This is a genomic window from Streptomyces sp. NPDC086835, from assembly GCF_044745705.1.
Lineage (GTDB): Bacteria > Actinomycetota > Actinomycetes > Streptomycetales > Streptomycetaceae > Streptomyces.
The window spans coordinates 172,350-257,071 of the sequence record NZ_JBIVAU010000005.1 but is presented as its reverse complement, the minus strand read 5'-3'; the positions used below and the strand labels follow the sequence as shown (position 1 = coordinate 257,071).

Annotated in this window: 77 protein-coding genes and 3 pseudogenes (1 of these 80 only partly in view); 51 read left to right on the top strand and 29 right to left on the bottom strand. The window is 70.7% G+C overall.

Annotated elements, in window-relative coordinates; all coding sequences use genetic code 11:
* The 4 genes and pseudogenes from ACIPJI_RS19020 to ACIPJI_RS19005 form a co-directional block, all read left to right on the top strand.
* On the top strand, positions 1-398 hold a 398-nt coding region (locus ACIPJI_RS19020; protein ID WP_402247457.1), incomplete at its 5' end, for a hypothetical protein.
* A gap of 242 nt (positions 399-640) precedes the next feature.
* A pseudogene (locus tag ACIPJI_RS19015) lies at positions 641-847 on the top strand (Uma2 family endonuclease); the annotation flags it as partial.
* Positions 848-1,086: 239 nt separating this feature from the next.
* A complete protein-coding gene (locus ACIPJI_RS19010) occupies positions 1,087-1,647 on the top strand; it encodes an SUKH-4 family immunity protein (RefSeq protein ID WP_356621464.1) in 561 nt (186 codons plus the stop codon).
* Between the two features lie 78 nt (positions 1,648-1,725).
* Positions 1,726-2,496 carry a transposase gene (locus ACIPJI_RS19005; protein WP_402247455.1) on the top strand — a complete coding sequence of 257 codons (771 nt, stop codon included), beginning with the start codon at positions 1,726-1,728 and terminating at the stop codon, positions 2,494-2,496.
* Between the two features lie 57 nt (positions 2,497-2,553).
* Here the strand turns inward: ACIPJI_RS19005 and ACIPJI_RS19000 are convergent, their stop codons facing one another.
* From ACIPJI_RS19000 to ACIPJI_RS18970, 7 genes are all read right to left on the bottom strand, one after another.
* Positions 2,554-3,654 carry a hypothetical protein gene (locus ACIPJI_RS19000; RefSeq protein WP_356621463.1) on the bottom strand — a complete coding sequence of 367 codons (1,101 nt, stop codon included), beginning with the start codon at positions 3,652-3,654 and terminating at the stop codon, positions 2,554-2,556.
* 749 nt (positions 3,655-4,403) lie between these two features.
* On the bottom strand, positions 4,404-5,864 hold the full coding sequence (locus ACIPJI_RS18995) for a hypothetical protein (RefSeq protein ID WP_402247453.1): 1,461 nt from the start codon (positions 5,862-5,864) through the stop codon (positions 4,404-4,406).
* Positions 5,865-5,942: 78 nt separating this feature from the next.
* Positions 5,943-6,629: a peptidoglycan DD-metalloendopeptidase family protein gene (locus ACIPJI_RS18990; RefSeq protein WP_402247451.1), complete on the bottom strand. Its 687-nt coding sequence runs from the start codon at positions 6,627-6,629 to the stop codon at positions 5,943-5,945.
* Positions 6,630-6,639: 10 nt separating this feature from the next.
* Positions 6,640-7,359, bottom strand: a complete 720-nt coding sequence (locus tag ACIPJI_RS18985) for a peptidoglycan-binding protein (protein ID WP_402247450.1) — start codon at positions 7,357-7,359, stop codon at positions 6,640-6,642.
* 100 nt (positions 7,360-7,459) lie between these two features.
* Entirely contained in the window at positions 7,460-8,149 is a 690-nt protein-coding gene (locus ACIPJI_RS18980; protein WP_356621459.1) for a hypothetical protein, read from the bottom strand.
* A gap of 146 nt (positions 8,150-8,295) precedes the next feature.
* Positions 8,296-9,042: a BTAD domain-containing putative transcriptional regulator gene (locus ACIPJI_RS18975; protein ID WP_356621458.1), complete on the bottom strand. Its 747-nt coding sequence runs from the start codon at positions 9,040-9,042 to the stop codon at positions 8,296-8,298.
* 9 nt (positions 9,043-9,051) lie between these two features.
* Positions 9,052-9,999 (bottom strand): hypothetical protein, encoded by a 948-nt coding sequence (locus ACIPJI_RS18970; RefSeq protein WP_402247448.1) that lies wholly within the window; start codon positions 9,997-9,999, stop codon positions 9,052-9,054.
* Positions 10,000-10,359: 360 nt separating this feature from the next.
* Here ACIPJI_RS18970 and ACIPJI_RS18965 point away from each other — a divergent pair, with 360 nt between their 5' ends.
* Entirely contained in the window at positions 10,360-11,235 is an 876-nt protein-coding gene (locus tag ACIPJI_RS18965) for a peptidoglycan-binding protein (RefSeq protein ID WP_402247447.1), read from the top strand.
* A 94-nt stretch (positions 11,236-11,329) separates the two neighbouring features.
* Here the strand turns inward: ACIPJI_RS18965 and ACIPJI_RS18960 are convergent.
* Positions 11,330-11,932: pseudogene (locus ACIPJI_RS18960) on the bottom strand (N-acetylmuramoyl-L-alanine amidase); the annotation flags it as partial.
* Positions 11,933-12,551: 619 nt separating this feature from the next.
* Here ACIPJI_RS18960 and ACIPJI_RS18955 point away from each other — a divergent pair.
* Both ACIPJI_RS18955 and ACIPJI_RS18950 read left to right on the top strand, forming a co-directional pair.
* Positions 12,552-13,055 (top strand): LGFP repeat-containing protein, encoded by a 504-nt coding sequence (locus tag ACIPJI_RS18955; protein ID WP_402247446.1) that lies wholly within the window; start codon positions 12,552-12,554, stop codon positions 13,053-13,055.
* A gap of 67 nt (positions 13,056-13,122) precedes the next feature.
* The gene (locus ACIPJI_RS18950; RefSeq protein WP_402247445.1) at positions 13,123-14,619 is read left to right on the top strand and encodes an alpha/beta fold hydrolase; all 1,497 of its coding nucleotides are present in this window, start codon (positions 13,123-13,125) and stop codon (positions 14,617-14,619) included.
* A 98-nt stretch (positions 14,620-14,717) separates the two neighbouring features.
* Here ACIPJI_RS18950 and ACIPJI_RS18945 read toward each other — a convergent pair whose 3' ends face one another.
* Complete coding sequence (locus ACIPJI_RS18945) at positions 14,718-15,413, bottom strand: hypothetical protein (protein WP_402247444.1); 696 nt, start codon at positions 15,411-15,413, stop codon at positions 14,718-14,720.
* 474 nt (positions 15,414-15,887) lie between these two features.
* Between ACIPJI_RS18945 and ACIPJI_RS18940 the strand changes: the two genes are divergently transcribed.
* The gene (locus ACIPJI_RS18940; RefSeq protein ID WP_402247443.1) at positions 15,888-16,685 is read left to right on the top strand and encodes a VOC family protein; all 798 of its coding nucleotides are present in this window, start codon (positions 15,888-15,890) and stop codon (positions 16,683-16,685) included.
* 100 nt (positions 16,686-16,785) lie between these two features.
* Here ACIPJI_RS18940 and ACIPJI_RS18935 read toward each other — a convergent pair whose 3' ends face one another.
* The 5 genes from ACIPJI_RS18935 to ACIPJI_RS18915 all read right to left on the bottom strand — a co-directional run bounded on the left by ACIPJI_RS18935 (position 16,786) and on the right by ACIPJI_RS18915 (position 22,217).
* Positions 16,786-18,312, bottom strand: a complete 1,527-nt coding sequence (locus tag ACIPJI_RS18935; protein ID WP_402247442.1) for an MFS transporter — start codon at positions 18,310-18,312, stop codon at positions 16,786-16,788.
* 163 nt (positions 18,313-18,475) lie between these two features.
* Complete coding sequence (locus tag ACIPJI_RS18930) at positions 18,476-19,828, bottom strand: carotenoid oxygenase family protein (RefSeq protein WP_402247440.1); 1,353 nt, start codon at positions 19,826-19,828, stop codon at positions 18,476-18,478.
* A gap of 132 nt (positions 19,829-19,960) precedes the next feature.
* Positions 19,961-20,482, bottom strand: a complete 522-nt coding sequence (locus ACIPJI_RS18925) for an SRPBCC family protein (protein WP_356621450.1) — start codon at positions 20,480-20,482, stop codon at positions 19,961-19,963.
* Positions 20,483-20,623: 141 nt separating this feature from the next.
* A complete protein-coding gene (locus ACIPJI_RS18920) occupies positions 20,624-21,190 on the bottom strand; it encodes a TetR/AcrR family transcriptional regulator (RefSeq protein ID WP_402247438.1) in 567 nt (188 codons plus the stop codon).
* A 154-nt stretch (positions 21,191-21,344) separates the two neighbouring features.
* On the bottom strand, positions 21,345-22,217 hold the full coding sequence (locus tag ACIPJI_RS18915; RefSeq protein ID WP_402247436.1) for a leishmanolysin-related zinc metalloendopeptidase: 873 nt from the start codon (positions 22,215-22,217) through the stop codon (positions 21,345-21,347).
* A 279-nt stretch (positions 22,218-22,496) separates the two neighbouring features.
* Here ACIPJI_RS18915 and ACIPJI_RS18910 point away from each other — a divergent pair, with 279 nt between their 5' ends.
* Positions 22,497-24,374 carry a DNA/RNA non-specific endonuclease gene (locus ACIPJI_RS18910; RefSeq protein WP_402247434.1) on the top strand — a complete coding sequence of 626 codons (1,878 nt, stop codon included), beginning with the start codon at positions 22,497-22,499 and terminating at the stop codon, positions 24,372-24,374.
* 685 nt (positions 24,375-25,059) lie between these two features.
* On the opposite strand, the gene ACIPJI_RS18905 is transcribed toward ACIPJI_RS18910, so the two are convergent.
* A complete protein-coding gene (locus ACIPJI_RS18905) occupies positions 25,060-25,668 on the bottom strand; it encodes an FMN reductase (protein WP_402247432.1) in 609 nt (202 codons plus the stop codon).
* Complete coding sequence (locus ACIPJI_RS18900; protein ID WP_402247430.1) at positions 25,665-26,762, bottom strand: LLM class flavin-dependent oxidoreductase; 1,098 nt, start codon at positions 26,760-26,762, stop codon at positions 25,665-25,667. Before ACIPJI_RS18900 ends, ACIPJI_RS18905 begins: the two co-directional genes overlap by 4 nt.
* A 493-nt stretch (positions 26,763-27,255) precedes the next feature.
* Between ACIPJI_RS18900 and ACIPJI_RS18895 the strand changes: the two genes are divergently transcribed.
* Positions 27,256-29,511 carry an NB-ARC domain-containing protein gene (locus ACIPJI_RS18895; protein ID WP_402247428.1) on the top strand — a complete coding sequence of 752 codons (2,256 nt, stop codon included), beginning with the start codon at positions 27,256-27,258 and terminating at the stop codon, positions 29,509-29,511.
* Positions 29,512-29,978: 467 nt separating this feature from the next.
* Here the strand turns inward: ACIPJI_RS18895 and ACIPJI_RS18890 are convergent, their stop codons facing one another.
* Together ACIPJI_RS18890 and ACIPJI_RS18885 are read right to left on the bottom strand one after the other, a co-directional pair.
* On the bottom strand, positions 29,979-30,974 hold the full coding sequence (locus ACIPJI_RS18890) for an alpha/beta hydrolase (protein ID WP_402247426.1): 996 nt from the start codon (positions 30,972-30,974) through the stop codon (positions 29,979-29,981).
* A 158-nt stretch (positions 30,975-31,132) separates the two neighbouring features.
* Complete coding sequence (locus tag ACIPJI_RS18885; RefSeq protein WP_402247425.1) at positions 31,133-32,203, bottom strand: helix-turn-helix domain-containing protein; 1,071 nt, start codon at positions 32,201-32,203, stop codon at positions 31,133-31,135.
* 486 nt (positions 32,204-32,689) lie between these two features.
* On the opposite strand from ACIPJI_RS18885, the pseudogene ACIPJI_RS18880 reads away from it, so the two are divergent.
* Positions 32,690-32,845, top strand: a pseudogene (locus ACIPJI_RS18880) (hydrolase); the annotation flags it as partial.
* Positions 32,846-33,008: 163 nt separating this feature from the next.
* Complete coding sequence (locus ACIPJI_RS18875) at positions 33,009-33,191, top strand: hypothetical protein (RefSeq protein ID WP_402247721.1); 183 nt, start codon at positions 33,009-33,011, stop codon at positions 33,189-33,191.
* A 16-nt stretch (positions 33,192-33,207) separates the two neighbouring features.
* On the opposite strand, the gene ACIPJI_RS18870 is transcribed toward ACIPJI_RS18875, so the two are convergent.
* Positions 33,208-33,963: a helix-turn-helix domain-containing protein gene (locus ACIPJI_RS18870; RefSeq protein ID WP_356621446.1), complete on the bottom strand. Its 756-nt coding sequence runs from the start codon at positions 33,961-33,963 to the stop codon at positions 33,208-33,210.
* Between the two features lie 221 nt (positions 33,964-34,184).
* On the opposite strand from ACIPJI_RS18870, the gene ACIPJI_RS18865 reads away from it, so the two are divergent.
* From ACIPJI_RS18865 to ACIPJI_RS18855, 3 genes are read left to right on the top strand one after another with little or no spacing between them, the layout of a single operon-like run.
* Positions 34,185-34,850: a DUF4097 family beta strand repeat-containing protein gene (locus tag ACIPJI_RS18865; protein WP_402247423.1), complete on the top strand. Its 666-nt coding sequence runs from the start codon at positions 34,185-34,187 to the stop codon at positions 34,848-34,850.
* A 30-nt stretch (positions 34,851-34,880) separates the two neighbouring features.
* Complete coding sequence (locus tag ACIPJI_RS18860; protein ID WP_402247422.1) at positions 34,881-35,849, top strand: ATP-binding cassette domain-containing protein; 969 nt, start codon at positions 34,881-34,883, stop codon at positions 35,847-35,849.
* Complete coding sequence (locus tag ACIPJI_RS18855) at positions 35,846-36,634, top strand: ABC transporter permease (protein ID WP_402247420.1); 789 nt, start codon at positions 35,846-35,848, stop codon at positions 36,632-36,634. The genes ACIPJI_RS18860 and ACIPJI_RS18855 overlap by 4 nt, the downstream gene beginning before the upstream one ends.
* Positions 36,635-37,111: 477 nt before the next feature.
* Here ACIPJI_RS18855 and ACIPJI_RS18850 read toward each other — a convergent pair whose 3' ends face one another.
* Complete coding sequence (locus ACIPJI_RS18850) at positions 37,112-38,005, bottom strand: AraC family transcriptional regulator (RefSeq protein WP_402247418.1); 894 nt, start codon at positions 38,003-38,005, stop codon at positions 37,112-37,114.
* Positions 38,006-38,054: 49 nt separating this feature from the next.
* On the opposite strand from ACIPJI_RS18850, the gene ACIPJI_RS18845 reads away from it, so the two are divergent.
* The 6 genes from ACIPJI_RS18845 (at position 38,055) to ACIPJI_RS18820 (ending at position 42,951) form a co-directional block, all read left to right on the top strand.
* On the top strand, positions 38,055-38,486 hold the full coding sequence (locus ACIPJI_RS18845; protein WP_307709212.1) for a DUF2000 domain-containing protein: 432 nt from the start codon (positions 38,055-38,057) through the stop codon (positions 38,484-38,486).
* A 317-nt stretch (positions 38,487-38,803) separates the two neighbouring features.
* The gene (gene pcaC / locus ACIPJI_RS18840; RefSeq protein ID WP_402247416.1) at positions 38,804-40,108 is read left to right on the top strand and encodes a 4-carboxymuconolactone decarboxylase; all 1,305 of its coding nucleotides are present in this window, start codon (positions 38,804-38,806) and stop codon (positions 40,106-40,108) included.
* Between the two features lie 12 nt (positions 40,109-40,120).
* A complete protein-coding gene (locus tag ACIPJI_RS18835) occupies positions 40,121-40,753 on the top strand; it encodes an MBL fold metallo-hydrolase (protein WP_402247414.1) in 633 nt (210 codons plus the stop codon).
* Between the two features lie 54 nt (positions 40,754-40,807).
* Positions 40,808-41,587, top strand: coding sequence for an exodeoxyribonuclease III (locus ACIPJI_RS18830; protein WP_356621440.1), 780 nt, complete (start codon positions 40,808-40,810; stop codon positions 41,585-41,587).
* Positions 41,588-41,645: 58 nt separating this feature from the next.
* Positions 41,646-42,092, top strand: coding sequence for a DUF6278 family protein (locus tag ACIPJI_RS18825; protein WP_356621439.1), 447 nt, complete (start codon positions 41,646-41,648; stop codon positions 42,090-42,092).
* 115 nt (positions 42,093-42,207) lie between these two features.
* Positions 42,208-42,951: an amino acid ABC transporter ATP-binding protein gene (locus tag ACIPJI_RS18820; protein ID WP_402247411.1), complete on the top strand. Its 744-nt coding sequence runs from the start codon at positions 42,208-42,210 to the stop codon at positions 42,949-42,951.
* Between the two features lie 224 nt (positions 42,952-43,175).
* Here the strand turns inward: ACIPJI_RS18820 and ACIPJI_RS18815 are convergent, their stop codons facing one another.
* Positions 43,176-44,786: a CocE/NonD family hydrolase gene (locus ACIPJI_RS18815; RefSeq protein ID WP_402247410.1), complete on the bottom strand. Its 1,611-nt coding sequence runs from the start codon at positions 44,784-44,786 to the stop codon at positions 43,176-43,178.
* A gap of 187 nt (positions 44,787-44,973) precedes the next feature.
* Between ACIPJI_RS18815 and ACIPJI_RS18810 the strand changes: the two genes are divergently transcribed.
* The 11 genes from ACIPJI_RS18810 to ACIPJI_RS18760 all read left to right on the top strand — a co-directional run bounded on the left by ACIPJI_RS18810 (position 44,974) and on the right by ACIPJI_RS18760 (position 56,925).
* Positions 44,974-45,717 (top strand): hypothetical protein, encoded by a 744-nt coding sequence (locus ACIPJI_RS18810; RefSeq protein ID WP_402247408.1) that lies wholly within the window; start codon positions 44,974-44,976, stop codon positions 45,715-45,717.
* Positions 45,718-45,800: 83 nt separating this feature from the next.
* Positions 45,801-47,612 carry a gamma-glutamyltransferase gene (ggt, locus tag ACIPJI_RS18805; protein ID WP_402247406.1) on the top strand — a complete coding sequence of 604 codons (1,812 nt, stop codon included), beginning with the start codon at positions 45,801-45,803 and terminating at the stop codon, positions 47,610-47,612.
* 99 nt (positions 47,613-47,711) lie between these two features.
* The gene (locus tag ACIPJI_RS18800) at positions 47,712-48,431 is read left to right on the top strand and encodes a glycoside hydrolase family 75 protein (protein WP_402247404.1); all 720 of its coding nucleotides are present in this window, start codon (positions 47,712-47,714) and stop codon (positions 48,429-48,431) included.
* A gap of 87 nt (positions 48,432-48,518) precedes the next feature.
* A complete protein-coding gene (locus tag ACIPJI_RS18795; protein ID WP_356621434.1) occupies positions 48,519-48,803 on the top strand; it encodes a helix-turn-helix transcriptional regulator in 285 nt (94 codons plus the stop codon).
* A 30-nt stretch (positions 48,804-48,833) separates the two neighbouring features.
* Positions 48,834-49,214: a PPOX class F420-dependent oxidoreductase gene (locus ACIPJI_RS18790; protein WP_307709221.1), complete on the top strand. Its 381-nt coding sequence runs from the start codon at positions 48,834-48,836 to the stop codon at positions 49,212-49,214.
* Between the two features lie 96 nt (positions 49,215-49,310).
* Positions 49,311-50,624 carry a hypothetical protein gene (locus tag ACIPJI_RS18785; RefSeq protein WP_356621433.1) on the top strand — a complete coding sequence of 438 codons (1,314 nt, stop codon included), beginning with the start codon at positions 49,311-49,313 and terminating at the stop codon, positions 50,622-50,624.
* A 158-nt stretch (positions 50,625-50,782) separates the two neighbouring features.
* Positions 50,783-51,625 (top strand): nitrilase-related carbon-nitrogen hydrolase, encoded by an 843-nt coding sequence (locus tag ACIPJI_RS18780; RefSeq protein ID WP_307709223.1) that lies wholly within the window; start codon positions 50,783-50,785, stop codon positions 51,623-51,625.
* Positions 51,622-52,902: an aspartate aminotransferase family protein gene (locus ACIPJI_RS18775; protein ID WP_402247400.1), complete on the top strand. Its 1,281-nt coding sequence runs from the start codon at positions 51,622-51,624 to the stop codon at positions 52,900-52,902. Before ACIPJI_RS18780 ends, ACIPJI_RS18775 begins: the two co-directional genes overlap by 4 nt.
* 39 nt (positions 52,903-52,941) lie before the next feature.
* On the top strand, positions 52,942-54,345 hold the full coding sequence (hydA, locus tag ACIPJI_RS18770) for a dihydropyrimidinase (RefSeq protein WP_356621431.1): 1,404 nt from the start codon (positions 52,942-52,944) through the stop codon (positions 54,343-54,345).
* A gap of 11 nt (positions 54,346-54,356) precedes the next feature.
* Positions 54,357-55,358: a TIGR03842 family LLM class F420-dependent oxidoreductase gene (locus ACIPJI_RS18765; protein ID WP_307709226.1), complete on the top strand. Its 1,002-nt coding sequence runs from the start codon at positions 54,357-54,359 to the stop codon at positions 55,356-55,358.
* Positions 55,359-55,383: 25 nt separating this feature from the next.
* Positions 55,384-56,925, top strand: coding sequence for an NCS1 family nucleobase:cation symporter-1 (locus ACIPJI_RS18760; RefSeq protein ID WP_307709227.1), 1,542 nt, complete (start codon positions 55,384-55,386; stop codon positions 56,923-56,925).
* Here ACIPJI_RS18760 and ACIPJI_RS18755 read toward each other — a convergent pair.
* Together ACIPJI_RS18755 and ACIPJI_RS18750 are read right to left on the bottom strand one after the other, a co-directional pair.
* Positions 56,879-57,850 (bottom strand): nucleotidyl transferase AbiEii/AbiGii toxin family protein, encoded by a 972-nt coding sequence (locus ACIPJI_RS18755; RefSeq protein WP_356621429.1) that lies wholly within the window; start codon positions 57,848-57,850, stop codon positions 56,879-56,881. The two genes, ACIPJI_RS18760 and ACIPJI_RS18755, sit on opposite strands and share 47 nt — an antisense overlap.
* Positions 57,851-57,888: 38 nt before the next feature.
* Positions 57,889-58,680, bottom strand: a complete 792-nt coding sequence (locus ACIPJI_RS18750; protein ID WP_402247396.1) for an SDR family NAD(P)-dependent oxidoreductase — start codon at positions 58,678-58,680, stop codon at positions 57,889-57,891.
* Positions 58,681-58,739: 59 nt separating this feature from the next.
* On the opposite strand from ACIPJI_RS18750, the gene ACIPJI_RS18745 reads away from it, so the two are divergent.
* Together ACIPJI_RS18745 and ACIPJI_RS18740 are read left to right on the top strand one after the other, a co-directional pair.
* Positions 58,740-60,170 carry an amidase gene (locus tag ACIPJI_RS18745; protein ID WP_356621427.1) on the top strand — a complete coding sequence of 477 codons (1,431 nt, stop codon included), beginning with the start codon at positions 58,740-58,742 and terminating at the stop codon, positions 60,168-60,170.
* Between the two features lie 4 nt (positions 60,171-60,174).
* Positions 60,175-60,777 carry a TetR/AcrR family transcriptional regulator gene (locus ACIPJI_RS18740; protein WP_307709231.1) on the top strand — a complete coding sequence of 201 codons (603 nt, stop codon included), beginning with the start codon at positions 60,175-60,177 and terminating at the stop codon, positions 60,775-60,777.
* Here ACIPJI_RS18740 and ACIPJI_RS18735 read toward each other — a convergent pair.
* Both ACIPJI_RS18735 and ACIPJI_RS18730 read right to left on the bottom strand, forming a co-directional pair.
* Positions 60,755-61,615 carry a class I SAM-dependent methyltransferase gene (locus tag ACIPJI_RS18735; RefSeq protein ID WP_402247394.1) on the bottom strand — a complete coding sequence of 287 codons (861 nt, stop codon included), beginning with the start codon at positions 61,613-61,615 and terminating at the stop codon, positions 60,755-60,757. The two genes, ACIPJI_RS18740 and ACIPJI_RS18735, sit on opposite strands and share 23 nt — an antisense overlap.
* Positions 61,612-62,571: a carboxymuconolactone decarboxylase family protein gene (locus ACIPJI_RS18730; protein WP_402247392.1), complete on the bottom strand. Its 960-nt coding sequence runs from the start codon at positions 62,569-62,571 to the stop codon at positions 61,612-61,614. The genes ACIPJI_RS18735 and ACIPJI_RS18730 overlap by 4 nt, the downstream gene beginning before the upstream one ends.
* A 167-nt stretch (positions 62,572-62,738) precedes the next feature.
* On the opposite strand from ACIPJI_RS18730, the gene ACIPJI_RS18725 reads away from it, so the two are divergent.
* The 6 genes from ACIPJI_RS18725 to ACIPJI_RS18700 all read left to right on the top strand — a co-directional run bounded on the left by ACIPJI_RS18725 (position 62,739) and on the right by ACIPJI_RS18700 (position 68,403).
* Positions 62,739-63,938: a sensor histidine kinase gene (locus tag ACIPJI_RS18725; RefSeq protein ID WP_402247391.1), complete on the top strand. Its 1,200-nt coding sequence runs from the start codon at positions 62,739-62,741 to the stop codon at positions 63,936-63,938.
* On the top strand, positions 63,935-64,603 hold the full coding sequence (locus ACIPJI_RS18720; RefSeq protein ID WP_307709234.1) for a response regulator transcription factor: 669 nt from the start codon (positions 63,935-63,937) through the stop codon (positions 64,601-64,603). Before ACIPJI_RS18725 ends, ACIPJI_RS18720 begins: the two co-directional genes overlap by 4 nt.
* Positions 64,604-64,671: 68 nt before the next feature.
* Positions 64,672-66,546, top strand: coding sequence for an FUSC family protein (locus tag ACIPJI_RS18715; protein WP_402247388.1), 1,875 nt, complete (start codon positions 64,672-64,674; stop codon positions 66,544-66,546).
* Positions 66,543-67,049: a MarR family winged helix-turn-helix transcriptional regulator gene (locus ACIPJI_RS18710; RefSeq protein WP_159684627.1), complete on the top strand. Its 507-nt coding sequence runs from the start codon at positions 66,543-66,545 to the stop codon at positions 67,047-67,049. Before ACIPJI_RS18715 ends, ACIPJI_RS18710 begins: the two co-directional genes overlap by 4 nt.
* A gap of 55 nt (positions 67,050-67,104) precedes the next feature.
* Positions 67,105-67,761 carry a M15 family metallopeptidase gene (locus ACIPJI_RS18705; protein ID WP_402247386.1) on the top strand — a complete coding sequence of 219 codons (657 nt, stop codon included), beginning with the start codon at positions 67,105-67,107 and terminating at the stop codon, positions 67,759-67,761.
* A 180-nt stretch (positions 67,762-67,941) separates the two neighbouring features.
* On the top strand, positions 67,942-68,403 hold the full coding sequence (locus tag ACIPJI_RS18700; RefSeq protein ID WP_402247384.1) for a hypothetical protein: 462 nt from the start codon (positions 67,942-67,944) through the stop codon (positions 68,401-68,403).
* A 105-nt stretch (positions 68,404-68,508) separates the two neighbouring features.
* On the opposite strand, the gene ACIPJI_RS18695 is transcribed toward ACIPJI_RS18700, so the two are convergent.
* Positions 68,509-70,677 carry a DUF1996 domain-containing protein gene (locus tag ACIPJI_RS18695; RefSeq protein WP_402247383.1) on the bottom strand — a complete coding sequence of 723 codons (2,169 nt, stop codon included), beginning with the start codon at positions 70,675-70,677 and terminating at the stop codon, positions 68,509-68,511.
* A gap of 168 nt (positions 70,678-70,845) precedes the next feature.
* Here ACIPJI_RS18695 and ACIPJI_RS18690 point away from each other — a divergent pair, with 168 nt between their 5' ends.
* A complete protein-coding gene (locus ACIPJI_RS18690; RefSeq protein WP_402247381.1) occupies positions 70,846-72,633 on the top strand; it encodes a gamma-glutamyltransferase family protein in 1,788 nt (595 codons plus the stop codon).
* Between the two features lie 41 nt (positions 72,634-72,674).
* On the top strand, positions 72,675-73,496 hold the full coding sequence (locus ACIPJI_RS18685) for an inositol monophosphatase family protein (protein WP_402247379.1): 822 nt from the start codon (positions 72,675-72,677) through the stop codon (positions 73,494-73,496).
* 443 nt (positions 73,497-73,939) lie between these two features.
* On the opposite strand, the gene ACIPJI_RS18680 is transcribed toward ACIPJI_RS18685, so the two are convergent.
* On the bottom strand, positions 73,940-74,749 hold the full coding sequence (locus tag ACIPJI_RS18680) for a nucleotidyltransferase domain-containing protein (RefSeq protein WP_402247377.1): 810 nt from the start codon (positions 74,747-74,749) through the stop codon (positions 73,940-73,942).
* Positions 74,750-74,836: 87 nt separating this feature from the next.
* Between ACIPJI_RS18680 and ACIPJI_RS18675 the strand changes: the two genes are divergently transcribed.
* The 4 genes from ACIPJI_RS18675 to ACIPJI_RS18660 all read left to right on the top strand — a co-directional run bounded on the left by ACIPJI_RS18675 (position 74,837) and on the right by ACIPJI_RS18660 (position 79,105).
* A complete protein-coding gene (locus ACIPJI_RS18675; protein ID WP_307709242.1) occupies positions 74,837-76,252 on the top strand; it encodes an NAD(P)/FAD-dependent oxidoreductase in 1,416 nt (471 codons plus the stop codon).
* Positions 76,253-76,407: 155 nt separating this feature from the next.
* A complete protein-coding gene (locus tag ACIPJI_RS18670) occupies positions 76,408-76,941 on the top strand; it encodes an O-acetyl-ADP-ribose deacetylase (protein WP_402247375.1) in 534 nt (177 codons plus the stop codon).
* Positions 76,942-77,023: 82 nt separating this feature from the next.
* Positions 77,024-78,514, top strand: coding sequence for an AlkA N-terminal domain-containing protein (locus ACIPJI_RS18665; protein WP_402247373.1), 1,491 nt, complete (start codon positions 77,024-77,026; stop codon positions 78,512-78,514).
* Between the two features lie 15 nt (positions 78,515-78,529).
* Positions 78,530-79,105, top strand: a complete 576-nt coding sequence (locus ACIPJI_RS18660; RefSeq protein WP_307709245.1) for a methylated-DNA--[protein]-cysteine S-methyltransferase — start codon at positions 78,530-78,532, stop codon at positions 79,103-79,105.
* On the opposite strand, the gene ACIPJI_RS18655 is transcribed toward ACIPJI_RS18660, so the two are convergent.
* Positions 79,024-79,770, bottom strand: coding sequence for a Sir2 family NAD-dependent protein deacetylase (locus tag ACIPJI_RS18655; RefSeq protein ID WP_307709246.1), 747 nt, complete (start codon positions 79,768-79,770; stop codon positions 79,024-79,026). The two genes, ACIPJI_RS18660 and ACIPJI_RS18655, sit on opposite strands and share 82 nt — an antisense overlap.
* A 147-nt stretch (positions 79,771-79,917) precedes the next feature.
* Between ACIPJI_RS18655 and ACIPJI_RS18650 the strand changes: the two genes are divergently transcribed.
* The gene (locus tag ACIPJI_RS18650; protein WP_307709247.1) at positions 79,918-80,118 is read left to right on the top strand and encodes a type II toxin-antitoxin system VapB family antitoxin; all 201 of its coding nucleotides are present in this window, start codon (positions 79,918-79,920) and stop codon (positions 80,116-80,118) included.
* Between the two features lies 1 nt (position 80,119).
* Here the strand turns inward: ACIPJI_RS18650 and ACIPJI_RS18645 are convergent, their stop codons facing one another.
* Entirely contained in the window at positions 80,120-80,629 is a 510-nt protein-coding gene (locus tag ACIPJI_RS18645) for an NUDIX hydrolase (protein WP_307709248.1), read from the bottom strand.
* Positions 80,630-80,748: 119 nt separating this feature from the next.
* Between ACIPJI_RS18645 and ACIPJI_RS18640 the strand changes: the two genes are divergently transcribed.
* From ACIPJI_RS18640 to ACIPJI_RS18625, 4 genes are all read left to right on the top strand, one after another.
* Complete coding sequence (locus ACIPJI_RS18640) at positions 80,749-81,882, top strand: glycerate kinase (RefSeq protein WP_307709249.1); 1,134 nt, start codon at positions 80,749-80,751, stop codon at positions 81,880-81,882.
* Between the two features lie 955 nt (positions 81,883-82,837).
* Complete coding sequence (locus ACIPJI_RS18635) at positions 82,838-83,638, top strand: ABC transporter ATP-binding protein (RefSeq protein WP_402247370.1); 801 nt, start codon at positions 82,838-82,840, stop codon at positions 83,636-83,638.
* On the top strand, positions 83,635-84,429 hold the full coding sequence (locus tag ACIPJI_RS18630; protein WP_307709251.1) for an ABC transporter ATP-binding protein: 795 nt from the start codon (positions 83,635-83,637) through the stop codon (positions 84,427-84,429). The genes ACIPJI_RS18635 and ACIPJI_RS18630 overlap by 4 nt, the downstream gene beginning before the upstream one ends.
* On the top strand, positions 84,426-84,722 hold the 5' portion of the coding sequence (locus ACIPJI_RS18625; protein WP_005309543.1) for a branched-chain amino acid ABC transporter permease. Its footprint extends 594 nt past the window's final position; the window shows 297 of its 891 coding nt (coding positions 1-297); its start codon is at positions 84,426-84,428; its stop codon lies beyond the right edge, outside the window. Before ACIPJI_RS18630 ends, ACIPJI_RS18625 begins: the two co-directional genes overlap by 4 nt.

The window sequence follows — 84,722 nt, the reverse complement described above, 5'->3', positions numbered from 1 at the left end:
CCGACATGTGGCAGCACATCGGTGGCGCCGGAGCCTCCTTCGCCGTCGCCCCCGACACCGTCTACGCACTGACCCCGAAGCGGGACGCCGTGTACCGCTACGACGGCACGGGAACCTCCTGGACCATGATCGGCGGCGCCGCGGGCCAGATCTACGCCGGGGAGTGGGGACGAGGGCTCGTCGCCACGAAGCTGGACTCCGGCTCCCTGAGGAGCTACCTCGGCACTCCCGGCAGCTGGAAAATCACCGGAACGGCGGGCGCATCCTTCGCCGTCGCCACCGACTCCGTCTACCGGCTGTACCCGAACAGCTACGCCGTCTACCGCTACACCGGCACGGGAATCACCTGGACCAAGATCGGCGACGCCGCACACTCCATCGTCGCCGGCGACATATAGCCACGCCTTGGCCTGCGACGCCTCGGCACACGGCCGCCCCACTGCGACCGGATCACAAAACGGCGCGACCGCAGTTCAGAGGTGTGGCCGCTGTGCCCACCAGGCCCGATCGTGGCCTTGCTGCTCGGATGCCGCCCGACGGGGAGGGGACCTTGAGCGAGATCAGCCTGCCGGACGGAGGGCAGACAGTACGCCGAGCCCTGTGGGATCGGGTCCGCAGCACAGCGTCCGGGAGGTGCTTCATGACGGCCGAGATGGTGGCCCCGGCGTGGATGCATGAGCAGATCTCGGCGGAGGAGTACGAGTCCTGGTCCGAGGCGCAGTGCGCGGGCATCGAGATCGTGGACGGGATGGTCGTCGTGAGTCCGAGTGCGTCCAAGCGGCACAACCGGCTGGCCCGGATTCTGGCGAACGCCCTGGATGCCGCCGCAGGCCCGAAGTGGAACGCCTTGATGTAACTCTCGTGCCCGAGGCGTGCCCGATCAGCCGGTGACGGGCAGGGAACCACGGGGAAGTGCAGGGTCACCGACACACATGCCCAGGTCGGCCCATCCGCAGCTCAGCGGCCAGCCGCATACGGCGTCTTCCGAACAGGTGCTCTAAGGGCTGTCCCGCAAGTGCGGCCGTGCCGTGACCTGAGACCGGCTCGATAGGGTCAGGGCCACAGCCGACGGAAGAGGATCCTTCGATGGCGACGTACGACCAGCTGACCGAGTGGGCCGGTCTGGGGCATGTCACGCGAGCCGGACGGGACGCTGTGGCCGGCTGGCGGATCCCGGGCTTCATGAAGGCACAGCTCGTCGAGGTGGGCATCCCGGTAGCTCCGCGCCTCATCGAACGAGTCGTGATGCAGAGCAACGCGCAGCCAGCCCTGCTCACGTCCCGGGGCCCGCTCTACCGTCTCACCGAGCAGGCGGACCCCGATGATCAGGCCGAGCGATCATCGTTCGGCGTCGAGCCGGAGACCGGGGCGGTCTACTTCGTCATGCCGGATGGGGAGGCATGGTTCGCCAACTCGGGTGTCGGCGTGTGGCTCAACGTCCTTCATTGTTACGGCAGTCGAGTCAAAGCCTCAGAGCTTCTCAGTGAGCCGGACGGTCCCGAGGAGTACCTCTCTGAAGAGGAGGAAGAGCGGGCCTTCGCGGAGCTGAACCGGCTGGCCGAGGAGCTGAAGGAGATCGACCCGGCGGCCTTCAACGGCTACGAGGGGTTTCTCTGGCCAGGGCTCCTGGACCGCTGGCTCTACTGACCTCGGCCCGGCAGAGTCACGGGCCGTATGCCTCCGGGCGGGCAGGGATGTCAGGCCAGTCACTGAGATGATCTTCTTGTGAGGGCTGTGATCACGGCGTCGGAGCCGTCATGGATAACGCCGTACTCCGGGCTGAGTCCGAAGCAGTTCGGGAAACTGATCACCATGCTGCGGCGCGGAGGCCCGCCCGTGGTTTGCAGGGGCCGTCCGTGGAGTCTTCCGCTGGAGGACCGGGTGTTGCTGGTCGCCGCGTACTGGCGGACGAACCTGACCTTGCGGCAGCCGGCTCCCCTGTTCGGGATCTCGAAGTCGGCCGCAGGACGGATCGTGAGCCAGCTCGGGCCCTTGCTCGCGCTGCGGCCGCGGAGCCGCTTCCCCAGAGACACGGTGCTGATCGTGGACGGCACCCTGGTGCCGACACGGGACCACAGCGTGGCGGAGCAGTCCAAGAACTACCGCTACTCGACCAATCACCAGGTCGTCATCGATGCCGACTCACGCCTTGTCGTCTCGGTCGGCCGGCCCGTGCCCGGCAACCGTAACGACTGCAAGGCATGGGCACTATCCGGAGCCAAGAGCTCGGTCGGCAACACCACCGTGATCGCCGACGGTGGCTACCGCGGCACCGGTCTGATCATCCCGCACCGCCGAGAACCCGGCCAGACCGAGCTGCCGGGCTGGAAGGAAGCCCACAACACCTCCCACCGCAAAGTCCGCGCCCGTGTCGAGCACACCTTCGCCCGCATGAAGACCTGGAAGATCCTCCGCGACTGCCGCCTGAAAGGCGACGGCGTCCACCATGCCATGCTCGGCATCGCCCGCCTCCACAACCTCGGCTTGACCGGATAGTGGATCTATGCCGACGGCTGATGAGAAGCACGCCCGAGATCACTCGCGGGACAGCCCTTAGCCGTCCTTCTTCTCCTTGTGGGCCTTCTCGACCCAGGTTCCCGCCGCGATCCCTGCCTGTTCGAGATGCCAAGCGGCCTGCAGGCAATGGAGCCCGGGAGCGCCGATCTCCCCGAACAGGTCGCGTGCCGGTACGAGTTCGGCAAGTCGAGTGGTGAGCTTCCCCACTTCGAACGGTGCATCGGCGTGATCTCCGTTCCGCAGTTTCGCGAGGACAACGAGGGAGTCGTCGCCCTTTTCCTGTGCTTTCCAGAAGTCCTGAACCCCTTGGATTTCCCATTTCGAGGGAAGGAGAGTCTTCAGACTCAACCCGAGAGCACGATCGGAGACGTTGGCGAATATGGCATTGGTGCACACGGCGGCAGCCTCGCCGAGCGGTACGTTCGGCACACCGCGAGCGGAAGCGGCCTCCTCCTTCCGCTTCTTCACCTCGGCGGACTGCTTACGGAAGACCTCCTCGGCCTTCGCCCCGCCCTCCTGTGATCCCTCCGGATCACCCAGCTTCGGCAGCGACGAAGCGGCTTGACCTGTGGCCTTCGCGAGCTTGAGCCGTTGCGCCGGAGGGGTCTTCGGATCGCTGGCCATTTCGGCCGCTCCGGCCACCACCGCTGCCGGCCCCTTCAGCCGGTTCAGTTCCGGGACGGAACCCGCTGATCGGCCGGACACACCGGCGCCTGCCTGAGACAGTGCGGCGGTCAGCGGGTTCATGATCAGGATCAGCTCCCGCCGGAGTTCGGGGAGCGTTTCAGGGTCACAGATCATGTCCAGAGTCGAGGTCGCTTGCTGCACCGTCGAGATGGTGTCGGCACGTAGCTCGGGCGGCACCCGCGGATCGAGGCCGCCCTCCACCGCGGAGGCCACCTGCCGCACCATCACAGTCAGCTGCTCCCGCAGCTCAGCGGGTGTCTCAGGGTTGCTGATCACTGCCAGCGCGGAGGTCACCTGCTGTGCGATGTCGGTGACCTCTTCGCGCTCCTGCGGTGACGTCTTCGGGTCCTGAACCGCCTTGAGCGTGGCGGTCAGCTGCTCCACGGCCGACGCGAGTTCGGCAGGGGCGTCCTCTCCAGCCTCCGCCAGGTTCGCCGTTGCCGTTTCCATCTCCTCGTTCTGCTGAGCCAGCTGTCCGGAGACCGACCGGTCCGACTTTCCGCCTTCTGGTGACTCGTCAGGATCCGGTGTCTCTCCCGGTGTGGTCGTCTCGCCCGGTGGTGCGGGAGGCTCGTCCGGTGGTGCGGGAGGCTCGTCCGGTGGTGCGGGAGGGTCGTCCGGTGGTGCGGGAGGGTCGTCCGGTGGTGCGGGAGGCTCGTCCGGTGGTGCGGGAGGGTCGTCCGGTGGTGCGGGAGGGTCGTCCGGTGGTGCGGGAGGCTCGTCCGGCATCGGGGGAGGAGGCGTTGTCTGAACGGGTGCCGCCGCCGTGCTTCCGCCGCCGATGTGAGGCGCTGCCGCAGCACTCGCCATTCCGGCCGGAAGTGCGAGCGATGCGGCCAAGGCGGATGCTCCGGCCATGCGACAGAGGTTGCGCCGGGCGACTCTGGCCATGATTCTTTCCAGATGCGCTTCTCGGTTGTGTCGGCTTGTCCGTTGCGGACCGGTCCTTGAGAGCGAGAGCAGCTCCCGCAGGACATCTACGGCTCAACAGTGCATAAGCGATCTGATTTCCACTCTTTACCCGTTTGGCGCATCCTGCAACGCGGCCCGTGGCGAACCGGATCAATCCCGGGACGCCGCACAGCCGCGGGAGTTGCCGGTATGCCGTGACTGCTTGAACGGGAAATGTGTGAGTAGTGAAAAGTGTCGTGATCAATCGGTCGGGCGACGCCCGGCGCGGTCCCGCTTACGGCGGCAGACTAGTTGCCGTTCACTCTCAGTAGCTGTGCGAAGGGGATCGCCGCCATGGCTTTGGTGAGAGCAACGCCGTACCTTTTCCTTTCGCGCTCATCCTCTTCCTTCGCCTCCTTCCTGAAATGAAGGGCTTCTCGGGGTTTGTATGACAGAATATATGATTGGATTTCGGCGCTGGATCCGGTCCAGCCGTAGTAGGAGACCACGTATCGAGGCTGGCGAGTCACATTGATCATGTTGTTGTTGTGGAGGACCCTGCCGCGGTTGATGATGTGGTCGTAGCATTCAATGGGAGGGCAGTAGAACTGCTTGTCTTTCGGACGCCAGGAGTAATGCGGGACTGCGAATTCATCATCGATCCTCCCGCGATCCTTCCGCATGATGGTCATGGTCAAGTCGGCCTCGATCACGTCGTAGGTGGCGGACCTAGGCAGTTGAACCACTCGTTCTTTCACGTATTGCTCGCCGGGCTCGAGCCAGTTGCCTGGTCCGTAGAATCGTGCGGCGCTGATCGTCTCCCGGGTGGGAGACTTTTCGTAGCGCCCTACTCTTGATCCGTCCGTTTTGGCATCCAGCAACTTTCTCCACTCAAGGAGACCGCTCCCGTCACTCGCGTGTTTCGCGGAGGATCCGTAGATCCCGTAACCATCGCTCGTAATGTAAGCCGGCACCTTACCGGAATTCCTGGCCCGGAAGGTCACGGGGAGGTGGATGACCGGCCGATTCGCATCCGCTTGTGGTGTCCCGAATTTTACTTCAAGGTCGAACAGGATCGGAGCTGACGTCGGTTGATAGAGCGCAGAATATGCCAGGTTGATGGCGGCCAGAAGTGTCGTTGCTGTCACTCCTGCCGCAAATTGTTTGGGGTAGGGAATTCCTTTCCATGCCCTTTCCCTGAGAAGTAGCTGGAGTGCCCAGAGGGACCAGCCCGTGAGCGGAAGGTACGTCAGCACATAGGGCGTGTATTCTCTCTCCTCGAGCCACATGAACAGCAGCAGGCCGTTGGTGACCAGTGCGATGAACGCGCCGAGCAGGATCACTGCTCCGGAAAATTTCAGCCGGCGCTTTCCCCAGTAATCGAGCACCGCCAGTGCCGCCACGCCCTGCACCGCCCCCGCGAAGGCGAAGAGCAACCCGGTGACGCGCCCCGCGAAGGTCAGGGCCCCGATGGCGTCAGGCATCCCCACGACGATGAGCAGGACCATGGAGCCCAGCAGACCCGCCATCATGAGCGCGATGGTCGCGCGCCTCCGCCCGGTGCTGGCAGGCCATGTCCCGCTGTCTCCGCCGAGCCAGATTATGAGGGACCGGTCTTCGACATCCACGTCCTCCTGATGACCGAGGCGACGGAGAAGTTTTCGTAACCCCTGCAGTGACCAGGCGCTGCCTACCGTCTTGCCGCCCATGGTGACCTCGCGCAGGCCGCGGCCGTCCGGTGGCTGCACCACCACCTTGGGTTTGTTCATGGGGCCACGATCAGATCCGACCCCGGTGGGTGCAAACCAGGTTGGACCGTCCAGCGCAGCACGAGGCCGCCGGGCGCGTCAGTAGCTGGGCTTGGCGACTTGGCCGTAGGCCCATTCACGGCCCTTCGACATTTCGAAGTGCAGATGCGGTCCCGTGGAGTTTCCTGTATTTCCCACCTTTCCGATCTGCTGGCCGGCGGCGACCTTCTGGCCGGGCTTCACCTGCCGCTGTGAGAGGTGGCAGTAGGTGTAGACATGACCGTTGTCCCCACGCAGTCCGATCCACTGGCCGTACGCGCCCCCCTCGCCGTTGGACCAGGCGATGGTGCCGGTGCGTACGGCGACCACCGGGGTGCCCGACTTGGCGGCGAAGTCCTGGCCGGTGTGCCGGCCGACGCCGTCCGGCTTCCAGGCGTACGGGCCGCGTGAGAAGAATTCGAACGTGACCTTGTGACCCGGCACAGGTGACTTCACGCGTCCCTTGCCCGACCCGCCGCCGCCGGCGGGTCGGGCACCTTTGCAGTCGACGGTGAAGCGGGCGTGACGGCCCAGTGTGGTGAGGGACTTGCAGCCGGGCACACCGTCGGCGTCCGCTCCTTTGAAGCCCTGGGCGATCTGTTCGGCACGGTAGGCGGCCTTGGTCTGTTCGCCGAAGAGCCCGGTGGCTCCGTCCGGGATCTTGCGGCCCCGGGCGATCAGGGCCTTCTGCACCGTGCGGACATCCGCGTTCTTCTTGCCGAACTGGACGTTGGAGAGTGCGACCATGGCGGTCTCCTTAGTATCCGCGGGCAGGCCGGTTCGGGTCCGCCTGCTGTACACGGGCTGCGAAGTTCGAGCCCGACTGGTTCACGTGATAGCGGTCGCGCACGTAGTTGATCGTCGCGCACATGGCCGCGACCACGTCGTAGGGTGTGGTGGCCGTGCCCTCCTGGTGGTACGCGGCGAATGTCGGTGGGATGCACTGCGTCGCGCCGCGGGAGCAGTGCTGGGGGTGGCCGTCCGACGCGAGTCGGCCCCGCGCGTTGACGTCCGTCACGTTGACCCGGAACTTCGGGTGGTTGTGGACGGACTCGCGCCGAGTGATCGTGGTCAACGCCGGGACGCCGTACCGCGGATCCATGCCCGTCAGTTCGCACGCCTTCTTGGCGTAGCGCCGCATGGCAGCCTCCCCGTCGTCGTCGTCAGGGTCGTGGTAGGTCACTTGGCTGAGGCTGATCCCGCCGTTGCCGGCGGTGGGTCGCGCACCTTGACAGTCGACGGTGAAGCCGGCGTGACGGCCGAGTGCGGTGAGGGACGTGCAGCCGGGTATACCGTCGGCGTCCGTCCCCTTGAAGCCCTGGGCGATCTGTTCGGCACGGTAGGCGGCCTTGGTCTGTTCGCCGAAGAGCCCGGTGGCTCCGTCAGGGATCTTGTGGCCTCGGGCAATCAGGGCCTTCTGTACGATCCGCACGTCCTCGTTCTTCAGGCCGAAGCGAACGCTGGACAGGGCGACCATGGCTGCTCCCCTCCTCTCGTCGGTCCCAGGGGGCCGCACGGTGAGCGGGTGCGTGTGTGTCGTGGAGGGACGGGCCGTCGGGACACGATCCGCCGCCGACTCAGCATTCACCGATGTCCGGAAGCCAGGCGTCCGGGTGGTCGATGAAGATGTTGGAGAGGTAACCGCCGAGCGCGGGGACGAAGGACCAGGCGTTGTTGGTGTGGCCCGAGGCGTTGACCGTGTCGCCCTGCGTCTGGCACTGCACCAGCACGCGCGTAGGCCCGGACAGCACAGTGACGACGGGTGCCCCGAGACGGGGCTCCGCCCGTACGTTGACGCCGGTCCCCCAGGTGACGAAGTTGCCGACCACGCCGTCGCCGCCCCCGTCGACCGGTGCCTCCCCCAGGATGGGCAGGCTCCAGTTCTGGGCGTCGTCGCAGAGCGGATCTGCCACCACCGAGAGATGGAAGTGCTTGTCGTGCGGGTTGGCACCGTCGTACGGCCCCCACTGCCAGCTCCGGTTGGTGGCGATCCGGCTGTTGGCGATCACGTACTTGATCCTCGGGTCGCGGGTTTCGAGCAGTTGGTCGGCCACCTGCTGGATGTCGAGACCGTGAGCGGGATCATGGGTGAAGTCGCGGGCGGTGACGATACCGGGCCCGTACCAGGGGTTGTGGTCACTGGCGCTGCCACGCACCCAGTGGGCCTCGTCTCCTATGCCCCCGTCGGAGGCGATGCTGCGTCCGGGGAAGCGGGCGTCGAGCTGCCGCCGAAGGGTTTCCAGGCTGTTCGCGACGCGCCACGACATGGCGGCCTCCTCGTCGATGTCGGCCCGGCGCCCGGTCGTCCACCAGGTGCGGCAGGACGATCGATGCCGGCGCCCCTTCGCATCCCACGCTACGGACGTGCCGTCAGCCCGGCGTCAACGGCGTCGTCCGCCCGGGAGACCACGGCTCACGGCCGGTCACGAAGGGCCCGGCCCTGCCGGTGCACAGGAAGCATCCGGGTGAACTGGGGGGACGGCTCCACCCCCAGTTCCTCGTTCAACAACTGGCGGAACGACTGGTAGTGGTGGACCGCTTCGCTGAGGTTGCCCTCCGCGAGGTGCACCGCGACGAGGACCCGATGGCCGCTCTCCCGCAGTGGTTCCGTCCGCACACTCGCCCACGCCGCTTCCAGCGCCAGCGCAGGCCTTCCTTGCCTGACGAGTGTCTCGGCCAGCGTGTCGAGCGCGTGCAACCGCAATTGACGCAGGCGTTCGCGTTCCAACAGCACCCAGTCCTCGTCCCAGCCGGGCAGGAGATCCTCTCCTCCGAGCAGCCCCAACGGCAGGTGCCCAGGGAGCGGTGAGCCGTAGCCCTGTACGACGCCGAGTGCCGTCTCGGTGAATGTGTGAACGTCCACCTGCATTGTTTCCGCGGCCACCAGCCAGTCCCCGCAGCACTGGATCAGGGGTCGATCACCGCGCGGCAGCTTCCACAGAGTCGTACGCAGACTGCCTCGGGCATGCTCTTCGGTGACCTCGGGCCACAACATGCCGGCCAGTACCGTGCGCGACACGCGTCCCCGCAGTCCTACGAATGCCAGCAGGCGCTGGGCGTTCCGGCACAGTTCCACGGGCTCGGCACCGATTTCCAGTCGGAATTGGCCGAGCAGCCACAATCGAGGGGGCGGAGATGCCAGTTTGATCGCCTCGCTCAACGGTTGCCCCTATCTACTGGCCGGCCCTTGGGCTCGCGCGCGTTTCTCCTCTTTATCCTTTTCGGCATCTCCGACATTACTGCCCGGCGCCTTGACGTTGTCGATCAGATGCTGGCCCTGCCGGTCGACGGCGCGAGTGACGGACTCTTGCAGGACTCCGAAGGCGAAGGCCCACGCACACACCTGCGTCGACGTATCGAGATTGGTCAGGCCGGGAAGGAACTCGCCACTCATCAGGAGTATCCCCGCCACTGCCGTCAGCGCCCCGACGGGGAGCCGGAGGATTATCAGTCCTGTTGCCACGTGGTAGGGCCCAGAAGTACCCCTGACTCCCTTCAGCGACACAGCCCCCGCTACGGCCGCCGCAAACAGTCCGATGAATTCAAGAAAGAAGATGCTCGCCGCCTTCGGTGCCTCTCCCAAAGGGCAGACCCGCCTCGTGCTCTCTCCATCCTGCGTCCTCTCCGTGTTGGTGAAGCACACTCGCTCGGCAACATCCGGGGCGAAGGCCCCCCATATGCCCAGCGAGACGGCTATCAGCCAGAGAGCTCCTGCGGCCATGACGACGATCTGGGTAAAGCTCCGGACTCGTGCTCTTTCTGCTTCTTCCGCCTGGTAGGCGGCGTGCAGCGTGAGGGCCGTCAACTCCCTGTCCTTCGAGCCCAGTGGTTTTTGTTGCCGGCTGAAGCCGAGTACTCTTTGCTGAGGGCTGTGCAGTGCGGCGCTGAGCTGCTGCAAGAGTACGTCGTCATGCATGAGGTGCAGCTTGGCGTGCGAGAGGGCATACAGGCCTTTCTCGTGAAGCTCGCCTTCCGGGGCTATCCTCAGCAGAGCCACTTCCGCTTCGTGCACATTCGCCAGGGCCCTGTCCGCCGATGCTCCCAATAGGCGTTGCCACCAGGAACAGTCCCGCAATGTGTTCCGAGCGGCATCAAGGTGGGCATTCGCTGTGGCCACGGTCCTGGCGTCCTCGGGAGATACCTGACCCCCGGATTTCCGTCGCTCTTCGAACTTGTTCAGCTGCCCTTGGAGATGCGCCACGTGAGCATTTGCGCGCTGATACCAGGAGGATCCCTTGACCGTAACGTCAGGGTCTGTGTCACCTCTGCCACCCATCATGGGTCCGTCCTCCTTGGCAGATACCTCAACTTCAGTGAACTCCTACGTGGTTTGGTGAGCAACCCAGGTCGCGGACCGTGCGGTGCGGCACCGTTCGACCGGGCATGAGGTGCGATCAGGGGCCGAGTTGCAAGCAGACCGGGACGGACAGACGCTGAGAACCGATTTCCCGGCTCCGCGTACAGAGAGGCAGGCGCCATGCATCAGATCGTTCGCGACCATTGGATCGCATTCAACAATCCCCTCGAGGGCCGAGTCGACTTCATGTACCTCGACCAAAAGGGATGGGTGAGCACCGGTATCGGCAACAAGATCGATCAGACCGCCGCAGCCAACTCTCCCCCGAATCAGGCAGAGCGGTCCGCCTCCCTGGCCCTGGCCAACGAGCTGCGATGGCTGGACAGCAGCGGTGCCCCGGCGTCGGCGGACCTCGTCGCCGCGGACTGGGACAAGGTGAAGGCGCATCTCGATCTCGCCCCGCAGGGACACAGAGCCTTCAAGCCCCCGTTCACCTCGTTGCATTTGGAGGACGACGAGATCGACCGCCATGTGTTCGCCAAGCTGGAGCAGATGGAGTCCTTCCTCACGCAGCGCCCCGAGTTCGCCGACTTCGCCTCCTGGCCGGCCAATGCGCAGCTCGCGACCATGAGCATGTGCTGGGCGTTGGGACCGGCGTTCAGGTTCCCCAAGCTCCAGGGCCACGTAGCGGCGCGGAACTGGAACGGTGCGGCCGACGAATGCCACTTCACCCCGGACGAGGGAACCATCAAGATCCGGAACAAACTCGACCGGGCTCACTTCCTGCTGGCCCGGACCGTCGAGGACCAGGGCCTTCCTGCCGATCGTCTGGCACTCGACCTGTCGGACGTGTTCGGCGTACAGGGGGCTTTGCTCGTCCTCGGATACGACCCAGGGCCCCAGGACGGCGCGGACGGGCCCCGCACTCAGGGTGCGGTCCACAAGTTCCAGGGTGACACCGGACTCGTCCAGAACGGATCCTCCAGCGACCCGGCCACCCTCGCTGCGCTGAGCACCCGGCTCTCCGAGTCGGGCTTCACTGTGCTGGGTGTCTGACCGGCGAAGTCCGTGAGCGCGGGGGTCGGCCCGAAGTCCGGGTGCGACCCCCCAGTTCACCGGAAGTCCTGGTACGCCACCGAGTTCACCGGGTGCCGGCTGCTGCGACGCCCAGGCGGTCGGCGATCCGCCGACGCACTGCCGCCATCTCGATCCCTCGCGGATCGACCTTGCCCGGCTGCCATTCCAGATGGCCTATCACGCTGCGCTCGCTCCAGCCGTACGCCCGGCAAATGGCGGCGGCCGCCTTCTCGATCGCCTCCACCTGCGCCTGCGGCCACGGGTCCCGGCCGTCCCCGAGGTTCACGCACTCGAAGCCGTAGAAGTGAGCGTTCCCGTCGGCCTGGGCCTGGTTGTCCGGAGGCAGCGCGACTTCGTCGATCACCGCCCGCAGGACGTCAGGATCACCCTTCCCGGCGTGGTTGGCACGGCCGTTGCCGACCATGTGGACGGTGCCGTCCTTCGCGATGACTCCGTGGCACAGCGGGCCGGGCAGCGAGGAGTGCCCGTTGTAGCACAGCTCCACGCTGCTCTCGGTGCCGGAGGTGACCGTGTGGTGGATCATTACCCCGTGCAGAGGGCCCCAGGCGCCCTTGTGGTTGCGGTTGTGTGTTCGCCATGACCGGTGTTCGACGACGGTGAGACCTTCGGCCCGCAGCGCGGCAAGCAACCGGTCCGGTGAGAGTGGAGTGGCCATGATTCTCCTCGCGAGAACTCGAACCGGCTCCTGCTTCGAGTCCGAGGAGCCGTGAAGTCCCGACGTGTATGACGGCCGAGTGATGGCCGGGGGCCGCGGGATTCCGAACGGCGCGACCGGTCACCTTCGGTAGGGTGACGAACTCCGTGGTGTCGTCAGACATCTGAAGTCGTGCAGACCAGCTCAATTCCCACTGTAGACCGGCCGTAGACCTCTCTCCAGAGGATCGACCACATCCAGTCGCTCTCCATCCGGTCCGCTCCGTTGAATGCGAAGCCATTCATGCGCGGTTCGTTGAATGCGACCCCATAATCGCGGCGCTCAACACACAACTCCGGTAGTCGGCCTCGTTGATCGCGCCTAAACTGAAGGCCATATCGCCGTCCCCGGGCAAGCCCTAGGAGGGACAAGAACGGCAGGTGCTGAGCCTCGCCGTGCGTATCCAGGGATCGGCGTCGACGGTTCACGGATCAACCGTGTCGTCCAAGATCCGTACTGCGGCATCCCACGAGATCCCGCAGGTGCGCGTGGAACCGGACAACAGGACCGGATCCTGCTTCGCCTGACCCCTCGCGCCGCGGATCCGTAGTTCGCACGGCGGAACGAGCTGGAGGCGGAAGTGACTGCCATCGACGAGAAGTGGGCCCAGATCCAGTGGATCGGCGCCCCGTTCGACGCAGGCGCGGGAAGCAACGAGGGACCGAACCCCGACGGGCGGGGCACTTCACGCGACTTCGTCCACGGGTCCATCTACTGGTCGTCGGAGACCGGCGCGCACGAAGTGCACGGGGACATCCGGCTCAAGTACGCCCAGCTCCGCGGCTCCGGCGGATTCCTCGGGTATCCGTTGACGGACGAGTTGGGGTGCCCCGACGGAAAGGGCCGGTTCAACCACTTCCAGGGCGGCTCGATCTACTGGACACCGTCGACGGGCGCGCACGAGGTGCACGGAGCCATTCGCGACCTCTGGGCGAGCATGGGCTGGGAGAACAGCTTCCTCGGCTACCCGGCGACCGACGAGATCGGCACAGGGGACAGCCGCTCCAGCCGCTTCCAGCACGGCCACATCAGCTGGTCTGCCGCGAAGGGGGCGGAGGCGCACCGCAGCACCCTCATCGACTGATCGGCGGCGAGGAGCGAGACGGGCCGTATCCGGGAAGCAGATGCCGCCCGGGGACAGCGAGGTTCCCATGCCCGAAAAGAACAAGCTCCCGATCGTGTACGTCCGGGGATTCGCCGGCGACACCGAGGGGATAGACAAAACCGTCAAGGACCCGTTCTACGGCTTCAACGAGGGTTCCACCCATGTCCGGGTCGGAGCGGGAAACGTGCCGAGCTTCCACCAGTTCGAAAGCCCGCTGCTACGACTCATCCTCGACGAGGATTACAAGATTCTGGTCGAGGGCGGGCAGGATGCCTATCTGGACAGCCATGACAGCATCCCCTCCAATTCGATCTGGATTCTGCGCTTCTACGACGTCTCCGCCACCACATGGGGCGCCGAGCCGAAGAAATTCCGGATCGAGGATGCCGCCGCGGACCTTCTGACGTTGATCGACAAGCTTCGCGAGAAGTCGGGGGCGACGCATGTCCACCTGGTCGCCCACTCCATGGGTGGGCTCATCTGCCGCTGCCTCCTGCAAAAAGTGCTCCCCGACGCCGGCCGTGACCCGGCCGACTGCGTGGACAAGGTCTTCACGTACGGATCGCCGCACGGAGGCATCACCTTCGACGCCGGGTTCGGCCTCTTCGAGAAGGTGCGTGATGCGACAGGCCTCAACGGTGCCGAGGTGTTCGGGCCGGAGCGCATGTACGAGTACCTGACCCCGACCTCGGACCACGATCCGCAGGGACGTCCACCGGACTGGCGTGCCCGGGACATGCCGGAGCGCGACAGTACGCACCCGAAGGTGTTTCCTCGCTCTCGGATCTTCTGCCTGGTCGGCACCAACCCGAAGGACTACGACGTCGCGTTCGGCCTCTCCGCCGCCGTCGTCGGCGCGCACAGCGACGGGTTGGTGCAGATCGAGAACGCCTATGTGCCCGGCGCACACAGGGCGTTCGTGCACCGCAGCCACAGCGGCCGCTACGGCCTCGTGAACTCGGAGGAGGGCTACCAGAACCTACGGCGGTTCCTCTTCGGTGACCGCAAGGTCGAGGCCACGCTCGCCGACTGCCGACTTCCCTCGATCGAGGGGACCACCTGGCAGGCCGAGGTCCGGCTGTCCGTACGAGGACTGCCGATCGTCATGCACGAACAGACGGCCGAGCACTGGTGCCCGGTTCAACTGCCTTCGTCGGGTGCCTTGGCGGACGTCCCGCTGACCACCGCGTTCCTGTGCAGCGGCCTGCGGCCGCACGGCAGCGACACAACCATGCGCTACGCGCTGCAGCTGCGCATCCTGTCGCTGCGTGAACAGCGCGGGTTCCTGAGCTTCGGCGACCACCTCGAGCAGACCGCCGACTTCGACGACACGCTCGTGGTCGACATCGGTGAGGGCACATGGGCCGCATGGAACTCGCTCATCCCCGGCACCATCAGGAGTCATGAGCCCAGCGGAACTTCACTGCAGGACGAGGACACGCGCGCGGGGACGTGGGTGGCGAACATTCCGCTGCCCGCCTCGGCGCAACCGATCCTCGGCGAGCAGGCCCGGATCCGGCTGACGGTCACCCGCTGGACCTGACGGCACGGCGGCTACCGCGACGTGTCCCGGTGCGGCGTCGGGGCCCCCGGACGGCGGACAGAAGCACCCGGCCCGAAGGACTCCTTCGTCGCGAAGGCTCAGCGGAGCAGCGCTCCGCGCAGGGTGATGCCGTGCCGCGTACGCAGCCGCCGCAGCTCCCACATCGCCACGAGGGTGACCGACAGCGGGGCTCCCAGGGTGAAGGCCATCCGCACCCAGAACGGCACGCTGTCGTAGGCGCCGCGGAACAGGTCGAAGAGGGCGACTTCCCACACGAGCAGCGTCGCGAGCAGCGGCGGAACCGTCTCGTGGAGGTCCGCTGTCCGGAAGACGTGCACGAGCGACTGCGCGATGCCGTAGAGACCGAACGGGGCGAGCCACAACAGGAAGGCACCCAGGGCGAACAGGAGCACCACCCGCCCCGCGGAAGCCGTCCAGTTCGTGTCCTCGGTCACGTAGCCGAGTCCCGTGATCAGTCTCGGCACGGCGAGCGTGACGACCAGCGCGAGCAGAGCCCCGGCAGGCTTGCCCACACGGCGCAGGAACAGACGCCGGTTGGGCGGGCGGGCCGCCGCGATGAAAGCGGCGACGGCGACCGGGAAGGTCACCCCCAGCACGATGAGGGTGGTACGGATCTGGGCGAAGCGGTCGTCCACCACGGCGTCGGCGTCCGAGGCCGGCCCGTAGGACAGCAGCATCCACGTGATGGCGACCAGGCCGACGATCGTCCGGACGACCTGGACCCTCTTCACCATCGGGTCGTGCACACGGTCGGGCCGGGACGGCGTGAACACCGCGCGCCCCACGGCGATCGGGTTGAAGAGACGCCCGAAGGTCAGCCGGCGCCCCGGGGCAGGCGGCCACGGACCCGGCGGCGGTAGGGGTGGCCCACCCGGTCCCGGCGGTTGTCCCCCGCCGTACGGGTTCCACGGTGCCCCGGCGCCCCCGTTTGCGCTCATCCCCGTGTCCTTTGCGTCGCCGTGCCATGAGGTCACAAGGAGACTAGGCAATCGCAGCGCGTGAAAACCATCTTGGTCCCGCTGCAGTTGCGCTGCAGTCGAGTGCCGGCAGCGTCTGGGGCGCCACTGTCGGACGATGGACCGCACCACGGCCAGGCGCGCCGGCTGCCGCCGTCCCAGGATGTCGCGAGGACCCAGGCGGACGACGTTCACCGATCTGATGGAGGGATGTGACGGCCGGGCCGACGGGCGGGTGTCGGTGCCGGGTGTCAGTCTGAGCTGAGACCTGATCTGCGAAAGGGAATCGTCGTGATCACCACTGATTTCGCCCCCGGCTCCCCCTGTTGGCTGGACCTCGGTGCCCCCGACGTCCCGGCCGCCGCGGCCTTCTACGGCGCGGTGCTGGGGTGGGACTACGAGTCCATGGGGGAGGGGGAGGACATGGAAGGCGGGATGTTCCGGAAGGACGGCAAGATCGTCGCCGGGCTGGGCAAGCTCACAGAGAAGGGCGCGCGTCCGGCCTGGATGATCTACTACTGCGTCGCCGACGCGGATGCCACGACCCAGGCCGTGGAGAGCGCGGGCGGCACGGTGCGGGTGGCGCCGAGGGACCTCGACGAATGGGGCCGGATGGCGCAGTACAGCGACCCGCTGGGGGGCCAGTTCGCCGTCTGGCAGCCTGGGCAGAACAAGGGCGTCGACCTTGTGGACCAGCCGGGCTCGCTGTCCTGGACCGAGCTGTACACGAGCGACGTCGCGGCTGCGAAGGAGTTCTACGGCCGGGTCTTCGGCTGGCAGTTCAGTGACATGGAGCTGCCCGGCGGCGGGGGCACGTACTCCCTCATCACTCCTGCCGGGCTTCCAGAGGAGCGTATGCACGGCGGCCTCATGGAGCTCCGCAAGGAGGACCTCGCTCTGGCGAACGGGCAGCCGTACTGGCACCCGGTCTTCGCCGTCGCCGACTGTGATGCCGCGGTCGCACAGGTCAACGACAAGGGCGGCAGCGTGCAGATGGGGCCGGAGGACGCGGAGGGCGTCGGCCGCTTGGCGGTCTGCCTCGACCCGTCGAACGCGGACTTCGTCGTGCTCACCCCGACCGAGAGCTGAACGCCGGAAGGCCGGGCCGACGGCGGCACTCCGCGCCGACCGGCCCGGATTGCTTCCATGGGGCCGCATTGTTCCGGCGGTCGCGGAGACGGCTGTCGAGTCATCCGGTTGGAGACGCGTCAGCGCACGGTGGCGGCGTCGGTGGGCTGTGCGGCGTGGCGGCATGGGGCGCGGTCGGCCTCTGGTCCGGGGCGGCCGGTCGGGCCGCGCGGCGTGCGAGCAGGGGAGTGAGTGCGGCTCCGGCGGCGATGAGCGCAGCGGAGACGAGGAACGCGGCCTGATAGCCCTCGGTGAGGGCCTCGGCGGTGGACGCGTGAGGCGCTGCGCCGGCTGTCGTCGAGGCGGCAAGGGTGCCGAGGACGGCAAGGCCGATGGCGCCGCCGATCTGGCGGGTGGTGTTGACCAGGCCCCCGGCCAGGCCCGCGTCAGCGGGGTTCACGCCGGCCACGGCGGCGCTGGTGAGCTGGACGAAGCCGATGCCGAGTCCGAGGCCGATGACGACGGTGGGACCGAGCAGGTCGGTGGGGAAGGTGCCCTGCGCCGAGATGCGGGACAGCCACAGCAGCCCGGCCGCCTGCGTCAGCAGGGCGGCGGCGAGGGTGACATGGGCTCCCAGTCGGCCGGCGAGGCGTGGGGCGAGGGAGGAGCCCAGCATGTTCGCTGCTGCCAGGGGCAGTTGGGACAGCCCCGCCTCCAGCGGCCCGGCGCCGAGCACTTGCTGCTGGTAGAGGGGAAGGAAGAAGAACAGTCCGACCCACACGGCGCCGAGCAGTGTCATGACGAGATTGGCCGGGGCGACCGTACCTGTCGTGAGCAGGCGCGGCGGGATCAGGGGGGCCGGATGCCGCCGTTCGACCAGGACGAACAGCAGGAGCAGAACGGCGGCGGCGATCAGGGAGGTCAGCACCAACGGGTCGGTCCATCCGGACCGCCGGGCGGCGGTGAGCCCGTGGACGAGGGCGACCAGCCCGAGCGTGACGGCGAGTGTTCCGGCGAGATCGATCCGGCGGGCGCCCGCGGCGGGAAGGGCGGTTGCCGGCAGCAGCGCGGCAGCGGCGGCGCACACGAGGGCCGCGCCGATTCCCGAGACGTGGAAGATCCAGGGCCAGCCGAGGCTCTGGGTGAGCAGTCCGCCCGCCAGTACCCCGGCCGCTCCGCCGGCGCCGGAGACCGCACCCCACACCCCCAGCGCCTTGCCGCGGCCGGGACCGGGCGGGAAGAGTTGCATGACCAGGGCGAGTGCCGCGGGCGCCACGGCCGCGGCGCCGATCCCCTGGGCCGTACGCGCGCCGATCAGCAGCCACGCCATGGAGGCCAGTCCTGCGGTCGTCGAGGCCACCGCGAAGAGGGCGAGGCCTGCGAGGAGGACCCGCCGTCGGCCGAGGAGATCGGCGGCTCTCCCGCCCGACAGAAGCAGGGCCCCGAAGGCGAGTCCGTAGGCGTTGACGACCCAGGACATGCCGCTGTCGGACAGGCCGACCCCGTCGCGAACGGCGGGCAGAGCGACGTTGACGACGGATGTGCTCAGCGTGACCACGAATTGCGCGCCGGCCAGAACGGTAAGAGCCGCTCCGCTGCGCGTGGCCGACAGGGAGCGTGAGCTCCGGGTCGGGTTGATCGACTTCACGACAACTCCCCTGTGCGGTGGACATCTGCTGTGCCGTTCCGAGAGGCGCGGGCGACGAGCCGTCGCGCTCCCGCAGATCAAGTGACGGCCCGTCGCGCGCCGGTGGGCGGGGCGGGCACCGGAGGCGCGACGGCTTCCACTGCCCGCCCGGGTGATCGCGCGGTCAGATCGTGGCGTCGGGGATCCAGGAGCCGTGGATCATCGCGGGGACGCGGCGGGGCAGGTGGATGGTGGCGATCGGGGGGACGCTGAGGTCGGAGGCGTCGAGGACGAGCATCCTGGAGGCGTCGGCGTTGAGGTCGCTGACGACCGTGAGGAGGTAGCCGGCGTCTTCGCCGGTGGCGGCTTCGGCCTGGACGAAGACCGCCTCGCTGGGCAGCTGGCCGGTGCCGAAGGCCAGCAGCTGCCGGGCACCGGTCGTGCGGTCGTACTTCACCAGGGTGTGGTTGCCGATGCCGAGGTCGTCGGGGAACGACAGCGCGTACTGGTAGCGGTGCTCGCGGCCGAGGAAAGCGTCGTTGATGGTGGGGAACTCCACGGTCAGGTCGTCGGTCTGCTCCTCCGTGACGCGGCCGGCCGCGAGATCGACGGTCCAGCGGCGGCTTCGTGAGCCGGAGTTGGGCTCGGCGCCGCGGTCGGGTGCTCCGACCCACCAGTTCCAGGAGCGCTGCCAGCCCTCGCGGCCGACCGTGGGTCCCTCGACGACGATCCGGCCGAGGGCGTCCTCGTAGGCGTTGGCGAAGTGCATGCCGTACCCCTGGGCGATCTCGAACCAGCGCACCTTGGCGGCGCCGCCGATGCCGCGCGGCATGACCCCGATCCGGGTCGGCCGGGCGTCGCTCCAGGCGTAGGGGATGCCGGAGTGTTCGGACGGGTCGAAGGTGACCGACCCCTCCAGGAAGACGACGTGGTGCTCGGTGATGGCGAAGTCGTGCTTGAGCGCGGCGGTGGCGCCGGGGACCTCCTGGCTTTCCAGGACCTGACCGTCGGGCGAGGCGACGTGGTGGATCAGGAACGGAGGGAAGGGCGAGGAGGCGAAGAAGTGCAGCTCGCCGGTGACCGGGTCCTCCTTGGGATGGGCGGTCATGGCGGAGGTGAGCTTGCCGCCGAAATCGAAGGCCCCCACGGTCTCCAGGTCGGCGGTGAGCTCGAAGGGCAGATTCGACTCGCACAGGGCCAGCAGGCGTCCCCCGTGCTCGATGACGTGGGTGCCGGCGGTGCTCGCGGTGAGGTCGGGGCCGTGCGCGGTCATGTAGGGGGCGCCGTCCAGGGCGGGGGTGTGCACCCAGCGGTTGCGGTACCACTCGGCACGGCCGTCCTGGAGGCGGATGCCGTGGACCATGCCGCTGCCCTTGAACCAGTGGGTCGGGGTGATACCGGGCTTCGGGTTGTGGCTGTTGCGGATCAGCCTGCCGGTGAGCTCGGGCGGGATGCTGCCCTCGACTGTCAGGCCGGTGGCGGTGATCTCGTCGGCGACGGGGGTGTAGTGACCGGTGAGGTAGGGCTTGCTGGTCATGACGGCGTCCGTTTCTCTTGAGCTTCTTTGCGTGCGGGTGGTGTCGGCGAGTGCCGGATCACAGGCCAGAGGAATGCGTGGTCAATCACTCACTGTTTGGGCGAAAAGCGGCACCGAGAGCGGCCTGGTATTTCAGGGGCGCTGCTCGGCCCGCTGCTTGAGGTTGTGGAGCCAGCGCTCGAGCGAGGCGTCGAGCGCCTGCTGGAGTACGGCGGTGTCGGCGGTGACCGGATCGCCGGACCAGGACTCCTCGGTGTGCACCTTCACCCCGTCCTCCGTCGGGGTGAAGGTCCACACGTGGACGGCGGTGATGCCTTGGGCGGGGCCGCCCCACACGATGCGCCGCTTGGGCTCGACCTGAGTGACCGTGGAGGTGATCCCCTCGAGGCCGTCGGTGGACCACACCCAGGACGAGCCCGGCCTGAGCGGCCCCGGGGTCTGCTTGACCGACGAGCTGACGCCGGGCTGCCAGGCCGGCCACTGTTCCACGTCGGTCTGGATCCGCCACACGCGGTTCAGGGGTGCGTGGATGACGATGTCGTCGCGGGTGATCACCGGAGCGTTCTGGTCGATCCCCAGGGGTTCGCGGTCGGAGTCACCCGGCCCGAAGGTCAGGGGAAGCGCGGTCAATACGGCGGCGGCAAGGGCGAGCATGTCGTTCCTCCACGGGTGTCGAGGGCTGTTGGCGAGCCCTGCAGATTCTATGTGTGTTTGATCACTCACTGGCTGGACGTGATGCAGCTGCATCAGGTCGAAGGGGGTAAATGTCGAGGGGTGTCGTGCTGTGCTTCAGGGTCAGTAGTGCCGGATGCCCGCGGCGAGGGTGCGCGTCCACGGGGCGTCCACGGTGTCGACGTCCATCGACACCAGAAGGTGACAGAGCATCCCGACGGCGAAGAACTCCTGCACCTGTCGGTCGTCACCGCCCGAGGCTCCGCGCACGTACTCCACCAGGCGTGCGTACCCGGCGCGTACGGCATCTCGGACGGCGGGCTCGGAGACCGCGGCGGCCTGGGCATGCGTTTGCACCAGCATGAGGTCGTTGTCGCTGATCAGGCGGGCGTACGCGTCCCCCATCGCCGAGAGCACCGCCTCGGGCGAGCTGCCCTTCGCGGCGGCCGCACCAGCCTCCAGGCTCTCGCGAACCCGGACGAAGCAGTGCTCGACGACGGCGACGAACAGTGCTTCCTTGTTGGGGAAGAGCCGGTAGACGTAGGCCTGGGAGATGCCGGCGGCCTTGGCGACCTCGGTGGTGGTGGTACCGAAGTACCCCCGCGCCGCGAAGGCGCCGATCGCCGTGCGCAGCACGGTTTCACGGCGTTCGTCGGCGGTGGACAGTTGGCGTCGGCGTTCCGCGTTCATGTGAGTACTTAATCACTCACTCTTTTGAGGTGTCAACATGCTTAAGGAGGGCGGGTGTCCGGTCCGCCCGTAGGCGGACGCATCCCCGCCCTCCCGGCTCGCTGTCAGCGAGCGGTCCGCAGCGCGCGGACGCCGCCCCGACCAGGTCCGTCAGTCAGGGCCTCTCGGCCGGGATACGGGTCGGGACGGTCGGAAGCACCACATGCTCCGGCATCGAGGTCGGTACGCGGCCGGATCGTGCGATCTCGAGAAGATTCGGCAGCTCGTAGTCCTGTGCCGCGTCGAGGTCGACCGTGTATCCGAGGTCGCCCAGGCTCGCCACCGTCAGACGGCTCAGGGGGTTGTTGTTGCCGTCGATGTTCGGCGACATCAGTTCGTTGTCGAAGACGCTCTCACGCCAGTGGCCGCCCGCGCTTCCCGCGCCGCCGACATTGGCGACCGGCACCGGGGCGGGCCCATCTCCGGTGAGTCTTCCGAACTCCTTCATGGCGCCCGAGCCGACGAAGGTCGGGTCGAGGCCGGGGAAGTCCTTCAGGAAGCCGAAGTCCTCCCAGACGGTTCCGATCCCCAGTACGTGTCCCATCTCGTGCGTAATGACGTCGAGGAGTGAGCCCTCCTCTTCCATCTGGGTCAGGTCGGCGCTGTCGAACATCATGCGCCCCTTCGCGGGAAGTCCCGCTCCGCTGGCCGCGTCGTCCCTCCGGAACCGCGTCGGGCCGGCCTGTCCGAGGATGTTGGGGACGTTGTTGACACCGTCGATCGGCACGCCTTCGGCGTCGATCAAGAGATCGTTGATCACGACCCTACCGGTGAGGTCGTTGATGATCGCGGTCTCCAGGTCTCCCACGATGACGCGCGCCCAACGGTCCGCGGCCTCGGCGAAGACGCTCTTCTGGCTGTTCGTCAGCCCTCCGAGGAACCGCACCTCGATCTGGAACGGAGACGTGGTCGAGGCGAGTTCTGCGGCGCGGCCGCTGTCAGCGACTGCCCTGTACGTTTCAAAGGGGTCGTTGATGTGCCTGCCCATGGCTACTACTCCCATCGCCTGTAGCCGGCTTTGTCCCCCCTCAATGACGTTGAACCCATTCAGAGTTGTAGGCGATGTAACAAAATATCGTTGAATGTTCGCCTGTTTCCGCGCAGTGCAAGTGCATGGCATTACATGTTCTGGCCCCGGACGTATCCTGGAAGGTGCACGACAGAGCGGGAAGCCCAGGCCGTTCGCTTCGGGTTCAACCACAGCTGGATCCCCATGATTTAGGCAGGGCTTCTCACGCCCGAACTCCATGCGTGAAGGGAGCCTTCCATGGCTGCCAAGAAGCGTGCGTCCGCCGATCCCAGGCCCTCCACAAGCGGTCAGGACAAGCTGATCGGCGATCTCAAGCAGTTCATCCGTACCCGCGGATCGGGCTTTCTCAGCGACCCGAATGTGTCCTCGATCGGTATTGGGTACAAGGAGAAGAACGGGAAACGGGGCAAGGAGCTGGCCCTTCAGTTCACGGTCGACAAAAAGGTCCGTCCGGAGGGACTGGACGAACTGAAGACCGCCGAGATCCCCGAGACCATCGACATAGGTGACGGCGTCACGGTGCCGACCGATGTCGTCCAGCGCTCCTACAAGCCGCACTTCCTCGTGGTGGCCGAGGGCGAGACGCCGCAGCGGCAGAAGCGCGTCGATCCGGTCCGCCCCGGCGTGAGCGTCGGCAACGTCAAGGTGAGCGCCGGCACCTTCGGGTGCATCTCCTTCGACAGGAACGACGGTTCGCCCTGCCTGCTGAGCAACTGGCACGTGCTGAACGGCCGTAAGGGCGAGCTCGGCGACGTGGTCGTGCAACCCGGCAAGGCCGACGACAGCCGCATCGCGATGAACCGTCTCGGCACGCTCAAGCGCGCCCACCTCGGCAGGGTCGGCGACTGCGCAGTGTCGACGGTCACCGATCGTGATTTCGCCAGGGACATCCTCGACCTCGATGTCACGCCGACGAAGCTGGGCGAACCGCAGATCGACGACAAGGTCGTCAAGAGCGGCCGCACCACCGGGGTCACGCACGGCCTGGTGACCAGGCCCTTCGCCGTCGTCAGCATCAACTACGGCGCGTCGGTCGGAGTTCGCGAGATCGAATGCTTCGAGATAGGCCCCGACCCCAAACATCCGGCGGACGGCGACGAGATCAGCCTGCCCGGTGACTCCGGATCGGTCTGGATGTTCACGACCCGCTCCGGCAGGCCCACGGACGTAATGGCCGGTCTGCACTTCGGTGGTGAGGGGGACGAGGACCCCGAGGACCGCGCTCTGGCCTGCCTCCCCCAGGCGGTCTTCGACGAACTGAAGCTCACCCTGGCACCGCCGGACCCCGAATCGCTGGAGGCCCTGACCGGGTACGACCCGGGCTTCCTCGCGGTACCGATCGGAACCCCGCAGCTCAACCCGTCGATCAAGGAGGACGCCGTCCGGATCAACGGGTCCGAGGTGATCCCTTACACGCACTTCTCGCTGGCCCTCAGCACGTCGCGGCGCTTCGCCGTCTGGGTGGCCTGGAACATCGACGGCGGCACACTCAAGAAGCTCGACCGGAAGGGCATCGACTTCGTCAAGGACCCGCGGCTTCCGGCCGCCGCCCAGGTCAGTAACGAGCTGTACAAGGGCCGCAACAACCGGCTCGACCGCGGCCACATCGCGCGTCGCGCCGACGTGGTGTGGGGCTCGTTGCCCGAGGCGAAGAAGGCCAACAAGGACTCGTTCTTCTACACCAACATCACTCCGCAGATGGACGACTTCAACCAGAGCGGGCGGAACGGCATCTGGGGCCACCTCGAGGACGCGGTCTTCGAAGACGTCCGTGTCGACGAGCTCAAGGTCAGCGTGTTCGGCGGCCCGGTCTTCCACGAGGACGACCGAGTCTTCCGGGGGGTCAAGCTCCCGCGCGAGTTCTGGAAGGTGCTCGTCTTCTCCGAAGACGGCAAGCTCAAGTGCAAGGCGTTCCTGCTGACGCAGAACCTGGATGTGCCCGAAGCCCTCGAACTCGACGAGTTCCGGGTCTTCCAGGTCAAGCTGTCCGAGATCCGGACGCGGACCCACCTGCGCTTCCCCACCGCGATGACCGCGGCGGACACGCTTGTGGTCCCGGAATCCGTGGAGGACCGGACACCACTGGAACGTCAGTCCGACATCGACTGGAGCTAGTGCCGGATTCAGTGGCAGGCCGGTCCTCGGCAGAGCCGAATTGCTTGCGGCGACTCCCTTCATGGTCCGGGGGGAGTGGTCACAGGCCGTGAGATCTGTATGGCGATGCTGAGCAGCTCCGCCGAGCGTGCACTCGTCAAGCTCCTCGCGCCTGCGGGCACGGGGCCGCCTGGCCCCGGGCCCGCAGCGCCGCCCGGTACCGGCGACGGGTCACTTCGGCACAGCCTGGTGGAGGCCCGGTCGTCTGCGCGAGATGGGGCCGATGTCACCTCGGCCCCCCCTCACGCAACCTGTACTCATGCGCCTGCTCATGCCGTTCGTGCACGTCCGCGCGGCCCGGCGCGCAGGTGCCCCGCTCGGTCAGGGGGCGAGCCGCTCGGCGGCAGCCTCGACCAGTTCAGGTCTGCTTCGGTAGGGGCGATGGCCGCGTCGATGAGCAGGGAGACCAGGGGGCGTTGACGCGGGAGCGCCGCAGCCGGGTCAGGCCGGCGAGTTCGGGTGGACTGGCGCCGGGACGTGACGAAGAGTTCAGAGCAACCGAACCGAGTGCCCCCAGGTACCGAACAGCTTCAGAAACAGCTCGTCGCGGGAGCCCGCGCGTGCGCAGCACCCGTTGTGGTCCGCGTCCTCCTGGTGCCATGCACGTCCCTGACCGTAGCGAAAGCATGGTCCTTTTGACCCGGGCTCAGTCGAAGCGCAGATCGGAGAGCTGCTTGTCGGTAATGTCGTCTTCGGGAAATGGGCCGGTTGCCCTGGCGGCCAGGAGCGAGGCCATCTCCGCGCCTGCCCGCCGTATGCGTGCGGGCAGGCCCTCCGTGTACGTGTCGCTCCCGGATCCCCAGTCCTCGGACGCGGCATAGACGGCGGTGGGGACGACGGCGGCGCGCAGGTAGGCGAAGAGCGGGCGCAGGGCGTGTTCCAGGACCAGTGAGTGGCGGGCCGTGCCCCCTGTTGCTGCGATCAGGACCGGCTTGCCGGTGAGGGCGTCCGGATCGATCAGGTCGAAGAAGGACTTGAACAGTCCGCTGTACGACGCGGAGAACACCGGTGTCACGGCGATCAGGCCGTCGGCGCCCGTGACCGTGTCGATCGTGGTGGCCAGATGCGGCGGCGGAAAACCGGTCACGAGGTTGTTGGCGATGGCGACGGCCAGGGTACGCAACTCGACGACGTCGACTTCCACCTTGTGGTCCTGGTCCGCCAGCCTTTCGCGGACCTCGTCAGCGAGCCGGTCGGCCAGCAGCCGTGTGGAGGACGGGACGCTCAGCCCCGCCGATACAGCGATGAGCTTCATGCGGCGGACACCTTTTCGGATTCCGTGGCGGCGGCGAGCAGGGAGTGGTGGGTCGGCGCGTCCGGCACCCCGGCCGGCCGCGCCTTGGCGAACTCCTCGCGCAGCACCGGCACGACCTCCTCGCCGAGGATGTCGAGCTGCTCGAGGACGGTCTTCAGCGGCAGCCCCGCGTGGTCCATCAGGAACAGCTGGCGCTGGTAGTCGCCGGCGTACTCGCGGAAGGTCAGCGTCCGCTCGATGACCTGCTGCGGGGAGCCGACGGTCAGCGGTGTCTGCTCGGTGAAGTCCTCCAGGGAGGGGCCGTGGCCGTAGACGGGCGCGTTGTCGAAGTACGGACGGAACTCGCGCACCGCGTCCTGGGAGTTCTTGCGCATGAAGACCTGGCCGCCGAGGCCGACGATGGCCTGCTCAGGGGTGCCGTGACCGTAGTGTGCGTACCGCTCTCGGTACAGAGCGACCATCTTCTTGGTGTGGGACATGGGCCAGAAGATGTTGTTGTGGAAGAAGCCGTCGCCGTAGTACGCGGCCTGCTCGGCGATCTCCGGTGAGCGTATGGAGCCGTGCCAGACGAACGGTGGCACGCCGTCCAGTGGGCGGGGCGTGGACGTGAACCCCTGCAGCGGCGTGCGGAACTTGCCCTCCCAGTTGACGACGTGCTCGCGCCACAGCCGGTGCAGTAGGCCGTAGTTCTCGATGGCGAGGTTGACGCCCTCCCGGATGTCCTGCCCGAACCACGGGTAGACGGGCCCGGTGTTGCCGCGCCCCATGATGAGGTCCACGCGCCCGTCGGCCAGGTGCTGGAGCATCGCGTAGTCCTCGGCGATCTTCACCGGGTCGTTGGTGGTGATGAGGGTGGTGGCGGTGGAGAGGATCAGCCTCTCGGTCCGCGCGGCGATGTAGCCCAGCATGGTGGTCGGCGACGAGGGCACGAACGGTGGGTTGTGGTGCTCGCCGGTCGCGAAGACGTCCAGACCGACCTCCTCGGCCTTCAGCGCGACAGCGACCATGGCCTTGATGCGCTCGCGCTCGGTCGGTGTACGGCCCGTGGTCGGATCAGGTGTGACGTCGCCAACGGTGAAGATCCCGAATTGCAAGGCCCCTCCATTCATCAGGTGATCGAGTGGTCCTCGAACGGTAGGAGTGCACCGCGTGGCCGGCATGACTGTGGGTGCACGGGAACGGGCCCCACAGCGTCCTCCTCCCGTGCCTGGCCATAGGGCGGTCGCCTTGTTCGGTGCAGCCACGGCCGGCTGCTGCTCACGGGCCTGGAACTGTTGGTCATGGTCCGCCTCCTGCGGTGCCGTGCGGTGCGTACCCGAATGGCGCCAGGTGCCCGCGCGGAGGGCGCAATGCCGTGGTTGCCGTGATCCAGGCGTCCGCGGGGCTGCGCGCCGCGGTGGCCGAGGACACGGCGCGGCGGGCGTGCCGCACTTCGTGGTCGTCTTCCTCAGCGTGTGGTGGGGCGGTCGGCGGTTCACCGGGCGACGGGGTCGGCCGGGCGTTCAAGGGCAGTCGTTGCCGCCGTCCTGAGGCTGTGGCCTGGAGAAATACGTCGTATTCTTCCGTCTGGGGAGAATAGGGAGGGTCATGTCAGGGGAGCAGTCGATCGGGGTTGTTCTGCGTGGTCTGCGGCAGCGGGGCCGTTTGACGATGGAGGAGTTGGCTGAGGCGTCGGGCGTGAGTGTCCGGGCGATCGGCGATATGGAGCGGGGGCGTAGTCGGGTTCCGCAGCGGCGTACGGTGGTGGCGCTGGCGGAGGGGCTGGGGCTCGCGGATGCGGAGCGGGAGGCGCTGCTGGCGGCTGCGCGGGCGGCGCGTCCGACGCGTGCGGTGACGGTGGCGGGGACGGCTGTGCCGCCGCGATCGGTGGGGGACTTCACGGGGCGCGAACCGGAGCTGGCGCTACTGCGGGAGGCAGCGGAACGGGGCCGTGCCGGCGGGGAGGTGTCGGTGTGGGTCGTCTCCGGTCCTCCGGGCTGCGGGAAGACGACGCTGGCGCTGAAGGCGGCAGCGGATCTGGCGGAGGAGTTCCCCGACGGGTGTTTCGTCGTGGACCTGCATGGGGTGGACGGCCCCGTGGACACGGGCGAGGCGCTGCTGAAACTGCTGAAGGCCCTTGGCATGTCGGACCGCCGGCTGGCGCGCGAGGATCCACAGGGCCGCGCGGGGCTGCTGCGGGCGCTGTTGGGTGACCGCCGGTGCCTGGTGGTGTTGGACAACGCCCGCGACGAGGAGCAGGTTCGTGCGCTGCTGCCCGCGGGCGGGCGGAGTCTGGTGCTGGTCACCAGTCGGCGGCCCCTGACCGGGTTGGAGGACGTCGACCGCCTGGCGCTGTCGGAGATGGCGCAGGACGAGGCTGTCGATCTGCTGCGCCGGATCCTGGGCGAGGAGCGGGCGGACGCGGAAGCCGAGGCTGTGGCGCGGGTGGCGGAGCTGTGCGGGCGACTGCCGTTGGCCTTGCGGGTGGCGGGAAACTGGCTGACGGTCCGTTCCGGATGGAGCGTTGACCACCTGGTCCGCCGCCTGGCCGACGAAGAGCGCCGGCTGGGCGCGCTCGCCGCCGGCGACGTGCGGGTGGAGGCGGCGTTCGAACTGTCCTACCGTCAGCTGACCGGCCAGGCCGCGCGGATGCTGCGGCTGCTGAGCCTGGTTCCGGGGCCGGACATGACCGCTGCCTACGGCGCCGCTCTGACCGCGACCGGCGTCTTCGAGGCCGAGGACGTGATGGAGGAGCTGGTCGAGGCCGGGCTGCTGCAGGCCACCTTCACCGGCCGCTACCAACTGCACGACCTGCTGCGGCTGTTCGCCCACGCCCGGCTGTCCCGCGAGGAGGAACCCGGAGAGCGGGAAGCAGCCGACGACCGGCTGCGCACCTGGCTGCTGGAGACGGCTGTGGTCGCCGGCCGCTGGTACCAGCCCAAGTACGGGGCGCCGCCGCCCTCCTGGCAGGGCCTGGTCCCGCTGGAGAGCGCCGAGCAGGCCCGTGCCTGGCTCCAGAGCGAAGCCGCCGCCTGGCTCGCCGCGCTGCGCAGCGCCGCCCAGAGGAGTGAGCACACCCAGGTCGTGGAGACCGTCTATGCCATGGAATGGTTCTGCGACCTGTGGGTCCACTGGGGACACTGGCCGGAAGTCTTCCGCTTGGCCGGCGAGGCCGCTACCGCACTTGACGACCCGTACATGCAGGCTTTCCACCTCAACATGTACTCCTGGGCCCTCTCCTGCGAATCCCGGTACGGGGAGGCCATCGAACGGGCCCACGAAGCGCTGGACTGCGCCCGCCGCGCCCAGGACGCTTCCCAGCAGGCCTCGGCACTGGCGCAGGCGGCATGGGCCCAAGCGGAGCTCGGCGAGGTCCAGGAGGCCGCCGACAAGTCACTCGCCTCCATAGAGCTCTACGAAGAGACCGACGACCGCGAGGGCTGGCTGGGCGCCATGTTCACCTACGGATCCTCCCTGCGCCTGCTCGGCCGTGCCGAGGAATCCCTGATCCAGCACCAGCGCATCATCACCTTCCTGGATGCGCCCGACTGCCCGGTGAGCGGTCACCTCGCCGACATCTACCGTGCCAACACGACCCGCGCGCTCGGTCGCGGCTACGCCGTCCTGCGGCGATGGCGCGAGGCCGCCGACCACTATCGCAATGCTGTGGTCCAGTCCAACCGCATCGGCATTCCCCACATCGAGGGCAGCACGCTACTGCATCTGGGAGAGGCCCTGATCGAACTGGGAGAAGCCGAGGAAGCCCGCTCCTGCCTCCGTCAGGCCGTCGCCTTCGGTGACGCGGCCGACAGCAAAGACCTCAAGACCGCACAGAAGCTCCTGGACTCGCTCCCCTCCGAGTGAGGAACGTCCGCCGCCACGATGTGCCCTGGGTTCGGCATCCCGTGAGGCTGTCGCCGCCCCGTTGATCACCGCGAAGGCCGACGTGATGTGGGACGAGAGTGTCGATCAGCTGCGCTGCGTCGCGGCCTGTTTCCCGACCGGGTCCATGATTTCGCGTCACTCACGGCTTTGCGCGATCGTCCGCCGACGCGGGCGGCCGTCCGGCAAGCGGTGCTTTCCTGCGCGGAGCGGACCGGCCGCTGCGCTGAAGCGGTGCCGGGGCGGTCAGATATGCGCCGGTGTCGGCCGGGTGCGCTCGGGCTACGGCCTGGGGTGCCGCCGTTTCTGCCGGAACGTCAGCACGATGGCCGTCACCGACGGGAGGATCCGTACCCTCACGTATCCGTCGGCGGTTCTGTGCAGGCCGAACCGGGCGGAGATCACTCCGGTCGTGATCGCCGGCAGGCTGTGTCCACAGTGGAGAGGAATCAACCGCGGTGCCGGTGCAGGGCGACGTGCACGGTGTCGAGGGCCTGGATGAGGGCGGCGCGGGCGGCCTCCGTGTCGCGCAGCGGATCGAGCACCACGAAGTCGTGGATCGTCCCGTGGTACCGCATGGAGACCACCGCCACGCCGGCCGCACGGAGCTTCGCCGCGTAGGCCTCACCCTCGTCGCGTACCACGTCGGCCTCGCTGGTGACCACCAGTGCCGGGGGGAGTCCGGTGAGCTGTTCCAGGGAGGCCTGCAGCGGTGATGCGGTGGCCTGGCTCCGCTGCCGTACGTCGGGCAGGTACTGGTCCCAGAACCAGCGCATGGTCTCGCGGCCGAGGAAGTAGCCCTTGGCGAACTCCCTGTACGAAGGGGTGTCGAAGTCGGCGTCGGTGACCGGGCAGAGCAGCACCTGCTGAAGCAGCCGGACCCCGCCGCGCTCCTTGGCGAGCAGGGTCAGCGCCGCCACCAGGTTTCCGCCCGCCGAGTCGCCCACGGCGGCCATCCGGCTCCCGTCCAGACCGATCTCGCCGCCTCGCTCGTAGATCCACTTCGCGACCGCGTAGCACTGCTCGACGGCGACCGGGTACTGCGCCTCGGGGGCGCGCTCGTACTCGACGAAGACCACGGCCGCGTCCGTACCGAGGGCGAACGCGCGCACCAGGCGCTCATGGGTGCCGGCGTCGCCCAGGACCCAGCCCAGCCCGTGCAGGAACAGCACGACGGGGATCTCGCCGACGCTGTCGGCGGGCCTGACCACCTGCACCCGTACGTGACCGGTCGGCCCACCCGGCAGTGCGAGCCACTCCGTGGAGGTGGCCTCCTCGTCGAAGGGGTCGGGGTCGTCCTTCCCCTGAAGACGGACGAGGTCGATCCGGGCCTGTTCCAGGTCGGGGTCGTGCGCCGACGTTGGGCAGGTGTGCCGGGTCACGAATGCCCGGGTGGGGCGGTCCAGGACCGGGTGCCGAACGGAAAATGGGACGAAGTCGGTCACACGGTCTCCTGCCGAGAGGGCCGAGGGGGCCTGAAGCGAAAGGGTTGTTTCGGTGCACCGGGTGCCTGGTCGAGCGGCGGAACGCGATGCTGCGGCTGCCGGGCCGGGGCACTTCCACCGCAGGCACTGGGCGGCCCGCACGGCTCTGAGCGGGGACCTTACCCGCTGGACGGCGCGAGTCCAGCCATTGGCCGGTCAGCACCGTGGACATCGGCGGCGGCCTTCGGGACGGTCCCGGGCGCCGAGGTGACCGCCGGGGACAGCCCGCCGTCGTCCTGGGCGGTGCGCAGGTTGCGCCATTCACGGGGGGAGACGCCGTAGGCGGCGCGGAAGGACCGGCTGAAGTGAGCGGGGTTGACGAAGCCCCACCGCTGGGCCACGGCGGACACGGTGGGAGCTGTCCTGCCGCGGCGGGCCAGTTCACGGCCGCACTCCTCCAGGCGCCGCTGCTGGATGAGCCGGCCGACGGTGGTCCCCTCACCCTCGAAGAGCCGGTGCAGGTACCGGACGGAGATCCGGTGCGTCCGGGCGATGCTCTCCGGCGACAGGTCGGGGTCGCCCAGGCTCCGGTTGATGTGGTCGCGGACGCGCAGCAGCAGGTGGCTGCGGGCGGTGTCCGCGTCCGTTCCGCCCGGGTGGGCCCGCTCGGCGATCAGGGTGGCGAACAGGTCGACGACATTGCCGGCCAGCCGGTTCGCGACGGCAGGCGGGTAGCCGTCGGCCGAGGAGGCCAGGGTGGCAAGGAACGGGAGCAGCATCGCGCCGAATCCGTCCCCGGTGCCGATGGCGTTGCCCGTGACCTGCCGGATGTCGCTGTCCGGCACGCCCAGCGTGCGGCGGGGCAGTTGGAAGACGTGCGTGGCGAACCGCTGCGGATAGTCGAAGGAGTACGGCCGGGTCGTGTCGTACACCACCAGGTCTCCCTCGCCCACCTCGGCCCGCCGGCCGTCCTGGATGAAGGTGGCCGTGCCGGATATCTGGACACCGACCGCCACCAGCGCCTCGGACGATCGGGCGATCAGTGCCGGGGTGCGGCTGACCCGCTCCGCGTCGGCCTCCATGGTGGAGACCTGGAGATACCCGAGGCGGTCGGTGGCGATCCGGCCGTCGAACGGGCCGTCGCCCCGCGGGGCGACCGTCATCGGCACCAGGGTCCTGCTCACCGCATCGTTCCAGTACGCGACCTTGTCCCGGTCCGGCACGGAGGCGGTCGTCAACACCAAGCTCAAGTTGCTCTCCGCTCAGGGGAAGTGACTCCGGGGCTGTAACGCACGGGAACAGGACGGACGGCTGCACCTCCCCGGAAGGCGGCGGCCGGCGCCCGGCAGGGCCGGACGGCTCGTCGTACGGGCAGCGACCTCGCTGGAGAGCAACCGGACCGCTTCGGCGAGGCCCGGGTTCCCGCCCGCACTGAGCAGCCAAGCAGCGGACCGCTTCGGTCTCCAGGCAGAAGCACGGGCAGAAATCGCGGGAGCGGACGGGCATGTCCGGTGCTGTGCAGTGCCGGAGCAGCACAGGGCCGTGAGGAAAGAAGCGACCGGCCCGCCGGACTGGCGTCGTTGATGTGACGTCAGGCCGCCGTATCCCGCCCCGACCGGTGCGCGGGAGAGTGGCCTGTCCGCCCCCCGGCCGGCGGCGGCCCGAGGCGTCGCCCCTCCACCCGCCCCGCGCTTTCCTGCGGGCGCCGTCACGCCCCTGCCAGAGAGGAACCCCTCATGGTCGACTCCGCCCAGGTGAAAGCTGCCCCCAGCCCCGACCTGCTCGCCCCGGACAACGCGGTCATGCTCTTCGTCGATCGCCAGCCGCAGACGTTCCTCGGCACCGGCAGCGGTGACCGCACCGCCGCCATCAACAGCACCGTCGGCCTGGCCGCGGGCCTCTGTCAGGCGATCCGCGCCTCCCGACACCTTGCCCGCGTTGACGTGCGCACAGACCGCGCCGGACGTTGTGGCCGGGCCGTCAAATCGGTCGTCCGGCCAGGACACCACCCGGACGTCCTCGGTGGCCGGGCCGTTCGCGACGTCCACCCCGTGCATGTCTGCGGCGGACCACGGACCGGTGCTGAACGGCCCTCCCGTCCCACTCGACGCGCTCATGCCCTTCGCCGACGGCCCTTGCGAGGAGACCGCCATGGACCACGATCCGGCCGAGCAGAGCCACAGCAACATCAGTGCTGTGGCGGTGAACCGAGCCTCCAGGGACGTCTCATCGCTGTGACGATCGAGACGGCCGTCTATGTGTGATCTGAACTCGGCGCGGTGGCGCCGCCCGGGGGTGTTGTGGTTTTCGCGTGGAGGATGTCGCGGGCCTGGTCCGCGGCGCGGGCGGTGCTCTCGGAGACGAAGTCGAGGAAGCGGGCGATGTTCTCGAGGCGGGCGCCGGCCGGGGTGTGGGGGCCGAGGATGCCGGCGCCCTGCCGTGTGGTCCGGACTATCTGGGCCATGGAGCGGGCGCTGGCCATCATCGACTGGTACATGATGTCGTCGTCGATCACATAGCGTTCGCGGCGGCGTTCGTCGCGCTCGCGACGGACCATGCCCTGGCTCTCGAGGAACGCGATCGCTTTGGAGACGGACGCCGGGCTGACGTCGAGGCGCTGGACGAGTTCGGACGCGGTGAGGCTGCCGGTGTCGGTGACACTGAGGGCGGCCATGACCCGGGACATCATCTTGGGCATGCCCGACTGCATCATGGCGGTGGTGAACGTCTCCTCGTACTCGCGCACTGCCTCGGCGTCGCGTCCGTGGGCCTGCGGGGGGGCCTCCGCTCCGCGGGGCGCTGCCTGTCTGCGGCGGTGGGTGCGGCGTTCGGTGGCGCGGTGGGCGAGGTCGGCGCGGTAGGTGGTGGGGCCGCCGTTGCGCATCACCTCACGTGTGATCGTCGACGTCGGACGGTCGAGGCGTCTGGCGATCTCCGCGTAGGCGAGGCCGTCGGCCAGCCCCAGCGCGATCTGCTGGCGTTCCTGCTGGGTGAGCCTGCCTCCCGGCATGTGCGATCTCCTTCGTGCTCCTAGGTGTCCCCAGCATAGCGTTCACCGCCAAATCATTGCAACGAATCGACGGCTGACGTTGCGTTACCTTCAGGGTCGTTGCAACGATTGTATGGCGCTCACCTGCATTAATGACATCGGATCGCAATGAGGCTGTTGCCGATATGGTGAATGCAACGTAGCTTTCTGGCATCGGAAACAACGAGCCCAAGGAGAGCACGATGCAGAAGTTCGACACCCCCGCCCCGGTCTCCGCCGTCCTCGACATCCCCGCCGGACGGATCCGGTTCATCGCCGCCGACCGCGCCGACACCACCGTCGAGGTCCTGCCGGCCGACCCCTCCAAGAGCCGCGACGTCCGGACCGCCGAGCAGACCACCGTCGCCTATGCCGACGGCGTCCTGCGGATCCACACGCCCGAGCCCAAGAACCAGCTCTTCGGCCCCTCCGGAGCCCTGGAGGTCACCGTCCAACTGCCCGCCGGCTCACGCGTCGAGGCCAAGACCGCCAGCTCCGAGCTCCGCGGCGTCGGCCGCCTCGGCGACGTCACCTTCGAAGGCGCGTACCGCCAGATCAAGATCGACGAGGCCGCGAGCATCCACCTCACCGCGATTGACGGCGACGTCGAGGTCGGTCGGCTGGGCGGCCCTGCGGAGATCAGCACCGCAAGGGGTGACATCCGGATCGCCGAGGCCGTGCGCGGCACGGTCGTGCTGCGTACCCAGTCCGGCGACATTTCGGTCACCGCCGCCCCCGGAGTCTCCGCCTCCCTGGATGCCGGCACCACCTACGGCCGCATCAGCAACACCCTCAAGAACGACGGCACCGCGGATCTCGACATCCGCGCCACCACCTCCCACGGCGACATCACCGCCCGCAGCCTCTGACCGCCCGCAGTCTCTGAAGGAGAACCTCTCATGACCAACTTGGCCATCGCGGCGAACGGGCTGCGCAAGTCCTACGGTGACAAGGCCGTGCTCGACGGCGTCGATCTGGCTGTCCCCGAAGGAACGGTCTTCTCCCTGCTCGGCCCGAACGGCGCCGGCAAGACCACCGCCGTCAAGATCCTGTCCACCCTCATCTCCCCCGACCCCGCCTCCGGCGAGATCCGCGTCGGCGGCCACGACCTCGCCACCGACCCCCAGGCCATCCGTGCCAAGATCGGCGTCACCGGTCAGTTCTCCGCCGTCGACGGCCTGATCACCGGTGAGGAGAACATGCTCCTCATGGCGGACCTGCACCACCTGCCCAAGCGGGAGGGCCGGCGGGTCGCGGCCGAACTGCTGGAACGCTTCGACCTGGTCGACGCCGCGAAGAGGCCCGCCTCCACCTACTCCGGCGGCATGAAGCGCCGCCTCGACATTGCCATGACCCTCGTCGGCGACCCGCGGATCATCTTCCTCGACGAGCCCACCACCGGCCTCGACCCCCGCAGCCGCCACAACATGTGGCAGATCATCCGCGAACTCGTCACGGGCGGCGTCACCGTCTTCCTCACCACCCAGTACCTCGAGGAGGCCGACCAACTCGCCGACCGCATCGCGGTACTGAACGACGGGAAGATCGCCGCCCACGGCACCGCCGAGGAGCTCAAGCGGCTCATCCCCGGCGGCCACGTCCGCATCCGATTCTCCGACCCCTCCGCCTACCGGAGTGCCGCCTCCGCTCTGCGCGAGGTCGCCCGGGACGACGAGTCGCTGGCGCTGCAGATCCCCAGCGACGGCACCCAGCGCGAACTGCGCTCCATCCTCGACCGGCTGCACTCCGCCGGCATCGAGGCCGACGAACTGACCGTGCACACCCCTGACCTCGACGACGTGTTCTTCGCCCTGACGGGCTCCAAGGTGCCCACCCAGCCGAACCAGCCGAAGGAGGCTGTCCGATGAGCTCCCTCTCCCTCGCCGTACGCGACACCCACACCATGCTGCGCCGCAACCTCCTGCACGCGCGCCGCTATCCGTCCCTCACCCTGAACCTCCTGCTCACACCGGTCATGCTGCTGCTGCTCTTCGTCTACATCTTCGGCGACACCATGAGTGCGGGCATCGGCGGCGGCGCCGACCGCTCCGCATACATCGCCTACCTCGTGCCGGGCATCCTGATGATGACCATCGGCGGCACCACCATCGGCACCGCGGTCTCCGTCTCCACCGACATGAACGAGGGCATCATCGCCCGCTTCCGCACGATGGCGATCCACCGCGGATCGGTCCTCATCGGACACGTCATCGGCAGCGTGACGCAGTGCGTGATGAGCGTGGTCCTCGTCGGCGCCGTCGCCGCGGCCATCGGCTTCCGCTCCACCGACGCCACCGCCCTGGAATGGCTCGCCGCGTTCGCCCTGCTCACCCTGTTCGCCCTGGCACTCACGTGGATCGCGGTCGGCATGGGCCTGATCAGCCCGAACGCCGAGGCCGCCGGTAACAACGCCATGCCGCTGATCTTCCTGCCACTCATCTCCAGCACGTTCGTCCCCATCGACGCGATGCCGGGCTGGTTCCAGCCGATCGCCGAGTACCAGCCCTTCACCCCCGCCATCGAAACCCTCCGCGGACTGCTCCTCGGCACCGAGATCGGCCACAACGGATGGCTCGCCCTCGCCTGGTGCCTGGCCCTGACCGTGCTCGGCTACCTCTGGTCGGCCTCCAAGTTCAACAGCGACCCGAAGTAACCGCCATGACAGTGCGGGCCACCTCCCGCAACTCGCCCCGCCCCAGGGCGGCGTACACCGACACCACGTCGGAGTACGCCGCCCCGTTCATGTGCAGGGTGGTCTCGGCGGCCAGGGGGTGGACATGGTCCTCGCCGCGGCCAAGGACTGAGCCACCGCACGGGCCGTCCGTGACGTGCTCACAGCCATCAGTTCGCCGACGAGGTCGGGCTGGTCTGCTTCGGGGTGGGCGAGCACCACATGCGCGCCATGCCGCCCTCGCCTCCGGCCGTATCCCTCGTGTGACGACACACAACCGGCGCGGCGACAGCAGCTTCGGCATCTGACCGACCGGATCGACGCGACCGTCCGTGCCCGCTGGGAGCCACAGGTCCGCAAGCGGCGCCGCCGACAGGCAGCTTCACCGAGGCGGCGACTTCGAGCGAGGCGTCGGCCCGCTCCGCCCCGTCGGCCTGCGCTGCGGTGGGGGCGTCGGTGTCAGCCGGCGGAGAACCGCTCATGAGCCGCCGACGCTCCCGGGAGTGGAGAACGGGGACCGGAGGCCGGGTCACGTGTCACGGCGGTCGGGCGGCCGGTCACGTGGGCGAAGCGCCCGGGTGTCGTGCCTACCAGGCGTTTGAAGTGGCGGTTCAGGTGCGACTGGTCGTAGAAACCGGCCGCGAGGGCCACCTCGGTCGGGGGCCGGCCGTCCAGCAGCAGCCGCCTCGCCCGGTCGACCCGGCGGGCCATCAGGTATTGGTGCGGGGCGATGCCGAACGCGCCGCTGAACGCCCGTATCAGGTGCGCGGGATGGGCGTGCAGCAGCCTCGCCGCCTCGTCCAGGGTCACCCCGTCCAGCAGCCGTTCGTCGAGGAGCTCCCGCAGACCGTGGGCCACGCCGCGCGCGGACGGCTGCGTCCCTGGGCCGGACTCGAGCCGCGGCCGCAGGTGCGTGCGCAGCCTTTCACGAATGAGGGCGAGCCGGCTCTGGGCCTCCAGCTCGTCGCCCCGCTCCGCCAGCGCGCTGTGCAACTGCCCCACACGGCGTCGCAGGAGCGCGTCGACCAGATCGGGCCCGTCCACCGCCGGCCCGATGAAGCTCTCGTCCAGCTGACTCAGGTCCAGATACAGGACTCGTTTGCGGAAGCCGTCCGCGGTCGCCGGTGAGCCGTTGTGCGGCACCTGCGGCGGGAGCAGGGACACCGTGTCGTTCGGGGTGCCGCGCTCATGCCGGGCCAGGTCGTAGCGGACCACGCCGTCGTCGACGATCAGCAGCGTCCACACGTCGTGGACGTGCATCGGGTACGTGTGCTCGGTGAAGTGTGCGTGGAAGACCTCCACCACACCCGGGATCTGCGGTCGCCACGCGGAGACCTGCTGCCTGGCCACCATGCAAGGAATGTACAAGACGGCGCGGAGGTGCCATCGGCAGTCTCGGAGCATGACGAACGACCACGCTCCCGTACGCTTCGACACCAAGATCGCCGTACTGCTCCGCCAGGACCTCGCGACCTGGCAGCGGCTCAACGTGACCGCGTTCCTGGTCAGCGGCCTCGGCTCGGAGCACCCCGAGGTGATCGGCGAACCGTACGCCGACGCCGACGACACCCCGTACCTGCCGATGCTCCGGCAGCCCGTCCTCGTCTTCGAGGGGACGAAGGAGACGCTCACCGCGGCGCACAGCCGTGCCGTCTCCCGCGCGCTGTCCTGCTCGGTGTTCACCTCCGAACTCTTCGCCACCGGCCACGACCGCGACAACCGCGCCGCCGTCCGGGCAGTGCCCAAAGACCAGTTGGACGTCGTGGGCATCTCCGTCTACGGACCGCGCAACGCGGTCGACAAGGTGCTCAAGGGCGCCCGGATGCACCCCTGACGCCCGGTGGACGACCGAGAGGCCCGCCGCCTGCTCGACGGCCGGCACCTGTGCGTCCGGGCAACGGGCTCTTGGACGAGTACGGCCTTCGCAGGGTCCGCTTGTACGATGCCCGGGCGTCGTGCTCGGCCTGGCTCGCGGACAGCGGTGTCCCGGAGCTCGTCCTTCCCGGTGGGTGGGGCATGTCCTGCCCGGTGGGTGGGTCACGCCGACGTCACGACGACAGATGAGTGGTACGTGAAGCCGGACGTGGAAGACCTTCGCCCGGCGGCGGAAGCCTGGGGAGGTGCGCGAGCGTCCTCCCCCCGCCGGGGACAATGGTGAGGTGTGGGAGCGTGAGCAGGGTGAGTAAGACGACGACTGAAACCCTGCAATACCGCGTCGACGGGCCGGAAGACGCACCGATCCTGGTCCTGGGACCGTCTCTCGGTACCACCTGGCACATGTGGGACCGGCAGATCGCCGAGCTCTCCGAGCGGTGGCGGGTGATCCGGTACGACCTGCCCGGCCACGGTGGCGCGCCCGCGTATCCCGCCGCGTCCGTCGGCGACCTCGCGGAGCGGCTGCTCGCCACCCTGGACCAGCTCGGCGTGCAGAGGTTCGGCTACGCCGGCTGCTCGGTCGGCGGCGCGGTGGGCATCGAGCTGGCGCTGCGCCACCCGCAGCGCGTGGCGACGCTGGCGCTCGTCGCGGCGTCCCCCCGGTTCGGCACCGCGGACGAGTTCCGTCAGCGCGGTGTCGTCGTCCGCACCAACGGGCTCGACCCGATCGCCCGCAGCGCGCCGGAGCGTTGGTTCACCCCCGCGTTCGCCGCCGCCCAGCCGGCGATCGTCGAGTGGGCCGTCCAGATGGTCCGCACCACCGACCCCGGCTGCTACATCGCCGCCTGCGAGGCTCTGGCCGCGTTCGACGTGCGCGCAGGCCTCGGCCGTGTCCAGGTCCCCACCCTCGTCGTGGTCGGCTCCGAGGACCAGGTCACCGGGCCCGCGGAGGCCCGCACCCTGGTCGCCGGGATACCGGACGCCCGGCTCGCGCTCGTCCCCGGCGCCTCCCACCTGGCGCCGGTCGAGCAGCCCGCCGCCGTCACGGATCTGCTCGCCCACCACTTCGCCACCGCCTGGCACGACACTCTCGCAGCCTTCCCGGCCCCGTCGGCTCCCGTGACCTCGCCGCCCGTCGCGCCGGTCGCCGAGATCGCGCCCGCCGCCACGGAGCAGCCGCAGGCCACCGGGCCGGGCAGGGCCGACCCGTACCAGGCGGGGATGAAGGTGCGCCGTGAGGTGCTCGGCGACGCGCACGTCGACGGCGTGCTGGCCGACGGCGACGACTTCACCGGCGACTTCCAGGAGCTGATCACCCGCTTCGCCTGGGGCGAGGTGTGGACCCGCGAGGGTCTGGACAGACGCATGCGCAGCTGTGTGACGCTGACCGCGCTGGTCGCCGGGGGGCATCTGGACGAGCTGGCCTCGCACACCAGGGCCGCGCTGCGCAACGGACTGACCCCCTCGGAGATCAGGGAGATCCTGATCCACACGGCCGTCTACTGCGGCGTCCCCGCGGCGAACTCCGCTTTCCGCGTGGCGCAGGCGGTGATACAGGAGGAGACGACGCCGCGGGCATAGCAGGATGGTGGCATGAGGCTCACCAAGCGCATCCACGCCTGCGTCCAGTTGGAGAAGGACGGGCGGCGTCTGGTCATCGACCCCGGCGGCTTCAGCGAGCAGGACGCCGCTGTGGGGGCCGATGTCCTGCTGGTCACCCACGAGCACCCCGACCACTTCGACGAGGGCAGACTGCGGGCGGCGCTCGAGGCGGACCCGTCCACCCGGTTGTGGACCCTGCGCAGCGTCGCCGAGCGGCTGTCCGCCGCCTTTCCCGGGCGTGTGAGCACGGTGGGGCACGGAGACACCTTCACCGCGGCGGGCTTCGACGTCCAGGTGCACGGCGAGCTGCACGCGGTGATCCATCCGGACATCCCGCGGATCACCAATGTCGGCTATCTGGTGGACGGCTCCGTCTTCCACCCCGGCGACGCGCTCACCGTCCCCGGCCGGCCGGTGGACACGCTGATGCTGCCGGTGCACGCCCCGTGGAACAAGATCTCGGAGGTCATCGACTACGTCCGTGAGGTGGCACCGCGCCGGGCCGTCGATGTCCACGACGCCCTGCTCACGGACCTCGCCCGGCCCATCTACGACCGGCAGATCGGCGGGCTCGGCGGCGCCGGGCACGAGCGCCTGGCCGTCGGGCAGACGCTGGAGCTGTGAGGGTCCCGCGGCGGGGCCGGACGACTGTCACACCCCGCCGTTAGGCTTTGGGGCATGCGCATCGCCACGTGGAACGTCAACTCGATCACCGCCCGGCTGCCCCGGCTGCTGTCCTGGCTGGAGAGCAGCGGCACGGACGTGCTGTGCCTCCAGGAGACCAAGTGCACCGAGGAGCAGTTCCCCGCCGCGGAGCTGCGTGAGCTCGGCTACGAGTCCGCGGTCAACGCCTCCGGCAGGTGGAACGGCGTGGCGGTGATCTCCCGGGTGGGCCTCGACGACGTCGTGCGCGGGCTGCCCGGCGCCCCGGACTACGAGGGCGTGCAGGAGCCGAGGGCGATCTCCGCGACCTGCGGCCCCGCCCGCGTCTGGTCGGTCTATGTGCCCAACGGCCGCGAGGTCGCCCATGACCACTACGGCTACAAGCTGCGCTGGCTGGAGGCGTTGTCCGTCGCGGTGACCGAGGACGCCGCCGCCGGTCGTGCGTTCGCCGTCCTCGGCGACTTCAACATCGCCCCGACCGACGACGACGTGTGGGACCCGTCCTTCTTCGAAGGCATGACGCATGTGACGCCGCCCGAGCGCGCTGCCCTCGAGGCACTGCGCAAGCGCGGACTGGCCGATGTGGTGCCGCGCCCGCTGAAGTACGAGCACCCCTTCACGTACTGGGACTACCGCCAGCTCTGCTTCCCCAAGAACCGCGGCATGCGCATCGACCTGGTCTACGGCAACGAGCCCTTCACCACGGCGGTCAAGGACAGCTTCGTCGACCGCGAGGAGCGCAAGGGCAAGGGTGCCTCCGACCACGCACCGGTCGTTGTCGATCTCGACATCTGACGTTGGTTGACGCGCGCCCTGTGGTGCGTTCGGGTGCAGGGATGCGAGGCTTTGCGGTATGAACATCCCCTTCTTGGATCACTGGCTGGGACGCCACGGCGAACGTGACAAGGGCGATGCGGCCGCCGCCGGGCACGACCCGGAGCGCGCGGCGGCCATTACCGAGCTGCTGTCGGAGTGCGAACTGCTGCGTTCCAGAGCGGCCCAGGCCGGGCTCGAACTGGATGACTCCCCGGGCTCCTTGACCGCGCTGGACCAGCTCCCGCCGCGCTGGCGCGACGATCCGGAGGAGCTCCCCTGGCTGGGGAACGACGCGGGGCTCTATCTCGGCACGGTGATCGTGCGCACCGTGCCCGGGGCGGCCTGGCACATCTGGCCGGGCGGCCATCCGGTGGTGCAGCTCGCCTCCGGACGGGAGATCGGTGTGGTCGAGGCCGGTGTGGAGTGGGCGTTCAACGGGGCTCCCGAGCTTTCGCAGGTGTACGCGGAGGCGTCGGAGGCCTAGATTCCGTATTAGTACGGCTTTTGATCCGCCTGTGCGTGTCGGTTGCGAACCCCCTTGGCGGGCCGGTTAGTTTGCGCTGGCCACGACACACAGCTGAGAGTGGGTAGAGCAGCGTATGGCCGTCGATCCGTTGATCGAGCTGCGCGAGGTCAACAAGCACTTCGGGCAGTTGCACGTACTCCAGGACATCCACCTCACCGTCGGCCGTGGGGAGGTGGTGGTGGTCATCGGTCCGTCGGGCTCGGGGAAGTCGACGCTGTGCCGGGTCATCAACCGGCTGGAGACCGTCGAATCGGGCGACATCCTGATCGACGGACAACCCCTCCCGGCGGAGGGACGCGAGCTCGCGAAGCTCCGGGCGGACGTCGGCATGGTCTTCCAGTCGTTCAACCTCTTCGCGCACAAGACCGTGCTGGCCAATGTCTCGCTCGGTCCGGTCAAGGCCCGCGGCCGCAAGAGGGACGAGGCGGACCGCCGCTCCCGTGAACTGCTCGATCGGGTCGGGCTCGCCGACCAGGCGGACAAGTACCCGGCCCAGCTCTCCGGCGGCCAGCAGCAGCGCGTGGCCATCGCTCGCGCGCTCGCCATGGACCCCAAGGTCATGCTCTTCGACGAACCGACCTCGGCCCTCGACCCGGAGATGATCAACGAGGTGCTGGAGGTGATGCAGCAGCTCGCCGCCGAGGGGATGACCATGGTGGTCGTCACCCACGAGATGGGCTTCGCCCGCTCCGCCGCGAACCGCGTCGTCTTCATGGCCGATGGCCGCATCCTCGAGGACCGCTCCCCGGACGACTTCTTCACGCGTCCGGAGACCGACCGCGCCAAGGACTTCCTCTCCAAGATCCTCAAGCACTGATGGGGCCGCCGGCGCCGATGGGGCCGTTCACGGACCACAGGGAACACCGGGTCCGGGCCCGCCCGCACGGCGGAAGATGCCGCGTGCGGGCGGGCTCGACCGGGAACGCCGCTGCCGAAGGCTCCCCGAGCCCCCTTGCGGGCGCGAGCGGGCCGGCGCAGTGGCGCATGGAGCACCACTCGGCCCCTGCTTGAGTGAGGGGCCCAGCCGGCAGCGGCCGGTGATCACTTCTGGCGCAGCGGGACCGAGAGGTACGACGGGTCGGCCGCGGGCGAGGAGAAGGTCAGCTGCGCGCCGGTCGGGTTGTGCTCGATGTAGAGCGGGTCGACGGTGTCGACGACCACGGCGAGACGGTGGCCGGCCGGTACGTCGTAGGCGGTGGAGTACAACTCCAGGTCGACGGCGAACGGCTGACCCGGCGTCCTGCCGTGGAACGTGTACGGCGCGCTTGCGACCAGCTTGCCGAGGCCGAGCGGGCCCACGTCGTAGAGGTACGCGACGAGGGTGCCGCTCTCCTTGGTGCTCGTGACCGTGGTGTGCAGCTTCGCGGTGCCGCGCACCCGCTGCTCCGTCCAGTACCGCTCGGACTGCCACACCGCTGCGAAGGAGCGCGGCAGCAGCGGGATCGACGCCATCGGCGGCAGCTGGGCGAACTGGTCGAGCATGCTGGAGAGGAAGATGAGCCCGCCGTTCGCCCCGGAGTCGACGCCCGTGCGGATGCTCTGCGCCTCGCCGAGTGCGATCTTCTTCCGGTCCGCGCCCACCGACTTCCAGTCGGGGTACGTCTCCACCGCGCCGCCCGTGCGGGTCCGTATCAGTACGGGTTGCTCGCGGTCCACACCGTTGTCGACGCCCTTGAGGTGGTGGTCCAGCCATCGGTGGGCGCTCGTCCAGGTGTCGTTGGGCAGCCCGAGCAGGCCGGTGCCCTCGGCGGTGGCGTGGTCGCCGGGGCGGAACTCCAGGCGCTTGGGGCCGCTGAGCCGCTCGTAGAAGTCGGCGTACTGGTTGGGCGGGAAGAGCGAGTCGCCCCACGCGTTGCCGAGCATGATCGCGGCGCCGTTGGCGTTGATCTCGTCGAGGTATGTGGCGGGGGAGCGCTTGCGCCCCCACTCGATCATCTCCTGTTCCTTGGTCAGGTCGGAGGTCAGGAAGGCGGTCATGATCTCCTGGAGCTCGGCGCTGGGGCGGCCCGTCAGATGGCCGGCGCCGCTGAGGAGGGCCGCGGCCTGCAGATGCTGCGTGCGGCCGCTGTAGATGGAGTCGATGAGGTCCGCCCAGCCGCTGAGCGCGGCAACCGCCTTGATGCGCTTGTCCTTCGCGGAGGCGAGCAGACTGATGCCGGCGCCGTAGGAGACGCCCGCCATGCCCACCCGCTCCGGGTCGGCCGGTGTGTTGGCCAGCGCCCAGTCGATCACCTTGGACGCGTCGGCGATGTCGGGCGGTCCGGCCGTCTCGATCTCGCCGCCGGACTGCCAGAAGCCGCGGGAGTTGTAACTCACCACCACATAGCCGGAGTCGGCGAGCTTCTTCGCCTGGGCGAGGTACTCGATCTGCGGCATCGCCCAGCTGGTGGGCAGCACGACGACGGGATACGTCTGCCGGCCGTCGGCGCCGGCGGGTGTGACGACATTGGCCTTCAGCACGATCCCGCCGTCGCCCTCGATGTCGACGAAGCGGACGTCGGGGGAGGCGGTGGCGGCGCTGTTGTGCGGGGTCGCGGCCGGGGCGGCGGCCGGGAGGGCGGCGGGAGCCGCGGCGGTGGCGGAACCGGCGAGCAGCGCGGCCGAGACCGTACCGATGGCGGTGGTGCGCAGAGCCTTGCGAGGAAGTCCCACAGGTCACTCCTGACTCATCTGTCCCAACGAAGTGACCCGACGGTAAGGTCGCGGAGCTACCTGAGGTAACTCCCCGGTAAGTTACGCCACCGTAACAATTATTGGACGTCGTGTCAGCGAGATACGCGGCAGTCGCCGAAGGCACCGGCTCGAACAGGCGTCTGCGGCACCGCTAACATGCGCGCCCATGACTGACGACGTACGCAACATCGTGCTCGGTGTGGTGGCCGCGGGAATCAGTGCCGCGATCGGCTGGCTCGCCCGCACCTACCTCTGGCGCCGCCGGCTGCGGCGCAAGCAGGGCTTCTTCGGCCTGCCCGGGAACTCGGAGTCCCTGCTCGTCGTCAACCGCGAGGCGGGCCGGGACGGCTCGGTGCACCGCTTCGACGTCTTCGCGCTGCTGGAACTTTCCGCGCTCATCAAGGACTGCGGGGCGAACGCGCAGATCGTCTGGCACGACACGGCGCAGCAGGGTTTCGGCGAGCGCACGGAGTTCTGTGTGGGTGGGCCGGTCTCGAACCGTCGTACGGCAGCCCATCTGCACTCCATGCTGCCCGGGGTGAAGGTGAACACCGATCCCGAACCGGGGCCGGACCAGGGCGCGTTCCAGATCGGCTCCGAGCGTTACCGCATGGAGCCCGGCGCGACCGAGTACGTGCTGCTGGCGCGGCTGACCGCAGGTGAGGACGCCCGGCCCGTGTTCCTGTTCTGCGGGCAGCGAGCCGTCACCAACCAGGCGGCCACCCGCTATCTGGCCCGGCACCACGAGAAGCTCGCCCGTAAGCACGGCAACGGTTCCTTCTGCCTGCTGCTCAAGGTGGTCAACTCGCAGGCGTACGGCCCCGATGTGGTCGAGCTGGTCGCCGATGTGACGAGGGCGGCCCGGACCGCGGTGCCGCAGGCGCGCAGTTCGCACCGGGCGGCCGGCTGAGCCGGCGACGCGCCCGCGGGCACCCGGGACTCCCGCGCCGGGAACCGTTACGCTGCGCCGACACCGGCTGACTGGAGGTACGAATGCGTCGCTCCACCGCACGGAAAGTGTCGGTCGTGGCCCTTGCCGCGGCCGTCGTCTCGATCGGCGCCGCATCCCCGCCCACGCCCCGCACCGCCCCTCCCACGGCACCACCCGCCAAGACCCCCGTGGCCGTCGGCCACGGCGGGGCGGTGGCGAGCGTCGACGCCGACGCGTCGGCGGCGGGTATCGAGGTGCTCCGCAACGGCGGCAACGCCGTTGACGCGGCGGTGGCGACCGCCGCGGCGCTCGGCGTGACGGAGCCGTACTCCGCCGGCATCGGCGGCGGTGGCTACTTCGTCCACTACGACGCCAGGACCCGTACGGTGCACACCGTCGACGGCCGGGAGACCGCCCCGCGTTCGGCCGACGCCTCGCTCTTCCTCGAGAACGGCACGCCCGTACCGTTCGCGGAGGCCGTGACCAGCGGCCTCGGTGTCGGCACGCCCGGCACCCCCGCCACCTGGGACACCGCCCTCGAAGCGTGGGGCAGCCGGCCGCTGGGCGAGCTGCTGAAGCCCGCGGAGCGCCTGGCGGAGCACGGGTTCACCGTCGACGACACCTTCCGTGCGCAGACCGCGGCCAACGAGGAGCGCTTCCGGGACTTCCCCGCCTCCGCCGAGCTGTTCCTGCCCGACGGGCGTCTTCCGGTCGTCGGATCGGTCATCAGGAACCCCGATCTGGCCCGCACCTACGAGGAACTCGGCAGAAAGGGGGCCGGCGCGCTCTACAAGGGCGCCCTCGCCAGGGACATCGTCGACACCGTGCGCAACCCGCCCGTCGACGAGGACGCCACCCGGGTGGTCCGGCCCGGAGACCTGACGAAGCACGACCTGCGCGCGTACGAGACGGTGCGCCGCGAACCGGCGAAGGTGTCGTACCGGGGCCTCAACGTCTACGGCATGCCCCCGTCCTCCTCGGGCGGCACCAGCGTCGGCGAGGCGCTCAACATCCTGGAGCGCACCGACCTGTCGGACGTCTCCGAGGAGCGGTATCTGCACCGGTTCATCGAGGCGAGCCGCATCGTGTTCGCGGACCGGGGGCGGTGGGTCGGCGACCCGGCGTTCGAGGACGTGCCGACCGCCGGTCTGCTGTCCCAGCGCTTCGCCGACTCGAGGGAATGTCTGATCAAGGACGACGCGGTGCTCACCAGTCCGCTGGCGCCGGGCGACCCGCGCCGGCCGGAGCGCTGCGGGACGGCGGGAGCGGCGGCCCCGACGACGTACGAGGGCGAGAACACCACCCATCTGACGACCGCCGACAAATGGGGCAACGTCGTCGCCTACACGCTCACCATCGAGCAGACCGGCGGCAGCGGCATCACCGTCCCCGGGCGCGGGTTCCTGCTCAACAACGAGCTGACCGACTTCTCCTTCCGGCCGGCCGACCCCGCGGTCCACGACCCGAACCTGCCCGGCCCCGGCAAGCGGCCGCGTTCGTCCATGTCGCCCACGATCGTGCTCGACCACCACGGCCGTCCCGTGCTGGCCCTCGGCTCACCGGGCGGCGCGACCATCATCACGACGGTCCTTCAGACCCTGACGGGCCATCTGGACCGCGGACTGCCGCTGGTGGAAGCGATCGCCGCGCCCCGGGCCAGCCAGCGCAACCAGCCGACGACCGAGCTGGAACCGGCCCTGTGGAACAGCCCCTTGAGGCAGCGTCTCGAGGCGATCGGGCACAGGTTCCGGCTGAACCAGGAGATCGGGGCCGCCACGGGCGTCCAACGGCTGCCGGACGGCCGGTGGCTCGCGGCGGCGGAGAAGCAACGGCGCGGCGGCGGTTCCGCGATGGTGGTCCGCCCGTCCCGCTGACGAAACCACGGGACACCCCATCGGTAACCCGTCCGGCGGTGCGGCTGTGGCTGTTCGCGCATCTACGGGTAGGGAGCCTTTCGACCAGAAAGGCTCCCTGTGCGCATTCGAAACACCGCTCTCACGGTGGCAGTCGGTTCGGTCCTGCTCGGAACGGCGGCGCTCCCGGCGGTCGCTCAGCCCGGCCCCGTGCCGCCGCCGCCCTCGCCCGGCCACTACCGCTCGGCATCAGCGGCGGGTGTCGACGCGGCAGCGCTGCTGGCCGAGGTGGAGCACTGCACCCGGGTCTCCAAGGGCGGCTACAGTGCCGACCGGGGCGGGGCGGCGAACATTCCCGTCTGCGAGCACGACGGGGCTGTCTTCTGGCAGGCGGACATGGACATCGACTGCGACGGTCGGCGCAGCACGCGGTGCAACAGCCGTACCGATCCCTCGTTCCACCCGAGCACGGCCTTCACCGGCTCGGACGGGAAGTATCTCGACGCGGCGGAGTTGCCGTTCGTCGTCGTGCCTGCCCCCAGCCCGGTCTGGAACTACTGGGCGTCGGGTGTCCGAGGCGGTTCCGCCGCCGCGATCGTCCACGACGGCAAGGTCGTGTACGGGGTGGTCGGCGACACCGGGCCGAGCGGGATCATCGGCGAGGCGTCCTATGCGGCGGCGGAGGCGCTCGGGATCGACCCGGACCCGGCGACGGGCGGCGTTGCCTCCGGAGTCACCTACATCGTCTTCAAGGACTCGAAGGTCTCGCCGATCGAGAGCCGTGCCGCGGCGGAGGAACTGGGCGAGGAGCTGGCCCGGCGGTTCGTCGGTGAAGGCTGACGGTTCCGCCGGGCCGACAAGACCGGCGCCCGGTCCGGAGCGGTATTTCTATACCGGGATATGAATACCGGCAGTAGAATGCGGGGCATGGTGCGCACCCCTCTCACCGCCGAAGAGCGCGAACGCGGCGAACGGCTCGGCCGGCTTCTCCGCCAGGCGCGCGGCGACCGCAGCATGGTCGAGGTGGCCGCCGTCGCGGGCATCTCCCCGGAGACACTGCGCAAGATCGAGACAGGGCGGGCCCCCACCCCGGCGTTCTTCACCGTCGCCGCGCTGGCCGTGGCGCTCGGCCTGTCCATGGACGAACTCGCCGTCCATTGTGCCCCGCCGCCCGTGCCGGTGCAGGCGCCCGTGCCGGTACCGGCGGCCTGAGCCTGCGGCAGGGGGCGTAGTCTCGCGGGCGTGAGTGCCGAGATGTTCGCCAGCGCCAGGTACGTCAGTGTCACCACGTTCCGTAAGAACGGGACCGGAGTGGCCACACCCGTGTGGTTCGCGGTGGACGGCGGTGAGTTGTTCCTCTGGACCCGCACGGACTCGTGGAAGGTCAAGCGCCTGCGTAACGACAGCCGGGTCGTCGTCACCGTCTGCGACGTGCGGGGCAAGATCGAGGAGGGCGCGCCCACCGCGGAGGGCACCGCCCGGCTCCTGGACGGGGCCGAACTGGGCGTGGTCCGCCGGCTCCTGTCACGGAAATACACCTGGCAGTTCTGGGCCGTCGACTGGCCGGCGATGATCGTGCGACTGGGCAAGCGCCCGCACACCGGTATCGCGGTCACGTTCTGAAAAGGTGCCGTAGCAGCCCTGTAACACCCCTGCGGTCGAATGCCTGCGGTGTCCTCGGAGCGGAGGGCTCCATTCGGCAGTGGGGCAGGGGCGGCGATGACGGTGCATCAACTCCCGGCGGAAATCGGGATGTTCGCGCGGTACTTCGGGGAGCTGGTGGATCGGCTCGACCCGGCCGGAGGCTGGTACGCGATATTCCTGCGGCGTGACCCGGAGGGCATGCGGGCCTGTCTGGACGGCAGCGAGATCCCGCCCTGGGACGTGGTCGAGTCCCTGCTGCACGACCTGCCGGAGCGGTACGCCGCGGAGTCCGCGCGGGCGGCCGGACTGCACGCGGCGGCCGCAGCCGCGCACGACCGGCTGCCGGGCGGTCGCGAAAGGCTGGAGGAACGGGTCGAGTTCATGCGCCGAGAGCGTCTGCGCGCACAGGGACGGGCCGAGGAACTGCTCCGGCTGCTGCCCGGGTGCGCGCAGGGCTCGGCGGAGGCGGAACGCCTCACCCATGAACTGGCGTGGACCAGGGACGACCACACCAGGGCCGTGCGCCGCCTCGCGGAACTGGACTCCCGCCTGGCCCACTTCGTCCCGCGCGGTCCCGGGCCCGCATACGATCCGGCGCACCGGCCCGCGGAGTCCGACGGCGCGGGAACGCGGACCGAGGAGCGGCAGCCGCCCGAGGCCCCGCAGGGCGACGGGAAGAGGCGGGGCGCGGGCAAGAAGCGCCGTCCTCGCGGCGGGGCCCGGTTCGCCGGCATGGAGGACGCGGGGGACGACGCCGTCGCCGTGCCCCTGCTGCCGGTCGCGGGTGACGTGCCGCGCGGCGCCCGCTACGGCGGCGTCGCGGCCGAAGCCGTCCCCGAGGCGCCGCCTGTGCCGGAGGGTGCGTACCGCGCCGCCAGGGACACCGTCGCCGCGCTCGGCCGGCTCCGCGCCGAGGGCCGCGGCGGCGAGGCGCACGCCCTGATCTGCGAGGCCGCCGCACGGCCCGCGGCCTGGCTGCCGGCGCTCGCCGACGAGCTGAACCGCTCCGGGCCGGCGGCGGACTGGGCCACCCTGCTCTGGGAGGTGGCGTCCCAGCCGGCCCTGCGGCTCGCCGCCGCCGCGGAGGCGCTCGTCGCGGCGGGCCGGGTCGACGACGGCGAGCAGTTGCTGCGCCAGGGGGTCTTCCGCTCCGCCGACGAGATCGCGGACGCCGTCCTCACGCTCGAGGAGGCGGGCACGCCGCACCGCGCCCGTACCCTGCTGGCCGCGTTCGTGCAGGTCCGCACCGCCGCGGACTCCGCGGCCTGCGTGGCACGGGACCCTGGCCGGCTGGTGCCGATGCTTCTCGACGCCGCCCGGGACGTCTCACCGGCCAGGGAGCGGGACGTCGTCCACGCGCTGCGCGTGGCCGGACACATCCGCGGCTGAAAGTGATCGATGTCGACCGCTCGGGTACGAAACAAGATCGACTCAGCGGGTTCACGACGATGGTCTTGCCCCCGAGTGTGACGCGGCTTACGTTCTCCTCCTACGCACTGTGTCTACGTGCGTAGAAGCTCTCGGACGTCCTGTCGAAGGAGCAGCTCATGGCCACTGTCGTACGCGCCGCACTCGTCCAGGCCACCTGGACCGGCGACACCGAATCCATGATCGCCAAACATGAGGAACACGCCCGGGAGGCGGCCCGGCAGGGCGCCAAGGTCATCGGCTTCCAAGAGGTCTTCAACGCCCCCTACTTCTGCCAGGTCCAGGACCCCGAGCACTACCGCTGGGCGGAGCCGGTCCCGGACGGTCCGACGGTCCGGCGGATGCAGGAACTCGCCCGCGAGACCGGCATGGTGATCGTCGTCCCGGTCTTCGAGGTCGAGGGCGCGGGCTTCTACTACAACACCGCCGCCGTGATCGACGCCGACGGCAGCTACCTGGGCAAGTACCGCAAGCACCACATCCCCCAGGTCAAGGGCTTCTGGGAGAAGTACTACTTCAGGCCCGGCAACGCCGGCTGGCCCGTGTTCGACACCGCGGTCGGCAAGGTCGGCGTCTACATCTGCTACGACCGCCACTTCCCGGAGGGCTGGCGGCAACTGGGGCTTGCCGGCGCCCAGTTGGTGTACAACCCGTCCGCCACGCACCGTGGACTGTCCTCCCACCTGTGGCAGCTGGAGCAGCCCGCCGCCGCCGTCGCCAACGAGTACTTCGTCGCCGCCATCAACCGCGTCGGCATCGAGGAGTACGGCGACAACGACTTCTACGGCACCAGCTACTTCGTCGACCCGCGCGGCCAGTTCGTCGGCGACGTCGCCAGCGACAAGGAGGAGGAGCTCGTCGTACGGGACCTCGACTTCGACCTGATCGAGGCGGTGCGGCAGCAGTGGGCGTTCTACCGCGACCGCCGGCCCGACGCGTACGAGGGGCTGGTGCAGCCGTGACGGACCTCTACGAGCGGCACCGTGCCGTCATCCCCGACTGGGTGGCGCTCTACTACAAGCAGCCGATCGAGATCACCCACGGCGAGGGACGCCACGTGTGGGACGCGGACGGCAACCGCTACCTGGACTTCTTCGGCGGCATCCTCACCACCATGACCGCGCACGCACTGCCAGAGGTCACCAAGGCGGTGAGCGAGCAGGCCGGCCGGCTCATCCACTCCTCCACCCTCTACCTCAACCGCCCCATGGTGGAGCTCGCCGAACGGATCGCCGCGCTCTCCGGCATCCCGGACGCCCGCGTCTTCTTCACCACCTCCGGCACGGAGGCCAACGACACCGCTCTGCTGCTGGCGACCGGCCACCGCCGCTCCAACCAGATCCTGGCGATGCGCAACAGCTACCACGGCCGGTCGTTCTCCGCGGTCTCCATCACCGGCAACCACGCCTGGTCGCCGACCAGCCTCTCGCCGCTCCAGACGCTGTACGTGCACGGGGGCGTCCGCAGCCGCGGCCCCTTCGCCCACCTCTCCGACGCGCAGTTCATCGAGGCGTGCGTCGCCGACCTCGAGGACCTCCTCGGACACACCCACGACGTGGCCGCGCTGATCGCGGAGCCGGTGCAGGGCGTCGGCGGCTTCACCTCACCGCCCGACGGTCTGTACGCCGCCTTCCGCGAGGTCCTGGACCGGCACGGCATCCTGTGGATCTCCGACGAGGTGCAGACCGGCTGGGGCCGCACCGGCGAGCACTTCTGGGGTTGGCAGGCCCACGGCCGGAGCGGTCCGCCCGACATCCTCACCTTCGCCAAGGGCATCGGCAACGGCATGTCCGTGGGCGGCGTCGTCGCCCGCGCCGAGATCATGAACTGCCTCGACGCGAACTCCATCTCCACCTTCGGAGGCAGCCCCGTCACCATGGCCGCCGGCGTCGCCAACCTCTCGTACCTCCTGGAGCACGACCTCCAGGGCAACGCCCGCCGGGTCGGCGGCATGCTGATCGAACGGCTGCGCGGCATCGCGGCGAGCGTGCCCGCGGTGCGGGAGGTACGGGGCCGGGGACTCATGATCGGCATCGAGCTGGTCAGGCCGGGCACCGACGAGGCGGACCCGCAGGCGGCGGCGACCGTCCTCGAGGCCGCCCGCGAGGGCGGCCTGCTGATCGGCAAGGGCGGCGGCCACAACACCAGCGTCCTGCGCATCGCCCCGCCGCTCTCCCTGACCGTCGCGGAAGCGGAAGAGGGTGCCCTCGTCCTTGAACGGGCCCTGCGCCGCCTGTAGTTGCCACGCGACCGCCGCCACTTCCCACGCGAGGAGACCATGAGCAACCGCACTCTGATCCGCGGCGGACTCGTCGTGACCGCCGCCGACGAGATGCACGCCGACGTGCTCGTCGAGGACGGCCGCATCGCCGCGCTCGCCGCGCACAACTCGCCCGTCTCGAAGACGTGGACGGCCGCCCGCACCATCGACGCGACCAGCAAGTACGTCCTGCCGGGCGGCGTCGACGCCCACACCCATATGGAGCTGCCGTTCGGCGGGACCTTCGCCTCCGACACGTTCGAGACGGGCACCCGCGCCGCCGCCTGGGGCGGCACGACCACCATCATCGACTTCGCGGTGCAGTCGGTGGGGCGGGCGCTGCGGGAGGGCCTCGACGCCTGGTACGCCAAGGCCGACGGCAACTGCGCCGTCGACTACGGCTTCCACATGATCCTCTCCGACGTCAACGAGCAGTCGCTCAAGGAGATGGACCTGCTGGTGGAGGAGGGCATCACCTCCTTCAAACTCTTCATGGCCTACCCCGGCGTCTTCTACAGCGACGACGGCCAGATCCTGCGCGCGATGCAGCGCTCCGCCGTCAACGGCGGCCTGATCATGATGCACGCGGAGAACGGCATCGCCATCGACGTGCTGGTCGAGCAGGCGCTCGCCGAGGGCCGCACCGATCCGCGGTACCACGGCGAGGTCCGCAAGGTCCTGCTGGAGGCCGAGGCCACCCACCGGGCCATCCAGCTCGCCCGCGTCGCCGGCGCCCCGCTGTACGTGGTGCACGTCTCCGCGGAGGAGGCCGTGGCGGAGCTCGCCGCGGCCCGCGACAAGGGACTGCCCGTCTTCGGCGAGACCTGCCCGCAGTACCTGTTCCTGTCCACCGACAACCTCGCCGAGCCGGACTTCGAGGGCGCCAAGTACGTCTGCTCCACACCGCTCAGGCCGCGCGAGCACCAGGCGGCACTGTGGCGGGGCCTGCGGACCAACGACCTCCAGGTGGTCTCCACCGACCACTGCCCCTTCTGCTTCACCGGGCAGAAGGAACTCGGCCGCGGTGACTTCTCCAAGATCCCCAACGGTCTCCCGGGCGTGGAGAACCGCATGGACCTCCTCCACCAGGCCGTCGTCGACGGGCACATCAGCCGCCGCCGCTGGATCGAGATCGCCTGCGCCACCCCGGCCAGGATGTTCGGCCTCTACCCGAAGAAGGGCACCATCGCCCCTGGTGCCGACGCCGACATCGTCATCTACGACCCGCACGCCGAACAGACCCTGTCCGTCCGGACGCACCACATGAACGTCGACTACTCGGCGTACGAGGGAAAGCGGATCACCGGCCAGGTGGAGACCGTGCTGTCCCGGGGCGAAGTGGTCATCGACGGGCGGACGTTCACCGGCCGCGCCGGCCACGGCGTGTACACCCCCCGCTCCACCTGCCAGTACCTGAACTAGGAGGCCATGCCGTGGACTTCGGACTTGTCCTGCAGACCGACCCGCCCGCGTCCGCGGTCGTCGGGCTGATGCGGCGCGCGGAACGCAACGGCTTCCGCTACGGCTGGACCTTCGACTCCGCGGTGCTGTGGCAGGAGCCGTTCGTCATCTACAGCCGCATCCTGGAACACACGACGAAACTCACCGTCGGCCCCATGGTGACCAACCCCGGCACCCGCACCTGGGAGGTGACCGCCTCCACCTTCGCCACCCTCAACGAGATGTACGGCAACCGCACCGTGTGCGGCATCGGGCGCGGTGACTCCGCCATGCGGGTGGCCGGACGCAGCCCCAACACGCTCGCCAGGCTCGGCGAGGCGATCGACGTGATCCGCGATCTCGCGGAAGGGCGCGAGACCGTCGTCGACGGTCAGCCGCTGCGGATCCCGTGGATCAGGGACGGGAAGCTGCCGGTATGGATGGCGGCGTACGGGCCCAAGGCCCTGGCTCTCGCCGGGCAGAAGGCCGACGGTTTCATCCTCCAGCTGGCCGACCCGTATCTGACGGAGTGGATGGTGAAGGCCGTGCGCACCGCGGCCGCCGACGCCGGACGCGACCCGGCCTCCGTCACCGTCTGCGTCGCGGCGCCCGCGTACGTGAGCGACGACCTGACGCACGCCCGGGAGCAGTGCCGGTGGTTCGGCGGGATGGTGGGCAACCACGTCGCGGACCTCGTCTCCCGCTACGGCGAGCACTCCGACATGGTCCCGGAGGCGCTCACCGCCTACATCAAGGGGCGGCACGGCTACGACTACAGCCACCACGGCCGCGCCGGCAATCCGTCCACCGACTTCGTCCCCGACGAGATCGTCGACCGGTTCTGCCTGCTCGGGCCGGCCGAGGCGCACATCGAGAAGCTCCAGGCGCTGCGCGACCTGGGCGTCGACCAGTTCGCGCTCTACAACATGCACGACGCGAAGGAAACGACGATCGACGCGTACGGCGCGGAGATCATCCCGGCACTGAACCGCTGACCTCCTCCGAAGGGCCCTCGCCGACATGACCGCGACCGTCCCGCCCGTGCCGTCAGAAGAACCGATACCGGACCCGGCGGGACGCGTCGAACTCCCGCCGGGCGCCACCCTCGCGGACAACCGTTTCGTCAACGACGACCTGCTGCCCGTTCCGGTCGCCCGCCGCCGGTGGACCACCTACAACTTCGCCGCCCTGTGGGTCGGCATGGCCCACAACATCCCCTCCTGGCTGCTCGCCTCCGGGCTCGTCGCGCTCGGCATGGACTGGAAGCAGGCGGTGTTCACCATCGCCCTGGCCAACGTCATCGTGCTGCTGCCGATGCTGCTGACCGGCCACGCCGGTCCCAAGTACGGCATCCCCTTCCCGGTGCTCGCCCGCGCCTCGTTCGGGCTGCGCGGCGCGAACCTGCCCGCGATGATCCGGGCCGCGGTGGCCTGTGCCTGGTTCGGCATCCAGACCTGGATCGGCGGCCAGGGCATCTTCGTCCTGCTCGGCAAGATCTTCGGCGGCTGGTCGGAGGCGGCCGAGGTCGGCGGACAGCCGTGGACGCTGTGGGTCTGCTTCGTCCTGTTCTGGGCGCTGGAACTCGCCATCATCTACCGGGGGATGGAGGCGCTGCGCCGGTTCGAGAACTGGGCCGCGCCGTTCGTCATCGTCGGCGCGCTGGTGCTGCTGGTGTGGGTCACGGCCAAGGCGGGCGGTGTCGGCCCGCTGCTCGACCAGCCGTCGAAGCTGGGCTGGGGCGCGGACTTCTGGCCGGTCTTCTTCCCGTCCCTGATGGGCATGATCGCCTTCTGGGCGACCCTTTCGCTGAACATCCCCGACTTCACCCGGTTCGGGGCGGGCCAGCGCGCCCAGATCTGGGGCCAGACGCTGGGCCTGCCCACCACGATGACCCTGTTCGCGCTGCTGTCGGTGTTCGTCACGTCCGGCTCGCAGGCGGTGTACGGGGCCGCCGTGTGGGACCCGGTCGCGCTCGCGGCCAAGACCGACAACGTCTTCGGTCTGCTCTTCGCCCTGGTCACCGTGCTCGTGGCGACGATCTCGGTGAACATCGCGGCCAACGTGGTGTCACCGGCGTACGACCTGGCGAACCTGGCGCCCAAGTTCATCAACTTCCGAACCGGCGCGCTGATCACCGGCGTCGTCGGCGTGCTGATCATGCCCTGGAAGCTGACCGAGACGCCCGAGCTGTACATCTTCACCTGGCTGGGACTCGTCGGCGGGCTGCTCGGCACCGTCGCCGGCATCCTCATCGCCGACTACTGGCTCGTGCGCCGGACCGTCCTCGACCTCACCGCGCTCTACACGCCCGGCGGCCCCTACTGGTACACCTCGGGCTGGAACCTGCGTGCCGTGGCCGCCTTCGTGGTCGGCGGGGTGCTCGCGGTCGGCGGCTCCCACTCGGCCCCGGGCAAGGGCCCGTTCCCGGAGGACGGCCTGATCCCGTTCCTGCGCCCCCTCGCGGACTACGGCTGGGCGGTCGGCCTCGCGGCGTCGCTGGTGCTGTACGTGGTGCTCATGCGGGTCGGCGGACAGCCGCGAACAGCGGCGCGAGGGCGCTGACCAGCCGCCCGCGCCAGTGATCCGCGCCGCCCCGGAGCGAAGGGTGGACGGATCGGAGGCCGTCCAGGTCGACGGGCAGGGACTCCAGCACCTCCGGACGGAAACGGCCGGTGTGCTCACCGAGCACGGTCCGCAGCAGCCTTGCCCCGAGCCGGGTGCGGGGCGCCTCGGCCAGCAGCACGGCGTCGTACAGGTCCTTGCCCCGTGCGACGCCGTCGCTGCACAGCCACAGCAGCTTCCAGGCGAGCGAGAGCTCCGGGCTCGCCGTCACCGTCACGGTCGGCGGCCCGCCGTCGCCGCGCGGTACGGCCGTCCACACCGGGGCCTGTGGCAGGGTCTCGTCGCTCGCGAAGTCCAGCTGGATCTCGCCACCTCCGCCGTCCGGCGTGCGGAACGGGACCGTGAGACGCACGCCCGGCGTCTCGTAGACCCGGTAGGTCCAGGTGCCGTCCTCGCGGATGCCGTCGACGTCCAGGACGATCCCGCCGCCCGCGTGCGGTGCCGCCGCCACCGCCTCGTACAGCCCCGCGGCCGGCGACTCGCGGTCGAAGTCGTCGGCGTCCATCCAGCGCAGCCCGTCCGGAGGCAGCCGCGGCCGGGTGCCGTGCGTGCCGAAATCGCCCTCCGGGTCCCACAGTTCGGAGCCTGCCGCGCCGTGCGCCGCCTCCGGCCACTGCTGGACGTCGGTCACCTGATCGATGTAGGGGAAGGGCGCGAGCCGGTCCACCGTCGAACGTTCGCCCGGCTCCAGCACGACGAAGTCCAGGTCACCGGGCTCGCGGGCCGCCGCCCCCACCCACGCCTGGAGCGTCATGGAGCCGCGCAGCACCAGGCCGCCGCTCCAGGGGGCCTCGGCGATCAGGCTCAGCACATGGTCGAGGGCCGCCCGGCGGGCGCTCTGCACGGTGACCTCCCCTGCCGACATGGGGGCAGACCGTAGCAACGCCCGCTGACAACGCCGTCTCAGCGGCGGTCGCGCTGGGCCGCCACCACCTCGCGCAGGGTCCGCTCGCCCGGTCCGCCGCGCTGGAGGCGCTCGGCGAAGCCGGGGAACTGGCCCCCGATCGCGCTCAGCAGCCGCATCTCGATCGGCGCCACGTTGACCTCCGCGACGTCACGTTCCACGGCCCGCACGACGCCCTCGACGACCTGACGCGGCGACACCGTCCGTATGCCCGCCGGCGGCTTCGCGCCGGTCACGGCGAACATGCCCACGTCCCGCACGAAACCGGGCTGGACGATCGACACGCCGACGCCCGTGCCGTGCAGGTCCTGGCGCAGCCCCAGCGCGAAGCCGCGCAGGCCGAACTTGCTGCCGCTGTAGAGGGACATCGACCGCGTGGTCACCTTCCCCGCAAGGGAGCCGACGAAGGCGAGGTGGCCGGCGCCGGCGTCGACCATGGACGGAACGAGCAGCCGGGCGAGCATTGCGGGAGCGAGCAGGTTGACGGCGAAGGCGCGGTCCATCTGTTCGGGCGTGCAGTCCAGCAGATCGCCGCTGCCGGGCAGGGCGGCGTTCGATATGAGGATGTCCGTGCCGGCGGCTTCGGCGGCGAGCCGTTCCACATCGGCCGCATCGGCCAGATCGGCGACCACCGTCCGGGCGCCGTAGCGCTCCGCGAGCGGTGCGAGGGCGTCGGCGAGCCGACCGCTCACGGTCAACTTGGCCCCGCGGGCGGTAAGTTCGGCGGTCAATGCACCACCCAGACCGCCGGTCGCCCCGGTGAGCAGAATGCTTGCTCCGTTGATCCGCATCTGGTTACCCTCCAGTCCTGTTCGTTCGAACGAACGAACCATAGGGAGGCGGATGCGGCGTGTCCAGAGACGAGACGGGCGAACTGACCGAATACCGCAGGGCGTTGGCGGCGGGAGAGACGACTTCCAAGGCGCTCGTCGCGGAGGCACTCGCCCGCATCGAGGCGACCCGGAGCAGCATCAACGCCTTCAGGACCGTCCGCGGTGAACAGGCCCTCGAGGAGGCGCGGGACGCGGACCGCAGGCTCGCGGCAGGGGAGAGGCTGCCGCTGCTCGGTGTGCCGATCGCCGTCAAGGACGACACCGATGTCGCGGGCGTCCCCACCTACTTCGGCTGCCCCGGCGACATTCCGCCGGCCACGGCCGACGGCGAGGCCGTACGCAGGCTCCGGGCCGCCGGGGCGGTCATCGTCGGCAAGACCAACTCCTGCGAACTCGGCCAGTGGCCCTTCACGGAGGGCCCCGCCTTCGGCGTCACCCGCAACCCCTGGTCCACCGCCCACACCCCGGGTGGTTCCTCCGGCGGCTCGGCGGCCGCCGTCGCCGCCGGGCTCGTGCCCGCCGCCCTTGGTTCCGACGGCGCCGGTTCCATCCGCATCCCCTCCGCCTGGACCCATCTCGTCGGCATCAAGCCCCAGCGCGGCCGGGTCTCCGTCCACCCCTACACCGACTGCTTCCAGGGCCTCACCGTCAACGGCCCCCTCGCGCGGACCGTCGCCGACGCGGCCCTGCTGCTGGACGCGGCCTCCGGCGCGCACCCGGGCGAGCGGTACCACCCGGACGCCATCGACGCCTCGGCCGCCGCCCGCCGTGAACCGGGCAGGCTGCGCATCGCGCTCGCCCTGCGCCCGCCGCTCACCCTCACCGGCACCCGCCCCCACCCCGAGGTGCGCCGGGCGGTGGTCGCGCTCGCCGAGACGCTCGCGAAACTCGGGCACGACGTCGAAGAGGCCCGCCCCCGCTACGGCCTCATCGGCCTGAGCTTCCTGCCCCGCGCCGCTACCGGCATCGCCGAGTACGCCGACCGGCACCCCGACCCGTCGCTCCTCGACCCGCGCACCCGCGCCTCCACCCGCTCCGGCCACCGGCTCGGCGGTCGCGTCGTGCGCGCCGCCCGCGCCCGTGAGGCCGCCCAGCAGAGCAGGATCGGCGCCTTCTTCGACCACTACGACGTCCTGCTCACCCCCAGCACGGCCACGCCGCCCCCGCCCGTCGGCGCCTTCGACGGAAAGTCCGCCGGGGCCACGGACATCGGCATCGCCGCCGCCTGCCCGTACGCCTGGCCGTGGAACGTCCTCGGCTGGCCCGGCGTCGCCGTCCCGGCCGGCCTCACCCGCGACGGACTGCCGGTGGGGGCACAACTGCTCGGCCCCGAAGGCTCCGAGGAACGCCTGATCTCCCTCGCCGCCCAGCTCGAGGCGGAGCTGCGCTGGTACGAGAAGCGCCCGCCCACCCATGTGACCAGCAAAAGTGCCCCGATGGAACAATGAGGCCATGTCCACCGCCGCCCGTTCCGCGCCCACCAGGCAGCGCATCATAGAAGCCGTCCTGCACATCATCGGCAGGGACGGGGTGGCCGCGGTGACCAATCGCCGGATCGCCAAGGAGGCGGGCGTGTCGCTCGGCTCCGTCACGTACCACTTCGCGACGCAGCATGAACTGCTGCGCGAAAGCCTGCTGCACTTCGTACGGGACGAGACCCGGCGCTTCACCGAGATGGCCGACGAGTGCCGGAGCGACGGGATCGACATCGCCGGCGCCGCGGCCCTCGCCGGTCAGGTGGCGGGCGGCACCGGCTTCGACAGCGGGCACATCGCGACGTTCGAGCTGTACGTCGAGGCAGGCCGGGACGAGCGGCTGCGGGCGGCGGCGTCGGAGGCCTTCGCCGCGTACGACCGGCTCGCCACGCAGATCCTGACCGGCCTCGGCGTCCCGGACGCGGAAGGACTCGCGGCGACGACGGTGGCGCTGGTGATGGGCCTTCAGCTGCGCCGGCTCGCCACCGGAAGTCCGGCGGAGGACCTGGTGGACGCGCTGCTGCTGCTCGCGCGGGGCGCGGTCGGCCCCGGGACGGTCAGCCGTCCCGGCGGGCAGTGACCACCCAGACCCCCGCCTTCAACAGGACGCCCCTTTCCGTCTCGTAGGGCCGCAGGGCGGCACGCATGGCGTCCAATGTCTCCTCGGGGACCTCGGCGCCCGGTCCGCGCGAGACGTAGAAGTCCACGGCGTCGCCGGCGTCCCGCCCCCAGCAGGTGGGCGCGTCGACCCCCGTGATCCCGACCGACCCGAACGCGGCCCCCTCCAGCAGCTTCCGGGTCCGGCCGGGGTCCGCCAGGGAAGCCATGGCCGCGGCGAGGTCGGCCCCCGGGGGCGGCTGCGGGGCGGAGGTCCGCGAGGCCGCGGGCTGCGGTGCGGATGCCGCCAGCAGCGAGGCCAGCAGGCCCAGGACGCGTCCCTCCTCCCCGTCCGGGGCGGCCGGCCGGGGGCAGACGAACGCCAGCCGCCCGCCCGGCCGCAGGGACCGGCCGATGTTCGCGAACGCGGCGGTGTGGTCGGCGAAGAACATCACCCCGCCCCGGCTGATCACCACGTCGTGGCCGCCGGCCGGGAACGGGTGCACCTGCGCGTCGCCCCACTCGTAGGAGACGTTCTCGATGCCCGTGGACACCGACCGGGCCCGCGCCAGCATCGGCTCCGAGATGTCGACGCCGACCGCGTGCCCGCGTGCCGCGAGCCGTGCGGCACGCCGCGTCGTCGACCCGCTGCCGCATCCGACGTCCAGGACACGGTCCCGCTCCCCGATCCTTGCCGCCGCGAACAGCGCCTCGTCGAAGGACGCGAGCATTCCGTCGTAACGCTCGTGGTGATCCGCCCAGTGCTGCCCGACCGGGCCGTTCCACGCATCGGCCTGACCGGTGTTCACGATGGTGCTCACAGCTGCTCCTCGATCCGTTCGACGGCGGTGATCGCCCCGTACGCGGTCAGATGGACCAGGCAGTGGTCCGAATGCTGCGGGGTGCGCCAGGCCCGCACGTCCTCCTCCGTGATCCGGTACGGGGCGAGGGCCGCGAGCAGCGCCAACCGGGCCCCGGGTCGGTCCTCGCGGCCCGGCAGCCAGCCGGCCGACAGCGGCGGATGGGCGACGCCGTCGTGGGCGGCCACGGTCTTGCGCACCAGCGCCCGGTCGTCCTCCGACAGCAGCCCGGCACCCATGAGCGCCGCCTCACGCAGCGCCCCGTACGCCGTACCGACGGGCGTGCCCGCCGCCCACGCGGGCTCGGCGCCGGAGGTCTGCAGCAGCTCCAGGCTGTCGCCGGGCCGCAGTTGCCGGCGTACCGTGCGGGCGAGCGAACGGCCCGCCGCGCTGCGCACCAGCCGGTACTTCTGCGCACCGTAAGGCAGCATGTTCTCGTTCAGCAGTGCCGAGACGATCCGGTTGATGAAGTGGAACGCGAGCGCGGTCCCCAGGTGTTCGGGGGTCTGCCACGCCGGGAACGGCCGGGGTCCGCGGATGTCCTTGCCCCAGGCCAGCAGCCGCCGGTGCGCCGGGTCGGCCGGCTCCTCTCCGCGTGCGATCGTCTCGGCGAGCGCGTGGTCGCCGGTGGCGTGCAGCAGGACGGTGTGCGCGTCGACGCAGAACGGGCAGCGGTTGGCCAGTGACACGCCCGCGGCGACGACCTCCTTGTCCGTCCGGGAGACCCGGCCGGCCAGCAGGGATTCCCGCAGGAGTGCCCACGCGCCGGTCAGCAGCGGGGGAGAGTCGGACAGCACCACGAACGTCGTGGCACGCTCGATGCCGAAGTCGCGGGCGAGTTGGGCGTACACGTCGGCGGTCACGCCGGTGGCCGCGGAGGGCGGCGGGGGAGCGGTGAAGCGGAAGGCTCTGGTCATGCCCCGATGCTGGCCCGGGACCGGTGTCCCGGTCGTCGTACGTCCGAAGGCATCGGCGGCCGGTCCCGGCGGGTGGGAACGGGCGGCGACTACTGCGCGGGGAGTAGCGCGAAAGGGGTCTCGCGGGACGAGGCGCCGGCCCGGCGCACCGTCATAGGCTGCCGTCCATGCAGGCGGATCCGGGGCTGAGGCACGCCCTGCTCGACACGGCGCTCGCGGCACTGATCGCGGGGGCGGTGACCCTCGCGGCGTACGCCGGCGGCCCGTCCCCCGGTGTGCCGGACGTGCTGCTGATCGCGGCGGGTTCGCTGGCGCTCGCCGGCCACCGGCGCGCACCCCGTACGGTCCTCGTCGTCACCACGCTCTGCATGGTCGGCTACGTCGTCCATGACCGGCCCGGTTCCTGGGCGGCCTTTCCGGTGCTCCTCGCCGTGCACGCGGCGGCGCGAGGAGGGCGGCGCCGGGCGGGTGTGGTGGCGGGCGCGTTGTTCCTGGCGGTCTTCTTCGCCGCCGACACCGCCAGTTCCGCCGAGGGCAGCGTCGAACGCTCGCTGCTGCTGCTCGGCTGGTTCCTGTGCGCCGGGGTGACCGGTCTGATCGACAAGAACTGGCAGGCGTATCTGCGCCAGACGGAACAGCGGGCCCTGGAGGCCGAACGCGGCAGGGAGGAGGCCGCGTTGCGCAGGGCGGGAGAGGAACGGCTGCGGATCGCCCGGGAGTTGCACGACACGCTCACCCACTCCATCTCGATCGTCAAACTCCAGGCGGGGGTCGCCGTGCACCTGGCCCGCAAACGGGGCGAGGACGTGCCGCCCGCGCTGCTCGCCATCCAGGAGGCGAGCGGGGAGGCCATGCGGGAGCTGCGCTCGACACTCGAGGTCCTGCGGACGGAGGAACGAGAGCCGGCCGCCGGCCTCGCGCGCGTCGGCGAACTCGCCGGCCGCGCCCGGGCGGCGGGCATCCCCGTCTCCGTGACCGTCAGCGGCGAGCAGCGTGAGCTGCGGCCCGACGTCGACCGTACGGCCTACCGGATCGTGCAGGAGGCGCTGACCAACGTGGCCCGGCACGCCGACCGGGCACCGACCGGGATTCGCCTCGACTACGGGGCCGACGAGGTGGCCGTCACCGTCGAGGACGACGGCCCTGCCGCACCCGGCGGGACCGTCGTTCCGGGCACCGGCCTGATCGGCATGCGGGAACGCGTCACCGCCCTCGGCGGCACGCTGGACACGGCGCCACGGCCCTGCGGCGGCTTCTCGGTGCACGCCCGTATCCCGCTTCAGGGGCGCCGGGCGTGTCCCGACGACCGGGGCGACGTCGCGGGCCGCGCCGGCCCGGCGGACCCGGCCGCCGTGGAGGCGCTGTGATCCGGGTCCTGATCGTGGACGACCAGGCGCTCATGCGGGCCGGCTTCCGTGCCCTGCTCGACGCGGAGGACGGCATCGAGGTCGTGGCCGAGGCCGCGGACGGCCGGCAGGGCCTCGAGCAGGCCCGCCGCCATGTCCCCGACGTCGCCCTGGTCGATGTGCAGATGCCGGTGATGACGGGGATCGAGACCACCCGGCACATCGCCGCCGACCCGCTCCTCGCGGACGTGCACGTCGTGATCCTCACCAACTACGGCCTGGACGAGTACGTCTTCGACGCGCTGCGCGCGGGGGCCGCGGGCTTTCTGCTCAAGGACACGGAGCCCGCCGAACTGCTGCACGCCGTACGCGTCGCCGCCCGCGGTGACGCGCTGCTGTCGCCCGCCGTCACCCGGCGTCTGATCGGGGAGTTCGTGGCGCGGCCGCCGGACCGGTCCACCGCCCCCGGCATGGAGAGCCTCACCCGGCGGGAACGGGAGGTGACGGCGCTGGCGGCCCGTGGACTGACGAACGAGGAGATCGCCGCCCACATGGTGATCAGCCCTTTCACCGCCAAGACCCACATCAGCCGGGCGATGACCAAGCTCGGCGCCAGGGACCGCGCCCAGCTGGTCGTGTTCGCGTACGAATCGGGGCTGGTGGAACCGCGCGACCCGCTCCGCTGAGAGCGGCGGCTCCCGGGTCGTCCATCGCCCGGTTCGTTTACGAGTGTAATACTTGCTAAATTAAATGGGTGAGCGATGCAACCATCCGATTCCGAAGGCCGCTGACACCTCGGCTCCCGGTCGCCGCCGCGCTGCGCCTCGCCCGGCCCTCCGACCAGTGGTTCAAACCGGCCCTGAGCGTGGTCTGCGCGGCGCTGGCGCCGAACCTGACCCTCCTCGCTCTCGGACGGCTCGACCTGGTCATGTACACCATGGCCGGATCGCTCTGCGCCCTCTACGGCCACAACCTCCCGTACGCCCGCCGGGCCGGGGCCGTCGCCCGCGTGGTGCTCGGCATGGTCACGGGCCTGGCCGTCTCCCTGGTCACGGCCTCGCTCACCGACTCGGTGGCCGTGCTCGTCGCCGTCGGCGCCCTGATCGCGGCCGCGCAGAAGGCACTCTGCGACGCCGGCCGGATCGGGCCGCCCGGCAACGTGATCTTCACCTTCGTCGCCACGGCCGCCCTTTTCGTGCCGCAGCGGCTCACCCAGGTCCCCGGCCATCTCGCACTGGCCCTCGGCGCCGGAACCATCGCCTGGCTGGTCACCGCGAGCCCCGCCCTCCTGCGGAGGGAAGGCCCCGAACGGCGCGCCACCGCCCGCGCGCTGGACGCCGCGGCCGCCTGCGCGGCCGACCCCGGCCACCGCAGCCGGCACACCGCGGCGGCAGCCGTGCACGCCGCCCGGCAGACCCTCCTCGACGCCGGCCGCCCCACCCCCGTACGCCGACAGCTCGAACGCCTCCTCCTGCACGCGGAGGCGACCCTCACCGGCGGGGCGGTGGCCGAGGGCCGGGCGGACGCCGACCGTGCCGCCCGGATGCACGCCTGGGCCGCCCTCACCCGCGCCCGGGGGCCCGTACCCACCCTGCCGCCGACCCCCGGCGGGACGGCCGAGGCACCCGGCGCCGACGCCTGGCGGGCCGCGGGGCGGGGCCCGCGCCGCCCCGCCCCCCCCCCCCGGCGGGGCCCCCCCGGCCCCCCCCCCCCCCCCCACCCCCCCCCCCCCCCCCCCCACCGCGGCGGGGCGCGGGGCCGGGGGGGGGGGGGGCGGGGGGGGGGGGGGGGGGGGCCCCCCGGCCCCCCCGGGGGGGGGGGGGGGGGGGGGGCGGGCCCCGGCGCCCCCCGCCGCACCCTGCTGCGCAGCCTCGGCCCACGCTCACCGCACATGCCCATCGCTCTGCGCACCCTCGTCGGCTGCGCGCTCGCCGGCTACGCCGCCGTCGCACTGGGCGTCGACCGGCCGTACTGGGCCGTCGTCACCGCCGCGTCCGTCTTCCAGGTCAACGTCGCCCTCAGCTGGAACCGGGCCCTTCAGCGCACCCTCGGCAACATGCTCGGCGTCCTCGCCTTCGCCGCCGTCGTCCCGCTGATCAGGACCGGACCGGCGGCCCTCCTCGGGTGCCTGCTGTTCTTCAGCTTCGGTGCGGAAGCGCTGATCACCCGCAACTACTGGCTCGGCTCCGTCGCCGTCACCCCGATGGCGCTGCTCCTCGTCGAGGCGGGCGGCACACACCCGGCGGGCACACTGATCGGCGACCGGGTGCTGGACACCCTGATCGGCGTCGCCCTCGGGCTCATCGCCGCCGTCGCCGTCACCAACCGCCGGGCGGCCGGCCGGGTGGAGAGGGCGCTCGCCGCCGCCGCGGACGCCCGCGCCGCCGCGGAGCGGACCCTCGAAGGACCGGCCCCCTGCGCGGCCGCCCTCGACGCCGACAGCCGCCGGCTGGCCGCCGCCCTCGTGGACCTGCGCGACGCACAGGACACCGCGGCGGGCGAATGGTGGCAGCGGACCCTCCCGGAGGAGGAGGTCCTCGAGGCCGAGCGGGCAGGACACCGTACGCTCGCGGCGACAGCACAACGGCGTGGGCTGCACGGCCCCGCCCCCACGATCGGAGCGGTGTGACCGACGACATCGTCGCCTCGGTGGTACGGCAGTGGCAGGCCGTGCACCCCGGCCTGGACACCGGGCCCATGGAACTGATCGGCCGCATCAACCGCTGCGCCGCGCTTCTGCAACAGGCGGAGGACGCGCCGCTGCGCTCCGCAGGGTTGACCCGCGCCGAGTTCGACCTGCTCGGCGCGGTCCGCCGCAACGCCCGCGAGCTCACCCCCGGCGAGCTTGCCCGCGAGACGTTCTCCTCCGGGGCGGCCGTCACCAAACGGCTGCGCGCACTCCAGGAACGCGGCCTGATCGACCGCCGCGGCGACGACCGGGACCGGCGCGTCGCTCACGTCCGGCTCACCGACGACGGGCGCACACTGGTCGACCGGCTGCTGCCCGAGCAGCTCGCGTACGAGAGCGCCGTCCTCTCCGGCCTCGACGAACCGGCACGCGCCGGCCTCGCCGCACACCTCAGTGACCTGCTGGTCCAGTTGGAAGGCCGCCTCGGCACGCCCCGGCGCTGACCTGGGGCCCGCGCGCGGAGCGGCCGAGGGGCCGCGATGTCCTTAACCTGAAAGGGTGAACGTCGCGCGCCGGGCCGCCGCGCCCGTCCTGGCCCTCGGGCTCACACTCGGTGCCGTGCCCGCACAAGGTGCCACGGCCGCCGCCCCGCAACTGGCGGCCACCGTCAGCGACGTACCTCCGTCCAAACTCGGTGCGAGCTATGAACCGGGCTGCCCGGTGCCCCCGTCCCGGCTGCGGCTGCTCACCATGAACCACTGGGGTTTCGACGGCCGTGTCCACCGCGGAGAGATGATCGTCCATCAAGGCGAGGTCCGGCCCCTGCTGCACGTCTTCGAGAAGGCCTTCGAGGAACGCTTCCCCATCCGCCGTATGCGGGTCATGGCCGAGTACGGCGGCGACGACACCAAGGCGATGGCGGCCGACAACACCTCCGCCTTCAACTGCCGCCGGGTGACGGGCGACGCCCGCCACCTGTCGCGCCACTCCTTCGGGGACGCGGTCGACATCAACCCCGCGGAGAACCCGTACGTCGACCGCTCGGGACGGGTACACCCGCCAGGCGTGGAGGAGAGCCTCGACCGTGACCGGCCCGCCAAAGGCGTGATCACTCCGGGCGACGCCGTCACCACGGCGATGGAAGACGCCGGCTGGGAGTGGGGCGGTCGCTGGTCGCCCCCGGACTACCACCACTTCTCCGCCGACGGCACCTGACCTCGTTCCGGGCGACGGCATCTGGCCCGGCCGCCGGGGCCGACGTGCGGGCGGTCTCTCACTCGAACAGTCCGCGCCGCGCGGTCGGCGCAGGCGGTCGTGAGCGCATGGCTATTACGTTTCCGGTATGGCCTTTCAGAGGCCGAAGGACCTTCCGTTCCCCGGGAAAGGTTCCCCCACATGCCGCCTGCTCCGACGGACACCCCTGCCCGTATACGCCGCTCACCCGTGCCCGCGGCCCGCGCCCCCCGCCCCTCGAGGAGACCCCTCTCCCTCGTCGCCTCCGCCACCCTGATCATGGTGTTCCTCGCCCCCGACGCCGCCGCCGGCGGGCCGACCGGCCCCGATGCCGGCGCACGCACCGAGGCGCACCTCCAACTCGTCCTGGACGGAGGGTCGCTGACCGCCCAGGACATGTTCGACGTCCTGGACGCCAAGTCGGTCGCGGTGAAACTCTCCGACGAGAGCCGCGCACGGATGCGGCGGATCCGCGACGGCGCGCTCGACGAGCTTGCCAAGGGCGCTCGCGTGTACGGATGGAACCAGGCCCTGGGGCCGCTCAAGGACAAGCACCTGGTCGAGATGACCGACCTCGTCCGGGGCGGCGAGCTGATGGATCGGGTGGCGCCGTCGGGTCGTTGACCATCACGCAAGAAGCAGTTCGAGTGCGCCGTCCCAAGGTGTACGGCGAGGGCTGCCCGGCACGCCGCTCTTCTCGGAGCGGGGGAGCGCCGGGCAGCCGTTGCGTCAACGGTGACGCGGGACCTCGCGGCGGGTGCGTACCCGCAGCAGCACGACGCCCACGATCAGCAGCACGGCTCCGGCGGCCGACGGCCACAACTGGGCGCCGGTCTCGGCCAGCCCGCCCTCCACGGCCTGCGGCACGACGTCACCGTTCGACACCGGGACGTTCGACCGGCCGTCCGTGGCGGGTGCCGGGGCAGCTGTCCCGGTCGGGGCCTGCGGGCCCTGCCGGTCGGCAGCGGTGGCCGGTTCGCTCTGCGCGGGCGAGGGCGCGGTGGCCTGGCCGGCGGGCACGCCGGGGGCGGCCGGTCGTGCGGGGGCCTCTGCCGCTTCGGGCCGCACTCGCTCCGCATCGGGTGTTCCGGGTGCCTGCTCCGCCTCGGCCGTGGGCCTCTCGGCGGCGGGCTGCTCGGCCGTGGGCCTTTCGGCGGCGGTCTCGGATGCGGGCTTCTCAGGTGCGGGCTGCTCGGTCACGGGCGACGCCGGTGCCGGGTGCGTCGCGGGCTCATCGCCGGCCGGGGGCGCCGGCGCCGGATCGGCGGTGGGCGCGGCCGGACGTGTGGGGGCTTCCGTCTTCGGCTCCGCGGGGGCGGGAGCCGGCGAGGCCGGAGCGGCGGTGGCCGTCGCCGGGGCGTCCTTCGGCTCCGGGCCGTCGCCGCCCGGTGCCTGCGCCGGATCGCCGGGGCCGCAGCGGCGCCCCTCGTTGAGACAGCTCACCAACTCCCGCATGAGCTTCTCGTCGAAGACGTTGATGAAGTCACCGTGGTCGGTGACCGGCTTGTGCAACTGCTCCGGGAACGAGTCGAGCGCGAAGACGGCGGCGTCCGCGCCCTCGAAGACCGGCGGCGGCACGTCGTAGACGATCCGCTGGACGAGCTGCGGGATGGGGAGGAAACCGCCCGGGCAACCCCCGCTCGCGTCCGTGAAGGCCACATGGGTGCGGTGGTTGGCGCTGTCGGTGTTCCGGCCGTCCCAGCAGCTCTGGAACTTGAAGCTGCGCACCACTTTGCTGCCCTGGGGACAGATCGGGTACTTGTCCCTCAGCTGCCGGTCCTCGAAGCCGGTGCAGCTCCAGGAGGCGTTGGCGTTCGCATTGCCGTTGACGAAGGCCTTCGCGTCCCCGGTGATGATCCGCAGGAAGCGCGGCATGGCGGTGACCTTGCCGCGCGGGTTGCCGACGAAGTCGAGCGTCACCTGTGACGGGGTCAGGATCTCGCCGACGTTCTGGTCCTTGCCGCCGCCGTCCGCCTGGGCGTCGTTCTCCGCCTGGCCGTTCTGGAGCCGCAGCACGGGCCAGTAGTACGTCGACCGGTCTCCCTGGTCGCGGCACGTCGTCGCGCCCGCCGCGAGATCCTCGTCCGAGGCGAACGCGTCGTTGGCCTGGTTGCCCACGTAGTCGTGCATGTGGTGGGCGCCGTTGCTCACTCCCGGAGCGACGATGACGTTGTCGGGGTTGAACTTGCCGTTCGCGTTGACACCGCAGTCCGTGGTGAACGTGCCGCGGGAGGCGCCGCGCAGTCGCGGGGGATCCTGCACGTTCGGGGACACGGTGCGGATGTCGGCGAAGTCGGACGCCTCGGGGCCGTTGCCCGCCTGGCCGCCGTTGCCTCCCTGCCCGCCGCCTTCCTGCCCGCCGTCGCCTCCGGCGTCACCGCCCGGGCCGGCCCCGCCCTCGCCGTCCGCGCCGTCGGTCTGGAGGGTGCAGGGAGCCAGAGCCCGCAGATCCTGCGGCCGCTGCCCGGTGATCCGGCCGATGGCTTCCGCGATGCGGTCGAGGCCCGCTTCCCGCTTGCTTCGGAGAGGCCCGAGGATCGCGTTCTGCGCGAACTGCGGATCCCGTTCGATCTGTTCCTTCTCGTCGGCGAACCGCTGGTAGGCCTCGGTGATCCCACTGTCCATCGTCGCCAGTTCGCGGTCGACCTCCGCCCTGGCGGCTTCCGGCACCTGTGGCAGCCCGTTCGCCACCTCCGGGCACTTGACGGTCGCCGGGACGCCGGCGCCGAGGGTCCCCGGTTGTGCCTGACCGGTCCCGCCCGGCCAGGGGCCCTGTCCCTCACCGGCGGCGGCATAGGAGTTGACCGCGATGAGACCGCCGCCGGCGAGGATCAGGGCGATCGAGGCAGCGGCCGTGCGCCTGCCTGCTCTCGGACGTCTTCGCGTTGTTCGTCCCATGGAGAACTCCATCTGCTGCATGGCCAAGTGGGCATGACGGTGTCCGGAAAGGGGCACGTCCAGTTCCATACGCGCGGGACGGGCGACGCGTTCAACGCCGCCGGGATCCGCGTGTCCGACCAGGGCCGTGCTGATCGACCCGGACGAACACGAGGTGATGAGGGCCATATGTTCACGACCCGGCCGACGCTCCAGGGCACCTTCGGGATGGTGTCCTCCACGCACTGGCTCGCCTCGCAGTCCGCGATGGCCGTGCTCGAGGGGGGCGGCAACGCCTACGACGCCGCCGTCGCCGCCGGGTTCGTGCTCCACGTCGTCGAGCCGCATCTGTGCGGGCCCGCCGGCGAGGTGCCGGTCATCGTCGCCCCGGCCGGCGGCGAGGTGCGCGTGCTGTGCGGCCAGGGCGTCGCGCCCGCCGGGGCCACCATCGCGCACTACCGCTCGCTCGGCCTCGAACTCGTCCCCGGGACAGGGCCGCTGGCCGCGGCGGTGCCGGGCGCGTTCGACGCGTGGATGGTCCTGCTGCGCGACCATGGCACCAAGTCCCTCGCCGAGGTGCTGGGTCACGCCATCGGCTACGCCGAGCACGGACACCCTCCCGTCGAACGGCTCCGCGAGACGGTGGAGACCGTACGCGGACTCTTCGAGACCGAATGGACCTCGTCCGCCGAGGTGTACCTGCCCGGCGGGCAGGCCCCCGTTCCCGGCACGCTGTTCTGCAACCCCGCGCTCGCCGCCACCTGGCGGCGGCTGATCGCGGAGGCGGAAGCGGCCGCATCCGACCGGACCGGCCAGATCGAGGCCGCGCGGGAGGTGTGGCGCACCGGCTTCGTCGCCGAGGCGCTCGTCCGCCAGGCCGGGCGGCCCACGATGGACACCAGCGGCACCCGCCACACCGGCACCCTCACGGCGGCGGACCTGGCCGGCTGGTCGGCCACGTACGAGGCACCGGTCACCTACGACTGGAACGGCTGGACCCTGTGCAAGGCGGGCGGGTGGAGCCAGGGGCCGGCGTTCCTCCAGCAACTGGCCCTGCTGCCGCCCGAACTGCCCGCCCACGGCTCCGCCGAATACGTCCACCTGCTCGTCGAGGGCTGCAAACTGGCGATGGCGGACCGTGAGGCCTGGTACGGCGACGCGGCCGAGGTCCCCCTCCGCGATCTGCTGTCCGAGCCCTACAACAGGGCCCGCCGCGCGCTCGTCGGCGACAAGGCCTCCTACGACCTGCGGCCCGGCAGCCCCGGCGGCCGCACCCCCGTCATGAGCCCCCGCGCCGCCCACGTGCTGGGCGACGGCCCCGGCGCCGGCGCGTGGGGCGCGGGGGAGCCGACCGTGGCACGGGACGGCGCGGTCCAGGGCGACACCTGCCACCTCGACATCGTCGACCGCTGGGGCAACATGGTCGCGGCCACCCCCAGCGGAGGCTGGCTGCAGTCCAACCCCGTGGTGCCGGAGCTGGGCTTCCCCCTCGGCACGCGCCTCCAGATGGCCTGGCTCGAGCCGGACCTGCCGAACTCCCTCACCCCCGGCCGCCGGCCGCGCACCACCCTGACGCCCTCACTGGCGCTGCGCGACGGCGTGCCCGTGATGGCGTTCGGCACCCCCGGCGGCGACCAGCAGGACCAGTGGCAGCTCCACTTCTTCCTCGCCGTCGCGCTGCGGCCACCCGTCCGCGGCGGATACGACCTCCAGGGGGCCGTCGACGCTCCCAACTGGCACAACGACGCCTTTCCCGGCTCGTTCTACCCGCGCGGCATGCGGCCCGGCAGCGTCACCGTCGAGTCCCGCACGCCCCCGGACGTGATCGCCGGGCTGCGCGAGCGCGGACACGACGTCACCGTGGGCGGGCCCTGGTCGGAGGGCAGGCTCTGCGTGGTCGCACGCGACCCTCGCACCGGAGTGCTCTCCGCCGCGGCGAACCCCAGAGGAATGCAGGGTTACGCGGTGGGACGCTGAACGCCTCCCTCGATGTCGGCCGGGCATGATTGTCTGGAGACATGATCGATGACTTTCTGACCGGGGATCTGTCCGATGTCGAGGAGGCGGTCCGCAAGGCGGCGGCCGCCGAGATCGTGCCGCGCTACCGCCGGCTCGCCGCGCACGAGGTCGACGAGAAGACCGGCCCGCACGACCTCGTCACGATCGCCGACCGCAGTGCGGAGGAGCACCTCACCGCCTCGCTCACCGCGCTCGTGCCGGGCTCCGTCGTCGTCGGCGAGGAGGCCGTGCACGCGGACCCGGCCGTCGCCGACGCACTGCACGGCGACGCGCCCGTGTGGATCGTCGACCCGGTCGACGGCACCCGACAGTTCGTGCGCGGCGAGCCGGGGTTCTGCACGCTCGTCGCGCTCGCCGTGCGCGGTGAGGTGCTCGCGTCCTGGACGTACGCGCCGGTGCTCGACGAGTTCGCCGTGGCCGTGCGCGGCGGCGGCGCCCGGCTCAACGGCGAGCCGTTGGTATCCGGTTCGCCCGCTCCCGGCTCGGTGCTGCGGGTCGCGATGTCCCACCCCGACTACACCACCCCGGAGCAGAAGCGCGCGCTGCTCGGGCTCGCCGAGCCCGGCGTCGAGGCCAGGCCCTGCGGCTCGGCGGGCCTCGAGTACCTGGACGTCGCACGCGGCGACCTGGACGCGGTGGCGTTCTCCTGGGAGCTGGCGTGGGACCACGCGGCCGGTCTGCTCCTTGTGACGGAGGCGGGCGGTACGCATCTCACCGTCGCCGGTGAGCCCTTCCGCATCACGGGTCCCAACGTCCTCCCGTTCACGGCGGCCCGCGACGAGGCCACGGCCCGCCGGATCCGCGAAATCCTGACGACCTGACGCGGCGGATCGCGATCCCCGACTGCCAGGCCGGCCCCGCCCCCGGGACGCCGCAGTGGGTGGCCACGTCCCCTCGGCCGCGCGTGGGGCGGCCGGTCCGGACCCGCCCGCTGACGCGGGGTCTGCCGGGGGCGGCCCCGCCCGAAGCCCACCCCCTGCGTCGGGTCCGCAGGTCCGGCCGCGTCCGAGAGCGCGCCCGCCTGCGGCCGGTCGCAAGGGCGACGCCGCTTGTGTCCGGTCCGTCGGGGCACGGCGTTGCCCGCAGCCCGTTCGTCCGCGTCGGGGCGCAGGGCCGGTCCTGTCCGAAGCCCGCGTCTGCGGCCGGCCCGCAAGGCCGGCCACGCCTACGTCTGTCCCGCTGGGGAACGGCCCCGCGTGCCTGCGGCCGTCCGCGAGGCCGGCCCGACGGCAGGGCACGACGTGCCCCCGTCGGCCGGCCCGTCTCAGGCCGGGTCGTCTGCGGTCAGCAGGGTCCTGGTCTCCCGGACCAGCGTGCCCGCGGACGCCACCGCGGCCGTGTCCAGGCCGGTCAGCGCCGCGGACACGCGGGCGGCGAAGTCCGCGGGCATGCCCGGGAGCGCCGCGGCCGCCGCCAGCGCGCCCTTCTCGTTGAGGCACCACACCCGGTGGTGGGCGTGCACGGCCTGCACCAGCACACCGAACGCCCGTGACAGGCACAGCGCCACATGCAGCGTGTCCGCCGCCCCCGCGGACTTCGCCGCGGCGGCGACCGAGAAGTCCGCCTCCCACGCCGCGTCGACCAGCGCGCGGCGCAACGGCTCCGGATACTCCTGGGTCCGCTCCCGCAACGACGTCAACTCGCCATCCGGGTCCGCCAGTACGCGGCACAGCGCCACCTCGCCCACGTACGCGGGCGACCAGAAGCCCAGTGGGTGCCCGGGCTGGATCCCCGTCTCGAACCGCCCGGCCCAGCAGTCGGACCGGATCCGTTCGACCCGGTCCAGGTCCCGCAGGATCCAGTCCACCGGCACGCCGTTCAACGAGAGCCACGCGCCGCCGTTCACCCACGGTCCCCAACCGCCCGGCCCGGCGACCTCCACCGGCTCTCCTGTCACGTCCGACGCCAGCGCCGCCAGGGCCTCGACGTCGACCTCGCCCCGGTAGTAGACGCCGAGATCCCAGTCGGAATCGGGCCGGTGGGTACCCCGCGCGCGGCTTCCGCCGAGTGCCACCGCACGCACCCCGGGCACCTCGGCGAGCCGCACCGCCATGTCTTCGATCGTTTTGTTCATCGGGCACGGACGCTACTCCGCACGCGATGACGGTGCCCGGGAATATCCTTGGGTCTCTTGGCCGTCGGCTGACGAAGGAGTCCGAAGGTGCCGTCGATGCTCGATGCCGTCGTCGTGGGAGCCGGCCCCAATGGGCTGACCGCCGCGGTCGAACTGGCCCGCCGCGGCTTCTCGGTCGCCGTCCACGAAGCCATGGACACCGTCGGTGGCGGTGCCAGGACGGAGGAACTGACCCTCCCCGGCTTCCGTCACGACCCGTGCTCCGCCGTCCACCCGCTCGGCATCGGCTCGCCCGCCTTCGGCCGGATGCCGCTCGAGCGGCACGGCCTGACCTGGCTGCACCCCGAACTGCCGCTCGCCCATCCGTTCCCGGACGGCACGGCGGCCGTGCTCAGCCGCTCGGTCGGCGAGAGCGCCATGTCTCTGGGCGCGGCGGACGCCGGCGCGTACCGCCGTCTCCTCGCCCCGTACCTCGGCCACTGGGACAGCATCGCCGCGGACTTCCTGCGCACCCCCTGGGACGGGCTGCCCACCGACCCGTACCGCTACGCACGCTTCGGCCTGGACGCGATCCGGCCCGCGAGCATGCTCGCCCGCCGCTTCCGCGGCGAGAAGGCCCGCGGCCTGCTCGCCGGGCTCGCCGCGCACGCCATCGCCCCCACCAGCGGCATCGCCACCGGCGGCATCGCCCTGATGTTCGCGCTGGCCGCCCACGAGGTCGGCTGGCCCGTCCCGCGCGGCGGCTCGCAGGCCATCGCCGACGCCCTCGCCTCCTACCTGCGCTCCCAGGGCGGCACGATCCACACGGGCTCCGTGGTCCGGCGGCTCGACGAGCTGCCGCCGGCCCGGGCGTACGTCTTCGACACCTCACCGACGGCGCTCGCCAGGATCGCCGGGCTGGGCCAGGCGTACTGGCGCTACCGGTACGGCGCCTCCGCTTTCAAGATCGACTACGCGCTGTCGGGGCCGATGCCGTGGCAGGCCAAGGAGGCCAGGACCGCGGGGACCGTGCACATCGGCCCCACGGCGGCCGAGATCGAGAGCGCCCTCAGCGCGGCGGTCTCCGGCCGCGCCCCCGAGGTCCCGTTCCTCATCACCGCCCAGCCGAGCGTGATCGACCCGACCAGGGCGCCCGAAGGCAAGCACGTCCTGTGGGCGTACGGCCATGTCCCGGCCGGCTGGGAAGGCGACGCGACCGAGGTCGTCGAACGCCAACTGGAGCGCTTCGCGCCGGGATTCCGCGACCTGGTGCTGGCCCGCGCCGTCGCCGGCCCTCCCGAGATCGCCGCGCGCAACGCCAACTACGTGGGTGGTGACATCGCGTGCGGCGCGTTCTCCGGACTCCAGACCGTCATCCGCCCCAAGCTGGCCCGCGTCCCTTACGCGACCTCCCACCCCGCCGTCTTCATCTGCTCCTCGGCGACCCCGCCCGGCCCCGGCGTCCACGGCATGTCGGGCCACCACGCGGCGAAGGCGGTGTGGCGCCGGCTACGGCAGCGCTGAGCGGAAAGGGGCCTGGTCGCCGGCGAGCCGCTCACGGCGCGTGTCGTGCCCGACGACGCGCGCCTCGCCGCGGTCGTCGACGAGTCGGCCGGCCCGCGGGAGCGGCTCGCGCGCCGGATCGTGAAGTGCGGGCGCCGAGAAGGATGATGGGATCCATGACGCAGAGCGCACCGACCGTCACCCTCGTCCGCGGTGACATCACCGAGCAGCACGCCGACGCGATCGTCAACGCCGCCAACTCCTCGCTGCTCGGCGGCGGGGGAGTCGACGGCGCCATCCACCGCAGGGGCGGCCCCGAGATCCTCGCCGAGTGCCGGGCGCTGCGCGCCTCCCACTACGGCAAGGGGCTCCCGACGGGGCAGGCCGTCGCCACCACGGCCGGACGTCTCGACGCGGAACACGTCATCCACACCGTCGGGCCGGTCCACAGCGCCTCCGAGGACCGCTCCTCGCTGCTCGCGTCCTGCTACCGCGAGTCGCTGCGCGTCGCGGCGGAGCTGGGCGCGCGGACCGTGGCGTTCCCGGCGATCTCCACGGGCGTCTACGGGTGGCCCATGGACGACGGCGCCCGGATCGCCGTCCGCACCGTTCGTGAGGCCGCCGTGGCGCCGGTCGAAGAGGTGCGGTTCGTCCTGTTCGACGACAGCGCCTACGCGGCCTTCGAATCAGCCCTCGAATCTCCCGCCTGAGCCGCGCCGAGTCCCAGGCAGCCGGACGCTGATGTCGGATTCCTGCCAGCCACCCGTCCCCGGCACCCGCCATTCTTGAGGCATGCACACCGACACCGAGCGTTGCGTGCGCGCCGTCCGTTCCAAGGACGCGCGGTTCGACGGATGGTTCTTCACCGCCGTGCTGACCACCCGGATCTACTGCCGTCCCAGTTGCCCGGTGGTGCCGCCGAAGGCCGAGAACATGGTCTTCTACCCGAGCGCCGCCGCCTGCCAGCAGGCCGGATTCCGGGCGTGCAAGCGCTGCCGTCCCGACACCAGCCCCGGATCGCCCGAATGGAACGCCCGCGCCGACGTCGTCGCACGGGCCGTCCGGCTCGTCCAGGACGGTGTCGTCGACCGTGAGGGTGTACCCGGCCTGGCGGCCCGGCTCGGCTACTCGACCCGGCAGGTCGAGCGCCAGCTGCTCGCCGAGCTCGGCGCGGGGCCGCTCGCCCTGGCCCGGGCGCAGCGCGCGCAGACGGCACGCCTGCTCATCGAGACGACGCCGCTGCCGATGGCGGAGGTCGCCTTCGCCGCGGGCTTCTCCTCGATCCGCACGTTCAACGACACCGTCCGTGAGGTCTTCGCGCTCGCCCCGGGCGAGCTGCGGGCGAGGGCCGCCCGGGGTCGTTCTTCCCTGGGGGTGTCCCCCTCGGCGCCGACAGCCGGCGTGATCGCGCTCAGGCTCCCGTACCGCGCACCGCTCGAGCCGGGCAACCTCTTCGGGCATCTCGCGGCGACCGGCGTGCCCGGCGTGGAGGAGTGGCGGGACGGCGCGTACCGGCGCACTCTCTCGCTCCCGTACGGGCACGGGATCGTCTCCCTCACCCCGCAGCCCGACCACATCGCCTGCCGGCTGTCGCTGACCGACCCGCGCGATCTCACCATCGCGATCAGCCGATGCCGCTGGATGCTCGACCTGGACGCCGACCCGGTCGCCGTGGACGACCAGTTGCGCGACGATCCGCTGCTGGCGCCGCTGGTCGGCAAGGCACCCGGCCGGCGCGTGCCGCGCACGGTCGACGCGGCCGAGTTCGCCGTACGGGCCGTGCTCGGCCAGCAGGTCTCCACGGCCGCCGCGCGCACCCATGCGGGGCGCCTCGTCCGGGCGCACGGCGTGCCCGTGGAGGACCCGGAGGGCGGCCTGACCCACCTTTTCCCGGCGCCGGAGGCGCTGGCGTCCCTCGACCCGGAGGACCTGGCGCTGCCCCGCAGTCGCCGGACGACCCTGACCACGCTCGTCGCCGCCCTGGCCGACGGCACGCTGAAGCTCGACCCCGGCAGCGACTGGGACAAGGCGCGCGCCCAGCTCGCCGGTCTGCCCGGCTTCGGACCTTGGACCGTGGAGGTCATCGCGATGCGCGCCCTCGGCGATCCCGACGCCTTCCTGCCCACCGACCTCGGCATGCGCCGCGCCGCCGCCGCACTCGGCCTGCCGTCCACGCCCGCCGCCCTCACCGCACGCGCGGCCGCCTGGCGGCCGTGGCGGGCCTATGCGGTCCAGTACCTGTGGGCGTCGGACGACCACCCCATCAACCACCTTCCGGCGTAAGGAGACCCGACAGACATGACGACCCGGCAGCACACCGTCGTCGACAGCCCGTACGGCCCGCTCACCCTCGTCGCCACCGACGGCGTGCTCAGCGGGCTGTACATGACCGAGCAGCGGCACCGCCCCGCAGAGGAGACCTTCGGCGAGGAGGACGAGCGGCCGTTCGTCGAGACGATCCGCCAGCTCGACGCCTACTTCGCCCGCGAACTCACCGAGTTCGACCTGCCGATGCACTTCGCGGGCACGCCCTTCCAGCGCAGCGTGTGGGAGCAGCTGTGCCGGATCCCGTACGGGCAGACCCGCACCTACGGCGAGCTCGCGGAGAACCTCGGCAACCGGGGAGCCTCCCGCGCGGTCGGTCTCGCCAACGGCAAGAACCCGATCGGCATCATCGTGCCCTGCCACCGCGTCATCGGCTCGTCCGGCAGCCTCGTCGGCTACGGCGGCGGCCTCGACCGCAAACAGCGGCTGCTCTCGTTCGAGCGCGGCGGCTTCGACGACGCGCTCTTTCAGCCCGCGAGCCGCTCCAACAACGCGGGCAGCGCCGTCCCGATGGGCTCCCGTACGACCTCGTCGGCCAGCTCGTCGTAAGGCGTCGGCTCGGCGTTCACGACGATCAGCCGGGCGCCGTGCTCGGCCGCGACGCCGGCGAGGCCCGCGGCAGGCTGGACCTGGAGGCTGGTGCCGACGGCGACGAAGACCTGGCAGGCCTTGGTGACCGCGACGGCCTCACCCAGCACGACCGGGTCGAGACGCTGGCCGAACATCACGGTCGCCGACTTCAGGATCCCGCCGCACTCCAGGCACGGCGGGTCGTCCTCACCGGCCTCCACGCGGGCGAGGGCGTCCTCCATCCGTCCGCGCGCATGGCACTTGGTGCACACGAAACTCCGTGCGCTGCCGTGCAGTTCGAGGACCTTGCGGGCGGGCAGCCCGGCGAGCTGGTGCAGTCCGTCCACGTTCTGCGTGATCACCCGCACCGGTACCCCGGACCGCTCGAGGTCGACGACCGCCCGGTGCGCCGCGTTCGGCTCGGCCTTCAGCGTCCGGTTCTTGCGCCGCATCTGCCACGACCGCCGACGGATCTCCGGATCAGCCATGTAGTACTCGTACGTGACGAGCTTCTGCGCCTCCGGATCCCGCCGCCACAACCCGTTGGGGCCGCGATAGTCAGGGATTCCGGAATCGGTGGAGATGCCGGCGCCACTGAGGATGGCGACAAGGGGCCGGTCATGGCGCGAGGTCGCTTCTGCCATTGCTCTGCTCCATGGAGTGCCGGCGTCCCCTCACAGCTGCGCCTGCCGGTGCCGCGCCCGGACCGCGAGGGCTGTCATATGACCGAATGTACGCAGACGGCGCCACCGGTGGCGAACCGTTTGCGCGCCGGTGCTACCGTCCCGCCCATGGCGAAGGTCACGATCACTCTGGATGCCGAACTCGTCGTCGAGGTCATGGTGCTGGCGGGCGTGGGCAGCCCGCAGGACGCCGTCGAGCTGGTCGTGCGCGACTACATCGAGCGAGGCCACCGCACGGAGGCGCGGGTGGCCGCACGCGACGAGCCCCAGGGCAAGCGCGACGTCCGGCCGCCGGATCCCCAGGCGTGAGCTAGGGGGCGACCGGTGAGGACACGGGCGGCAGCCCGTTCTCCAGCTCGACCGTCCCGGTCCCGGCCTCCAGCGCGTCGAGAGCGGCCAGAACCCGGTGCCCGAGCGAACCGAGCAGATACCGGGGAAGGTCCTCCCTGGCCACCAGCCGCCAGGAGAGCAGCTCCTCCTCCTGGAGCCGGATCGTCTTGAGGCGTTCCTCGGTGAGCACACCGCCGTCGTACACGTACGCGGTGATCGGCGGCCGGCCCTCGCCCGGCACCCAGTCGATGGCGAGCAGCGCCCCCGGCTCGACCTCGAGCCCGATCTCCTCCGCCGTCTCCCGCCGGGCGGCCTGGCGCGGAGTCTCGCCCAGATCGGACTCGATGGTGCCGCCCGGGAGCGCCCAGCCCTTGCGGTAATTGGGCTCCACGAGCAGCACGAGGCCCTCGTCGTTCCGCAGCAGCATGGCGGCACCGGCGAGGACGCGGGGCAGGGAAGCGATGTACGCGGCGTAGTCGGAGGTCGTCACGGCACGCAGCGTAGGACATACGGCGCACGGAGCCGGACGATGTGGGACTGGCATGCCCTCCGGTGCTCCCGATAAGGTCGGGGCGGCGCGACTGCCTGTTCGATAGCAAGGGATGCAAGGTGACGGACGGAGCAGTTACTCAGCCCGCGCGGGTGCTCGTCGCGGCTGACAAGTTCAAGGGCTCGCTCACGGCCGTACAGGTCGCGGAGCGGGTGACGGCCGGCCTGCGGCGGGTCCTGCCCGGGCTGGAGGTCGAGGCCCTGCCCGTCGCCGACGGCGGCGACGGCACGGTCGCGGCGGCGGTCGCCGCCGGCTTCGAACGCCGCGAGGTGCAGGTCACCGGGCCGCGCGGCGAGTCACTGACCGCGGCGTACGCCCTCCGGGACGGCACCGCGGTCGTCGAGATGGCCGAGGCCTCCGGCCTCCAGCACCTGCCGCCCGGCGTCTTCGCGCCACTGACCGCCACGACGTACGGCTCCGGGGAACTCCTGCGCGCCGCGCTCGACGCGGGCGCGCGCACGATCGTCTTCGGCGTCGGCGGCAGCGCCACCACCGACGGCGGCGCCGGAATGCTCGCCGCGCTCGGCGCTCGCTTCCTCGACGCCTCCGGAGCGCCGGTGCCACCCGGCGGGGGAGGCCTGCGCGAACTGGCGACGGCCGACCTGTCCGGGCTCGACGCCCGCCTCAAGGACGTCGAACTGATCCTCGCCAGCGACGTCGACAACCCGCTGACGGGCCCGAAGGGCGCGCCCGCCGTCTACGGGCCCCAGAAGGGCGCCACGCCGGACGACGTCGCCCTCCTCGACGAGGCCCTCGCGCACTACGCGGCCGTCCTCGGCCCCGAACACGCGGACTCGCCCGGCGCGGGCGCGGCCGGCGGCATCGGTTACGGCGCGCTCGTCGCGCTCGGCGCGAGCTTCCGGCCCGGCATCGAGGTCATGCTCGACGTCCTCGGCTTCGCCCCGGCGCTGGCGAGGGCGACCCTCGTCATCACCGGCGAGGGCTCCCTCGACGAGCAGACCCTCCACGGCAAGGCCCCGGCGGGCGTCGCGGCGGCGGCCCGTGCCCGCGGCATCGAGGTCGTCGCGGTCTGCGGCCGCCTGGCCCTCCCCCCGGAGGCCCTGGGCCACGCGGGCATCCGCCGCGCGTACGCCTTGTCGGCGCTCGAACCGGACCCGGCGAAGTCCATGGCGCAGGCGGGGCCCCTCCTGGAACGTGTGGCGGAGTCGATCGCGCGCGACTTCCTGACCTGACCGTCGGCCGCGCCGCGTCCCGCTGCGCGGAGCCTTTCCCCACCCCGCCCCTTCCCGAAACCGGGGCAAGCCCCGGACCCCACGGGGGCTGACGCCCCCGCACCCCCGAAGCGGCAGCTTCGCGCCGCGAAAGGCCCCAGCAGCCCGGTACGGACACCGGCCCGAGCCGAGGGGCCCGCCCTCGGCCCGGTACGGACACCGGCTTGGGCTGAGGGGCCCGCGCTCGGCCCGGTACGGGGCACCGGCCCAAGCCGAGGGGCCCGTTCGCGGTCCGGCCCGGGCCGAGGGGCCCGTTCGCGGTCCGGCCCGAGCGGCCACCGCTCCAGGGGCGGTCCTCCGCCCCGCATGGAGCGACCACCGGCCTGACGGACGAGCTAGCCGAGGCACGCCCCTGTGGGACCACGGGCCGGAACAGGCCTGTCCGGCGGGAGGGGGGCGGGGTCGGAGGAGGGGGGTGTCCGGAAGTAAAGCGTCGCAACTCGCGCGAAGCGCGGTGAGGATAGCCATTCCGGACACCCCCCTCCGGAGGCCCCGACACCCGCACCACCACCCGGCCCAGGCCACGCCCCGCAGGGGCGACACGCACCAGGACCAGGCCCGCCCCGGAGGCCACGGCGCCGCCCCGTGCCGGACCCCGCCCGCAGGGCGCACCACCCGTGCCCGGCCGCACCACCCCGTGGCTGCACACCCCGTGCCGGGCCGCACCATCCCCGTGCCGGGCCGTACCATCCCCGTGCCGGGCCGCACCACGCCCCCGGGTGCGGCGAACACCCCGCAGAGCGGGAAGCCCCCTCAGGCACGGCGTGTCGGCTGTGCCGGTGCACAACGTGGGTGTCCCGCCGCTGGTCAGGCGCAGCGAGTCCCGTGTCAGCCGTGGACCCCGCACGCCGCCCGGTGCTGGTGTTGGCCCCCGAGAGGCGAGCCGACCGTTGGCGAGCCGGACAAGGGGTTGCGTATGGCCGCCGCGTTGGAGGTGCGGGCGCTGTCCGTGGGGTACGGGCCCGTGCGGGCGTTGCGGGACGTCTCCGTCGAGGTGCCCGAGGGTGCCGTCGTCGCCGTGCTCGGCGGCAACGGCGCCGGCAAGTCCACCCTGCTGCGAGCGGTGTCCCGCACACTGCCGTTCCAGCGTGGGCATGTCACCGCCGGAAGCATCAGTTTCGAGGGCCGCCCGCTGGACGGCCTCAGTGCCGCCCGGGTCGTGGCGGCCGGAGTCGTCCAGGTGCCGGAGGGCCGCCAGGTCTTCGCACGGATGACCGTGGCGGACAATCTGCGGGCCGGCACGCTCGGAGTGCGCGGGCGCCGGGAGGCCGCAGCCGCTCTCGCCCGCGTGCACGAGCTGTTCCCCGTGCTGGCCGACCGCGCCCAGCAGAAGGCCGGTCTCCTGTCCGGCGGTGAACAGCAGATGCTCGCGATGGGGCGGGCGCTGATGGCCCGTCCCCGGCTGCTGCTCCTCGACGAGCCCTCGCTGGGCCTCGCCCCGCTCATGGCGGCGCGGATCGCCGAGACGATCAAGGAGATCAATGCCGCCGGCACGCCCGTGATGCTCGTCGAGCAGAACGCGGCGATCGCCCTGCGACTGGCTTCCCGGGCCTATGTCCTGGACGTCGGCGAGGTCGCGCTCGAGGGACCGGCCGACGAGCTTGCGGCCTCGGACGAGGTCCGGCGTCGTTATCTCGGGGTCGTCGACGAGGACGCCGCGCAGGACGCCGTGCAGGCGCAGCACGCGGCGCCCACGCTGCGGAGGTGGTCCGCATGAGCGCGACGACGACCACGGCGATCGCACCGCTCGTCGTCGAGGAGGTGACGGTCCGCTTCGCCGGCCTCACCGCCCTGGACGGTGTCTCCTTCACCGTCGAGCCGGGCAGTGTGCACGCCGTCATCGGGCCGAACGGGGCCGGCAAGTCCACCACGTTCAACGTCCTGTCGGGTGTGTACAGGGCGACGGAGGGCAGCGTCCGCTTCGGCGAGGACGAGCTGACCGGCCTCCCGCCGCACCGCATCGCGGCTCTCGGCGTGGCCCGGACGTTCCAGAACATCGCCCTCCCGCCCCGCGTCACGGTCGCCGACAGCCTGCTGCTCGGCCGGCACCGGCTGACCCGTACCGGGTTCGTCGCGGCGGGACTGCGGCTGCCGTCGGCGGCCCGCGAGGAACGCCGGCACCGCGAACGTGTCGCGGAGATCGCCGAGTTCGTCGGCCTCGCGGACGACCTCGACCGGCCCGCCGGTGAACTCCCTTACGGAAAGCAGAAGCTCGTGGAACTGGCCCGCGCCCTGTGCATGGAGCCGCGGATCCTGCTCCTCGACGAGCCCGTCGCGGGCATGACCGCCGACGAACGGCGGCAGACCGCCGCGGTCGTCGCGGGCGTACGCGACAGCCTCGGCATATCGATCGTGCTCGTGGAACATGACATGGGGGTGGTGATGCGGCTCGCGGACGCCGTGACCGTGCTCGACTTCGGACGCCGTATCGCGGGCGGCACGCCCGCCCAGGTACAGGGTGATCCGGCGGTAGTGCAGGCGTACCTCGGTACGGAGGCCACGCCATGACCACGTTCACAGAACTTCTCCTCGGCGGGCTGTCCATCGGCTCCGTCTACGCGCTGATCGCCCTCGGCTTCGTCGTCATCTTCAAGGCGACGGAGGTGGTCAACTTCGCCCATGCCTCGCTGCTCCTCGCGGGCGGCTACATCACCGCGGTCCTCCACGACGACCTGGGCTTCTGGCCGGCGCTGGCCGTCGGGATCGCGGGCGCCGCGGTCGTCGGCTCCGCCGTCGACTTCCTGGTCATGCGCCGTTACCGGGGCTCGGACCACAGCGTCCTCGCCATCGTCACGATCGGT

Bases quoted from the DNA above. Each gene is read 5' to 3' on its own strand.
- ACIPJI_RS19010 (WP_356621464.1), top strand. From the start codon at position 1,087: ATGGCGACGTACGACCAGCTGACCGAGTGGGCCGGTCTGGGGCATGTC.
- ACIPJI_RS19000 (WP_356621463.1), bottom strand. From the start codon at position 3,654: ATGGAAACGGCAACGGCGAACCTGGCGGAGGCTGGAGAGGACGCCCCT.
- ACIPJI_RS18995 (WP_402247453.1), bottom strand. From the start codon at position 5,864: ATGAACAAACCCAAGGTGGTGGTGCAGCCACCGGACGGCCGCGGCCTG.
- ACIPJI_RS18990 (WP_402247451.1), bottom strand. From the start codon at position 6,629: ATGGTCGCACTCTCCAACGTCCAGTTCGGCAAGAAGAACGCGGATGTC.
- ACIPJI_RS18985 (WP_402247450.1), bottom strand. From the start codon at position 7,359: ATGGTCGCCCTGTCCAGCGTTCGCTTCGGCCTGAAGAACGAGGACGTG.
- ACIPJI_RS18980 (WP_356621459.1), bottom strand. From the start codon at position 8,149: ATGTCGTGGCGCGTCGCGAACAGCCTGGAAACCCTTCGGCGGCAGCTC.
- ACIPJI_RS18965 (WP_402247447.1), top strand. From the start codon at position 10,360: ATGCATCAGATCGTTCGCGACCATTGGATCGCATTCAACAATCCCCTC.
- ACIPJI_RS18950 (WP_402247445.1), top strand. From the start codon at position 13,123: ATGCCCGAAAAGAACAAGCTCCCGATCGTGTACGTCCGGGGATTCGCC.
- ACIPJI_RS18930 (WP_402247440.1), bottom strand. From the start codon at position 19,828: ATGACCAGCAAGCCCTACCTCACCGGTCACTACACCCCCGTCGCCGAC.
- ACIPJI_RS18925 (WP_356621450.1), bottom strand. From the start codon at position 20,482: ATGCTCGCCCTTGCCGCCGCCGTATTGACCGCGCTTCCCCTGACCTTC.
- ACIPJI_RS18920 (WP_402247438.1), bottom strand. From the start codon at position 21,190: ATGAACGCGGAACGCCGACGCCAACTGTCCACCGCCGACGAACGCCGT.
- ACIPJI_RS18915 (WP_402247436.1), bottom strand. From the start codon at position 22,217: ATGGGCAGGCACATCAACGACCCCTTTGAAACGTACAGGGCAGTCGCT.
- ACIPJI_RS18910 (WP_402247434.1), top strand. From the start codon at position 22,497: ATGGCTGCCAAGAAGCGTGCGTCCGCCGATCCCAGGCCCTCCACAAGC.
- ACIPJI_RS18905 (WP_402247432.1), bottom strand. From the start codon at position 25,668: ATGAAGCTCATCGCTGTATCGGCGGGGCTGAGCGTCCCGTCCTCCACA.
- ACIPJI_RS18895 (WP_402247428.1), top strand. From the start codon at position 27,256: ATGTCAGGGGAGCAGTCGATCGGGGTTGTTCTGCGTGGTCTGCGGCAG.
- ACIPJI_RS18875 (WP_402247721.1), top strand. From the start codon at position 33,009: ATGTCTGCGGCGGACCACGGACCGGTGCTGAACGGCCCTCCCGTCCCA.
- ACIPJI_RS18870 (WP_356621446.1), bottom strand. From the start codon at position 33,963: ATGCCGGGAGGCAGGCTCACCCAGCAGGAACGCCAGCAGATCGCGCTG.
- ACIPJI_RS18865 (WP_402247423.1), top strand. From the start codon at position 34,185: ATGCAGAAGTTCGACACCCCCGCCCCGGTCTCCGCCGTCCTCGACATC.
- ACIPJI_RS18860 (WP_402247422.1), top strand. From the start codon at position 34,881: ATGACCAACTTGGCCATCGCGGCGAACGGGCTGCGCAAGTCCTACGGT.
- ACIPJI_RS18855 (WP_402247420.1), top strand. From the start codon at position 35,846: ATGAGCTCCCTCTCCCTCGCCGTACGCGACACCCACACCATGCTGCGC.
- ACIPJI_RS18850 (WP_402247418.1), bottom strand. From the start codon at position 38,005: ATGGTGGCCAGGCAGCAGGTCTCCGCGTGGCGACCGCAGATCCCGGGT.
- ACIPJI_RS18845 (WP_307709212.1), top strand. From the start codon at position 38,055: ATGACGAACGACCACGCTCCCGTACGCTTCGACACCAAGATCGCCGTA.
- pcaC (WP_402247416.1), top strand. From the start codon at position 38,804: ATGGTGAGGTGTGGGAGCGTGAGCAGGGTGAGTAAGACGACGACTGAA.
- ACIPJI_RS18835 (WP_402247414.1), top strand. From the start codon at position 40,121: ATGAGGCTCACCAAGCGCATCCACGCCTGCGTCCAGTTGGAGAAGGAC.
- ACIPJI_RS18830 (WP_356621440.1), top strand. From the start codon at position 40,808: ATGCGCATCGCCACGTGGAACGTCAACTCGATCACCGCCCGGCTGCCC.
- ACIPJI_RS18825 (WP_356621439.1), top strand. From the start codon at position 41,646: ATGAACATCCCCTTCTTGGATCACTGGCTGGGACGCCACGGCGAACGT.
- ACIPJI_RS18820 (WP_402247411.1), top strand. From the start codon at position 42,208: ATGGCCGTCGATCCGTTGATCGAGCTGCGCGAGGTCAACAAGCACTTC.
- ACIPJI_RS18810 (WP_402247408.1), top strand. From the start codon at position 44,974: ATGACTGACGACGTACGCAACATCGTGCTCGGTGTGGTGGCCGCGGGA.
- ggt (WP_402247406.1), top strand. From the start codon at position 45,801: ATGCGTCGCTCCACCGCACGGAAAGTGTCGGTCGTGGCCCTTGCCGCG.
- ACIPJI_RS18795 (WP_356621434.1), top strand. From the start codon at position 48,519: ATGGTGCGCACCCCTCTCACCGCCGAAGAGCGCGAACGCGGCGAACGG.
- ACIPJI_RS18785 (WP_356621433.1), top strand. From the start codon at position 49,311: ATGACGGTGCATCAACTCCCGGCGGAAATCGGGATGTTCGCGCGGTAC.
- ACIPJI_RS18780 (WP_307709223.1), top strand. From the start codon at position 50,783: ATGGCCACTGTCGTACGCGCCGCACTCGTCCAGGCCACCTGGACCGGC.
- hydA (WP_356621431.1), top strand. From the start codon at position 52,942: ATGAGCAACCGCACTCTGATCCGCGGCGGACTCGTCGTGACCGCCGCC.
- ACIPJI_RS18760 (WP_307709227.1), top strand. From the start codon at position 55,384: ATGACCGCGACCGTCCCGCCCGTGCCGTCAGAAGAACCGATACCGGAC.
- ACIPJI_RS18755 (WP_356621429.1), bottom strand. From the start codon at position 57,850: ATGTCGGCAGGGGAGGTCACCGTGCAGAGCGCCCGCCGGGCGGCCCTC.
- ACIPJI_RS18750 (WP_402247396.1), bottom strand. From the start codon at position 58,680: ATGCGGATCAACGGAGCAAGCATTCTGCTCACCGGGGCGACCGGCGGT.
- ACIPJI_RS18740 (WP_307709231.1), top strand. From the start codon at position 60,175: ATGTCCACCGCCGCCCGTTCCGCGCCCACCAGGCAGCGCATCATAGAA.
- ACIPJI_RS18730 (WP_402247392.1), bottom strand. From the start codon at position 62,571: ATGACCAGAGCCTTCCGCTTCACCGCTCCCCCGCCGCCCTCCGCGGCC.
- ACIPJI_RS18725 (WP_402247391.1), top strand. From the start codon at position 62,739: ATGCAGGCGGATCCGGGGCTGAGGCACGCCCTGCTCGACACGGCGCTC.
- ACIPJI_RS18700 (WP_402247384.1), top strand. From the start codon at position 67,942: ATGCCGCCTGCTCCGACGGACACCCCTGCCCGTATACGCCGCTCACCC.
- ACIPJI_RS18695 (WP_402247383.1), bottom strand. From the start codon at position 70,677: ATGGGACGAACAACGCGAAGACGTCCGAGAGCAGGCAGGCGCACGGCC.
- ACIPJI_RS18690 (WP_402247381.1), top strand. From the start codon at position 70,846: ATGTTCACGACCCGGCCGACGCTCCAGGGCACCTTCGGGATGGTGTCC.
- ACIPJI_RS18685 (WP_402247379.1), top strand. From the start codon at position 72,675: ATGATCGATGACTTTCTGACCGGGGATCTGTCCGATGTCGAGGAGGCG.
- ACIPJI_RS18680 (WP_402247377.1), bottom strand. From the start codon at position 74,749: ATGAACAAAACGATCGAAGACATGGCGGTGCGGCTCGCCGAGGTGCCC.
- ACIPJI_RS18670 (WP_402247375.1), top strand. From the start codon at position 76,408: ATGACGCAGAGCGCACCGACCGTCACCCTCGTCCGCGGTGACATCACC.
- ACIPJI_RS18665 (WP_402247373.1), top strand. From the start codon at position 77,024: ATGCACACCGACACCGAGCGTTGCGTGCGCGCCGTCCGTTCCAAGGAC.
- ACIPJI_RS18660 (WP_307709245.1), top strand. From the start codon at position 78,530: ATGACGACCCGGCAGCACACCGTCGTCGACAGCCCGTACGGCCCGCTC.
- ACIPJI_RS18655 (WP_307709246.1), bottom strand. From the start codon at position 79,770: ATGGCAGAAGCGACCTCGCGCCATGACCGGCCCCTTGTCGCCATCCTC.
- ACIPJI_RS18650 (WP_307709247.1), top strand. From the start codon at position 79,918: ATGGCGAAGGTCACGATCACTCTGGATGCCGAACTCGTCGTCGAGGTC.
- ACIPJI_RS18635 (WP_402247370.1), top strand. From the start codon at position 82,838: ATGGCCGCCGCGTTGGAGGTGCGGGCGCTGTCCGTGGGGTACGGGCCC.
- ACIPJI_RS18630 (WP_307709251.1), top strand. From the start codon at position 83,635: ATGAGCGCGACGACGACCACGGCGATCGCACCGCTCGTCGTCGAGGAG.